The sequence below is a fragment of the Shimia thalassica genome (genome assembly GCF_001458215.1).
GTDB classification, from domain to species: domain Bacteria; phylum Pseudomonadota; class Alphaproteobacteria; order Rhodobacterales; family Rhodobacteraceae; genus Shimia; species Shimia thalassica.
This window is the reverse complement of the sequence record NZ_CYTW01000004.1, coordinates 1-115,343: the sequence shown is the minus strand read 5'-3', so window position 1 is coordinate 115,343 and position 115,343 is coordinate 1. Positions and strand designations below refer to the sequence as shown.

At 55.9% G+C, this 115,343-nt stretch carries 107 protein-coding genes, 1 tRNA gene and 1 riboswitch (1 of these 109 running past the window's edge); of the genes, 54 read left to right on the top strand and 54 right to left on the bottom strand.

From position 1 onward, the window contains the following. Nucleotides 1–579, bottom strand: partial view of a GlxA family transcriptional regulator gene (locus PH7735_RS15750; protein WP_058312379.1) — the 5' portion only. Its footprint begins 369 nt before the window's first position; the window shows 579 of its 948 coding nt (coding positions 1–579); the start codon lies at nt 577–579; its stop codon lies beyond the left edge, outside the window. A 78-nt stretch (nt 580–657) separates the two neighbouring features. Here PH7735_RS15750 and PH7735_RS15745 point away from each other — a divergent pair, with 78 nt between their 5' ends. After that, nucleotides 658–1,821, top strand: coding sequence for an acyl-CoA dehydrogenase family protein (locus tag PH7735_RS15745; RefSeq protein WP_058312378.1), 1,164 nt, complete (start codon nt 658–660; stop codon nt 1,819–1,821). A gap of 3 nt (nt 1,822–1,824) precedes the next feature. Then, on the top strand, nt 1,825–2,115 hold the full coding sequence (locus PH7735_RS15740) for an Rdx family protein (protein WP_058312377.1): 291 nt from the start codon (nt 1,825–1,827) through the stop codon (nt 2,113–2,115). Between the two features lie 56 nt (nt 2,116–2,171). Here the strand turns inward: PH7735_RS15740 and PH7735_RS15735 are convergent, their stop codons facing one another. Then, a complete protein-coding gene (locus tag PH7735_RS15735; RefSeq protein WP_058312376.1) occupies nt 2,172–2,366 on the bottom strand; it encodes a hypothetical protein in 195 nt (64 codons plus the stop codon). Between PH7735_RS15735 and PH7735_RS15730 the strand changes: the two genes are divergently transcribed. From PH7735_RS15730 to PH7735_RS15715, 4 genes are all read left to right on the top strand, one after another. Further along, nucleotides 2,365–2,553, top strand: a complete 189-nt coding sequence (locus PH7735_RS15730; RefSeq protein ID WP_058312375.1) for a hypothetical protein — start codon at nt 2,365–2,367, stop codon at nt 2,551–2,553. The genes PH7735_RS15735 and PH7735_RS15730 overlap by 2 nt on opposite strands. Then, on the top strand, nt 2,546–4,576 hold the full coding sequence (locus tag PH7735_RS15725) for an acetate--CoA ligase family protein (protein WP_058312374.1): 2,031 nt from the start codon (nt 2,546–2,548) through the stop codon (nt 4,574–4,576). Before PH7735_RS15730 ends, PH7735_RS15725 begins: the two co-directional genes overlap by 8 nt. A gap of 4 nt (nt 4,577–4,580) precedes the next feature. Further along, entirely contained in the window at nt 4,581–5,366 is a 786-nt protein-coding gene (locus PH7735_RS15720) for a carnitinyl-CoA dehydratase (protein WP_058312373.1), read from the top strand. A gap of 232 nt (nt 5,367–5,598) precedes the next feature. Further along, entirely contained in the window at nt 5,599–6,456 is an 858-nt protein-coding gene (locus PH7735_RS15715) for an SDR family oxidoreductase (RefSeq protein ID WP_058312372.1), read from the top strand. Nucleotides 6,457–6,472: 16 nt separating this feature from the next. On the opposite strand, the gene dxs is transcribed toward PH7735_RS15715, so the two are convergent. The 7 genes from dxs to PH7735_RS15680 form a co-directional block, all read right to left on the bottom strand. After that, nucleotides 6,473–8,401, bottom strand: coding sequence for a 1-deoxy-D-xylulose-5-phosphate synthase (gene dxs / locus PH7735_RS15710; protein WP_058312371.1), 1,929 nt, complete (start codon nt 8,399–8,401; stop codon nt 6,473–6,475). Nucleotides 8,402–8,416: 15 nt separating this feature from the next. Further along, entirely contained in the window at nt 8,417–9,286 is an 870-nt protein-coding gene (locus PH7735_RS15705) for a polyprenyl synthetase family protein (protein ID WP_058312370.1), read from the bottom strand. A 1-nt stretch (nt 9,287) separates the two neighbouring features. Continuing rightward, nucleotides 9,288–9,530: an exodeoxyribonuclease VII small subunit gene (locus tag PH7735_RS15700; RefSeq protein ID WP_058312369.1), complete on the bottom strand. Its 243-nt coding sequence runs from the start codon at nt 9,528–9,530 to the stop codon at nt 9,288–9,290. Then, nucleotides 9,527–10,462, bottom strand: a complete 936-nt coding sequence (locus tag PH7735_RS15695) for a histone deacetylase family protein (protein WP_058312368.1) — start codon at nt 10,460–10,462, stop codon at nt 9,527–9,529. The genes PH7735_RS15700 and PH7735_RS15695 overlap by 4 nt, the downstream gene beginning before the upstream one ends. A 100-nt stretch (nt 10,463–10,562) precedes the next feature. Continuing rightward, nucleotides 10,563–11,054, bottom strand: a complete 492-nt coding sequence (locus PH7735_RS15690) for a glycosyltransferase family protein (protein WP_058312367.1) — start codon at nt 11,052–11,054, stop codon at nt 10,563–10,565. 88 nt (nt 11,055–11,142) lie between these two features. Then, nucleotides 11,143–11,844 (bottom strand): response regulator, encoded by a 702-nt coding sequence (locus PH7735_RS15685; RefSeq protein WP_058312366.1) that lies wholly within the window; start codon nt 11,842–11,844, stop codon nt 11,143–11,145. Next, the gene (locus tag PH7735_RS15680) at nt 11,841–12,338 is read right to left on the bottom strand and encodes a MarR family winged helix-turn-helix transcriptional regulator (protein WP_058312365.1); all 498 of its coding nucleotides are present in this window, start codon (nt 12,336–12,338) and stop codon (nt 11,841–11,843) included. Before PH7735_RS15680 ends, PH7735_RS15685 begins: the two co-directional genes overlap by 4 nt. Nucleotides 12,339–12,506: 168 nt before the next feature. Between PH7735_RS15680 and PH7735_RS15675 the strand changes: the two genes are divergently transcribed. After that, complete coding sequence (locus tag PH7735_RS15675) at nt 12,507–13,376, top strand: branched-chain amino acid aminotransferase (protein ID WP_058312364.1); 870 nt, start codon at nt 12,507–12,509, stop codon at nt 13,374–13,376. A 59-nt stretch (nt 13,377–13,435) separates the two neighbouring features. Here PH7735_RS15675 and PH7735_RS15670 read toward each other — a convergent pair whose 3' ends face one another. Beyond that, nucleotides 13,436–14,356 carry a DMT family transporter gene (locus PH7735_RS15670; protein ID WP_058312363.1) on the bottom strand — a complete coding sequence of 307 codons (921 nt, stop codon included), beginning with the start codon at nt 14,354–14,356 and terminating at the stop codon, nt 13,436–13,438. Nucleotides 14,357–14,476: 120 nt separating this feature from the next. Between PH7735_RS15670 and PH7735_RS15665 the strand changes: the two genes are divergently transcribed. After that, complete coding sequence (locus PH7735_RS15665) at nt 14,477–15,979, top strand: malonate--CoA ligase (protein ID WP_058312362.1); 1,503 nt, start codon at nt 14,477–14,479, stop codon at nt 15,977–15,979. Nucleotides 15,980–15,983: 4 nt separating this feature from the next. On the opposite strand, the gene PH7735_RS15660 is transcribed toward PH7735_RS15665, so the two are convergent. Both PH7735_RS15660 and aroC read right to left on the bottom strand, forming a co-directional pair. Then, on the bottom strand, nt 15,984–16,925 hold the full coding sequence (locus PH7735_RS15660; RefSeq protein WP_058312361.1) for an AEC family transporter: 942 nt from the start codon (nt 16,923–16,925) through the stop codon (nt 15,984–15,986). A gap of 21 nt (nt 16,926–16,946) precedes the next feature. Then, nucleotides 16,947–18,050, bottom strand: a complete 1,104-nt coding sequence (gene aroC / locus PH7735_RS15655) for a chorismate synthase (RefSeq protein ID WP_058312360.1) — start codon at nt 18,048–18,050, stop codon at nt 16,947–16,949. Between the two features lie 274 nt (nt 18,051–18,324). Beyond that, nucleotides 18,325–18,434, top strand: a riboswitch (TPP riboswitch). 37 nt (nt 18,435–18,471) lie between these two features. Between aroC and thiB the strand changes: the two genes are divergently transcribed. From thiB to thiQ, 3 genes are read left to right on the top strand one after another with little or no spacing between them, the layout of a single operon-like run. Beyond that, complete coding sequence (gene thiB, locus PH7735_RS15645; protein WP_058312358.1) at nt 18,472–19,449, top strand: thiamine ABC transporter substrate binding subunit; 978 nt, start codon at nt 18,472–18,474, stop codon at nt 19,447–19,449. Continuing rightward, nucleotides 19,425–20,978 (top strand): thiamine/thiamine pyrophosphate ABC transporter permease ThiP, encoded by a 1,554-nt coding sequence (locus tag PH7735_RS15640; RefSeq protein ID WP_058312357.1) that lies wholly within the window; start codon nt 19,425–19,427, stop codon nt 20,976–20,978. The genes thiB and PH7735_RS15640 overlap by 25 nt, the downstream gene beginning before the upstream one ends. Further along, nucleotides 20,965–21,657: a thiamine ABC transporter ATP-binding protein gene (gene thiQ / locus PH7735_RS15635; protein WP_058312356.1), complete on the top strand. Its 693-nt coding sequence runs from the start codon at nt 20,965–20,967 to the stop codon at nt 21,655–21,657. Before PH7735_RS15640 ends, thiQ begins: the two co-directional genes overlap by 14 nt. Here thiQ and PH7735_RS15630 read toward each other — a convergent pair. From PH7735_RS15630 to PH7735_RS15610, 5 genes are all read right to left on the bottom strand, one after another. Beyond that, a complete protein-coding gene (locus tag PH7735_RS15630; protein WP_058312355.1) occupies nt 21,654–22,820 on the bottom strand; it encodes a DegT/DnrJ/EryC1/StrS family aminotransferase in 1,167 nt (388 codons plus the stop codon). The two genes, thiQ and PH7735_RS15630, sit on opposite strands and share 4 nt — an antisense overlap. Continuing rightward, complete coding sequence (locus tag PH7735_RS15625; RefSeq protein ID WP_058312354.1) at nt 22,817–23,752, bottom strand: GDP-L-fucose synthase family protein; 936 nt, start codon at nt 23,750–23,752, stop codon at nt 22,817–22,819. The genes PH7735_RS15630 and PH7735_RS15625 overlap by 4 nt, the downstream gene beginning before the upstream one ends. A 9-nt stretch (nt 23,753–23,761) precedes the next feature. Further along, a complete protein-coding gene (gene gmd / locus PH7735_RS15620; RefSeq protein WP_058312353.1) occupies nt 23,762–24,880 on the bottom strand; it encodes a GDP-mannose 4,6-dehydratase in 1,119 nt (372 codons plus the stop codon). Nucleotides 24,881–24,990: 110 nt separating this feature from the next. Continuing rightward, nucleotides 24,991–26,301 (bottom strand): MFS transporter, encoded by a 1,311-nt coding sequence (locus PH7735_RS15615; RefSeq protein WP_058312352.1) that lies wholly within the window; start codon nt 26,299–26,301, stop codon nt 24,991–24,993. 262 nt (nt 26,302–26,563) lie between these two features. Beyond that, nucleotides 26,564–27,514, bottom strand: a complete 951-nt coding sequence (locus tag PH7735_RS15610) for a GlxA family transcriptional regulator (protein WP_058312351.1) — start codon at nt 27,512–27,514, stop codon at nt 26,564–26,566. 124 nt (nt 27,515–27,638) lie between these two features. Between PH7735_RS15610 and PH7735_RS15605 the strand changes: the two genes are divergently transcribed. From PH7735_RS15605 to PH7735_RS15590, 4 genes are read left to right on the top strand one after another with little or no spacing between them, the layout of a single operon-like run. Continuing rightward, complete coding sequence (locus PH7735_RS15605) at nt 27,639–28,349, top strand: GntR family transcriptional regulator (RefSeq protein WP_058312350.1); 711 nt, start codon at nt 27,639–27,641, stop codon at nt 28,347–28,349. Nucleotides 28,350–28,367: 18 nt separating this feature from the next. Then, nucleotides 28,368–29,285, top strand: a complete 918-nt coding sequence (locus PH7735_RS15600) for a dihydrodipicolinate synthase family protein (RefSeq protein WP_058312349.1) — start codon at nt 28,368–28,370, stop codon at nt 29,283–29,285. A gap of 5 nt (nt 29,286–29,290) precedes the next feature. After that, on the top strand, nt 29,291–30,790 hold the full coding sequence (locus PH7735_RS15595; protein ID WP_082645279.1) for an aldehyde dehydrogenase: 1,500 nt from the start codon (nt 29,291–29,293) through the stop codon (nt 30,788–30,790). Further along, nucleotides 30,787–32,127, top strand: a complete 1,341-nt coding sequence (locus tag PH7735_RS15590) for an NAD(P)/FAD-dependent oxidoreductase (RefSeq protein ID WP_058312347.1) — start codon at nt 30,787–30,789, stop codon at nt 32,125–32,127. Before PH7735_RS15595 ends, PH7735_RS15590 begins: the two co-directional genes overlap by 4 nt. A gap of 111 nt (nt 32,128–32,238) precedes the next feature. Here the strand turns inward: PH7735_RS15590 and PH7735_RS15585 are convergent, their stop codons facing one another. Then, nucleotides 32,239–33,792, bottom strand: coding sequence for a trimethylamine methyltransferase family protein (locus PH7735_RS15585; protein ID WP_058312346.1), 1,554 nt, complete (start codon nt 33,790–33,792; stop codon nt 32,239–32,241). 215 nt (nt 33,793–34,007) lie between these two features. Here PH7735_RS15585 and PH7735_RS15580 point away from each other — a divergent pair, with 215 nt between their 5' ends. The 3 genes from PH7735_RS15580 to PH7735_RS15570 all read left to right on the top strand — a co-directional run bounded on the left by PH7735_RS15580 (nt 34,008) and on the right by PH7735_RS15570 (nt 37,467). Further along, nucleotides 34,008–34,832 carry a TauD/TfdA family dioxygenase gene (locus tag PH7735_RS15580; RefSeq protein WP_158503251.1) on the top strand — a complete coding sequence of 275 codons (825 nt, stop codon included), beginning with the start codon at nt 34,008–34,010 and terminating at the stop codon, nt 34,830–34,832. Nucleotides 34,833–35,002: 170 nt separating this feature from the next. Then, nucleotides 35,003–36,706, top strand: a complete 1,704-nt coding sequence (locus tag PH7735_RS15575; RefSeq protein WP_058312344.1) for a cyclic peptide export ABC transporter — start codon at nt 35,003–35,005, stop codon at nt 36,704–36,706. A 2-nt stretch (nt 36,707–36,708) separates the two neighbouring features. After that, the gene (locus tag PH7735_RS15570; protein WP_058312343.1) at nt 36,709–37,467 is read left to right on the top strand and encodes a hypothetical protein; all 759 of its coding nucleotides are present in this window, start codon (nt 36,709–36,711) and stop codon (nt 37,465–37,467) included. Here PH7735_RS15570 and PH7735_RS15565 read toward each other — a convergent pair. From PH7735_RS15565 to PH7735_RS15555, 3 genes are all read right to left on the bottom strand, one after another. Beyond that, a complete protein-coding gene (locus tag PH7735_RS15565; RefSeq protein WP_058312342.1) occupies nt 37,452–38,063 on the bottom strand; it encodes a CDP-alcohol phosphatidyltransferase family protein in 612 nt (203 codons plus the stop codon). The two genes, PH7735_RS15570 and PH7735_RS15565, sit on opposite strands and share 16 nt — an antisense overlap. A gap of 17 nt (nt 38,064–38,080) precedes the next feature. Next, a complete protein-coding gene (locus tag PH7735_RS15560; RefSeq protein WP_058312341.1) occupies nt 38,081–39,616 on the bottom strand; it encodes a xylulokinase in 1,536 nt (511 codons plus the stop codon). Between the two features lie 106 nt (nt 39,617–39,722). Next, on the bottom strand, nt 39,723–40,823 hold the full coding sequence (locus PH7735_RS15555; RefSeq protein WP_082645277.1) for a glycosyltransferase family 4 protein: 1,101 nt from the start codon (nt 40,821–40,823) through the stop codon (nt 39,723–39,725). A 117-nt stretch (nt 40,824–40,940) separates the two neighbouring features. Here PH7735_RS15555 and PH7735_RS15550 point away from each other — a divergent pair, with 117 nt between their 5' ends. Continuing rightward, nucleotides 40,941–41,714, top strand: coding sequence for a phosphocholine cytidylyltransferase family protein (locus PH7735_RS15550; RefSeq protein ID WP_145865350.1), 774 nt, complete (start codon nt 40,941–40,943; stop codon nt 41,712–41,714). Here the strand turns inward: PH7735_RS15550 and PH7735_RS15545 are convergent. The 8 genes from PH7735_RS15545 to PH7735_RS15510 all read right to left on the bottom strand — a co-directional run bounded on the left by PH7735_RS15545 (nt 41,684) and on the right by PH7735_RS15510 (nt 49,253). Next, nucleotides 41,684–42,823: an LptF/LptG family permease gene (locus PH7735_RS15545; RefSeq protein WP_058312338.1), complete on the bottom strand. Its 1,140-nt coding sequence runs from the start codon at nt 42,821–42,823 to the stop codon at nt 41,684–41,686. The genes PH7735_RS15550 and PH7735_RS15545 overlap by 31 nt on opposite strands. A gap of 3 nt (nt 42,824–42,826) precedes the next feature. Beyond that, nucleotides 42,827–43,951, bottom strand: a complete 1,125-nt coding sequence (locus PH7735_RS15540) for an LptF/LptG family permease (RefSeq protein WP_058312337.1) — start codon at nt 43,949–43,951, stop codon at nt 42,827–42,829. A gap of 39 nt (nt 43,952–43,990) precedes the next feature. Next, nucleotides 43,991–44,875, bottom strand: a complete 885-nt coding sequence (locus PH7735_RS15535) for a phosphatidate cytidylyltransferase (protein ID WP_058312336.1) — start codon at nt 44,873–44,875, stop codon at nt 43,991–43,993. Further along, complete coding sequence (locus PH7735_RS15530; protein ID WP_058312335.1) at nt 44,872–45,666, bottom strand: SDR family oxidoreductase; 795 nt, start codon at nt 45,664–45,666, stop codon at nt 44,872–44,874. The genes PH7735_RS15535 and PH7735_RS15530 overlap by 4 nt, the downstream gene beginning before the upstream one ends. Continuing rightward, on the bottom strand, nt 45,666–46,784 hold the full coding sequence (locus tag PH7735_RS15525; RefSeq protein WP_058312334.1) for an inositol-3-phosphate synthase: 1,119 nt from the start codon (nt 46,782–46,784) through the stop codon (nt 45,666–45,668). The genes PH7735_RS15530 and PH7735_RS15525 overlap by 1 nt, the downstream gene beginning before the upstream one ends. After that, nucleotides 46,781–47,359: a DUF4833 domain-containing protein gene (locus PH7735_RS15520; RefSeq protein ID WP_158503249.1), complete on the bottom strand. Its 579-nt coding sequence runs from the start codon at nt 47,357–47,359 to the stop codon at nt 46,781–46,783. The genes PH7735_RS15525 and PH7735_RS15520 overlap by 4 nt, the downstream gene beginning before the upstream one ends. Before the next feature lie 41 nt (nt 47,360–47,400). Continuing rightward, a complete protein-coding gene (locus PH7735_RS21270) occupies nt 47,401–48,627 on the bottom strand; it encodes an aminotransferase class I/II-fold pyridoxal phosphate-dependent enzyme (protein WP_058312332.1) in 1,227 nt (408 codons plus the stop codon). Nucleotides 48,628–48,761: 134 nt separating this feature from the next. Continuing rightward, the gene (locus tag PH7735_RS15510; RefSeq protein ID WP_058312331.1) at nt 48,762–49,253 is read right to left on the bottom strand and encodes a class I SAM-dependent methyltransferase; all 492 of its coding nucleotides are present in this window, start codon (nt 49,251–49,253) and stop codon (nt 48,762–48,764) included. Nucleotides 49,254–49,486: 233 nt separating this feature from the next. On the opposite strand from PH7735_RS15510, the gene PH7735_RS15505 reads away from it, so the two are divergent. Genes PH7735_RS15505 through PH7735_RS15490 form a run of 4 tightly spaced genes read left to right on the top strand, consistent with a single transcriptional unit; the run spans nt 49,487 to nt 55,331 of the window. Next, complete coding sequence (locus PH7735_RS15505) at nt 49,487–51,259, top strand: ABC transporter ATP-binding protein (RefSeq protein ID WP_058312330.1); 1,773 nt, start codon at nt 49,487–49,489, stop codon at nt 51,257–51,259. Beyond that, nucleotides 51,252–53,150, top strand: a complete 1,899-nt coding sequence (locus PH7735_RS15500; protein ID WP_058312329.1) for an ABC transporter substrate-binding protein — start codon at nt 51,252–51,254, stop codon at nt 53,148–53,150. Before PH7735_RS15505 ends, PH7735_RS15500 begins: the two co-directional genes overlap by 8 nt. A gap of 4 nt (nt 53,151–53,154) precedes the next feature. Beyond that, complete coding sequence (locus tag PH7735_RS15495) at nt 53,155–54,180, top strand: ABC transporter permease (RefSeq protein WP_058312328.1); 1,026 nt, start codon at nt 53,155–53,157, stop codon at nt 54,178–54,180. Then, nucleotides 54,180–55,331: an ABC transporter permease gene (locus PH7735_RS15490; protein ID WP_058312327.1), complete on the top strand. Its 1,152-nt coding sequence runs from the start codon at nt 54,180–54,182 to the stop codon at nt 55,329–55,331. The genes PH7735_RS15495 and PH7735_RS15490 overlap by 1 nt, the downstream gene beginning before the upstream one ends. A gap of 156 nt (nt 55,332–55,487) precedes the next feature. Here PH7735_RS15490 and PH7735_RS15485 read toward each other — a convergent pair whose 3' ends face one another. Beyond that, the gene (locus PH7735_RS15485; RefSeq protein ID WP_058312326.1) at nt 55,488–57,863 is read right to left on the bottom strand and encodes a mechanosensitive ion channel family protein; all 2,376 of its coding nucleotides are present in this window, start codon (nt 57,861–57,863) and stop codon (nt 55,488–55,490) included. Nucleotides 57,864–58,061: 198 nt separating this feature from the next. Here PH7735_RS15485 and PH7735_RS15480 point away from each other — a divergent pair, with 198 nt between their 5' ends. From PH7735_RS15480 to PH7735_RS15445, 8 genes are all read left to right on the top strand, one after another. Next, the gene (locus PH7735_RS15480) at nt 58,062–59,339 is read left to right on the top strand and encodes a nucleotide sugar dehydrogenase (RefSeq protein WP_058312325.1); all 1,278 of its coding nucleotides are present in this window, start codon (nt 58,062–58,064) and stop codon (nt 59,337–59,339) included. 48 nt (nt 59,340–59,387) lie between these two features. Further along, on the top strand, nt 59,388–60,590 hold the full coding sequence (locus PH7735_RS15475) for a glycosyltransferase family protein (RefSeq protein ID WP_058312324.1): 1,203 nt from the start codon (nt 59,388–59,390) through the stop codon (nt 60,588–60,590). Then, nucleotides 60,587–61,822: a glycosyltransferase gene (locus PH7735_RS15470; protein WP_058312323.1), complete on the top strand. Its 1,236-nt coding sequence runs from the start codon at nt 60,587–60,589 to the stop codon at nt 61,820–61,822. Before PH7735_RS15475 ends, PH7735_RS15470 begins: the two co-directional genes overlap by 4 nt. Nucleotides 61,823–61,894: 72 nt before the next feature. Then, nucleotides 61,895–62,905 carry a glycosyltransferase family 4 protein gene (locus PH7735_RS15465; protein ID WP_058312322.1) on the top strand — a complete coding sequence of 337 codons (1,011 nt, stop codon included), beginning with the start codon at nt 61,895–61,897 and terminating at the stop codon, nt 62,903–62,905. Further along, the gene (locus PH7735_RS15460; RefSeq protein WP_058312321.1) at nt 62,902–63,489 is read left to right on the top strand and encodes a histidine phosphatase family protein; all 588 of its coding nucleotides are present in this window, start codon (nt 62,902–62,904) and stop codon (nt 63,487–63,489) included. The genes PH7735_RS15465 and PH7735_RS15460 overlap by 4 nt, the downstream gene beginning before the upstream one ends. Then, nucleotides 63,486–64,625, top strand: a complete 1,140-nt coding sequence (locus PH7735_RS15455) for a glycosyltransferase family protein (protein ID WP_058312320.1) — start codon at nt 63,486–63,488, stop codon at nt 64,623–64,625. The genes PH7735_RS15460 and PH7735_RS15455 overlap by 4 nt, the downstream gene beginning before the upstream one ends. After that, the gene (locus tag PH7735_RS15450) at nt 64,622–65,383 is read left to right on the top strand and encodes a polysaccharide deacetylase family protein (RefSeq protein ID WP_058312319.1); all 762 of its coding nucleotides are present in this window, start codon (nt 64,622–64,624) and stop codon (nt 65,381–65,383) included. Before PH7735_RS15455 ends, PH7735_RS15450 begins: the two co-directional genes overlap by 4 nt. Next, nucleotides 65,380–65,856, top strand: a complete 477-nt coding sequence (locus PH7735_RS15445) for a class I SAM-dependent methyltransferase (RefSeq protein WP_058312318.1) — start codon at nt 65,380–65,382, stop codon at nt 65,854–65,856. Before PH7735_RS15450 ends, PH7735_RS15445 begins: the two co-directional genes overlap by 4 nt. Here the strand turns inward: PH7735_RS15445 and PH7735_RS15440 are convergent, their stop codons facing one another. From PH7735_RS15440 to PH7735_RS15415, 6 genes are all read right to left on the bottom strand, one after another. Next, nucleotides 65,857–67,512 carry a U32 family peptidase gene (locus tag PH7735_RS15440; protein WP_058312317.1) on the bottom strand — a complete coding sequence of 552 codons (1,656 nt, stop codon included), beginning with the start codon at nt 67,510–67,512 and terminating at the stop codon, nt 65,857–65,859. Nucleotides 67,513–67,585: 73 nt separating this feature from the next. Continuing rightward, on the bottom strand, nt 67,586–68,665 hold the full coding sequence (locus tag PH7735_RS15435; RefSeq protein ID WP_058312316.1) for a DUF1513 domain-containing protein: 1,080 nt from the start codon (nt 68,663–68,665) through the stop codon (nt 67,586–67,588). A 1-nt stretch (nt 68,666) separates the two neighbouring features. Next, on the bottom strand, nt 68,667–69,683 hold the full coding sequence (locus PH7735_RS15430) for an imelysin family protein (RefSeq protein WP_058312315.1): 1,017 nt from the start codon (nt 69,681–69,683) through the stop codon (nt 68,667–68,669). Continuing rightward, on the bottom strand, nt 69,683–71,215 hold the full coding sequence (locus PH7735_RS15425) for a di-heme oxidoreductase family protein (RefSeq protein WP_082645274.1): 1,533 nt from the start codon (nt 71,213–71,215) through the stop codon (nt 69,683–69,685). Before PH7735_RS15425 ends, PH7735_RS15430 begins: the two co-directional genes overlap by 1 nt. Nucleotides 71,216–71,271: 56 nt before the next feature. After that, nucleotides 71,272–72,291 (bottom strand): porin family protein, encoded by a 1,020-nt coding sequence (locus PH7735_RS15420; protein WP_058312314.1) that lies wholly within the window; start codon nt 72,289–72,291, stop codon nt 71,272–71,274. A 71-nt stretch (nt 72,292–72,362) separates the two neighbouring features. Next, nucleotides 72,363–73,631: an imelysin family protein gene (locus PH7735_RS15415; RefSeq protein ID WP_058312313.1), complete on the bottom strand. Its 1,269-nt coding sequence runs from the start codon at nt 73,629–73,631 to the stop codon at nt 72,363–72,365. 247 nt (nt 73,632–73,878) lie between these two features. On the opposite strand from PH7735_RS15415, the gene PH7735_RS15410 reads away from it, so the two are divergent. The 8 genes from PH7735_RS15410 (at nt 73,879) to PH7735_RS15375 (ending at nt 83,591) form a co-directional block, all read left to right on the top strand. Next, nucleotides 73,879–75,969, top strand: coding sequence for a 3-hydroxyacyl-CoA dehydrogenase NAD-binding domain-containing protein (locus PH7735_RS15410; RefSeq protein ID WP_058312312.1), 2,091 nt, complete (start codon nt 73,879–73,881; stop codon nt 75,967–75,969). Nucleotides 75,970–75,980: 11 nt separating this feature from the next. Next, nucleotides 75,981–77,156 carry an acetyl-CoA C-acyltransferase gene (locus PH7735_RS15405; RefSeq protein WP_058312311.1) on the top strand — a complete coding sequence of 392 codons (1,176 nt, stop codon included), beginning with the start codon at nt 75,981–75,983 and terminating at the stop codon, nt 77,154–77,156. 11 nt (nt 77,157–77,167) lie between these two features. After that, complete coding sequence (locus PH7735_RS15400) at nt 77,168–78,364, top strand: acyl-CoA dehydrogenase family protein (RefSeq protein ID WP_058312310.1); 1,197 nt, start codon at nt 77,168–77,170, stop codon at nt 78,362–78,364. A 15-nt stretch (nt 78,365–78,379) separates the two neighbouring features. Continuing rightward, complete coding sequence (locus PH7735_RS15395; RefSeq protein WP_058312309.1) at nt 78,380–79,474, top strand: acyl-CoA dehydrogenase family protein; 1,095 nt, start codon at nt 78,380–78,382, stop codon at nt 79,472–79,474. Next, complete coding sequence (locus tag PH7735_RS15390) at nt 79,471–79,890, top strand: PaaI family thioesterase (RefSeq protein WP_058312308.1); 420 nt, start codon at nt 79,471–79,473, stop codon at nt 79,888–79,890. Before PH7735_RS15395 ends, PH7735_RS15390 begins: the two co-directional genes overlap by 4 nt. Next, nucleotides 79,887–80,666 (top strand): oxepin-CoA hydrolase, alternative type, encoded by a 780-nt coding sequence (locus tag PH7735_RS15385; RefSeq protein ID WP_082645273.1) that lies wholly within the window; start codon nt 79,887–79,889, stop codon nt 80,664–80,666. Before PH7735_RS15390 ends, PH7735_RS15385 begins: the two co-directional genes overlap by 4 nt. A 26-nt stretch (nt 80,667–80,692) precedes the next feature. Next, nucleotides 80,693–82,195, top strand: coding sequence for a class I adenylate-forming enzyme family protein (locus tag PH7735_RS15380; protein WP_058312307.1), 1,503 nt, complete (start codon nt 80,693–80,695; stop codon nt 82,193–82,195). A gap of 151 nt (nt 82,196–82,346) precedes the next feature. Beyond that, entirely contained in the window at nt 82,347–83,591 is a 1,245-nt protein-coding gene (locus PH7735_RS15375; RefSeq protein ID WP_233488331.1) for a serine hydrolase domain-containing protein, read from the top strand. Between the two features lie 27 nt (nt 83,592–83,618). Here PH7735_RS15375 and PH7735_RS15370 read toward each other — a convergent pair whose 3' ends face one another. Genes PH7735_RS15370 through PH7735_RS15360 form a run of 3 tightly spaced genes read right to left on the bottom strand, consistent with a single transcriptional unit; the run spans nt 83,619 to nt 85,637 of the window. Then, nucleotides 83,619–84,416 carry an iron chelate uptake ABC transporter family permease subunit gene (locus PH7735_RS15370; RefSeq protein ID WP_058312306.1) on the bottom strand — a complete coding sequence of 266 codons (798 nt, stop codon included), beginning with the start codon at nt 84,414–84,416 and terminating at the stop codon, nt 83,619–83,621. Beyond that, nucleotides 84,409–85,164 carry a metal ABC transporter ATP-binding protein gene (locus PH7735_RS15365; RefSeq protein WP_058312305.1) on the bottom strand — a complete coding sequence of 252 codons (756 nt, stop codon included), beginning with the start codon at nt 85,162–85,164 and terminating at the stop codon, nt 84,409–84,411. The genes PH7735_RS15370 and PH7735_RS15365 overlap by 8 nt, the downstream gene beginning before the upstream one ends. Continuing rightward, nucleotides 85,161–85,637: a transcriptional repressor gene (locus PH7735_RS15360; protein WP_058312304.1), complete on the bottom strand. Its 477-nt coding sequence runs from the start codon at nt 85,635–85,637 to the stop codon at nt 85,161–85,163. Before PH7735_RS15360 ends, PH7735_RS15365 begins: the two co-directional genes overlap by 4 nt. 92 nt (nt 85,638–85,729) lie before the next feature. On the opposite strand from PH7735_RS15360, the gene PH7735_RS15355 reads away from it, so the two are divergent. After that, on the top strand, nt 85,730–86,806 hold the full coding sequence (locus PH7735_RS15355; protein ID WP_058312303.1) for a zinc ABC transporter substrate-binding protein: 1,077 nt from the start codon (nt 85,730–85,732) through the stop codon (nt 86,804–86,806). Here PH7735_RS15355 and PH7735_RS15350 read toward each other — a convergent pair. From PH7735_RS15350 to PH7735_RS15325, 6 genes are all read right to left on the bottom strand, one after another. After that, nucleotides 86,796–87,278 carry a DUF2165 domain-containing protein gene (locus tag PH7735_RS15350; RefSeq protein WP_058312302.1) on the bottom strand — a complete coding sequence of 161 codons (483 nt, stop codon included), beginning with the start codon at nt 87,276–87,278 and terminating at the stop codon, nt 86,796–86,798. The two genes, PH7735_RS15355 and PH7735_RS15350, sit on opposite strands and share 11 nt — an antisense overlap. A gap of 76 nt (nt 87,279–87,354) precedes the next feature. Beyond that, nucleotides 87,355–89,016, bottom strand: a complete 1,662-nt coding sequence (locus PH7735_RS15345; RefSeq protein ID WP_058312301.1) for an ABC transporter substrate-binding protein — start codon at nt 89,014–89,016, stop codon at nt 87,355–87,357. Nucleotides 89,017–89,102: 86 nt separating this feature from the next. Next, the gene (locus PH7735_RS15340) at nt 89,103–89,993 is read right to left on the bottom strand and encodes a TauD/TfdA dioxygenase family protein (RefSeq protein ID WP_058312300.1); all 891 of its coding nucleotides are present in this window, start codon (nt 89,991–89,993) and stop codon (nt 89,103–89,105) included. Between the two features lie 13 nt (nt 89,994–90,006). Further along, entirely contained in the window at nt 90,007–91,416 is a 1,410-nt protein-coding gene (locus tag PH7735_RS15335) for an FAD-binding oxidoreductase (protein ID WP_058312299.1), read from the bottom strand. A gap of 3 nt (nt 91,417–91,419) precedes the next feature. Beyond that, nucleotides 91,420–92,631 (bottom strand): amidohydrolase family protein, encoded by a 1,212-nt coding sequence (locus tag PH7735_RS15330; RefSeq protein ID WP_145865349.1) that lies wholly within the window; start codon nt 92,629–92,631, stop codon nt 91,420–91,422. Then, nucleotides 92,628–93,425, bottom strand: coding sequence for a creatininase family protein (locus tag PH7735_RS15325; protein WP_058312298.1), 798 nt, complete (start codon nt 93,423–93,425; stop codon nt 92,628–92,630). Before PH7735_RS15325 ends, PH7735_RS15330 begins: the two co-directional genes overlap by 4 nt. Nucleotides 93,426–93,695: 270 nt before the next feature. Here PH7735_RS15325 and PH7735_RS15320 point away from each other — a divergent pair, with 270 nt between their 5' ends. The 4 genes from PH7735_RS15320 (at nt 93,696) to PH7735_RS15305 (ending at nt 99,071) form a co-directional block, all read left to right on the top strand. Then, nucleotides 93,696–94,748: a glycosyltransferase family 2 protein gene (locus tag PH7735_RS15320; protein WP_058312584.1), complete on the top strand. Its 1,053-nt coding sequence runs from the start codon at nt 93,696–93,698 to the stop codon at nt 94,746–94,748. Between the two features lie 38 nt (nt 94,749–94,786). Further along, entirely contained in the window at nt 94,787–97,030 is a 2,244-nt protein-coding gene (locus PH7735_RS15315; protein WP_058312297.1) for a glycosyltransferase family 2 protein, read from the top strand. A gap of 108 nt (nt 97,031–97,138) precedes the next feature. Further along, on the top strand, nt 97,139–98,137 hold the full coding sequence (locus PH7735_RS15310; RefSeq protein ID WP_058312296.1) for a hypothetical protein: 999 nt from the start codon (nt 97,139–97,141) through the stop codon (nt 98,135–98,137). A 10-nt stretch (nt 98,138–98,147) separates the two neighbouring features. Next, nucleotides 98,148–99,071 (top strand): alpha/beta hydrolase, encoded by a 924-nt coding sequence (locus PH7735_RS15305; RefSeq protein WP_058312295.1) that lies wholly within the window; start codon nt 98,148–98,150, stop codon nt 99,069–99,071. A 12-nt stretch (nt 99,072–99,083) separates the two neighbouring features. Here PH7735_RS15305 and PH7735_RS15300 read toward each other — a convergent pair whose 3' ends face one another. Next, a complete protein-coding gene (locus PH7735_RS15300; RefSeq protein WP_058312294.1) occupies nt 99,084–100,103 on the bottom strand; it encodes a LacI family DNA-binding transcriptional regulator in 1,020 nt (339 codons plus the stop codon). Between the two features lie 133 nt (nt 100,104–100,236). Between PH7735_RS15300 and PH7735_RS15295 the strand changes: the two genes are divergently transcribed. Next, nucleotides 100,237–100,313: transfer RNA gene (locus PH7735_RS15295), tRNA-Arg, on the top strand. A gap of 115 nt (nt 100,314–100,428) precedes the next feature. On the opposite strand, the gene PH7735_RS15290 is transcribed toward PH7735_RS15295, so the two are convergent. The 7 genes from PH7735_RS15290 to PH7735_RS15260 all read right to left on the bottom strand — a co-directional run bounded on the left by PH7735_RS15290 (nt 100,429) and on the right by PH7735_RS15260 (nt 108,310). After that, nucleotides 100,429–101,331 carry a LysR family transcriptional regulator gene (locus PH7735_RS15290; RefSeq protein ID WP_058312293.1) on the bottom strand — a complete coding sequence of 301 codons (903 nt, stop codon included), beginning with the start codon at nt 101,329–101,331 and terminating at the stop codon, nt 100,429–100,431. 31 nt (nt 101,332–101,362) lie between these two features. Continuing rightward, the gene (locus PH7735_RS15285; protein WP_058312292.1) at nt 101,363–102,037 is read right to left on the bottom strand and encodes a DUF1028 domain-containing protein; all 675 of its coding nucleotides are present in this window, start codon (nt 102,035–102,037) and stop codon (nt 101,363–101,365) included. Continuing rightward, nucleotides 102,034–102,453 (bottom strand): RidA family protein, encoded by a 420-nt coding sequence (locus tag PH7735_RS15280; protein WP_058312291.1) that lies wholly within the window; start codon nt 102,451–102,453, stop codon nt 102,034–102,036. The genes PH7735_RS15285 and PH7735_RS15280 overlap by 4 nt, the downstream gene beginning before the upstream one ends. A 9-nt stretch (nt 102,454–102,462) precedes the next feature. Further along, on the bottom strand, nt 102,463–103,560 hold the full coding sequence (locus PH7735_RS15275; RefSeq protein WP_082645271.1) for an aromatic ring-hydroxylating oxygenase subunit alpha: 1,098 nt from the start codon (nt 103,558–103,560) through the stop codon (nt 102,463–102,465). 2 nt (nt 103,561–103,562) lie between these two features. Continuing rightward, on the bottom strand, nt 103,563–104,729 hold the full coding sequence (locus PH7735_RS15270) for an aromatic ring-hydroxylating oxygenase subunit alpha (protein WP_058312290.1): 1,167 nt from the start codon (nt 104,727–104,729) through the stop codon (nt 103,563–103,565). 15 nt (nt 104,730–104,744) lie between these two features. Continuing rightward, nucleotides 104,745–106,001 carry a flavin-containing monooxygenase gene (locus PH7735_RS15265; RefSeq protein WP_058312289.1) on the bottom strand — a complete coding sequence of 419 codons (1,257 nt, stop codon included), beginning with the start codon at nt 105,999–106,001 and terminating at the stop codon, nt 104,745–104,747. A gap of 269 nt (nt 106,002–106,270) precedes the next feature. Continuing rightward, nucleotides 106,271–108,310: a TonB-dependent receptor domain-containing protein gene (locus PH7735_RS15260; RefSeq protein WP_058312288.1), complete on the bottom strand. Its 2,040-nt coding sequence runs from the start codon at nt 108,308–108,310 to the stop codon at nt 106,271–106,273. A 227-nt stretch (nt 108,311–108,537) separates the two neighbouring features. Between PH7735_RS15260 and PH7735_RS15255 the strand changes: the two genes are divergently transcribed. From PH7735_RS15255 to PH7735_RS15215, 9 genes are read left to right on the top strand one after another with little or no spacing between them, the layout of a single operon-like run. After that, a complete protein-coding gene (locus tag PH7735_RS15255) occupies nt 108,538–109,590 on the top strand; it encodes a hemin-degrading factor (protein ID WP_082645270.1) in 1,053 nt (350 codons plus the stop codon). Beyond that, entirely contained in the window at nt 109,587–110,456 is an 870-nt protein-coding gene (locus PH7735_RS15250) for a heme/hemin ABC transporter substrate-binding protein (RefSeq protein WP_058312287.1), read from the top strand. Before PH7735_RS15255 ends, PH7735_RS15250 begins: the two co-directional genes overlap by 4 nt. Beyond that, nucleotides 110,456–111,532, top strand: coding sequence for a FecCD family ABC transporter permease (locus PH7735_RS15245; protein ID WP_058312286.1), 1,077 nt, complete (start codon nt 110,456–110,458; stop codon nt 111,530–111,532). Before PH7735_RS15250 ends, PH7735_RS15245 begins: the two co-directional genes overlap by 1 nt. A 4-nt stretch (nt 111,533–111,536) precedes the next feature. Continuing rightward, entirely contained in the window at nt 111,537–112,322 is a 786-nt protein-coding gene (locus tag PH7735_RS15240; protein ID WP_058312285.1) for a heme ABC transporter ATP-binding protein, read from the top strand. Between the two features lies 1 nt (nt 112,323). Beyond that, nucleotides 112,324–112,716 carry a VOC family protein gene (locus PH7735_RS15235; RefSeq protein ID WP_058312284.1) on the top strand — a complete coding sequence of 131 codons (393 nt, stop codon included), beginning with the start codon at nt 112,324–112,326 and terminating at the stop codon, nt 112,714–112,716. Beyond that, the gene (locus PH7735_RS15230) at nt 112,706–113,371 is read left to right on the top strand and encodes a MotA/TolQ/ExbB proton channel family protein (RefSeq protein ID WP_058312283.1); all 666 of its coding nucleotides are present in this window, start codon (nt 112,706–112,708) and stop codon (nt 113,369–113,371) included. Before PH7735_RS15235 ends, PH7735_RS15230 begins: the two co-directional genes overlap by 11 nt. A gap of 4 nt (nt 113,372–113,375) precedes the next feature. Continuing rightward, a complete protein-coding gene (locus PH7735_RS15225; protein ID WP_370737391.1) occupies nt 113,376–113,753 on the top strand; it encodes an ExbD/TolR family protein in 378 nt (125 codons plus the stop codon). A gap of 2 nt (nt 113,754–113,755) precedes the next feature. Next, nucleotides 113,756–114,139 (top strand): ExbD/TolR family protein, encoded by a 384-nt coding sequence (locus PH7735_RS15220; RefSeq protein ID WP_058312281.1) that lies wholly within the window; start codon nt 113,756–113,758, stop codon nt 114,137–114,139. 4 nt (nt 114,140–114,143) lie between these two features. Next, nucleotides 114,144–114,998, top strand: coding sequence for an energy transducer TonB (locus PH7735_RS15215; protein WP_058312280.1), 855 nt, complete (start codon nt 114,144–114,146; stop codon nt 114,996–114,998). Between the two features lie 116 nt (nt 114,999–115,114). Here PH7735_RS15215 and PH7735_RS21055 read toward each other — a convergent pair. After that, nucleotides 115,115–115,343, bottom strand: a 229-nt coding sequence (locus PH7735_RS21055) for a hypothetical protein (protein ID WP_233488330.1), incomplete at its 5' end; no start/stop codon positions are given.

Below are 115,343 nucleotides of genomic sequence, written 5' to 3'. Positions count from 1 at the left end.
CAGTTGTGCCACCTCCAGCGCCAATGCCTGTCCCTGATCGCGCCCGATCAAGTGCATCGTCAGATCAAAGGCGGCCATGGCACCGGAACAGGTGATCCGGTTGTCATCAATCACGTATCGTTCGCGCACGGTGTCCACTTCTGGAAAACGCTCTGAAAACCGGACCAATTCTTCCCAATGGATCGTCGCGCGATGGCTATCAAGCAGCCCCGCCTCGGCCAACAGCCAGCTTCCTGTGTCCATAGCGGCAAGTGTTTCGTATCGATGTGACGCCGCACGCAGCGCTGCTTGCGTGTGCCAGCCACCGTGGTTCAAGAAACCATAGGACGGCATGACCACAAGCATGTCGCCCGCGTGATCCGCCAAACGGCTGTGCGGCGTGACCTCAAGGCCGCTGGAAGACACAACAGCCTCGCCGGTAAGTGAAAGGAAACGCCAGTCATAGAGCGTCTGATCGCTTAGCATATTGGCGGCGCGCATAGGCTCGACCGTATTGGCAAGGCAATGGTTCGAGAATCCCTCGAACAGCAGCACGCCGATGTGCTGCAAAGCAGCGTTTTTTTTGGTCCAATCATGCATGATAAATGACTAATCTTGCATGATGTGAATTGGCAAGCCCTTTCACATGGACAAAACACCTTTAACGGAGCGCGCAACATGCAGTTTGGGATGACCGAAGAACAGGCAATGATCGTCGATACGACACGTGCCTTTGTTGAAAATGAACTTTATCCACACGAGTTGGAAATCGAACGGACCGGGCATCTGGACATGGACGTCATCAAGGACGTTCAGAGCAAGGCAATGGAGGCAGGTCTTTATGCCGCCAACATGCCAGAAGAAGTGGGCGGTGCGGGCCTCGATACCCTGAGCTGGCTTATGTACGAAAAGGAACTGGGTCGGGCCAACTATGCGCTGCACTGGACGGGCGTGGCGCGCCCTTCGAACATTCTTTTGGCTGGCACCGACGAGCAAAAGGAAAAATATCTCTATCCCTGTATGAAAGGGGAAAAGTGGGATTGTTTGGCGATGACAGAGCCTGATGCGGGTTCCGATCTGCGTGGCATGAAGGCCACGGCCAAGCAGGACGGCGATGATTGGATTTTGAACGGAACCAAACACTTCATCAGCCATGCCGACATTGCCGACTTTGCGATCTGTTTTATGGCGACAGGTGTCGAAGACACGCCCCGCGGCCCGAAAAAGAAAATCACCGCGTTCTTTGTCGACAAAGGCACGCCCGGTTTTGAAGTGCGCGACGGGTACGGCAACGTCAGTCATCGTGGGTATACCAATGCGGTTCTGGAATTTGACGATTGCCGCCTGCCGTCCTCGGCGATTTTGGGCGAAGTCGACAAAGGGTTTGACGTTGCCAACACGTGGCTTGGCGCGACCCGTCTGCAAGTTGCGGCCACCTGTTTGGGACGCGCAGAGCGGGCATTGCAACATTCCGTAGAATACGCCGCCGAACGCAAGCAATTCGGCCAGCAGATCGGCAAGTTTCAGGGCGTATCCTTCAAACTCGCCGATATGGCGCTGGAGCTGAAGGCGGCCAACCTGCTGACATGGGAGGCTGGTTGGAAGTTTGATCAGGGCACCGTCACCGAATCCGACATGTCGATGGCGAAACTCAAAGCGACCGAGATGTTGGCCTTTGTCGCTGACGAAGCAATCCAGATTCACGGCGGTATGGGGCTGATGGATGAACTTCCTCTCGAACGCATCTGGCGAGACGCGCGGGTTGAGCGTATCTGGGAAGGCACCAGTGAAATCCAGCGGCACATCATCAGCCGCGAGATGCTGAGAGCACATGGCGCTTGATCGATGACAAAACCACACGTGACCATCACTTATTGTACGGGGTGCAACTGGTTGTTGCGCGCCGGATGGATGGCCCAAGAGTTGTTGCAGACCTTTCAGACCGAATTGGGGGCTGTGACGCTTGTGCCGGGTGAAATGGGTGGCGTGTTCGAAATCGAGGTGGATGGCGTGTTGATCTGGGAACGAAAACGCGACGGAGGCTTTCCCGATGTGAAAGTGCTCAAAAGCCGCGTCCGTGACCAGATCACGCCCGAGAAAGACCTCGGTCACCTTGATCGTGACGTGACGGATTAGGCTCTAATCAGGCCTGAACCGCCTTTTTCTGGATATGTCTTTATGCGGACAAATGATCACTCGGTTGCGCTGGGCGCAAAACGGGCAAGCCGATCTAGTTGGGGCGCCATGGTACACCAGCGGTCACCGTCGTTCACCCAATGGGCCTCGCGGTCAGAGGCGTGGATGATGACGCGGCCGGGTTCGGTCGTGATGTTTTCAAGGTTCAGAAGGTTCAGAAAAAGTGAAAGCGCAGCAGTCGAGAGGCACATGGAACAATCTCCATCATGGTTGCAGGTCATCCAGAGCTGGCCTCCCGCTCTCTGGCTGACTCTCAAGGTAAGAGAGATCATGCGCCGGACCTACAAGAAAAATGCTGCGATGCAGCAATTGCGGATGGCAATCCCGAAATTTGCCCAAAAAGAAGGCAATCCTACCTGGAGGTTTTTGAATGGTTGAAAAGTTGAATCGCCTGTTGTCGCCAAAATCCATAGCTGTGATCGGCGGCGGAGACTGGTGTCGGCTCGTGATCGAACAATGTCGCAAGATGGGCTTTGCTGGCGCCATCTGGCCGGTACACCCCAAGGCCGAGGAAATGGCAGGCCTTCCGGTATATCGACACATCGAGGATTTGCCATCTGCCCCGGACGCAAGCTTCATTGGTGTGAACCGCTTTATCACGATCGAGGCCGTGCGCCTTTTGTCCGAACGCGGCGCGGGGGGTGCGGTTTGCTTTGCCAGCGGGTTCCTTGAGGCCGAAGCAGAAGATGCCGAAGGTGCGGATCTTCAACAGCAACTGTTGGACGCGGCAGGGGACATGCCCATTCTTGGGCCAAACTGTTATGGGTTCGTGAATTACCTCGACGGCGCGCTTTTGTGGCCAGATCAACATGGCGGGGTCGCAGCAGATTCAGGCGTGGCCATCGTCACTCAAAGTTCCAATATCGCGATCAACATGACCATGCAAAAGCGGGGTGTTCCCGTCGCGTATGTCGTGACAGCGGGCAATCAGGCACAATCCGGTGTGGCGCACATTGGTCAGGCGTTGCTAGAGGACCCACGGGTGACGGCTTTGGGGCTTCATATCGAAGGCTTTGGAGATTTGCGCGCATTCGAAGACCTCGCGGCCAAAGCCCGAGAACTGGGCAAGCCCATTGTCGCGTTAAAGGTCGGAAAGTCCGAACAGGCGCAGGCGGCAACCGTGTCTCATACCGCCTCTTTGGCCGGAGGAGATGCAGGCGCCAGTGCATTGTTATCCCGTTTGGGGATTGCGCGGGTCGACTCGATTCCTGAATTTCTGGAAACGCTCAAACTGTTGCATGTCGTGGGACGGCTTCCCTCGAACCGGATCGCCTCAATCAGCTGTTCCGGCGGCGAAGCCAGCCTTGCGGCCGACACGGCACATGGGCGGGGTATGGTCTTTCCGCCCCTGAACGACCGGCAGAAAACCGACTTGAGGGATGCGCTGGGCCCGATGGTCGCCTTGGCAAACCCATTGGACTATCACACCTATATCTGGCGCGATGCCGAGGCGATGACCAAGGCGTGGGGCGCCATCATGGACCCGGATATCGCGATGACCCTTCTGATCGTTGATACCCCGCGCGAAGATCGGTGTGATGCATCCGATTGGGAATGCACCATACAGGCGGCGATTGGCGCAAAAGAACAAACGGGCACCAATGTCGCGATGGTTGCAACACTGCCCGAACTGTTGCCCGAAGGGGTGGCGGACCGATTGATGGCAGCGGGGGTCGTGCCCTTGATGGGATTAAGCGAAGCGATCGTGGCATGTGAAGCCGCGGCTCTTCCGGTTTCAGGCGATACGCCCCCGATTTGCCTGCCAACAGAGAATGTTTCACCGGAACTCTTACCTGAAGCAGAAGCAAAAAGCCGTTTGTCGTGGCACGGATTGCGCACGCCCCACTTTAAAAGAGCGGCTTCCACGGGGGCCGCGCGCGCCGCAGCGGTGGACATTGGGTTTCCTGTCGTTCTCAAAGGCGAAGGTGTTGCACACAAGACCGAAGCAGGTGCTGTTGTGCTTAACCTAATGAACGGACAAGCCGTCAGCGATACAGCCGCAGCCATGCCAACCGATCATTTCTTGATTGAAGAGATGATAACGGATGCGGTTGCCGAGTTGTTGATTGGAGTGGTCAAAGATCCCGCACACGGGTTTGTCATGACATTGGCCGCAGGCGGAATCCTGACCGAAATCATGCAGGACAGCGCGAGCCTTTTGTTGCCCGCCACGGATGACATGATTGATACCGCGCTAAACAGTTTGCGTGTTTCAAAGCTGCTTGACGGGTATCGAGGTGCGCCCCCGGCGGATCGAAGCGCGATTTTCAAGGCAATCCGCGCTATTGAGGCCTACGTGCTTGCCAATGCCGAGGGCCTTGAAGAAATTGAAATTAACCCACTGCTCTGCACTCCGGATGATGCCGTAGCTGCAGACGCGTTGATGCGACGGAAGGACTAATCCAATGAGCCAAGATATTGTAAAAACGCGGCGCGATGGTGCCATACTCGAAGTGACGCTGGATCGTCCCAAGGCGAACGCGATCGACCTCGCGACCAGCCGCATCATGGGCGAAGTGTTTCGGGACTTTCGTGATGATCCTGAACTGCGGGTCGCGATCCTGACCGGAGGCGGAGAAAAGTTCTTTTGCCCTGGTTGGGATTTGAAGGCCGCAGCAGACGGTGACGAAGTTGACGCCGACTATGGTCCCGGCGGGTTCGGTGGCTTGCAGGAAATGCGGGACATGAACAAACCTGTGATTGCGGCGGTCAATGGTATTGCGTGTGGTGGCGGCCTTGAACTGGCGATTTCCGCTGACATCATTCTCGCGGCAGAGCATGCCACATTTGCGCTTCCTGAAATCCGTTCTGGCACGGTTGCCGATGCGGCCAGTGTGAAGCTGCCAAAACGTATTCCCTATCACATCGCGATGGAGCTTTTGCTGACGGGGCGCTGGTTTGATGTGGAAGAGGCGAACCGCTGGGGGCTGGTAAATGAAATTGTCCCAGCAGATCAGCTGATGGATCGCGCATGGGAACTGGCGCGGTTGTTGGCAAGCGGTCCGCCTTTGGTCTATGCGGCGATCAAGGAAATCGTACGGGACGCGGAAGATTCCAAATTTCAGGATGCCATGAACCGCATCACCAAAAGCCAACTTGCGACTGTAGACGCCTTGTATCGGTCTGAAGATCAGCTTGAAGGCGCACGTGCGTTTGCGGAAAAACGCGATCCTGTTTGGAAGGGTCGCTGACCGCTTGAGAAATTGGGACCTCTTCTGACGATGATGAGAAGTGGTCCCAATAAGTGGCTATCTTTAGAAAAGCAGAGTCCATTCCGCCTGAAATCTAAATATTGGGCAGTTTGTTTGTGGGCGCGGGGCGTTCTCCCTGCGTCTTGGTTTGACGTGGCTCGCCTGATTTTCCGTGGCCAAAGTTGACAGGGTTTGACTTGCAACTTTGCATCGGCGGCGGCAGTGTGCGGCTATGGAAAAGACACTTCTTTCATTGGGGCACGGGTTCTCTGCACAGGGCCTTGCCAAGCGGTTGTTGCCACAGGGCTGGCGTGTAATTGGAACCTCTCGCAAGCCGGAAAAGCTCTCGCTTTTTCAGGAACAAGGGGTTGTCCCACTGGAATGGCCCTGCGACCTTGAACAGGCGCTTCAGGGTGTAACGCATGTGCTCACATCAATCAGCCCCGACGCCGAAGGCGATCCGGTTATGCGACTGGGTCGGCAGGCCCTTTTGGATGCTGCGCCTCATCTTGAATGGGTCGGATACCTGTCGACCACAGGCGTTTATGGTGATCATGACGGTGGCTGGGTTGACGAGACATCGCCGACCGAACCTGCAACCGTGCGGGGCCGGCGCCGTGTCTTGGCCGAACAGGAATGGCTGGATGTGACAGGATTGCCTGTGCATGTGTTTCGATTGGCTGGAATTTATGGTCCGGGCCGTGGACCGTTCGCCAAGCTGCGCAAAGGGATTGCGCAGCGCGTGATTAAGAAAAATCAGGTGTTTAGCCGCACACATGTGGATGACATCGCACAGGTTCTTGAGGCGTCGATCAACAAGCCCAATCCGGGTCGGATTTATAACGTCTGTGACGATGATCCGCAGCCACCTGAAATCGTCATTGAATATGCGGCCGAGTTGCTGGGGATGGAACCGCCTCCGGCCGTTCCCTTTGAAGAGGCCGAGATGAGTCCGATGGCCCGTAGTTTTTATTCGGACAGCAAACGTGTGCGCAATGACCGGATCAAAGACGAGCTTGGGGTCGTCCTGAAGTATCCCGACTTTAAGAATGCCCTGCAAGCGATGCTTGAAGAAGAACGCCAAAGCTGATCCCGCATTAAAGGGATCAGGCGCTTTTGCTACCGATCCGGGATACACCCAGCGTATCAAGAACTTTGGCTTCGATCTGTTCGGCATTCATCGCGGCCACGTCATACATGTCGCTGGGGCTGGCCTGATCGATGAAGATGTCAGGCAACACCATCGACCGGAACTTTAGCCCGTTATCGAATACCGCGTTTTCCGCCAGCATCTGTGCCACATGGCTGCCAAAGCCGCCGATGGCACCTTCTTCGATGGTGATCAGGGCTTCGTGGTTCGCGGCAAGATCAAGGATCATCGCCTCGTCCAGTGGTTTGGCAAACCGGGCATCCGCAATTGTCGGGGTGATCCCTTTGGCGGCCAAGGTTTCGGCCGCTTTGCGGACTTCTTCCAGACGTGTGCCAAAAGACAGCAACGCAACGCGTTTGCCCTCTTGAATCATACGGCCCTTGCCGATTTCCAACGGCGTGCCGCGTTCGGGCAAGTCTACCCCAACGCCTTCACCGCGTGGATACCGGAAAGCAATCGGGCCTTCGTCATGTGTGGCGGCAGTGGCCACCATATGCACCAATTCGGCCTCATCCGCCGCGGCCATCACCACCATGCCAGGAAGGTTGGCGAGATAGGCGATGTCAAAAGACCCTGCATGGGTCGCACCATCGGCCCCGACCAGCCCTGCGCGGTCAATCGCGAAACGCACCGGCAGGCGTTGGATCGCCACATCGTGCACAACCTGATCATAGCCACGTTGCAGGAAGGTCGAATACATGGTGCAGAACGGTTTCATCCCACCGGCAGCCAGCGCCGCACAGAAGGTAACGCCGTGCTGTTCCGCAATCGCGACATCGAAACACCGGCTTGGATAGCGTTCAGCGAACAGGTTCAATCCGGTCCCGTCGGGCATCGCCGCCGTGACGGCACAAATCTTGTCATCCCGTGCGGCCTCTTCGACCAACGTTTTACCAAAAACAGAGGTATAGGAGGGCGCGTTTGACGGGGCTTTGACCTGCTTGCCGGTCAGCACATCAAACTTGGCGGTTGCATGGCCCTTGTCGCGTGCATTTTCCGCAGGGGCATAGCCTTTGCCCTTTTTGGTCAGAATGTGCAGCAACACCGGACCTGTGGCACGCTGGTGCAATGTCCGCAGCACAGGCAGCAGTTGCTCCATGTCGTGGCCATCAATAGGCCCGATATAGGAAAAGCCCAGCTCTTCGAACAAAGTGCCCCCGACGGCCATGCCCTTGAGCATTTCCTTGGCGCGTTTGGCGCCCTCGCGGAAGGGTTCAGGCAACAGAGATACGGCGCCTTTGGCGGCCGATTTCAGTTCCTGAAACGGGTCTCCGGCATACAGGCGGGACAAATACGCAGACATGGCGCCGACTGGCGGGGCAATCGACATTTCGTTGTCATTCAGGACCACAAACAGACGCTTGTTCAGGTGGCCTGCGTTGTTCATCGCCTCATAGGCCATACCGGCCGAGATCGAGCCATCACCGATAACGGCAATCGCATCCCCAAGCCCGCCTTCGCATTGACCACCCAGATCGCGCGCAACGGCAAAGCCAAGGGCTGCGGAAATAGATGTGGAACTGTGCGCCGCGCCAAAGGGGTCATAAACGCTCTCGCTGCGTTTGGTGAAACCGGAAAGCCCACCCTTGGTGCGCAGGGTGCGAATGCGGTCGCGTCGACCCGTCAGAATTTTGTGAGGATAACATTGGTGCCCCACGTCCCAGATGATCTTGTCCCGAGGTGTGTCAAAGATCGCGTGCAACGCAACAGTAAGTTCGACAACGCCCAGTCCGGCACCCAGATGCCCGCCGGTTTCGGAAACGGCAGATACAGTTTCCGAGCGAAGTTCGTGCGCAAGCTGGGTCAGCTCTGCATCAGAAAGCTGTTTCAGGTCCGCAGGTACGGTCACGCGGTCCAGCATTGGCGTTTCGGGTCTGGCTGACATGGGCGTCTTTCTGTCTTAGCTATCGCGCGAGATAACGAAACGCGCGGCTTCCCGCAAGGTTTCGGCGTCGTCTCCGTAGACATATAGCGCGTCACAAGCCTTTTGTACGAGATCCTCGGCGCGGCTCTTTGCCCCTTTGAGGCCTAGAAGCGAAACGAAGGTGGCCTTGCCAGCACTGGCATCTTTGCCGACAGCTTTGCCAACTTTGTCTGCGTCGCCTTCAACATCAAGAATGTCGTCTGCAATCTGAAAGGCCAATCCCAAGGCGGCGGCATATTGCATGAGCGGTGCGGTATCCTGTTGTGCCATCAAAGGGCCGGCCGTGGCCGACCACGCAATCAATGCGCCAGTTTTGCCGGCCTGTAAGCGGGTGATTTCATCCAGCGACAGCGGAGTTTCCGCCGTTTCGGCCGCGATATCCAAGGCCTGCCCCAAGACCATACCCTGCGCACCCGCAGCGCGGGCCAGCGTCACGGTCAGTTCCGCGCGGACAAGTGGATCGGTGTGGCATTCGGCACGGCTCACGCATTCAAAGCCAAACGTTTGCAGGGCGTCACCCGCAAGAACCGCTGTGCAATCGTCCCATTTTTTGTGGACGGTCGGCAATCCACGGCGCAGATCGTCATCATCCATGCAGGGCAGGTCGTCATGCACAAGAGAATAGGCGTGGATCGCTTCGATTGCTGCGGCGGCCCAAATCGCATGCTGGGGGTCAACACCGTGCAACCTTGCGCTTTCCATCACCAGAAAGGCACGCAGCCGTTTGCCACCAGCACTGGCATAGCGCATGGCCTCGATCACAGGTAAATGGCCCAAAGGCATCATCGTTGCGTCAAGGTGCGCTTGCACCTGTGCAGCGGTTTCTTTCAGTCGGGTCTGGAACAATTTACAGCCCTTCGACCGGCTTCAATCCTGATGGATTGCCGTCACCGTCAAGGGTGATAGCCGCAACTTTTTCTTCGGCTTCTTTCAGTTTGGTTTCACACCGCTTTTTCAATTCGGCGCCACGTTCATAAAGCTTGATGGATTCCTCAAGGGCTACATCGCCACGCTCGAGTTTTCCGACCACCTGTTCCAATTCGGCCATCGCCTGTTCAAAGCTAAGCTCGCTTACTGGTGTGTCACTCATGCGCCTCTCTCCATCAATACGCTGACATGTGCGGCAACCGAGGCCGCCAATGCCGTCAGATCATATCCGCCCTCAAGAGTCGAGACAACGCGCCCATCGCAATGTTCGTCAGCCAAATCGCAAATCTTTTGGGTGAGCCAGATGAAATCTTCGGTGCTCCAGTTCAACTGGGCCAGAGGGTCCGCCATATGGGCGTCAAAACCGGCCGAAACGATGATCAACTGCGGTTTAAACCGCTCGATCGCGGGCCAGACTTCTGCGTCGTAGGTCGCGCGCATCAGGCGTCCATCGCTGTGCGGGGGAAGGGGCAGGTTGTAGATGTTGTTGTGCCCGCCTGTTTCTTCGGCCATGCCCGTGCCGGGCCAAAGTGGATTTTGATGGGACGAAAAGAAAAGCGCCCGTGGTTCGTTCCACAAAAGAGCTTGGGTGCCGTTCCCGTGGTGGACATCAAAATCGACAATAGCGACGCGGTCTAATCCATGCCGCTCCATTGCATGGCGGGCGGCGATGGCGGCTGTACCGAACAGACAAAACCCCATCGGCGTAGACTGTTCGGCGTGGTGTCCGGGGGGACGGCAGGCAACAAATGCATTCATTGCTTTGCCCGCGAGAACGGTATCCACAGCGGCAAGGCATCCCCCGACCGCCCGTTGCGCAGCGCGAGTTGAGCCGGGCGACATATGGGTGTCCCCATCCAGCGCACGTGTGCCTGTTGTCGGCTCTGCCGCAATGATCGCGTCCAGATGACTTTGTGGATGGCACAACAGGATGTCGTCATCCGTGCAAAGAGGCGCATCTTGGCGGTCCAGTGTGTCGAACGCCGCAACAGACAGGGCTTCGGTGATATACTCAAGCCGTGCAACTTGTTCAGGGTGGCCCGACGGTGTCTGATGTTGCAAACAATCAGGATGCGAAAACAAGGCTGTGGTCATAGGTATCCCGTTTCTGTGCTGTGCTTCGAAGCAGCCAATAGTGTGCTGTCGCAAAAGCCTAGTCAGCGAAGGGAGCAGTGGCCAGAGGATTCAGTGCGGATCAGCCCAATTCGTCCTGACATTCCATCGCTGCTTCGAGACCAACCATTGTGCCCCCAAGGTCGATTGCCGTGACCAGCCCGTTTTCATTGTAGATGCGCATTGTGTATTTGGCAGCGATGTCAAAAAGGAAGTCCGGGTTGTCAAAATAGATATCGGCACCGGGCACCCCATTGAGGTAAATGCCTGTGGCTACGGCCTCGTATTCTTCACCGTCAAGATCAAACAGGATACCGTAATCGGCGCCTTCTTCGATCTCGCCCCACTCTTCGTTAAAGGCGGTCAGATAGCCCATGCCTTCGTTGCGATCAAAGCCGATGCGGATCACAGAGCCGTCCTGATATTCCGCTTGGATCAGACAACCGTTCCCAAGCGAAGGATCGATCATAATGTCCCATCCGCCCGCCGTGCCCCAAGGTTCGAGCTGTTGTGCGAAGGCGGTCGTGGACAAGGCGGCGGCGACTGCCAAAGAAGCTATGGATGTTTTAAACATATCGGTTCCCCTTGCTTTGAATCATCAAAGGTCCCACCCGGGTATGGCCAAGGTGTCATCGCAAAAAAGGGGTACTGGCAAACAGGACCTAATCAGGGGCCAGCATATATCCTGCACCGCGCACTGTCTGTAAGTATCTCGGTTGCTTGGGGTCTTCTTCAATTTTGCGGCGCAAACGGGTGATTTGAACGTCGACGGCGCGTTCCTGTGCCTGCCCTCTGTCACGCCCCAGATCTTCGACCAGTTTGGTCCGGCTGACGGCTTCTCCGGGTGTGCCTGCAAAGATCTTCATCAACTGGCTTTCGGTGGCGGTCAAACGCACGATCTCGTCACCCTGCCACATCTCACCTCGGTCAATGTCATAACGGATCGGGCCAAGATGCAGCACTTTGGGAGCCGTGTCAGCTTCGCTGACTTCGGGCATCCGCCGCAAAATGGCGTTGATACGCAACAGCAATTCCTTGGGCTCGAAAGGTTTTGGCAAATAGTCATCCGCACCCGCCTCAAGCCCTTTGATGCGATCTTCGGTTTCGCCTTTGGCTGTCAGAAGCAGAATAGGTGTCATCGATGTTTCGCGAATGGCGCGCGTGAGGGACATGCCGTCTTCGCCGGGCATCATCACGTCCATTACGATCAGATCAAAATCCAGCCCCGACAAAATGCGGCGAGCGTGCGCCGCGTCTCGGGCCGCACTGACCAGAAACCCGTTGCGCATAAGGAACTTTTTCAACAGATCACGAATGCGCTCGTCGTCATCAACGATCAGAAGGTGCGGATCGACTTCGATCATGATCCGTTCTCCCGCAGGCTTGCATAGCGGCGTTTCATTTCGCCATCCATCATCGCCTCAAGAACTTTGCGGAAGCCGGAAACCGCTTCTGGTCCTGCGTCGCGATAGGCCGATCGCATGCGGACCCTCTGTGCATCAGACAGGCGATTTTCCAGCGCTTCACCCGCTTCGGTGAGGAAAAGGTTACGTTCCCGGCGGTCTGATGGACCAACACGGCTTTCAACAAGCCCATCCTCGATCAGGGTGCGCAGAACACGATTGAGCGATTGTTTGGTCACGCCAAGGATTTCAAGAAGATTTGTCACCGTTGTGCCCGGCGCGCGTTTGATAAAGTGAATCGCGCGGTGATGCGCGCGCCCATAAGCCATTGTCGCAAGGATTCGGTCAGGGTCGGCTGTGAAACCGCGATAGGCGAAATACATCGCCTCGATTCCCTGTCTAAGTTGCTCGTCGGTGAGATAAAGAAGGCTTTCGCCACTATGAGACTCTGGCATGGGTTGAACCAATCACTTTTTAGCCTGTTTTGACGTCACAATAAGTCAGCTTTGTTGACACTCCAAGGACGAACTGATAGCGAATCTCAGATTTTGCGCAACAATGTGACCGGAACGGCCATTTCGAGCGCAATAAATGGAAATTTATCTGATTCTGGAGGGAAGACCATGGCAGGGTCTTATGATGATCGCGACGGCAAAATCTGGATGGACGGCACCCTCGTCGATTGGCGTGATGCCAATGTGCACATCCTGACACACGCGATGCACTATGCAAGTTCGGTCTTTGAAGGCGAGCGGGCCTATAACGGTAAGATCTTCAAAAGCCGGGAACATTCCGAACGCCTTTTGGTGTCTGGCAAACTGATCGATATGGATATTCCATGGACTGTGGATCAGATCGAAGCCGCCAAAGAAGAAACGCTCAAGGCCAATGGTTTGACTGACGCGTATGTGCGCGCCGTCGCCTGGCGTGGTGCGGGCGAAGATATGGGTGTGGCCTCGGCCAAGAACCCTGTGCGCCTTGCGGTCGCGGTTTGGGAATGGGGCGCCTATTACGGTGACGCCAAGATGAAGGGCGCCAAGCTTGATATCGCCCAGTGGAAACGCCCCAGCCCCGAGACGATTCCAACAGCTGCCAAGGCTGCGGGTCTTTACATGATCTGTACGATTTCCAAACACGCCGCCGAGGCCAAAGGCTGTTCTGATGCGTTGTTTATGGACTATCGTGGGTATGTGGCCGAAGCGACCGGCGCCAACGTATTCTTTGTCAAAGATGGCGAAGTACATACGCCGATCCCGGATGCGATCCTGAACGGCATCACCCGCCAGACCATCATCGCGATGCTGAAAGAAAAGGGTGTTGTGGTTCACGAGCGCCACATCATGCCTGAAGAAATGGCCGATTTCGAGCAATGCTTCCTGACGGGTACCGCTGCCGAGGTGACACCGGTTGGCCAGATTGGCGACTATACCTTTGAGGTTGGCGCGCTGACCCGTGACGTCTCGGAAAGCTACGAACGTCTGGTCCGAGCCTAAAAAAATCGGTATCAGGGGCGCCTTGATCTTATTGCGCCCCTGTTGCCCCTTTCAGGGTGTTACCCTTGGGGTGTCAGGTTCTTTCGCGCCCCGCGCTTTAGTCCCAGTTGGCGTTCACGCCAGATAATCATAACACCCGCAAAGATGACGATTGCTGCCCCGACCAGCATATATCCGGTTGGCACCTCGTCGAACCAGACATACCCGATCAGCAAAGCAAACAGCATCGCCGCATAGTCAAACGGCGCGACGACGGATGCTGGCGCATAGCGATAGCACGACGTCAGCAATATCTGCGCAAGACCTCCGATCAATCCCGCACCTATCAATAGCATCCATTCCTGCGCTGTCGGCATGACCCACCCAAACGGGATCGTGAATAAAGACAAACCGGTGGCGGTCAGAGAAAAATAGAAAACGATGGCCGAGGTTTGATCCGTTTGAACCAGTTTTCGAATATGCACCTGCGCCAGCGCCCGAAACACCGCAGACCCCAGAACAAACATCACACCCAATGTTGCGGCGGTATAGGGATCTGTTTCCCCAAAGATGGTCAGGCGCGGCCAGAGAACAATCAAGACACCGATCAAACCGATGCCAACGGCCGACAACCGGAACAACCGCACCGTTTCCCCAAGAAACATCGCGGCAAAGATCACGGTCAACAGCGGGGCGGTAAATCCGATCGCGGTGACCTCTGGCAAAGGCAGAAGCCCAAGCGCGGCAAAGTTGAGCGCCATGGCCGTTGTGCCGATGAAGCCGCGCCAGAAATGTCCAAGACCGTTGTTGACTTTGAGGCCCGTCGCCAAATCACCGCGCTGGGCCAGCCAGACCAGAATGACGATCAATGCAAAGAATGATCTGAAAAACACCGCTTGTCCCGGAGGGACATGGTCGGCAGTGGCTTTGATGAAAGACGCCATAACCGAGAACAAGGCAATGGCGCAGACTTTGAGTAGGATGCCGCGAACCGGGTTCATCGGGGCCGTCTTTCATGTTGGGATAGAAGATTGTTAACACAACAATGGGCCGTGGCAAGCCGCCCTCTTGATCTTTGCGCAACATGCGGGGATGCATAGAGCAAAGTTGGAGAGCCAGTCATGTATGAACAGAATTACCTGATTTCCCGCCTTCATGCGGCTTCGGTAGGACAAGAAACACGCAACTTTGCGCGAATTCCACAAAGGGCCAGCATGACGTTTGGCGAACTCTTTGCTGGCGCGGAACGTATGGCAGGGGCTCTTGTCGGCTGTGGTGTCCAGCCGGGTGATCGCGTTGCCGTTCAAGTCGACAAAACGATCGAGGCGATCCAGCTCTATCTTGGAACCGTTATGGCCGGTGGTGTGTTTCTGCCCTTGAACACGGCCTATACCACACCGGAAGTGGCCTATTTCCTTGGGGATGCAACACCGCGTGTTGTGGTATGTGATCCAGCAAAAGCCGATGCCATTGCCGAAGTCGCGGGCGATGCGCGCATTTTGACATTGGATGCTAAGGGCAGAGGCAGTCTGGAAGAGGCTATTGTCGGGCGTGGCGGTTTCACACCGGTCAGCCGTGAGGCGGACGATCTCGCGGCTATTCTTTATACTTCGGGCACCACGGGACGCTCCAAAGGGGCTATGCTGAGCCATAAAAACCTTGCCAGCAATTCGGAAACCTTGCGTGACTACTGGCAGTTCACAAAATCCGATGTTCTCATACATGCCTTGCCGATCTTTCACACGCACGGTTTGTTCGTGGCAACAAACGTCGCATTGCTGGCCGGGGCCTCGACCGAGTTTTTGTCCAAGTTTGACGCGGACCAGATTCTCGAAGCGATGCCGCGCGCCACTGCGTTGATGGGCGTTCCAACATTCTATACGCGCCTTCTTGATGATCCGCGCCTTGACCGCGCGCGGGCCGCGAACATGCGGTTGTTCATTTCCGGTTCTGCGCCGCTGTTGGTCGACACCCATGAAAAATGGGAAGAGCGGACAGGGCATCGGATTCTTGAACGCTATGGCATGACCGAAACCAATATGAGCACCTCAAATCCGTACGAAGGCGAGCGCCGCGCAGGGACGGTCGGGTTTCCGTTGCCGGGTGTCGAAGCACGGATCAGGAACGATGGGCAAGAGGTTCCGACCGGTGACATTGGTGTGCTCGAGGTGCGGGGCGACAATGTTTTTCAGGGGTATTGGCAAATGCCGGAAAAGACCGCAGAAGAACTTTTGCCGGACGGCTGGTTTATCACGGGTGATTTGTCCAAATTCGATGAAGACGGGTACGTCACCATCGTGGGGCGCGCAAAAGACCTCGTTATTACGGGCGGGTTCAATGTGTACCCCAAAGAGATTGAATCGCTGATTGATGACATGGAAGGCGTGTTGGAAAGTGCTGTGATCGGCGTGCCACATCCGGATTTTGGCGAAGCCGTTGTTGCGGTTGTCGTGGCTGATGGCGCAGAGCTGAGCGAAAAAGGCATACTGGCAGGACTGGCCGGACAGTTGGCTAAATTCAAACAGCCCAAGACCGTGATTGTGTTGCCAGAATTGCCGCGCAACACGATGGGCAAAGTCCAGAAAAAGGCCCTGCGTGAAGACTATGCGGCGTTGTTTGCCTAGACCGTTAGGTTAGCCACAAAAGCAATAGCGACAGGGTGACAAACGCGGCACTCGTCGCGATGAGCATGGCAAGTGACGCGAGACCTTCCAAACCACGCTCTTGTGCAAGAACGGCATAAATGCCGAACATTGGCATGGCCGCCGACAGAATGGCCGCCACTGCCAGATCAGGCGATAAGGTCATCCCCAGCACAGGCAGAGCAACAACAACCAGCGCGACAAGCGCCGGATGCACAACCAGTTTGCCAACCGCAATTTGTGTCGCGAGGGCGCGGTTGCCTTTGGCAGGCAGTCCAAAAAGCGATCCCCCGATCACAATCAAAGACAGCGCAGCAGCAGAAGCCGCGAGCATTTCAAACAGCCGCATCGCAGGAGACGGCAGTGAAACCCCCGAAACCGAGACGACGATCCCAAGCGCAAGCCCGATAACCATAGGGCGTTTGGCGACCCCCCAGAGGATGTTTGCAATCCGTTTGAGGATTGAACCGTGATCACCGTCTTTGCTCATATCCATCAAGATCAGGCAGATCGGAATGAGAACGACGTTTTCAACAAGAAAGTTCAGGGCAAGGACGATTCCGGCCAGATCCGGAAAGACCAGCAACATCACGGGATAGCCAATAAAGCCCGAGTTTGGACAAGAACTGCCCAAAGTGGCAACGGCCCGCCGTGCGGGATCGCTGGCCGCAAATGTGAACCAGCAAAAGGCCACAGCGATAGCCGCCAGCCCGCCCAGCAGGAAAACTGTCAGATATCCGAGATGAAAGATTTCTGCCAAATCACGCGAAGCCACGGCTTTGAACAACAAGGCGGGCAAAGCAATGTTGAGCACATATTTGCCAAGCGTGCGCATGTCGGCGGCGCTGAACCAGCCGCGCGCGACGATTGCGTATCCAATCAGGATCGCCGCATAGATCGGAAACGTGATCGCAAGGATATCAAGCATGGGTCATCCTTGCCCTGTGTTTTAGCCGATTTTACCGCGATTTTCGCCGACTTGCCCGCGATGAAGCAGCATGTGGTCAAGAACGACACAGGCCATCATGGCCTCAGCGACGGGTACGGCGCGAATGCCAACACACGGATCATGGCGTCCCTTTGTGATGACCTCGATCGGCGTGCCGTCTTTGCGGATGGATTTGCGCGGAGACAGGATGGACGAGGTTGGTTTGACCGCAAACCTGATCACCACGTCCTGGCCGGTTGATATGCCGCCCAGAATACCGCCGGAATGGTTCGATCCGTACTCGGGGCCGTCGTCGCCCATAAAGATTTCGTCGGCATTGTCCGTGCCGGTCAGGCGGGCAGAGTTCATACCTTCACCGATCTCGACGCCCTTGACGGCGTTGATCGACATCATGGCCGCAGCAAGATCAGTGTCGAGTTTGCCATAAACCGGCGCGCCCAGACCTGCGGGCAGGTTACGTGCAACCACTTCGACGATCGCACCGACCGAGTTGTGCTCTTTTCGCAGCTTTTGCAGATAGTCTTCCCATTCCTGAGCGACATCCGCTGATTGCGGAATCCAGAACGGGTTCTGGTCAATCTCGTCCCAATCAAACCGCGTGCGATCGATATCCAATGCGCCCATCGCGGTCATGTAGCCCCGGATTTCAACATTCGGGGCCAGTGCCTTGATCGCTTCGCGCGCGACACCTCCGGCGGCGACGCGGGCGGCTGTTTCGCGGGCAGAGGAACGGCCGCCACCACGATAATCACGGATGCCGTATTTCTGCCAATAGGTGATGTCGGCGTGGCCGGGACGGAATGTTTCCGAAATGTCCCCATAATCGCGGCTGCGCTGATCGGTGTTTTCGATCATCAGCTGGATTGGTGTGCCGGTTGATTGGCCTTCGAACACACCAGACAGGATTTTGACTGCGTCGGGTTCATTCCGCTGGGTGGTGTTTTTGTTTTGACCGGGACGACGTTTGTCCAGCCAATGTTGCAGCATGTCTTCGGTCACAGGTACCCCCGGAGGGCACCCGTCAACGGTTGCCCCTAAAGCGGGGCCGTGGCTTTCACCCCAAGTGGTGACGCGAAAGAGATGGCCAAAGCTGTTCATCGACATGGGGAGGGGCTCCTTTGTGCTTAGGGCCGAATAACGGTCTCGGGAAGTTTGCTCAAGTGCATTTGCTTTTCCAGGCTTGCGACCAAAGGGACTGACGCTTTGAAGTCACGTGTTTCTGGGCGACCAAGACTTTGGCCGCACCCAAGGGGCATCGGCGTTCCTCAGCAGACGGATGTCAGGTACGCGACGCAATCAATCCATATTTTTCAGTGAAATTTTGTCAAACTGGACTTATCGAAACCGCTTGTCATCATGCCAAGCCGACACTAGTTTCGCGCCTACCTCGGGGTGCCGGTACACAGTGTGCGGGCTGAGATGCGCGAATGCGAACCCGTTGAACCTGAACCGGTTAAGACCGGCGGAGGGAAGGTCCGTGGAATGCTCCTCGGCTTGCTCCGCCCGTCGCATTTTGGAGGATGCCATGAAGTATCTTGCGTTTGCCACGGGAATGTTGGCGGCTACAACGGCAATTGCCGAGACGCCCGTTCTCACTGTTTATACCTATGACAGCTTTGTTTCCAACTGGGGCCCCGGTCCTTCGGTTGAAAAAGCGTTCGAAGCACAATGCGGGTGTGACCTGAAACTTGTTGGTGCTGGCGATGGCGCTGCATTGCTGGCCCGCCTCAAGCTTGAGGGCGCGCGTTCTGATGCTGATGTTGTTCTGGGGCTGGACACCAACCTTGTTGCCGCCGCTCGCGAAACCGGCCTGTTTTCAGATCATTCCGTGACTGCAGAGTATACATTGCCAATTGAATGGTCGGATTCTCAGTTTGTGCCTTTTGACTGGGGATATTTTGCCTTTGTCAAAGCGGCCGAGCTTGAAGCGCCTACCAACTTCAAAGATCTGGCTGATAGCGATCTGAAGATTGTCATTCAAGACCCGCGTTCGTCGACTCCGGGTCTTGGCCTTTTGCTTTGGGTCAAAGAGGCCTATGGCGACGAAGCCAAATCCGTTTGGGAAGGCCTTGCCGACAATGTGGTCACCGTGACCAAAGGGTGGTCCGAGGCGTATGGCCTGTTCCTTGACGGCGAAGCCGACATGGTGCTGTCTTATACAACTTCGCCAGCCTATCACCTGATTGCCGAGGAAGATGCGTCAAAAGCAGCAGCAGCCTTTGACGAAGGCCACTACATGCAGATCGAAGTTGCGGGCAAACTGGCCGCAAGCGATCAACAAGATCTCGCCGATCAGTTTCTTGCCTTCATGGTAACTGATGACTTTCAGGCCATCATTCCGACAACAAACTGGATGTATCCTGCGGTCACTCCGAAAGAAGGGTTGCCCAAAGGGTTTGAAACTCTGATTACGCCAGAAAAATCGCTGCTGGTGTCACCCGAGAAGGCTGACATGGTGCGGGATGCGGCGCTGGCGGAATGGCTGGACGCGTTATCGCAATAAGAGCATGGCCCGGAATCGGTGCGGCGGCCTTTGTCGCGGCTCTGATCCTGGGAACCTTGCTGGCCGTCGCCCTGCGTGCAGAAGCGGGGCGCGGTCTTGGCCCGTCTGAATGGGCCGCACTCCGGTTTACGGTATCTCAAGCGCTTTGGTCTGCGGGCCTGAGTGTTTTGCTGGCGGTCCCTGTGGCAAGAGCCTTGGCGCGCCGCCGTTTCATCGGTCGTCGGCTGTTCATATCTCTTCTGGGCGTGCCCTTTATTTTGCCTGTGATCGTGGCTGTTCTGGGTCTGTTGGCTGTGTTCGGGCGCAGCGGCATTGTGAATTCGGCGCTGCGCTGGGCCGAGTTGCCGGAAATTTCGATCTACGGATTCCACGGGGTCGTTCTGGCCCACGTGTTTTTTAACCTGCCACTTGCCACACGGCTCATCCTGCAAGGGTGGCAACAGGTTCCCGCCGAACGGTTCCGGCTGGCCGCCCAGCTGGGTTTTGGATCCAAGGACATGTGGCGGATCATCGAGGCGCCCATGCTGCGGCGTGTCGTGCCCCAGTCTTTTGCCGTGATATTTGCCTTATGTATTTCAAGTTTTGCCGTTGCATTGACGCTTGGCGGGGGGCCAAAGGCCACGACGGTTGAATTGGCCATTTATCAGGCTTTCCGGTTTGATTTCGATTTGGGGCGGGCCGCGCTGTTGTCATGCCTGCAACTGGTTATGGTCGGTGCTGCTGCGTTGTTGGCCCTGAAGCTGTCGGACAGGGACGGGTTTGGTGCGGGGCTGGACCGGCCCGTATTGCGTTGGGATGCAGATACCGCACCAAAAGTCGCCCTCGATACATGTGTGATTTTATGTGCCGCCGTGTTTTTGCTGGTGCCACTGTCTTTGGTGGTTCTGGATGGGATTGCAGGATTGGCACAGCTGCCGCGACAGGTCTGGCAGGCGGCATGGGTGTCGGTGCTTGTGTCTCTTGCTTCGACGGGCATCATGGTTGCGCTGGCGCTGCCAATTGCGATTGCGTCCTCGTCCCGTCACCGTTGGCTAGAAGCAGTCGCGCTCTTGGGCATTGCAGCTTCGCCTTTGGTGATTGGCACAGGACTGTTTCTGATCATCTATCCCATTGCCAACCCGTTTTCGGTCGCTTTCCCTGTAACGGCATTGGTCAATGCGGTGATGGCGTTGCCTTTTGCCCTGCGCATGTTGATTGGTCCGGTTCGAGACGTTGTTCAGGACTACGGTCGCCTGAGTGGGTCGCTGGACATCAAAGGGTGGGCCTGGATGCGTCTTGTGTTGTTGCCACGTGTGCGCGGGGCTCTGGGGTTTTCCTGTGGCTTGACGGCGGCACTGTCGATGGGTGACCTCGGTGTTATCGCCTTGTTCGCCGATCCCGAGCGCGCAACATTGCCATTGCAAATGTACCGGTTGATGGGAAGCTACCGGATGGAGGCCGCATCAGGCGCGGCCCTGTTGTTGCTGTGTCTGAGTTTTGGTTTGTTTTGGGCGTTTGATCGCGGGGGGCGTGGGCATGCTGAGGCTTGAGAACGTTTTGATGAGACAGGGCGACTTTACGCTGGGGGGCGATTTGACGGTCCCCGCGGGAGCACGCGTTGCGGTTATCGGCCCCTCGGGTGCCGGAAAATCGACCCTGTTGTCGCTGATTGCGGGCTTTCTTCCGGCATCACAGGGACGCGTCTTCTGGGAAGACAAAGACATTACGATGGCTTCGCCCGGCAAGCGCCCGATTGCGATGCTGTTTCAAGACAACAACCTTTTCCCGCACCTGACGGTTTTTCAAAATGTCGGCTTGGGCATTCGACCCAATTTAAAGCTGGACCCGTCACAACATGCGCTGGTGGTAGACGCCCTCAAACGTGTTGGTCTTGCAGGGTTCGAAGACCGCAAGCCTGCTGCCTTGTCCGGCGGGCAACAAAGCCGGGTGGCTTTGGCGCGGGTGTTGGTGCAGCGTCGGCCTCTAGTATTGCTGGATGAGCCCTTTGCGGCTCTTGGTCCGGCGCTCAAGGCAGAGATGCTTGATCTGGTTGCTGAATTGCTTGCGGAAACAGGCGCAGGGATGTTGATGGTCAGCCACGATCCCGAAGATGCACGCCGCATTGCCGATCAGACGATACTTGTCGCAGAAGGCGTTGCGCATCCGTTGGTTGCCACGGCGGATTTGTTGGAAAACCCGCCGCAAGCATTGAAAGACTATCTTGGTTAGATGCGCGTCAAGGCATCGACGGCTTCTGCGATGGGGTAATGGTGGTTGCCCACAAACAGTCCGTTGGCATCGATATAGTCGGCGTTTTTGAGATCGCCGTGAATCGAGTAATCGAAGTATTTCATCACTTCGTTTTTCGCAAAGTTGCCTGCCACGATGGGGCGGCATTCAAATCCGGCCTCAACGAGGTCTTTGACCAGATCCGCACGGTTCAGGCCGGTATCGGGTCGAATGACCAGCGAAAACCCGAACCAGCTGGCCTCGCCAATCTCGCGTTGGATCATGAATTTGGGGTGGTTTGCCAGACGTTGTTGCACCAAGGCACCGTTCGCACGGCGCCCTTTGATCAGGTCTGGCAACTTGGCAAGCTGCTCGATGCCCAGCGCGCCTGACATCTCGAGCGGACGCAGGTTGTAACCCGGAAGAACAAACCGGAAGCTTTCTTCAAAGGGGTCGTCCGACTTCTCGCCGGTGACGTGATTGAACTTGGGAAGGTTTCGGGTCCACCCATGCGCGCGCAGGGCCAGCATCACATGATAAAGCTCTTCATCATCGGTGACGACCATGCCGCCTTCCATCGTCGAGATATGGTGCGAGAAGAAACAGGAGTAGCTTCCCATTGCCCCGAATGTGCCGGTCTGTTTGCCATTGAATGTTGCGCCCATGGATTCACAGTTGTCTTCGATGACAACGATGTCACGTCCGTCGATGATCCGGTTCAGAGCATCGAAATCGTTAGGGTTGCCCAACAGATTGACCACCATGATGGCACGTGTTTTGTCCGTGACGGCCTCTTCTAACGCGGCGAGGTCATAGTTCAGCGTTTCAAGGTCGATATCCACAAATTTGAGATGCAGACCGTATTGGTTCAGCGGAAAATACGTAGTGGACCAGCTGACGGCGGGAACGATGATTTCGTCGCCGCGCTCGAGGTGCAAGGCGGGGTTTTTGGTAAAGAACAGGGCAGCGGTCATCAGCAGGTTTGCGGAGGACCCCGAGTTTACCATGATGGCGAATTTCGACCCGAAATGCTCGGCGAATTGCTGTTCAAAATTGGCGACTTCTGCGCCCATCGAATAGCGGTCGGAATCGATCACCTTTTGCAGGGCATCCAATTCTTTCTGGTCCCAGGACGAGGTGGCAAGCGGAAAGCGAATGCTCATTTTGTGGCCTCATTCAAATAGAAGTCATAGGTGCGCTGGATTGCGTCATGCAATGTGGTTGGTGCGGACCAACCCCACGCGCTCTGCCGGTCGGTGGCGCAAAGTTTCTGCTTCATGCCAACCGGTTTTGAAAGATCATGGACAAAGTCGCCCTTCCAGCCGATTACGTCCGCAACGGTTTGATAATATTCGTTGATCGAGAAATCATGACCAAGGCCGGTGTTCATCAAATCGGGAAGGTTGTCGATATCGCCCGATGCCTTCAACACGGCATCCGCCAGATCACCGGCATACATGAATTCTCGTCGTGCGGTGCCATCGCCCCAGATTTCCACGGTGTCTTCGCCATTGGTTTTGGCGAGATGCACCTTGTGGATGATCGCGGGAAGGAGGTGTGAGTGTTTGGGATCAAACTTGTCGTGGCGGCCAAACAGGTTGCACGGGATCAGCGTCTTGTATTGTGCGGCTTCGTCCTCGCGCCCGATATACTGGCACAAACGCGTCGCCATGATTTTGGCAAGGGCATAGCCTTCGTTGGTGGGCTCAAGCTCACCCGTCAGGATCATGTCTTCGCTTAACGGGTTCGGTGCCGCACGCGGGTACATACAGGTCGACGCAAGGTTCAGGAACTTTTGAACACCCGATTGATAAGACGCCATAATGATATTGCGGCCCATCGACGTGTTGCGTTCCAGAAACGCGACAGGGTGCGCCATGTTCGCCTGAATGCCGCCCACCTGACCGGCTGCGTGCACCACCAGATCGGGCTGCACTTCTGCGACGTATTCGTTCACTGCGTTCGCATCGGTCAGATCCAGCTCGCGCGATGTCGGTGCAACGATATCCCACTCCGCCGACAGCGGGTGTTCAAGTATATTGCGCCCCACCATGCCTGATCCACCGGTGAGAAGAAGCCTGCCGTTCTTGGCCATAAGTGTTCCTCAGCTTTCGGTCGAAACCGGAAGTTCCAATCCATGTTCCCGCAAAAGTCGGTTACGGCGCGAGTCTTTGAGGTCGTTGGCGACCATTTCCGCACACATTTCCTGAACCGTGATCTCTGGTGTCCAACCCAGTTTCGTTTTGGCCTTGGCAGGATCGCCCAACAGGGTTTCCACTTCGGCAGGCCGGAAGTAACGCGGATCAATACGCACAATCACATCGCCCACTGACAGGGCAGGGGCGTCGTCGCCTTCGATCGCGTCAACGATTCCGATTTCCTCAAGGCCTTCACCTTCGAACCGGATTTTGACGCCCAGTTCTTCTGCGGACCATTCGATAAACTGACGGACAGAATACTGAACGCCGGTTGCGATTACAAAATCATCCGGCTCGTCCTGCTGCAGCATCATCCACTGCATGCGGACATAGTCTTTGGCATGGCCCCAATCACGCAACGCATCAATGTTGCCCATATACAGGCAGGGTTCGAGGCCTTGGGCGATATTGGCAAGGCCGCGCGTGATTTTGCGAGTCACAAAGGTTTCGCCCCGCCGCGGGCTTTCGTGGTTAAACAGGATGCCGTTACAGGCATACATGCCATAGGCCTCGCGGTAATTTACCGTGATCCAGTAGGCATACATTTTGGCAACGGCATACGGGCTTCTGGGGTGGAAGGGGGTTGTCTCGGTCTGTGGTGTTTCCTGAACCAGCCCATAGAGTTCGGACGTCGACGCCTGATAAAAGCGGGTCGTTTTTTCAAGTCCGAGAAACCGGATGGCTTCCAGCAGGCGAAGCGCACCTGTTGCATCCACATCGGCCGTGTATTCCGGGCTTTCAAAGCTCACCGCGACATGGGACTGCGCACCGAGGTTATAAACCTCGTCTGGTTGCACCTCTTGCAGGATTCGCGTCAGGTTCGAACTGTCGGTCAGGTCGCCATAGTGAAGTTTGAGCCGTGCGTTCGACGTATGTGGGTCTTGGAAAATATGGTCGATGCGTTGTGTGTTGAATGAAGACGCGCGGCGTTTGATACCGTGCACTTCGTACCCTTTTTCCAGAAGAAATTCTGCCAGATACGAGCCATCTTGACCCGTTACACCTGTGATCAGGGCTTTTTTCATCGCGTTTTTCCTTTTCTTTGACGCCGGTGCGCCCAATCTTGCTTCACATGTAATGGCTATTTGGCCAAGTTGCAGCCCCCAAAAGAATGCCGCGCGGAAACTGGCGCCCTCTAGCGGCGCGGCGTGAACCGGGGATGTAAATCATCAATAATGATAGAGTGAACGTGGTTCTTGTGCCCTGCAAGATGTGCATGATCCGAGGGCAGATCGCGATGCGTATGGGGAATGGGTGCGCTACTGTTCCTTGGCCAGATTTTCAAAGCGGCGATGACCCCTAAAAACCCGAGTGCGGATTGCACGCACATTGCCGTGGACGTGCCAAAAACAAGTAGCAACCATCCTGTCAAAGGATAGAAAATCAGCCAGCACGCATGAGACAGCGTGAACTGTGCGGCAAAAACGGCTGGCCGGTCCTCTGGATGGGCCGAGCGCGTCAGGACCCGTCCTGCGGGTGTTAAAACCAGAGAATAGGCAAAGCCGATACAGAACCATCCCGCAACCAACAGCCTCAGGTCCAATGTGCCGACAAAAGGGATCGCCCCAAGGACAGCCGTCGCAAAGGCCCCACCACAGATCATCGTGGTGCGGTCGCTCAACACGTGCAGCAGCCGAGGGATCAGGAGTGAGGCCAGCATTGACCCCGCGCCAAAACCGGCAAGCGCGATGGCCAAGGCAGCGTCAGCACGTCCCAGATCGGTTTTGACAATGACCACCGAATTCACAAAGACCAGAGACACAACTGCCGAAATCGTCCAGTTCAAAGCCAAAAGTCCGCGCAAACGGGGTGTTTTGAGATAGATCTTCAATCCGCGCGTGGTGCGCTCGTAAAACCCTCGTGTTTTTGAGGGATGCGCAGAGGGCAAAGCCACGGAAATCACGAGCAGAGCAGATGCCGTAAACCCAAGTGCCGTGCCCCAAAACAGATTGTCAAAGCTCATCCACGTCAAAAGTGCCGCCGCAAAAACAGGGCTCAGAAGGCTTTCTGCATCCATCGCCAACCGCGATAGGGAAAGCGCCTTTGTATAGTCCTCTTCATCGGTGAGAATATCGGGAATGGTTGCCTGAAACGTCGGGGTGAATCCGGCCGAGGCCGATTGAAGCACAAAAATCAGAACGTAGATTTGCCAGATTTCTGTGACAAACGGCAACATCAACACAACGCTGGCGCGGATCACGTCGAGCGCAACCAAAACCGCCCGCCGATTGAGGTTCACAATCAGCGCAGAAGCTATTGGTGCGATCAGGACATAGGCAACCATCTTGATCGTGAGCGCAATACCGAGAACCAAACCTGCCTGCTCGCCGGCAAGGTCATAGGCGAGCAACCCCAAAGCTACGGTTGCCAGCCCAGTCCCCGACAGCGCAACCACCTGAGCGAGAAAGAGGTGGCGATAGGTGCGATTTTTGAGAACCGACAGCATCAGGAAAGTATCGCATCACAAAGCAAAGCGCCCTTGCCCAAACCGGTGTTCGGCTTTGGCCAAAGTGTATGTATCAGGTTTTGAGCGCGCGCATTCGATAACATGGCCGCAAGAGCCATCTTACCTGACGCCGTCTCGAAGCCGGCAACTGCTTTGGATTGGGATAAGCCTGTGTGCCACATCGGGCCATTATCCCCTAGCGTATAAAACTGTCAATTGAATGTCCCCTTTGGTGCGCCGGCATCGAGGGGAAAAGGCGTCTCTAACTCAGCGTGTTTTGCTGAGCGGTTGGCGTGATTCCAAACTTTGCCCGATACACACGGCTGAAGTGGCCAGGACTTTCAAAGCCACTCGCAAGGGCGATTTCAGTTACGGACTGGTCGGTCTGAACCAGTAAGTTGCGGGCCTTTTGTAAACGCAGGTCGACGTAGTACTTCTTTGGGGAACAATTCAGATATCGCCCGAAAATCCGTTCAAGCTGGCGCGTGGAAATACCGATGTCGACAGCGATGGTCGCTGGCGAGATAGGCGTTTCAAGGTTCTCGTTCATGACTTGGATGGCCTTGACCAAATGCGGATTTCGCATGCCGTGCCGCGATTGCAATGAAACGCGTTGCTCGGCGGTTCCTTCACGGACAGCATTATAAACCATTTGGTCTGCAACAGCGATGGCAAGGTCATTACCATGGGTGGTTGCAATCAGGTTCAGCATCAAATCTGCCGTGGCCGTGCCGCCCGATGCGGTGACGATTGTTTCGTCCGCTACGAAAACGCTGCTTTCCAGAGAGACTTCGGGAAACTCTTCCATAAAGCCATCATGGAAATCCCAATGGATTGCAGCCCGCTTTCCATCCAGCATGCCCGCCTTTGCCAGAATATAGGCCGCCGAGCACAGGGCGCCGATCTTGGCCTTTCCGGTGCGCGCTTTGCGCAAGACGTTCAGCAGGGCCGGATCGACGTGGTTTTGGACGTGAATACCCGAAAGCACAAAAAGACGGTCGCACGCGGGGATCGTGGCATAGCTGTGGTCCACAAGGGTGACGGTGCCGTTGGAACAGGTTGCGGTCTCGCCGTTTTCACTGGCCAGGGACCATTGGTAGAGGTCGGTGCCGCTTACGAGGTTGGCAATGCGCAAGGGTTCAATCGCGCATGAAAACGCGATGTGCGTGAACTCTGGCACCAGCAAAAAAGTAAAGTGTTCCGTCGTCGTCATGACAAAAATCCTACTGCGAGTCGTTAATTCGCACCATGGTGCCGGTTTGGTCTAAGTGAAATTTTCTCTGTATACAAATTGTATTTTAATGCTAAATGCCACCGTAATGACGTGGGAGGTGCACATGAAACCAGATTCGAAATCACGCAAAGCGGCCCTTTATGAGGCTCTGAAAATGGGTGTTCTCACGATGCAGCTGCGTCCCGGAGAAGATCTTGATGAGACTGCGCTGTCCGAAGAGTTTTCCTTGTCACGCACCCCTCTGCGCGAGGTGTTTCGTCAATTGGCAGGTGAAGGGTTTATCGACCTTCGTGAAAACCGTGGTGCCCGCATTTCGGAAATGTCGCACACCACACTCAGAGATTTCTTTCTGACGGCTCCGATGATCTATGGCGCGATTCTTCGCCTTGCCGCCAAAAACGCAACCCGTGATCAGATCAAACGCCTCAAGGACGCCCAAGAGGATTTCCGGAGGGTTTTGAGGACCGGTTCCGGGGATGATCGTGCGCTGGCCAACAACCGGTTTCACGAAATTACCGGCGAAATGGCAGACAACGTCTATCTCACCCCAAGCTTTCATCGTCTGCTGATTGACCACGCCCGTATCTCGATGACGTTCTATCGTCCGACGGACAATCACATGGCGGAAAATGTGACGGAAGCCGCCGATCAACATGATCAGATCATCGCCGCAATCGAAGCGCGCGACGAAGCGCGCGCTGCACAGTTGGCTGACGACCATTGGGCTTTGTCACGTGATCAGATTGAACTTTTTGTAATGCCTGCGGGCTTGGAAGTGCCTCTTGGCGACCTTCCCCGCAAGACCCCTGCTTAACCCCGAACGAGGACGCAAATGACCCCTATTTTCAAATTCGAAGGGATTTATACGCCTGTCGTGACCCCCTTTTATCATGACCAAAGCGTCAATTGGGACGGTCTGGCCGATGTGATCGAGAACCTGATCGACAAAGGCGTGCATGGTCTCATTTCCGGCGGCTCGACCGGTGAAAATTATGCGCAATCCGTTGAGGAACGGCTCGAAATTGCGCGGTTCACACGCGAGCGCAGCGCGGGTCGGGTGCCTTTGATTGTTGGCACAGGCGCCATGATGACTCCTGATTCCATCGCATTGGCCACAGGAGCGCGTGATATGGGCGCGGATGCGATTCTCTTGGCCACGCCCCCCTATTCGGTGCCAACCGAAAGAGAGAATGCGCTCAATGCTCTGGCCATCGACAAGGCGGCCAATTTGCCCGTGATGCTGTACAACTATCCGGGTCGAATGGGCGTTCACATGGGGGAAGAGTTTCTGGACCGTGTTGGTCGCAGCCGTAACATCTGTGCCATCAAGGAAAGCTCTGGCGACATCAACCGCGTGCATCTTCTGGCGCGGGACTATCCGCATATCCAGATGTCATGTGGCATGGATGACCAAGCGCTTGAATTCTTTGCTTGGGGTGCGCGCAGCTGGGTGTGCGGCGGCTCGAATTTCCTGCCGGAAGAACATCTGGCGCTTTACAATGCCTGTGCTGTCGAGGGGAATTTCGACAAAGGCCGACGCATCATGTCGGCAATGATGCCCTTGATGCGTGTGCTGGAACAAGGCGGCAAGTTTATCCAATGCATCAAGCATGGCGTGACCATGACGGGGATCGATACTGGTCCGATGCGGCCTCCGCTCAAGGGGCTGAACAAAGATGACAAACGCGCACTCGAGCAGGTCATCCGCGTGCTCAAATCAACAATCTCAGACATTCAGGCAGAGGGGTAAGGATCATGGATCTGCTTACACAAGAAGAATACAAATCCATCGCTGCAAACCTGTCATTGCCCACAAGCGCGTTCATTGACGGAGGATACCGTCCGGCGGCTTCGGGAAAAACCTTTGAGACCCTCAATCCGGCCACTGGCGAAAAGCTGGTTGATGTGGCGGCATGTGCGCAAGACGACGTTGATTTCGCAGTGTCGAAAGCGCGCGAAGCCTTTGATGATGGGCGCTGGTCCAAAATGCATCCCTCGGACCGCAAGGATGTCCTGATCCGCTTTGCAAAGCTGATGAACCGCAACGCGCGCGAGTTGGCTGTGATGGAGTCAATCGACAGCGGCAAAACAATCTTTGACTGTGAAACCGTCGATATTCCGGAAACCATCCACTGCATCAAATGGCACGCCGAAGCGATTGACAAAATCTATGATCAGGTCAGCCCGGCATCGGATGATCATATCGCCATGGTGGTTCGCGAACCTATCGGAGTTGTCGGGCTTGTACTCCCGTGGAACTTCCCGTTGTTGATGTTGGCATGGAAGATCGGCCCTGCCTTGGCGGCTGGATGTTCGGTTATTGTGAAACCGGCCGAAGAAACATCTTTGACAGCGTTGCGCGTCGCAGAACTGGCGTCTGAAGCTGGGCTTCCCAAAGGTGTTTTGAACATCGTCACCGGATCCGGCCCAGATGTGGGCGAACCGATTGGGCGTCACATGGACATCGATATGGTGTCGTTCACCGGCTCTACCGTGACCGGCAAGCGGTTCCTTGGATATGCTGCGGATTCAAACGCCAAAGAGGTCGTTCTGGAAATGGGCGGCAAGAACCCCTGCGTCGTATTGGATGACGCGGAGAACCTCGACCGTGTGGCACAGCACATCGTTAACGGTGCGTTTTGGAACATGGGCGAAAACTGTTCGGCAACATCGCGGTTGATCGTGCACAAAAATGTCAAATCCGAGTTGCTGGACCGGATCGAGGCGCACGCCCGTCATTGGAATGTTGGCGATCCGCTTGATCCCGAAACCCGCATGGGAGCGCTGGTGTCGAAGGCGCATTTTGACAAGGTTTGCGGATATCTCGACAAAGCCGAGAATGTTGTTCTGGGCGGTAAAACCTCTGGTGGCACCCATGTAGAAGCAACAGTTGTCGACGTGTCCGGCAATGATCATCCTTTGGCACAGGAAGAGATTTTTGGACCGGTCTTGTCGGTTATCACGGTTGGCGGATTTGACGAGGCTATAGCCGTAGCAAATGAAACCGAATATGGTCTCGCGGCCTCGATCTTTACGGCAAACGTCAAACGTGCCCTTCGGGGTGCCCGCGTGCTTCGGGCCGGAACAGTGACTATAAACAGCTTCGGAGAAGGGGATATCACGACCCCCTTCGGCGGTTACAAACAGTCCGGATTTGGCGGGCGGGACAACTCGATTTTTGCCCACGACCAGTACACACAGATCAAAACCATCTGGATTGATCTGGCCGACGACGATGACGAGGCCGTGTCGTGACAACCTATACCGCAAAAAGGCTGCCGGTTCAGACCGGACCGGCGGCTTGGAATGCTATCTTGGGGCCGCAACCTGCTTCTGAGGCGCTTTCAGGCTCTAACACAGCCGATTTTGTTGTTATCGGTGGAGGGTTTGCGGGCCTTTCTGCGGCACGTCGTTTGCGACAGCTGCATTCCGATGCGGTGATTATGGTTCTCGAAGCGGGACGCGTGGCAGACGGGGCCGCGGGGCGAAACTCTGGCTTCATGATCGACCTTCCGCATGATCTGGCCTCTGAAGACTATTCCGGAGCCGGTGATGATCGCACCCTGATCACGCTGAACAGGCAGGCCATCGATTTCGCACGCACGGCTGTTGACGAGTACGGGATTGATGCGAACTTTTTTGACGAGTCGGGCAAAGTAAACGGCGCTGCAAGTACCACAGCGCATACGCATAACCTGAGCTATGCAGAGCATTTGACCACCCTTGGCGAACACTCCGAAAAGCTCGACGCGCAGGCGATGCAAGAGTTGACAGGGTCGGCGCACTATCTCTCGGGGCTCTATACTCCTGGAACCGTGACGCTTCAGCCTGCCGGCTATATCAGAGGGCTATGCGCAGGCCTTCGCAAGGATGGGGTGCACGTCTTTGAAAACAGCCCCGTGAGCGCGTTCAAGAAGGAGGGCGCAACGTGGAAAGTGTCCATTTCCGCTGGAACAGTCTCTACTCCACGCGTTTTGCTGGCCAATAACGGGCATCTGGAGAGCTTTGGCATCAAGAGCGGCCGATTGATGCAGCTTTTCCTTTTTGCCTCGATGACACCTGATCTGGATGACGCTGCTTTGGCCTTGCTGGGTGGGCAACCCAGATGGGGCATAACGCCGTCGGATCCAATGGGAACAACTGTGCGCCGGATCGATACGGCACAGGGGGGCAACCGGATTGTCACGCGGACATGTGCCGTTTTGAAGCCCGGAATGAAAGCATCCCAAGCCGACGTTGATCGGGCCGCGCGTGTGCAGCAAAGAAAATTCGACGAACGGTTCCCCCAGCTGGCGGGCCTGCAGATGGAATACAAATGGGCGGGGCATCTGTGTTTGTCGCTAAATGGTGTTTCGGTGATGGGCCAGATCGACGACGGCGTCTATTCGGCCTGCGTCCAGAATGGTCTTGGCACTGCCCGTGGGACGTTGACCGGTATCGCCGCAGCCGAGGTGGCCAGCGGCACGCAAAGCGAGATTTCGCAGTTTTTCGGTGCCGAGGATGCCCCCAAAAAGCTGCCACCACAGCCATTCGCAAGCATCGGAGCAAATGCCTATATGCGTTGGCGAGAATGGCGTGCCGCGGCGGAATAGAGACGAATTCTCCCTTAAAGGGGAGCAATCTTTTCCTGAAATAAGAAAGCCTGACAGGAACTTTTTCATGTCAGGCTTTTTTCTGATTTTTGTTTCGCGAGTTACATCAGCTTAGTATTCCTGGTTCAACTCGTCGCTCGCTGGAATTTCACGTTCGCGTCGCGCGATGTAGTCCCGCAATTCTTCATCTTTAGCGATGTCCAATTTGGGTTCTTCATAATCCTGAAGCAGTTTGCGAGCGCGGTTCAAAGCGCGTTCTGTAATTTCAACACTCCCTTCGGCCACCCATTGCTCGATCGAGTTGTTGTCGAAAAGTTCGGGCATGAAGAAGGCGGTTTGGAAGTTGTCCTGTGTGTGTTGGTGGCCAAGGTAATGACCGCCTGGACCCACATCCGGAACAGCAGCAAGCGCCGCATCAAAGTCGTCCCAATTCGGACCTTGGGCCATACGATAGGCCATGGCGCATTGTTCCGTGTCTACAATGAACTTGGCGACGGAACAGTGCATACCTGCTTCGTTCCAGCCTGCAGAATGCCAGATGTAGTTGGCACCGGCATGAATGACGGCGGACAGTGTGGTTGCGGATTCATAACCCGCTTGCGCGTCAAAGGTTTTCGCCCCGCCCAAAGTATTCGAGGTGCGCCAAGGGACATCATAAAAACGTGCCATCTGCCCGATCATAAAGTTCATCAGGCTGATCTCGGGTGTTCCTGCCATTGGCGCGCCCGATTTCATCGACACCGTCGACAGGTAATGGCCATAGATGGCAGGCGCACCGCGACGGATGACCTGTGTATAGGCCAGGGCGCTGAGGGCTTCTGCGTTCAACTGCGCCACCGAGGCCGCAACCGAGGCAGGCGTGTTGGCCCCGCCAAGAACAAATGGCGAGCACAAGACAGGTTGATTGCGTTTGCAGAAGGCGCGCATCGCCCCCAACATGGTTTCATCCCACACCAACGGAGAGTTGCCGTTGCAGTTGCCCGTGGTGACAGGATTGTTCTCGATGAAGTCCTGACCAAACAAAATGGCGCACATATCCATCACGTCTTCGGCATTCTTGGGGGACGTCGTCATGCCCATGAATGTCTTGTCGGAATACTTCATCGAAGAATAGGTGATTTGCAGATGGCGCTGTGAAATCGGATGATCATATGGTTCCACAATGTGATGCGCCGACGAATGCAATGCGGGCGACATGTGGGCCAGCTTGTGGAACATGGCGAGATCGTCGAGCGTCGGGTTGCGGCGCACGTCATCCAAATCCCGCAGGAACGGTGCACCTGTCATGGGTACAAAGATCGAATGCTTGCCGCCAAGACGCACGTTCTTTTTCGGATCGCGCGCATTGTAGGTAAAGTCGGCAGGGATCGTCGAAATCAGGTCCATGACCAATGCGCGGTCCAGATAGACAAGCTCTCCGACCACTTTGGCCCCGATACGTTTCCAGTCTTCCAAGGCAATGGGGTCACGGAATTGCACGCCCACATTTTCCAGAATATCCATCGATGCATTGTGGATGCGTTCGACCTGACTTCCGTCCATCACTTCGCAGACGGGAATGTTGCGCTCTAAACCGGGCAGCATGTCAAACACGGGTGCGGACCGGGCGGCGCGGCGTGCGCTGCGGCCACCAGAACGTGTGCGGGGACGTGGGGTATCAAGCATGTGCGTGTCTCCTTGGCTTGCTTTCTAGAAAGCCGGAAACAAAGGCAGATCACCTGCACGAATGCGAAGAGTCATGACAGTTTACGACAGTCGCCCGAATTTGACGTCAAATAGAGGAAAGGGGCCGTTTTGGCTGTTCAAAGCGTTTTGTTGATTCCTTTCATGGCACCTGTCACGTTTGAAGGACGGTTTTGAAACTCGATTGGATGACGACGATGTCCCCAGATCCTTATGCCATTCCACTGGAACCGGACGTGCTTGATACCATCCTGCGCGGCGACAAGGCAGACACGGCCCCGTTTTCGCAACAGGTGTTGTCTTATCTGGAAGACGCAGATTTCGGGCTTTTGGATTTGAATGCCTATTGCGATGGCTATGAAAGTTTCAAAACTGCGGCAACGCGGATTGCCGAGGCTTTTGGCACCTTGATGGTTCAGAACGATGCAGGCGACACTGTTGTCGAAGTGTGGGACCGTAATATCGGGCGCATTGAGGATGGCGTGCGATATCATCAAACGCGCCAGGGCGGGGATATTCACACAGATTCGGTCAATCGTCCCGATCCGATGAAGCTGTTGATTTTGGGCAGTGCGACCACCGCCCTGATTGGGGGCGAGTCGATCATCATTCGTGCGCGCGAAGTCTGTGAAAGACTTGCGGCCTATCCCGAGGTCGAAGACATACTGCGCAAACCGTTCTTTTTCGAAGGGCGTGGCATGTCGGAAGAGATCGAGTTGTTTCAGCTTCCGGTTTTGGCGGGCTCCGTCGACAAACCTGACTTTCGATACCTGCGGTCCTATATCGCGAGCGCTCACGAGCGGGCGGGCTGGCCCTTAACGACGGACCAGATTTTTGCATTTGATGTGCTGGACGCTTTCAATGAAATATCGGACCTTCAGCACCGCTTTACTTTGCAACAAGGGCAGCTTTTGCTGGCGTTCGACACGCGGGTGTTTCATGGCAGAACCAGCTTTGTAGATGGTGTGACGCCGGATGCGTGGTCCAAGGGGCGGCGCATGTTGCGGTATTGGATCGAATGATGGCTGCAAGACGCTGCTTGTTATGTGACCGGCTTGCGGCATTAAAACGGTGGCATTTTCACTCTTTTTCGGTCTTATTGCGCAAAGCGAACAAATGCCTGCATCCGACCTGAACCGGTATGCACCCCTATTGATAATGACGCCTTGTCAAACTTGACGGAATTGACCGTGTGACCCAGACGCCCCCCACCCAGACAGATGCAGAAAAAGGGTCGAGCCGCCGGCTCGAGGTTTTGCATTACCTTCTGGTAACAAGTGGCGTGCTGCGCGATCCGGTGATTTGGCTGACGTTAATGGCCAGCCTGAGCCGCGCGGGCATGATCTTTGCCATCAACCGGGCTGCAAGTCAGGTGGAAGATGGAATTGGCGCGCAGACAATTCTGATCTTGCTGGTGTCGGCAGGTGCTTTGCTGATTGCGGGGTTCTTTGTTCGGATACGCGCGCATACGTTGATCGTGCGTATAAACGAACAGATGCGCACAACGGCAAGTCAGCGCCTTTTGCATGCCAACATCGATTTCCTGCTGTCGCGGTCACATGGCAAGGTCTATGCCGCCATGACGAGCGAAGTTGAAAAACTATCCGGGTCTATCATCAATCTGATTCAGGCCATCGAAGCGGTGATCGTTGTTGGAATCGCAATTCCCTATCTGTTCTGGATATCGCCCATCGCCGGATTTGCGACAGTGCTGGCTGTTGTCTTTGGCAGCATCGGCTGGGTTTTGTTTGACCCGCCCGCACGACGTTTCCTGCGCAAGGCATCCGAGGCCTACACGGTTTATTGTGATCGTGTCAGCGATATGCTGTCAGGTTGGAAAGAGGTGCGCCTGCGTTCGTCACGGCGCGAAGCGATCGAACAAGAAACAGTCAACACAATCCACAGGATTAGCGCAGACACAATGCGCGCCGAGCGGCGCTTTTCGGCGAGCACCGGCATTGGCGAAGCATCGGTCATACTGTTGTTGTGTTTCATGGTCATTGGTTTGCCGTCCCTTCAGTCGGGCGGCACAGCAACAATGTTTCAGGTTCTGACAGTGATCTTTTTAACGAGCGGACCGATCGAACTTTTGTTTGCGGCGCTGCCCAAAATTTCACAGGCCGAGAATGCTTATTACAGGCTGCGACAGGTCGAGGCAGACCTTGCCACATCGCAATCTCCGGCGCTGTCGCAAGATGTTGAGCACCAACAAGGCTTCAAGGAAATCGAGCTGCGAAATGTTGTGGCACGGGTCGGGGACAAAACGGCTGCGGGTGGTGAGGTCTTTGAACTCGGGCCAATCAATCTTGGCTTTAAACCCGGGGAAACGGTTTTCATTTGCGGGGGCAATGGATCGGGCAAAACAACATTGCTGAGCCTGATCACGGGGATGCGCAATCCCGACCAAGGTGAAATTCTCTTGGATGGGCAGCCATTGGACGACCACTCCAAAGCGATCTATCGCGAATTGTTTTGCGGCGTCTTTAGCGAATTCCACCTGTTTGATCGCACCTTCGGGATGACGTCTGCTGAAGAAGACGTTCTGGAACAGCGGATAGTGGATTTAAAGCTGTCCAACCGTGTCACATTGGCAGAAGGGAGATTTTCCACTCTGTCCTTATCCGCTGGTCAAAAGCGCCGTCTTGCCCTGTCTGTCGCGCTTGCCGAAAACCGGCCGGTGATTATTCTGGATGAGTTTGCCGCTGACCAAGACCCTGAAAACCGAACATATTTTTACGATGTGTTGATCCCGGAATTGGCTGCAACGGGACAATTGGTTATTGCCGTGACACATGATGATCACCAGTTCGGAAAATGTGATCGCCTGATCAAAATGGAAAATGGCCATATTGTTTCGGATCAACGCATGTCTTCTGACAGCGAAAGAGTTGTTTAACTATGTCTTCTGTTTCCATTCCTACCCGTAGATCCGTGATGGTGCTGTTTGCAGCGATTGTTTTGACGGGCTTTGTTATTATCGTTGTGAACTTTCAGATCTATCAGGCGCGCATTCTTTATATTGCAGCGTATCCTGAGCTGACGGCCGCGAAACCACCTACGATTAGTGGCGCGATCCGTGACCCCGCGATTGGCAATCCTTTTGCGGTGTGGATTTCAATTTCTGCCGTATTTCTGTTTTTTGGAGTGGGCAGCATGATTGCGGCGCTTTGGGCCGAGGGCATGCGCTCTGACCAGATCCCCCCAAAAGAACGTCGCTGGCTGACGGTGTTGTCCCTGTGGTCGGCCACCTTGCAACTCATGGCATGTGTCGGGATGGTTATCCTGAGCAATTACCGCTTTCCCGACTACAACGACGAACACATGTTCGGCAGCTATCTGTTTTTCTTTTCCCAAGCCTTTGTGGTGGTGTTTGTCGAGATCACTGCCCGCAGGTTTGCAAAACAGCCCGAGCGCAATTCCGTTATTCTGCCTTCGATGATGCGGGTGCGCCGCAAATACGTGTGGGTGCCTATTTTTCTGGGCGTTGCGTATCTGGTGCTGTTTTTGATCAAGAACTATGATCTTGGCGCGTTTCAAGCAGCCGTGTTTCAGACGTATGTCATCACCGAGCCTTTGTTGATCTCGTCATTCTTGCTCTACAATCTGATTTTTCATGCAGATATGTGGGGGGCGATCCTGCGTTACCGACGCGCCTGATCGTCCGATTTGAGCATCTGGGTCGCCCGCCACGCGCGCTGAAGTGCCGTGAAGTGCGAAAGCAGTGCAAATATGGCGAGGCCCGCAGTGACGATCCATCCGGCGTCAAAAATGCCTGCAAGAACCAGAAACACGCAAATGAATATGATCCGTTCAAGCCGTTCGAAGAAGTCGGGCCAGTCATCATTGCTGATCTCGATCTCAATAGCGGTGCGGGCCTTGGCATAGCTGGTCAGAACGCTTCCTGAAAAGGCGGCCAGCGCCAAAGCCCACAAATCGTGCACAAAGGCCAGCGTCGCCAGAACGGCAAGCTCTTGATAGCGATCTACCATTGCGTCGAAATAACCACCTGCCTTGCTGCACATATCGCGACGGCGGGCCACTGCGCCATCCAATGCATCAAAGGCAAAAGCAACCGCCAAAGTCAGCCCGTAAATCAACTCGCTTCCGTGCCACAGATAGGCCAGCGAGGTTGCGATAATCAGGACCAGACCGGTAAACGTGACCTGGTTCGGGGTCCAGCCTGCACGAACAAGCGGCGTCGACAGGCTCTCCCAAATGGGATCAATCTTGGATTTGATAAGTCCGTCGATCATCAGAGGTCTTCCTTGGTCTAATAACTGCGCAGGATGTGTTTTCGGATTTTGGCCAGATGTGTTGCACGGCGGTCAAGATCTGCGACCCGGGCAGGGTTCGGAACATAATGTGCATTTGTATTGGCGCGCAAAACCTCGGCGGCTTTCCAGGGGGTTTCGGCCCACCCCATCACCGGTGCGGCCAGAGTTGCAGCGCCCAGTACGCCCGCATGCCGTGATCCGCCAACACGCACCTCGCGGTTCAATGCATCCGCGATGGTCTGGGCAAAGGCAGGGTTAGCAGACACGCCCCCCACCATTCCAATCGGTCCATCGGTTTTGACGGGCTTTTCTTTGCAGACCTTAGAATAAGACCAGCGCAGGTTCAGGGCCACGCCTTCAAGCGTTGCGCGTCGAATGGCGCGATCATCGTGGTGCAGGGCCAGCCCATGAAACACACCGCGCAACGCATCATTGTCGACTGGGACACGTTCCCCGGCAAGCCAAGGCAAAAAATAGGGATCGTCTATTTCGGGTGGCCCCATATCGGCAAAAGCATGGGCCAGAGCTTCGCCGTCGACCCGACCGCCACTGATACGCACGCCCCATTCCAATGCAGATCCCGCATTTTCCTGCGAGGCGATCAAAAGCGGGCGATAGTTCAAGGCACTGGTGATGGTGGCATAGGAATGCGCAACGCTGAGCAATCGAGAGGGCATGAACCCCGCGATCCAGGCGCTGGTTGCGGCGCTGATGTGCAAGGCGCCATCGGACACTTCCCCCGATCCCAAAGCGGCTGCAGTGACATCCGATGCGCCGCCCAGAACCGGAACATCTGCGCGCAACCCAAGTTCTGCGGCGGCTTGGGGTGTAAGAGTGCCGACAATCTCGGCGGCGTCGACAATCTCGGGCATTTTTTCGAGCGGTATGCCCACTACGTTGGCCAATGTCTGGGACCATCCCTCGCGCCCGGGACGGGTATCCATCAGCCAGCTCAGATTGGCGCTTTCGGCGCTTGTGGTGAAACGGCCGGTTGCGCGATGCACCAGCCAGTCTTTCACATCAAGGAACCAGCGCGTGCGGGCATAAATCTCGGGTTCGTTTTGTGCGATCCAAAGAAATTTGGCGGTCGGGTCCATACCGTTTTTGGCAGGTGCGCCGTTTGCGATACGCAACCATCGTGCGAGTTTGAAAATCTGATATCCATGCACCTCTGGAAATCCGCCAGTCAGGGCACGACCTATGGGGGCGGCCCGCTTGTCCAGCCATGTCAGGCAGGGGCGCAGGGCATGACCGGTCTCGTCCGCGCAAATCACGCCGCACAGCTGCGTGCTCATGACCAATGCGCCGGTGCGCTCCATCAGGTTCGGAATTTCGTGACGCAGGTCGGACAAGCCCCGCGCAAGCGCCGCCCACCAGTCATCAGGTGCTTGCTCTGCGATGCCACCCTTGGCCAGAGACAGGGGGTATGTCGCAGTGGCCCGCGAGATAAGCTTTAAAGAATGGTCCACGATACCGATCTTGACACCGGAAGTTCCAAAATCCGCTGAAATAACAAGATCGCGTTCAGTCACAATCACTTTCCCTATTGGGGCTTCATGTCGCCGTTCGGCTGAGATGTCGTTAGCTGGCATGAATGGCGGGGATTATGCAACCGCAGAACGGATATGACAAATCACCTCATGCCAGAGCTGATTGATAAAGCGCAACATAGTCTGGCCCAACCGAGGCAACGTCGAATTCGAACGCGCGTTTGCTGGCCCAAGCCTGTAGTGCGGCGCGTTCGGCAGGGTTCGACGCCACTTCGATCACTCTTTCGGCCAGCGCAAGAGCATCACCCGGCGCAACCAGCAAGCTTTGGCCCGCCCCGGTCATGACTGTTCTGAACCCTGCATTCGAGGCCGCAATGGGCAAGGTGCCCGCGGCCATGGCTTCGATCAGAACCAGCCCGAAACTTTCCCCCTCAAGCGCGGGTGCAAGAAACAGATCCGACTCTCCGACCAGTGATTTTGCCGTGGCATCGTCAGGCGCAGGTATCAGACGTATACGTTGCAGCCCAAGGCTTGAGATCTGCGTTTCAATGGCGTTTTGCAGTTCGCCACTGCCAGCGATGGTCAGTTCTGCACGGGGCAGCATTGCAGCGATATCCTGCCATGCATCCAGCAGGACATTCAGGCCTTTGCGCTCTTCCAGTCGACCCAGATAGACGATTTTCAGACGATCGGTCGGGGTGCCACATGCGGCGCGCCACTTGGAAAGGTCTATGGTTGGAGAAATGATTGTGGGGGCAGGAAGCCCCAAGCGTTCCCATTGCGCCTGAGGTGCCCGAGACGGGACAACGATGTGATCCAGACGTTTTGAAAAATATCGGGCGGCGCGGTTCAAAAAGGCCGTCATCGGGTCAAAGCCGGTACTTTCTGGCAGTGTGGCGTGAAACGTCGCGACTGTCGGCAGTTTCAGCGCTTTCCAGATTTGCCATGCCATCATCGGCGTCCACGGGGTGTGCAGGTGGACGACATCTGCACCCCATTCCCTGAGATCACGCGCACAGGTTTGAACGGCTTTTCTGTTGGCGCGGGCAATTTCAAAGCTGGTGCCGTGAAGGGTGATTTTCCGAAACCCACCCAACGGATAAAGCCCCTCTTCTTCACTTCCATCATCCGGTGCCACAATACGCACGCCGTGCCCTTGCGAGCGAAGCCAGCCCGCCATATCCCGGACATGCGTTTGCACGCCTCCGGGGCGTCCCATGGCATAGGGGCACACCATTACGATTTTCATCTGGACGCTATCCGCTGGCTGTGGGGCATATGGGGTATTCCGGCCGTTTTCTTGTGGTCAAAAACCTCCTAGCATAGGCGTGTCAGATTTTTGGAAATATTTGGGGCGGCGGACAAAATGCCTGAAGCGACTGCACTTATACTTGCCGCCGGGCGCGGCATGCGCATGGGCAAACGGGGGGAAATGACGCCCAAAGGTCTGCTTGAGGTTGGGGGCGAACCCCTTGTTCAGCGATCGGTCCGGTTGTTGCAGGAACAGGGGGTCCGCAACGTTCGGATTGTGACCGGACACCTTGCGGACCAATACCAAGACCTTTTTCAGAACCATGCCGGCGTGACCCTTGTTCACAATGCGCAATATGGTGAGACCGGCAGCCTGTTGTCTTTGATGATGGGGCTTGAAGGTTTGGACGGGGATGTGGTTCTTCTCGAGTCCGATATCATCTTTGAACGGCGGGCCCTTGCGCCCATCACGTCGGGTGTGACACGCATTTTGATGTCTGGTGAAACGCGGGCCACGGATGAAGTCTTCATTTGGTCGCGGGAAGGTCTGCAGGGGCAGGCAGTCTTAAAAACAATGAACAAAGACATCTCGGCACAACCCGAACAACACCTTGGGGAACTGGTGGGAATCACCTGTTTTTCAGCGGCCAACAGAAGTGTGTTACAAGACGTCGGTGCCGCACATTTGGCAGCGCATCCGACGTCTGACTATGAAATTGTCGTCGTGAAAACTGGGGCCCGCGTTGATATCGACTGTCACTTGATCGAAGATTTGGCATGGTCCGAAGTGGATGACGAGCAGATGTATCACAACGCCATATCCCACGTGTGGCCGCGCATCTGTGAAAACGACACGCTTTATGCCTCGGAGCGTCGCAACACGACATAGCCGCTGGCGATGAGTTGAAGCAGGATAGACACCCCAAGCGCAATGGTGAGAGGGATCACGCTTGTTGCGATTGGCCCGACCTCGCCAAATTCGCCAAGCGCCCAGAACACCTTTACCGACACCAATGACAAATACCCCATGGTGCCCAGCATCAACAGGCGAAACGGCGCAAGCACCCTTCCGCGTTGGCTTACCCGTGCCAGGCTTGCCCCCAACAGAGCAAAAATCCCGGGCAGGAAAAACGCGGCATAGCGACGGACAATGGCGGTTTCTGCATCAGGACTGCGATGCGAGGCTGCGATAGAAGACAATTCCTGCAACCGTTCATAGGGGAGATAAAACCCAAGGACGCCGTGATATTGAACATGTGCCGAGGTTAGCGGAAAAGCGATATCCATCTGCGCAAGGCGCTCTGGTGATTGTGGATAACCGTCTTTGATTTGCCACCGGACGATCCCCTCCAGCCGCCACATCTGATTGCCTTCAACCGGAATGGCACGCGTGGCGTGTGTGATGCTTGTCAGGCTGCTTTCTGTGAGTCCCTCATACAGGCGGACATCACGCAGCTCCGGAGCATCCGCACGGTACACTTTGGCCTGCATGGCGCGGTTGCCATCCAGAAACCACACAGGTGCCGTTTCGCCCGATTTGAAACGCTCGGCATAGCTTCCCAGCCCGAGTTTCACCTGATTGGCCACGGCGTGCGGCCGAATAGAGCCTTCCAACGCTGTTTGTGCGATCCCTGTGACCAGCCCGACGGCAAGCAACGCCCCCAATGTGATAGAGGGAGAGGCGCCAGCAGCATCAAGGATCACGTCCTCAAGCCGTTGCCGGCGCAGCAGTTCGGCAATAAGGCCCCCGATCAGACAGGCCATCGGCAGCAAACGAGCGATGATATCGGCCGCTCTGTATCCCATATAGGGCAGCAATAACGACGAAGTTGAAACGCCTGTATCGTCGGCTTTCGCGCGGACATCATCAAGGTTGCCGGCAAGGTCGATGGCCAGTGCAATGACCAAAAGAACGAACATCGAGAAACTGATCGCAAGAAGATAGGTCGCAAAAACGCGCCTTGCGGCAATGCCGGTGTGTTTCCGCAGAATGCCCATCCGTTATCCGCCCCGCGACGGTATCATGATTGCCTCGCCACGCCATGCAATGAACAACAGCGCTGGGCCAAGGTATGCGCACAAAGCGATGACAACCAATACATGCGGCGCAAAAGCGTCGACACCATCCAGAACAAGAGTGCGGCCCAGAACATCATAGGTCATCACCAGTGCAATCGCGACGGGCAGGACAAAGAAACGGGATCGCCCGCTTCCTCCGGCAAGAACGGCAACGATTGCCAAAAGGGCCGCTGCGGGCACCAAAAGGGCACGCGCCCCGATACTGGCGATCCGTCTGCCGTCTTCGCGCGTAAACCGCAGTACATTTTCACCAAGTGCTGCAACCAGTGCCGGCTCTGGCGCGATGTCCTGCAACCGGAAAGACAGATCCGCAGAGGTGGTATTAAAGACGTTCAGGTTTGATGTTGCCGCCACTTCCGGAGGCGGGCCATCAAATGCGCGCAGGGAAAGAAGTTCGATCCTGCGGCCATCAGGAACGTCGGGCGAGGGGGTTTTGACAATGGTCCAATCATAAGACTGGATCACCCGCCACGACTGATCAGGGTTGGTTTGAACGATGAACAAAGGCCCCCGTTCCAGACCACTTTCAGTGTTTGACGGTGGTGTCGCGATAAAGCTGGCCTGCTCCATATTCAGGATTTCGTTGCGTGGGCCAGTTTCGGAAATCTGTTGCAGGACATGACCGGTTCGCAACTCTGCCATTTTGATACGTTCGGCAAAGTGCGCTCGCGGCACAATGTATCCCGCAACCGTATAAGAAACGGCGCCCCCAACCAAACCAACGACAAGCGCAAAGCCGACCACCCGCACCCAGTGCACACCAGCGGTGGCCAGAATCATCAATTCGCCTTTGTTGCGGGCCTCGGCCAAAGCAAAATAGAAGGCAATCAACAGACCCAGAGCCAGCGCAATATCGACAATCTCTGGTGCCTTATACGCCAGTAGCGTGGCAACATCCCACGGGGTGCCGCCAAATTGCAGAGCGCGCTCCATCAGGGTCGTGAAGCTTTCAATCAGAAAGATGCCAACAACCATGGCCAACAACAGCGCCAGCCGTCGGACAAGCGGTTTGCCAAGGATCTTAAAAACTGGACCGGGTAAGATCATGGATGAATTGTTGACGTCTGCAACTTTTCTGGCAAGGGCTCATCCTCCGCCCAAGAGAAAAAGAGCCATCCCAAGGGCGGCGCCTGCCGCAATCCATGAATCAAGGATATCCAGTATGCCCCCCTGTTTCGGAAGAACAACAGGATAGTCTTTGACCCCGGCAGCGCGTTTAAGTCGTGATGCAGCAAGATCGCCACCAATTGCAAAAGCCCCGATAACGCATGCAGCCGCAACAGATGCCGCCACAGGTAAGCCGAGAACAAGGGCGGCGACAAGGGCTGTCAAAACCAGACAAACAGCCCCGCCAAACAGGCCTTCGATTGTTTTGCGCGGGCTAAGAACAGGGAAAGCCTTGGTCTTTCCAAACATCTTGCCCGCCACAAGCGCATAGCTGTCGAAGGTTTCGATCAGGATATAGGTGATCAGGATTGCGGGTCTCAGGTCGGGATTCAAAGCAGCCCACGACAGAATGGCCGCCGGAATCAGTGGAAACAACAGCAGTTCGACCCATTTCCACAGTTTGGAATCGCGCGGCGCTGGCACCATGACAAAGCGTGCAAGAAGCAAACACCACCCGCCAGCGAAAACCAGCGCCAGAACCGGCCACAACATTGTTGCCAATGAGAGGGCCAAACCAACAGCGCCACCTGCAGCGGCCATGTTCGGGCCAAGGCGCACATGGGCCGCTTCGAAACCGGCACGACCGGCAAGAAGCAAAAGCGCGGGAACAAGCGCCCAAGTCCCAAGCAAAAAAATCGCCAGCAAGCTACCGGCGACAATTGTCATCGACAAAAGGGCCTGAAACAAATCCTGCGCGAGCGCGGCTTTGCCGGGGATAAGGCGAATTGACCCGACCAGCGCATACCCAGCGGCAAGAAAGAGCAAACCGGCCAGTGATATTTGCGGAACCGTTAAGCCGATCATTTCCCAACCTTGCGGATGATACGGCGCTGATGCCATCGCAGCGCCGGAGCGATGAGGCTTGTCAGACGGTTCAAGGCGCCCATTTGGACCCCTGGGGTGACAATGAAGCGCCCTTTTTCCATCCCCTTCAAGAGTGTTGCCGACACGTCATCCGCTTTCCACAATCCGCCACCTGCGGTGATTTGTTGTGTGGCTTCCGGCTTGGTCCGTTTTTCTGTTTCGAGCTGTGGAGTGTCTGTATCGGGTGGATAACACAGCGTCGTCACGATGCCGTGCGGCTCGAGCTCAAGATGCAACACTTCTGCAAGGGCGCGCAGCGCGAACTTTGAGGGGGCATAGGCCCCATACCCGTAAATGCCAAAAAAGGCGGCCCCCGAAGAGATCAAACCGATCCGCCCGCCGCCTGCTTCTATCATGGGCTGGGTCAAGGTGCGGGTGAAATAGAGACTACCAAAATAGTTAATCGCCATGTGGCGTTCATGCAGGTCGATGTCTTGTTCCGTGAACAAACCCGGCTCTGCGATACCCGCGCTGGCGATCGCGTATTCGGGCGTTCCCAGCACCGCAAGGGCCCGCTCGAGTACTGCGACAAATGCGGATTGGTCGCTGACATCCACGGCAAAGGTTTCAACCCGAATATGCGGGAACCGCGCAACGATAGAGGCTTTGGCCGCGTTCAATCGCATCTGGTCACGCGCAAAAAGCGCTATGTCGTGACCTTTTTCTGCCAACTGTCGCGCAACGGCAAAGCCAATGCCGCTTGATCCGCCAGTGACAAAGGCAGGGCGCATCAGGCCTGTTCCCCGTCTCCGTTCGCAAAAGCCATTAGCATGTCATGCGCATTGGTGTCTTCGAGTTGCACCGGTGGATGTTTGAACAGGAAGGCGCTGGCAGCATCAACCGAACCGGACAGACCGCGATCCAGCGCGATACGCGCAAGACGGATACCGGCAAGGGCTTCTGCGGCGGCATTTGGGCTGTCTTCTACATCCAAACGCAGTTCAATGTTGGTGCGTGCGCCACCGAAAAGGCGTCCTTCGAGACGAATATAGGCAACCTTGCGGTCGTTCAGCCACGGTACGTAATCGGACGGCCCGATGCGGATATCTTCGTTTTCAAGACGTTGGTCCATGGCCGATTGCACGGCTTCTGTCTTGCTTTCACGCTTGAGCGTCAGGCGGCTGTGGTCGGACATGTTCAGAAAGTCGGTATTGCCACCAACGTTCAACTGATAGGTGCGATCAATCTGAACGCCACGCATATCAGCAAGGTTTGCCAATGCGCGGTGAACGATGGTTGCGCCCAGCTGAGCCTTGAAATCATCGCCCAGAATAGGAAGTCCGGCAGCCTTGAATTTCTCGGCCCAAACAGGGTGCGACGCCACAAAAACGGGGATGCCGTTTACCAATGCACATCCAGCTTCGATGGCGCATTCCGCGTAGAAGGCAACAGCCTGATGTGACCCGACCGGCAGAAGAATCATCATGACTTCGGCGCCGGTTTCTTTCAAAACGGCGACAACTTCTTCTTTGCTGAGGGCAGGGGCCTCAGACAATCGAAAACTGCGGTCTTCGGGGCTTGCCAGCATGTGGGCGGCTACACCGTCAAGATCGGGGCCGCGATAGACCATTGCGGTTTGATCCGCGAGATCAGTGTGAAAGCGTTCGGTACAGTTCGGGGCTGCGAATGCGGCTTCGCCCAAAGTTTTACCAACCTTACGGGCATCAACCTCAAAGCCGGCGACCAGTTCAACGTCACCGGGTTTGTACCCACCCAGTTCCGGAAAGCTCACGCCGATGGCATCTTCACCGAAGGCGCGGCAATAGGAAACGCCCTGAATAATTGAACTTGCGCAATTGCCGACGCCCACGATTGCGGTGCGAATTCCTGATTTATTGGTGTCGTTCATTCGGGAATGGCCCCACCCGTAACTGATAGAATATGTGTCACGTAACTGCCCGTTTTGACGTCTATTGTATAGAGCCGAAGGCGTTCTACGCGTGGAATGAGCGCTTTTTGATCGATTTCGACGTAGCCGTAAACCAGCCTGTAGTCTTCTTCATCTAATCTTGCCCAGAGTGATGCCTGATTGTGGCGCTCTTGCCGCAGTGTCAGTGGCAGGTCCGGAAGGGCGGCAAAGCGCAGGTCAAATTCTCCGGCGCGCCCTGTGGGATAAGTGTAAACGCCATAAGCCAGCCGGGATTCAAAAAACCGCAAATCCTTGATCTGTCCTCTGCCGGTGCCGTCGTCGCTATAGCGTCTCCAGAATGCATCTATGGGGCGCCGCTTGAGTGATCCGTCGTCTTCGAATTGGGCGGCATAAACCACAACGTTCTTGCTAATCGAGCGTTGCAGGAAAAACACCATGCCGGGATCGCTTGGTGTTGGCCAGCCCGGTTGCGCCGAGGGCAGGGTTTGGGTGGTTTCTGACGAAATGAGCGTCAGCTGAGGCTCGGCCTGCACCGTTGGGGCGTACAGGCACATCAAAAAACACAATATCGCGACAAAGCGAGGTAAAAACATTGTTACTCGGCAACTGGCCGCATGTCTTTTTTTTTCAAGCAGAAGACGGCATACGAGATTTCACGGATGACACGCTCGATGTCTCGCTGCGAGTGCGTGTGTGACAGGAAAAACCGGATACGTGGCAGGTCTTTGGGGACACCTACATGCACAACCGGCGGGGCGTAGATCCCGAGGCTCATCAGGGTCTCGGACACATAGATACACTCGTCAGCTGTAGGAAACAGGATGGGGACAACGGCTTCGCCGAGTGCATCTCCTGTATTCAGACCGGCTTCTTTCGCCAGCCTTAGAAATTGCCGCGAGGTCGTCCGCAAACGCGTGACGCGTTCGGGCTCTTCCTTCAAAATTTCCAGCGCCGCATGGGCACTTGCCGTTGTGGCGGGCGACAGTCCGACGGAAAAAATGAAACCGGGCAGCGTAAATCGAAGCCATTCGATGACTTCTGCGTCTGCCGCGATAAAACCACCCGAACTCGCAAAGCTTTTGGAAAGCGTGCCCACGGCCAGCTCGATCCGTTTGGGATCAACGCCAAAATGTTCACAAAGACCGCGCCCGGTGGCACCAAGAACGCCATAAGAATGCGCCTCGTCCAGCATCAGCCAGGCTTCGTGGGCTTCCTTGATCTCAAGAAGGCGGGGCAAATCCGTAATGTCCCCGTCCATCGAAAACAGACCTTCGGTCACAATCAGAACGCGGGCATAGTCCGACCGGTGATCGGTCAGAAACCTGTCCAGCGCCTCAAGGTCGTTGTGGGGAAAGGTTTCAAAGCCGAATTTTCCGCCACGACATCCCATCATGATTGAATTATGGGCCAACTCATCCACGATCACGAGGTCGCGCTGTCCGGCAATGTGGCCGATGAGGGTCACATTGGTCAGGTATCCGGAAATGATCGACAGGGTGCTGCCCACACCTAGGAAATCGGCCAAATCCGCTTCGAGTAGTTGATGCGCGCGGCGTTCGCCGCCAACCAGACGCGATGCCCCGACACCTGTTCCGTGCATATCAAGCGCGGCTTTTGCAGCCGCGACCGTGCGCGGATGATGCATGAGGCCCAGATAGTCGTAATGCGACATCGACAAATAGCCATCGGGCCATTGGTCGGACTGGGTTTCAAGCACATCTGTCGGAACAAAATAAGGGTGACCATTTTCGATCAAAGCTTTGCCGCTTAGGCGAAAATGGCGTTCAGCAAATTTGGAAAAACTGGACGGTGCCTTTGTCATCAATGTCCTCGTTTGGCGATAAGTGCCAAATTCCTTTATTTCATCTAAGCACGGGTCGCAGTACGCCCCATCTCTTCTTCAATCACATCATTTGTACCAACTTTACGCCCAAAATCGCGAAAAATGTGGAATTCTTAAGCGTCTCGCCTGTAAATAAAGCAACGTCCTTCAATTGCATCTGCTGGCAAAGGCAGCTCTGTCAGGGATGTGAAAAACATACGATCGCTTGAAACGAAAATACCACCGACTGCAAGCATCGGTTCGATGAGTGGCGAAATTTCGCGCGCGAACTGCACATTTTTCTCGAGGTTGTGCCCCCCGAGATCTGCGTGGATCAGGTGGGCCGTTGGACCAAATCGTTCGAGGGATTGTGGAAGCGTTTCGCGCACATCACCCAGAATCGTCATTTCAGGTTCGGGCGTAGAGGCCGGATTGGATTCGACTTTGCGCTCAAAAACATAAACGTCACGCTCGGGCATCCGTTCACGCATGTGATCAAACGTGCGGCCGTTTCCCAAACCCAGTTCAAATACGGGTCCGGCCATGCCACGGGTCTGCTCAATCGCAAAGTCCAAGCAGGCGCGTTGTGATACCATTCTGTTAATGAAGACATCCAAGCGGCTCATTGCTGGCTCCTGTCAAAAAAACGTTGCGAGATGGTCCTAGACCAGATCGCACAGCATTGACAGCCTTCTGATAAACTTCTGCGAAAACGTCGCAAAGCTGGTAGGTTGGCAAAGGACAAGCGGCTTGCTTGGAGATAGGCATTTGTGCTTCACTCTCTTGAGCAGGGAAGTCTCGCGCTTAGACGGGGCCTCTGGATGTATTTTCGCGTAAGGGCGCGAATGAGGGAGTTGGCGTGACTGCACTTTTGAAGGTTGAAGGGCTTACGATTGGCTTTGGCAAAGCCCCGCCCGTGGTAAACGACGTCAGCTTTTCCGTTGAAAAGGGTGAAACCCTTGCCCTAGTTGGGGAAAGTGGTTCTGGCAAAACACTCAGCTGCCGCGCTGCATTGCGTATTTTGCCTGCAGCCGCACAGATTCGTGCCGGATCGGTGACACTGGCGGGTGAAAACGGACCTCTTAACCTTATGGACCTGAGCGAACGCCGCATGTGCGACATTCGGGGCAATCGGGTTTCCATGATTTTTCAGGAACCGATGCGGTCGCTGTCTCCGTTGCACCGAATTGGGAACCAGGTGATCGAGGTTCTGCGCCTTCATGGTGAAGACAACGGGCGCGACGCCAAAAAAAGAGTGCTGGATACGTTTGATCGTGTGGGATTCAAGGACCCTGAACGTATTTACCGGTCCTATCCGTTCGAACTTTCGGGAGGGATGCGCCAACGCGCCATGATTGCGATGGCCATCGTTGGCAAACCGGATCTGCTTATTGCGGACGAGCCGACAACAGCTCTTGATGTGACCACCCAGGCGCAGGTTTTGGGGCTTATCAAAGATATTCAGAAAGACACTGGGATGGCCGTTGTTCTGGTCACACACGATTTGGGTGTGGTGGCGAACATGGCAGACAGGGTCACGGTTATGAATCGCGGGCGCGTCATGGAAGCGGGCACAGCCCAACAGATTTTGGGTGATCCGCAACACGGATATACGCGCGATCTGTTCGCAGCGGCCCCCAAGATTCCCGAAGCGACAGAAGACAAGGCATTGGATGCGGATCGGGATTTCATCCTTCAAATGAAGAATGTTTCCAAGACGTATACACTCAAAGGCTCTGCACCTTGGCATCCAAAGACACACGTCTATGCGGTGCGGGGTATCGAGTTCGGGGTCGAACGCGGCAAGACGCTTGCGGTTGTCGGGGAATCCGGGTCGGGCAAAACCACTTGCGCCAGAATGGCACTGGGCGCGGAACGAGCGGATCCCGGTGCATCAATTCTGTTCAAACCGGACACCCATGCCGAGGCTGTAGACCTTCAACACCTCAACAATGCGGAGCGTCTCGATTTTCAACGCAACGCACAGATGGTGTTCCAAGACCCCTATTCGACGCTGAACCCCCGTATGCGGGTGAAAGAAGCCTTGTGCGAACCCATGGACATTCACGGCATCGGCACCGCTGCAGAGCGCACGGATCGTGCGGTCGAAATGCTGCGTTGGGTCGGGTTGAGTGAAAACATGCTGACGCGGTATCCCCATGCCTTTTCGGGCGGCCAGCGCCAACGTTTGTCCATTGCGCGCGCGTTGATGCTGGGGCCGACGTTTCTGGTGTGTGACGAACCGACCTCGGCGCTGGACGTGTCCGTGCAAGAACAGGTTCTTCAGCTGCTCGAGGAAATTCGCGATCAAATGAACCTATCTTATCTGTTTATCAGCCATGACCTTGCCGTTGTGGCGCGGATTGCGGACGAGGTTGCGGTGATGCGCGGCGGTCTGGTGGTTGAGCAAGGCCCGCCCGAAGCCTTGTTCTATGATCCAAAACATCCTTACACGCGCGCATTGCTGGCCGCGCAGCCAGAGCCGGATATCAATCGCCCGATTGATTTGAACGTCGTGTCGCAAGGGGCGGGTGATCCGTCAACGTGGCCAGAACAGTTCCGCTTTGATGGGCAACACGCGCCGCCGCTGACCGAAACGGGGCCGGGACATATGGTACGCTTCTATGATTAAGACATTCCTGACATCTCTTTGGTTCTGCATTCTCGCAAGTGCAGCTTTCGCGCAATATAGCGAAAGCGAATTTTGGAAGGCCGAAGTCGAGGCCAACCATTTGCCGCCCGTTGCAGAACGTGTCCCCGCAGAGCCGCAAGTCGTCGACATGGAGGCTAAGGGCCGCGTAACCGGACGACAAGGGGGCACTCTTCGCACCTTGGTCACGCGCACGAAAGATGTGCGTCAGATGGTGGTCTATGGCTATGCACGGCTTGTTGGCTATGACGAAAACTATATCATTGTGCCGGACCTTTTGCTCGGCATGGATATCGAAGAAAATCGCAAGTTCACGCTGCGTTTGCGCCCCGGCCATATGTGGTCTGATGGAGCGCCGTTCACTTCCGAAGATTTCCGCTATTGGTGGGAAGATGTCGCCAATAATCCCGACCTGTCTCCATCGGGGCCGCTCGAATTTCTGCGTGTAGACGAAGAACTGCCCACTGTTACTTTTCCTGACGAACATACGGTGATTTATGAATGGACGCGGCCCAACCCGCAGTTCATTCAGGAATTGGCAGAAGCGCGCCCGCCGTTCCTGTTTCGCCCATCTCATTATCTCAAGCCGTTTCATGCGGCCTATGCCGAAGAGGAAGAGCTGCGGCTCCGGTTGCGTGAAAAACGTGTGCGCAGCTGGGCTGCGCTGCACAACAAGCTGGATAACATGTACAAGTTCGACAACGCGGACTTGCCCACGCTGCAGCCCTGGATGCTGGCAACCAACGAAGGCAAAAGCCGTTTCCTGTTTGTTCGGAACCCCTATTTCCACCGTGTAGACACCGCAGGCACGCAGCTTCCTTATATTGATATTATCGAGATGAATGTCGTTAGCCCCGGTCTTGTGGCCGCCAAGGCCAACGCTGGCGAGGTTGATCTTCAGGCGCGTGGCCTTGCCTTCAAGGACATCGCGATTCTCAAAAAGGGTGAGGCAACGGGTGACTACAAGGCGCACCTCTGGAAGAACGGCACGGCGTCCCAGATCGCAATCTACCTCAACATGAATTATAGCGATCCTGAATGGCGGGGTCTGATCCGTGATGTGCGGTTCCGGCGCGCCCTGTCTCTTGGGATCAATCGCAAAATCATCAACAAGGTTCTGTATTTCGGATTGGCCACAGAAGGCGGCATGACGATGCTGCCCGCCAGCCCGTTCTTCAAAGAAGAAAACCTGAAGGCGTGGGCCGATTATGATCTAGCACAGGCCAATGCCCTGCTGGATGAAATTGGTCTGAAAGAACGCAACAAAGAAGGCACACGTTTGTTGCCCGATGGTCGGCCGCTCTGGTTGGTGGTTGAAACGGCGGGCGAACGCCAAGAGGTGGAAAACGCCCTTCAGATCGTGATCGACAACTGGCGGTCCTTGGGCGTCAAGCTGATAATGCGCCCCCTCGAGCGCGATATACTGCGCAACCGAGTCTATTCCGGCAGCACAATGGCGGCGACATGGTTTGGTTGGGATAACGGATTGGCCCAGCCCTATACACCGCCCGTGTACGTGGCACCGCAGCAGCAGGAATTCTTTTCATGGCCGATGTGGGGCCAACATTATCAGACGCACGGGGACGCTGGCGAAGCACCTGACACGCCAGAGGCCATGCGCCTCATGGAGTTGGCAGAGCAATGGCGCAACGCCACCACCGACGCCGAGCGCAGCGTTGCATGGCAGGAAATGGTTGATATCCACGCAGATCAGGTTTTTGCCATTGGTTTGCTTCAGGGCGCACGCCAACCTGTTGTTGTGAACAACCGTTTGCAGAACGTCCCCGAAGAGGCGCTTTGGGCATGGTCGCCCGGCGCGCACTTTGGTGTGCACCGTCCGGACGAGTTCTGGTTCAAGCAGGCAGGAGAGTGACGACATGGCCATGATTCGCTTCGCCATTTTCCGCCTGATAACGATGCTGGCAACGCTGTTGGTGGTTTCGGTTCTGGTCTTTACCATTATCAATTTGCCACCCGGAGATTACCTGTCCAACCAGATCAACGAATTGCGCGCCACGGGTCAGCAAAGCGGTATCGCCAAGGCCGAGTTCCTTCGACAGGAATACGCGTTGGATCGCCCGCTCTGGGAACAGTACCTTATCTGGATGGGGTTCGCGCCCGGGCCCAACGGTTTTGCAGGGATGCTGCAAGGCGAGTTTGGCTGGTCCTTCGAGTTTGACCGCCCTGTCTCTGAAATCGTGGGCGGCGCTCTTTGGCTGACTGTGTTGGTCAATTTGGCGGCGATCCTGTTTGTCTATGCCGTTGCCTTGCCTTTGGGTGTTCTGGCCGCGGCGCGTGCCAAAACATGGGTGGACTACACCTCTGCGTTTGTTGGCTACCTTGGATTGGCGACGCCAAACTTCCTCTTGGCATTGATCCTTTTCTACTACGGCAACCGCTATCTGAACCTGCCGATTGGTGGCCTGATGGATCCGAAATTCGAAGGGCAGCCCATGTCCTTTGAAAAAATGATGTCCGTGCTTGTGCACCTGATCATTCCGACGTTTGTGATCGGGACATCCGGCGCGGCGGCTATGATGCAGCGGTTGCGGGCCAATCTTCTGGATGAGCTGGGCAAACCTTATGTGGAAACGGCACGGGCCAAGGGCATGTCGGAAAGCCGGATGTTGGTCAAATACCCACTTCGCGTTGCCTTTAACCCGTTTGTGGCAGACATCGGCACGTTGCTGCCTGCAATGGTATCGGGATCGGTTCTTGTTTCGGTCGTTTTGGGCCTGCAAACCATTGGTCCTGTGTTGCTGACTTCTTTGAAGTCCCAAGACCAATTCCTGTCCGCCTTTGTTTTGATGTTTGTGGCTTTGCTGACCTTGATCGGCACCCTGGTCTCGGATCTGCTTCTGGCCTTGCTTGATCCGCGTATCCGTTTTGGAGGACGATCCTGATGACGACCCTACCAGACGGACGCTATATCGACGACGCCCCTTACGAACCGGATACTGGTCAAGAGGCCCGCAATGCAGAGTTGGATATGTCCAACGGCTGGCTGGTCTGGCTGCGCTTCAAGGAACACAAGCTCGGGCTGATCTCGGCACTCTTTTTGCTGTTGTCGTATTTCATGCTGCCATTTGCAGGCTTCCTGTCTCCCTATACGCCAAACGAGCGTCTGGAAGATCACCTGTATGCCCCGCCCCAGATGGTACGCCTGTTTCATGAAGGTGAATTCATCGGGCCGTATGTCTATCCGATTTCCGCCGAGGTGAATCTGGAGAATTTCAGTTGGGAGTATATTCAGGACAGAACCGCGCCCGCACCGCTCGAGTTCTTCTGTGACGGCGGAGAATACAAACTGGCCGGATTGTTCCCGACGACAAAGCACCTGTTCTGCGCGCCAGAAGGGGCCACCGTGTTCTTTTGGGGGTCCGACAGACTTGGGCGCGATGTGTTCTCGCGCATTATGTATGGCGCACAGCTTTCTCTGACGGTTGGTTTGGTCGGGATTACGGTATCCTTTGTGATTGGCATCGTTCTGGGCAGTATCGCAGGGTATTTTGGCGGATTTCTGGACTGGATTATCAACCGCGTCATTGAGATTTTGCGGTCATTGCCGGAACTGCCTTTGTGGCTTGCTCTGTCTGCGGCGGTGCCGTCGCACTGGGGGCCGGTTGCGGTGTTCTTCATCATATCGATAATTCTCGGGATATTGGATTGGCCGGGATTGGCGCGTGCGGTGCGATCCAAATTCCTGTCGTTACGGGAAGAAGAGTTTGTGCGCGCCGCTGAGATGATGGGGGCAAAACCAAGCCGCGTTATCCGCAAGCACCTTTTGCCAAACTTCCTCAGCCACCTGATTGCTAGTGCGACTTTGTCGATACCGGCGATGATCCTTGGCGAGACCGCGCTGTCCTTCCTTGGACTTGGATTGCGGGCTCCAGCCGTCAGCTGGGGGGTTATGTTGAACGATGCACAGAACCTTGCCTCAATCGAGATTTACCCATGGACGGCTATTCCGATGCTGCCCATCATTGTGGTGGTTCTTGCGTTCAACTTCTTCGGGGATGGTTTGCGAGACGCCTTGGATCCGAATCGCAGCTAACGGCGCGGAACCGACAGCAACTTGCACGGTCGCCTTGGGACGGATCAATAACACACAAAAAAGAGGCCCCAGCGGGCCTCTTTTTCTTTGTCTCACCTCAGGAACGTGGTCCTGACAAAGGGTCTTTGGAAACCGCGTGCTGTCCGGTCCGCGAGATCAGCGATCATCCCCGCCATCATCATCCAGAAACGCATCTTCGTCGATCGCGCCCTGAACAGCGCCTGCGATTGCTTCTTTTTGCTTTGGTGTAAGATCGGCTGCTGCGGCGTCTTCGTCTGCAAGGCGAACGGTAACTTCGCGGTGTGCAAACCGGATGCCTTCGCGTTCAAAGAGGCTGCGGATTTCCTGAAAGACTTTCTTACGGACAAGCCATTGGTCACCGGGTTTGGTCATGAATTTGACTCGAATGATCATGGCCGAGTCCTGCATCTCGATCACACCCTGCGATTTCAGGGGCTGAATGAAGTTATCCCCAATCACCGGATCATCCAAAAGTTCGATCCCAAGGTTTTTGATCATCTTGCGCACGCGTTCGACATCAGTGTCATAGGTCACACGCAGCGGCAGTTTCATAATAACCCAGTCGCGGGAATAGTTCGTAAGATGCTGGATTTCGCCAAACGGGACCGTGTGAAGGGGCCCAAGGTGGTGACGCAGCTGGAACGACCGCACAGAGATTTTTTCGACGGTGCCTTTGACGCCGCCGATGTCGATGTATTCGCCTTTGCGGAAGGCGTCATCAAACAGGAAGAACGCGCCCGAGAAGACATCCCGCACAAGTGTCTGGGCGCCAAAGCCGATTGCCAGACCGACAACACCGGCACCAGCAAACAGCGGGCTTACGTTCACGCCAATTTCCATCAGAATAATCAGGGTGATCGTGACAAGGATCACGATCAGAATGAAATTCCGGAACAGGGGCAAGAGGGTCGCAAGGCGGCTCGCTCCTGTCTCCCCCCCCTCATCGCCCAGTTCGGCTTCTTCGTTGATGTCACCCTGTTCTTCGCGAATCTTGCTGTCGATCCAGATGCGGAAGCAGTTGAAAACAATGTAGCCGATGAAAATGATGATCACGACGTCGAGAAAACGCCCGATCAAACCTTCATCCGCCACAAGCTGTTCCCCGCCAAAGATGGTGAGGGTGGCATAGAGGCCCGCAACAAGGGCCAGAATGCCGGATATCCGCTGGGCGAGGTCCTCAAAGGTGTTGATCCGTCGCGAGTCAATTTCGTCGCGCAACTCTTCCATCAGGGATTTGGAAACTTCGTCCTCGACACCGCTTTCTTCTGCGGCAAGGAGGGCTTCTTCTGCGGCGGTATTCAACTCGCGGATGGTGCGTGAGCGATTGAAGTATTTCTCGATCCCATAGTTGATCGTCGCATAGACCACGATAATCGACGTAAAGATGATATACGCTCCCGCGATCAACGGCAGGGCCTGCTCGCGGTCCAGCACCAGATCAACACTGAGACGCATCCAGCCATAGATCACATAGAGGCTAAGCAACGGTGCCCAGAGCTGGCTGGCAAGCCGTGTGGCCAATGTCACGCTCTTCAACGGGCGACCGTCGCGAATGGCGTTCGAGATGGCGCGCCGGTTGACGAGGATCAGCAGCAAGTTGAACAGCGCAAACAAAGTTGTCAGAGCCAGCACGCCAATCGCATAGACATCATAGTTCAGGCCCAGTTCCGACAGCCAAAGCCCAAAGAACATCGTGCAGATATCCATCGTGGCCATCATGAACAGCCAGCGATGCAACCGTTTTGCGTCTGGAGTCGAAAAATTCGGGATGCGGTACTGTTCCAGATACGGAGACAGGATCATGCGCCAGACAAGCGATGTAATGCGAACAAGAGAATAGGCCGCAACAATGGTCAGGATCGTGAATTCAATCGCTGTGTCTTCGGTGCTGCCGAACAACAAGGTGCCAAGGACCGACGCCACAAGTACCGACACCATGACGCCGATACATCCCGCAAAGAAGCGGAACACAAGGAAGGGCAGCTTTTCAGAATACCCATGGGGGTTCTCCTGAATGCGCGACACAACGAATCCTCGGGCAAGGCGCTTGCCGAAAATCTCCCGCTCGAAAAGAATTCCCACAGCCAAAAGCGCGAGCGTCCACATCAGGGTTTTCGCGAAGGTGAAGATCTGGCCGTCGGGGCTTGAGGCTCGCAGGACAAATAGCACTTCATTAACCGCTGCCGGCAGGGCTTCCATTCTGTCCTTGAAGACCTTGCGGAAATCATCGGCGCGCTTTTGCCCCTTCATGATCATTGTCATCTTATCGGCGGAATCCGCTGCACTCTCGGGCGAGGTTGCTTCGGGCGCGGTGGCTGTCGTTGTCCCCGCAATCTTTCCGTCAGAGTCGATGATCACCACGCTCACCCCTGATTCAGCAGCGGCCTTGAGCGCCGTTGACAGTTCGGAAGTGTCGCCGTTTTCCGACGTGCTTTCCTGAGCCAGCGCATCGGGCGCTGCCTGAGACATGAAAACCAAAGTCAGAAAGAGAATTAGGAAACGATAAAGCATGTGCGCCGCCGTAAAGGAGTGTATCTGGAAAGAATTAACTCAATGAACGCAAAGGGGCAAACCACGATGGCGTTTTACCTTCAAGATGTTGGCTGCGTGAGGTGATTAGGGGCGATTTAGGCTTTGGGGGTGACATTATCCCAACTTTTCGCTAGCGCAGAACGTAATACTAAATCAGGTAAAGTCTGGCGAGGTAACGTGGGTTTCGAAGCATTAGAAAAGATTGCAGTTCTTGGACTGGGTTATGTCGGACTGCCCCTTGCGTTGGCGTTGTCCCGGGAGGGTTTCGATGTTGTCGGTTTCGATACACACGAAGATCACGTTCAGGGGCTTCGTAGCCACATAGATTCGAACGGTGAAATGGCGCCCGAGGCGTTTAAATCGGCATCAGTCCATTTTTCTTGCGATCCGGAAGACCTCGAAGATGTCAGCGCCTATATCATCGCGGTGCCCACCCCGATCAACGATGCCAAGCAACCCGATCTTGGGCCGATCCGGTCAGCCTGCAAAAGCATTGCGCCTTGGTTGCGCAAGGGCGATCTGGTGATTTTGGAATCAACCGTCTATCCCGGTGTCACCGAGGACGTCTGCGGCGCCGAGTTGTCGCAAAGAACCGGTCTCGTCTCCGGCGTGGACTTCAAGTTGGGGTATTCTCCGGAACGCGTCAATCCGGGCGACAAGGAACATACCGTTGAAACCATCGTGAAAGTGATCTCTGCACAGGATGCCGAGACCTTGGGACGTGTCGAGGCGATCTATGCGCCCGTGGTCAAGGCTGGCCTTCACAAGGCAAGTTCGATCATGACAGCCGAGGCTGCCAAGGTGATCGAAAATACCCAGCGCGACCTCAACATCGCGTTGGTGAACGAGTTTTCTCTGATTTTTTCAAGGCTGGGTCTGGATACGCTCGAGGTTCTTGAGGCCGCTGGAACAAAATGGAACTTTTTGCCGTTCCGGCCGGGTTTGGTCGGGGGGCACTGTATCGGTGTTGACCCCTATTACCTTACCTATCGCGCCGAACAGCTGGGGTATCATCCCGAGGTGATTTTGGCGGGGCGCCGGATCAACGATCATATGGGGCGGCATGTCGCGCAACAGCTGATCAAGGCGATGCTGGCGCGCAAGGAAAACCCTGCGCGTGCCCGCGTCCTGATTATGGGATTTGCTTTCAAGGAAAACTGCGCGGATACGCGAAACACGCGTGTTGCCGACATCGTTGACGAACTTCAAAGCTATTCGGTGGACGTGGATGTCTGGGACCCTTGGGTCAATGCCGATGCGGTTCAGCACGAGTATGGCCTTTCCCCGGTTTCAGAACCGGATGCAGGAGTATATGATGGCATCATTGTTGCAGTTGCACATACCGAATTTGCAGATATGGGTGCGGAAGCGATAAGAGCACTCGGAAAGCCGGATGTGATGCTTTACGATATCAAAGGGGCATTGGCGCGGTCCGAGTCGGACCTGCGCCTTTAAAGAGATTCGAAGCGGGAGCACGGTCTGTTGGCAGATGGGGCGAAAGCAATGGGGCAAACGGCAGGGCGGCAATCGCCCCGTGTTCTGTTCTATAGCCATGATACCTTTGGCTTGGGGCATTTGCGCCGCTCGCGCGCACTTGCCAGTGCCATTACCGGAGCGGATTCGCGGATTTCCGCGATCATCCTGACAGGTTCGCCGGTTGCTGGCCGCTTTACCTTTCCCGACCGCGTTGACCACATTCGCCTTCCAGGCGTGACCAAGAATCCGGACGGGTCTTATGCGTCCGAAACTCTTGGGCTGGATATTGATGAAACCACCGAACTGCGCGCCGGATTGATCAAATCGGCGGCGGTTCATTTCAATCCCGATATCCTGATCGTCGACAAAGAGCCGACCGGTTTTCGTGGAGAGCTTATTCCGGCGCTGGATTGGCTCAAAAACAAGCGCAAGGCGCATATTGTTCTTGGGCTGCGGGACGTTCTGGATGAACCCGAAGTGCTGCGCGCCGAATGGGACCGCAAAGGCGCCGTAGAAGCGGCCGAACGCTATTACGACGAAGCTTGGGTTTATGGGTTGCAGTCGATTTATGACCCGACTGCAGGTTTGGATTTCTCCTCAGCGTTCCGTTCGAGGATCAAATACACAGGATATCTTCGCCGCGAAGGTTTGGAAGAGGGCGAAATCCCCGATGAACCTTACATCCTGATCACCCCCGGTGGCGGCGGTGATGGGGCAGGCATGGTGAACCTTGTGTTGTCGGCCTATGAAACCGACCCCTCTCTCAAGCCAAATGCCAAACTGGTCTATGGCCCCTTCCTGTCAGGAGAGCAGCGCGCCGAATTCGAGGCGCGTGTTGCGGCCCTTGAAGGGCGTGTTCAGACCACCGGATTTGACAGCCGCATCGAAAACCTTATTGCCGGCGCACAGGGCATTGTCTCGATGGGGGGGTACAATACCTTTTGCGAAATGCTGTCGTTTAACAAACCCGCCGTGATCGTTCCACGTACCAAGCCAAGGCTCGAACAGTATATTCGTGCGCACAGGGCCGAAGAAATGGGTCTGGTTCGTGTTCTGGATGAATACCGCGATGGATTGACTGTCGCCTCGATGATCGCTGCAATTCGCGCTCTTCCCGATCAACCCGCACCCTCTGCGGCTTTTGTGCCGGGATTGTTGGATGGGCTGGATTTTGTCTCAAACCGGTCGATGCGAATGCTTCAGCTGGAAGGCGCGCAAGGGGCCGCATGAAACGCACATCTCCACGGCTCGCGGTTGTCGTAAAAGGCTGGCCGCGCCTGTCCGAAACTTTCATTGCGCAGGAACTTGTTGCGCTGGAAGAAAAGGGTCACAACCTCGAAATCTGGTCGCTTCGGTTTCCGACGGACAAGAAACGCCATCCGCTTCATAACCGGTTAAAGGCGCCTGTTCGGTATTTGCCAGAGTATCTGCATGAAGAACCTTTGCGGGTGGCCAAAGGGGTTCTGCGCAACCTTCCAAAACGCGGGTTCTGGACGGCATTAGGCGTTTGGTGGAAAGACCTCATGCGGGACAAAACCCGTAACCGCCTGCGTCGGTTTGGACAGGCTTGTGTTCTGGCTGCCGAAATGCCTGACGATACCGGGTCGCTTTATGCGCACTTTATGCATACGCCCGCGTCGGTCACGCGCTATGCCGCGATCATGCGGGGGATGCGTTGGGGTGTTTCGGCGCATGCAAAAGATATCTGGACATCGCCCGAGTGGGAAAAACGAGAAAAGCTTTCGTATCGTGATCACGGCGCGACGTTTCTTGCCACCTGTACACGGTTCGGAGCAGAGCACCTGCGTGAATTGGCAGACATGCCTGATCGTGTTGAACTCATTTACCACGGTCTGGATCTCGGGCGGTTTCCTTTGCCACCGGAACGGCAGGTAAAGGAGGGGACGCTCGAACTGTTGTCGGTTGGCCGGCTGGTCGAGAAAAAGGGATTTGATAACCTGATCGAAGCTTTGGCTAAACTGCCAACGGACCTTGATTGGCGCTGGACACATATCGGCGGGGGCGGGCTTGGCGATACGCTCAAAGCACGCGCCGCAGAGCTTGGGCTGCAGGACAGGATCGTTTGGCGTGGGGCATGTGATCAACCTGATGTCATAGCTGCTTTGCGGGACGCGGATATTTTTGTACTGCCAAGCCGGATTGCAAGTGACGGTGATCGGGATGGGTTGCCGAATGTATTGATGGAAGCAGCCTCTCAAAAGCTGTGTATCCTGTCGACGCCGGTATCTGCGATCCCCGAATTCATCACCAGCGGTGAACACGGCATCCTGTCGGATGATGCACCCGCGGCCCTTGCCGCATCTATTCTTACCCTAGCGCAGAACCCTGCGCAGCGTCTTGAATATGCCGAGGCCGCCTATGCGCGGCTGACGGATCACTTCCTGATGGCGCCTGGTATTGATGCGCTGGACCGTCGGCTAAAGACGCTGACAGACGAGTAGCCGATGTCAAAGATCGCCTTTTACGCGCCAATGAAATCCCCTAACCATACGGTTCCGTCTGGAGATCGGGAAATGGCTCGTGGGGTGATGCGCGCCTTGACGGATGCAGACCGTGGCGTAACCGCCGAGTTGGTTTCCGAGTTTCGCTGTTATGACGGCAAAGGGGATGAGGCGCGCCAAGATGTCTTGATCGCGCAAGCCGCCAAAGAAGCGCAGGGTTTGATTGAAACCGGCGGATGGTCGGCTTGGGTCACTTATCACAGCTATTACAAGGCGCCGGATTTGTTGGGGCCCTCTGTGGCCAATACGCTTGGCATTCCCTACCTCCAGATTGAAGCAACACGTGCAGCAAAACGTCTGGGCGGCCCTTGGGACAGGTTCGCACGATTGGCTGATGCGTCCTGCGAGGCGGCCAATGCGATCTTTTACCTGACCGCACAGGACTATGAAGGGTTGCAACCTTACGAGCGGGAAGGGCAGCCTCTTGTCCAGTTGCACCCGTTCCTTCAGATGGATGATCTGCCACAACCGACGCAACCCGAGGGGCCAACCCTTCTGAGTGCGGGTATGATGCGCCACGGAGACAAGTTGGCCTCGTATGACATTCTTGCACAAAGCTTGCGACATTTGAAAACCACGAACTGGACCCTGTATCTGGCGGGGGATGGGCCAGCGCGCGCTGAGGTCGAGGCCTTGTTCAAACCCTACGCAGACCGCGTTCACTTTTTGGGGCAACTCAATCAGCCGGAGCTGCAACAGGCCTATGGAAGGGCGGGTGCCTTCGTCTGGCCGGGCGTCAACGAGGCCTTCGGGATGGTGTATCTCGAGGCTCAGGCGGTAGGTGTGCCGGTGGTCGCGCAGGATCGCGCAGGTGTCCGAGATGTCGTGCCGTCGTCCGGATTGGTCGAGCAAGGTAACCCTGCATTTGTTGCTGCCGAGATTGATGCCTTGTTTGAACAGGAAACCTATTGGACCATGCGGTCCAAGCAGGCACGTGATTTGGTTAAACAACAACATTTACTCGGGGCCGCCCGAACACGACTGTGGTCGGTTCTTGGCCCCTTGGTGGAGGACACATTATGATCCGTTTTGCCATGATGCGACATGGTCATACCGAATGGAACCGGGCGCACCGCATTCAGGGACGCACGGACATCCCGTTGGATGATCAGGCTCGTCTTGACCTGTCCGCGTTTCGGTTGCCACAAGGCTGGCAGGACGCTGATCTCTATGCCAGCCCCCTGTTGCGCGCCCGTGATACCGCCAAGATCGTGGCAAGGCGCGATCCCGACACGGTTGATGCGTTGATAGAAATGGACTGGGGGAAATGGGAAGGGCTCAAAGGGGTCGATCTCAAGGCCGATCCGGATTCCGGCTTTCGCGACATCGAGTATTGGGGATGGGATTATCGCCCCCCGGAAGGGGAATCTCCGGCAGAGGTGTGGGCACGCGTTGCGCCTTGGTTGTTCTCGCTTACACGCGACAGCATCGCGGTTTGTCATATCGGAACCATGCGTATGGTTTTGGCACAGGCAACGGGATGGGATTTTCTGGGGCCTGCGCCCTTTGCGGTCAAACGGAACAGGTTGTTTGTCGTCGAAGTTGATGACGGCACCGTACGCATTGCGGATCCGGACATTGTTCGCCTAGAGCGCACCGACACATGAAGGTTCTCATTGTCGTCACGCATTTGCTGGGCACTGGCCATCTGTCGCGCGCCTTGACGCTTGGGCGGGCCTGTGCGCGTGCGGGGCATGATGTCTGGGTCATGTCCGGGGGGCGCCCTGCACCTCATATGGACTATACCGGTCTTCATCTGGTGCAGTTGCCTTCGATTGCCTCGGATGGAACCAATTTCTCCCGCTTGTTGCAGGAAGATTCCACAGAGGTTGACGATGCGTTAATGCAGCGCCGCATCGAAGCGGCGGTTTCATCACTTCGCGATATTCAGCCCGATGTGATTGTGACCGAACTGTTTCCTTTCGGACGCCGTTCATTGTCGAACGAGTTTCAGGCGATACTGCAAGCCGCACAGGAAATGAACATACGCCCGCGTATCGTTTGTTCGATCCGCGATATTCTGGCGCCTCCGTCGAAGCCTTCGAAAGCGGAAAAAGCACAAGCGCTTTTGACAGAATACTATGATGCGGTGTTGGTGCATTCCGATCCGGGCATTGTGGCGCTCGAGGAAAGCTGGCCGGTCACGCCAGAGGTTGCAAAGTTGCTGCGCTACACGGGGTTTGTCTCGCCGCCTGCGTCATCGCCCCATCCCGACAATGTCGCGGAAGGCGAGGTGCTGGTGAGTGCTGGTGGTGGCTCGGTTGGACAGGCTCTTTTTGAATGTGCAGTAGACGCCGCGCGCCTGAGCGACCGGCATTGGCGTCTTCTGGTCGGCGGGGCGGATGCGGCACAGCGGATCGAGGCCCTGCAACAAAGAGCAGGCGATCTTGATATCACCATCGAAGGGGTGCGCCCCGACTTTCGCCAAATGCTACACGGTGCGGCCGCCTCGGTGAGCATGTGCGGCTATAACACCGCTCTGGATCTGCTTCAGACTGGCATTCCTGCGGTTCTTGTGCCGTTTGATGACGGCGGCGAAGTCGAGCAAACCTTGCGGGCGAAATCGCTTGCCCATCAAAGCGCAATGTATGTTCTGACTGCACAAGATGCGACGGCGGAAATGATGGCGGCATTGGTTGAAAAGGTGATCCAAGAGGGGCGCCGACATGGGGATGACCTTCAAATGCAGGGCGCAGATCAGACCGTAAAAATCCTCGAAAGTCTGGCAGGAGGACCGGCGTGAATGTAAACTGGACGCCCCTGCGGACGGAATTCGCCCAATGGCGGGCCGAAGGTGTGACGTTGCCATTCTGGTGGCGCGATGACGACGCTATTGAAGCAACCGATGCGCTGTCTCATCTGACTGAACTGGCAGAAGACGCGGGTGTTCCTGTGCATCTTGCGATTATTCCGCGTGACGCCACAAATGGGCTCGTCGCCAAGGTTGACCAGACACGCATGTTGATCCCTGTTGTGCATGGCTGGGCCCACGAAAATCATGCGCCCGCTGACCAGAAAAAGGCCGAGTTTGGTGTGACACGGACACGGGACGATGTGGTTGCTGAACTGAGCAAAGGCAAAGCGCGTTTGCAGGATATGTTTGGTGCGCGGCTGGCCCCGATGTTTGTGCCGCCATGGAACCGGATAGATCCGGCGATCATGCCAGCCCTTGCCGATCTGGGTTATGATGCGGTCTCGACATTCTTGCCCCGAAAGCAGTCAGAAGCAGCGCCGGGTCTGGCCCGGATCAACACACATCTCGATCCCATCTTCTGGCGTGGTACGCGCGGATTGGTTGATCCTGAGGTTCTGGTTGAAAACACGGTCGCGATGCTGCGGGATCGTCGCACCGGAAAAACCGACATCGCAGAACCTTTTGGTTATTTGACCCATCACCTTGTCCACGATGACGATATCTGGGCATTCTCGAAACAATTCTTAAACGAAATGTGCGAAGGGCCAATTGTGCTGTATCGCCATGATGAAAAGGAACAGACATGAGCCGTCTGGACAGTATGATGCGTCGACTGGCAGCCCAGCGCGACGGGTTGGAATGGGGCCACGCCATGGTTGGCGATACCGCTGGCGATTACGTAGATATGGGGCTTGGCAATGGCCGCACCTATGATCACCTGCGTGAAATCGCGCCGGATCGCCGGATCTGGGTCATCGACCGTATCTTGCAATGCCACCCGTCCTGTGTGCCGCCGGAGAAAGATTTCCTACAGGGCGAAGCCGAAGAGATGTTGATCAAGCTGGCAGGCAGCGGATCAAAGATCGTTTTGGCACATTACGATTTTGGCTTTGGTGAGAAAGAAAAGGATGTCGCCGAAGCAGCACGTCTTTCGCCACTTATCGGCGCATGCATGGCACCGGGCGGTGTTCTGATTTCCGGTCAGCCTTTGGTCGGCTTTGAACAGGTGCGTGGACCCGAGACCGTAGCCCCGGATCGTTACTGTTTTTACAAAGTCTGATTACTCGGCGGCGGGCAGTTTAAGTTCCGCCGCTTCCGCTTTGGTCAGCATGGCACCCTGTTTACGTTGCAACAGGATGTCGCGCGCCTTGGCATACATGTCGTCCTGCCAGAAAATCAAACAGCCGTTGCAGCCTTTGCCACAGCACCCTTCGGTGCCCGCACGGTTCGTCTTGAAGCGACGCGTGTTGGTGTCGGCTTCGATGGCTTCGACCAAGGCATCACGGCGCCGGACATAGGCGGTTTCGTTGGTCGTGTCTTTCACTTCCATTGCCAAGGCCGTTTTGTCGAGTTGCAGGCGCTTCCACTGTTCGTCAGTCAGCGCGCGTTCTTTCCGCAAGACCGTATAGGGCGGGAAGTTGGTGCGCAGGTCGTTGATATCTTCATGCTCAAACAGCGAGAACGGCAGACGGATCACCGATTTTGTGGACCCGTGGATGACTTCGCGTTTCTCACCCGTTGCAGCGATTTCATATTCGTACCCGCGCAGCAGGATCGTGTTGCGGGCCACCGGAGAAACGATCTCGATCACATCACCGGGCTCGAGCTTGTTCTTCACTTCAACAAAGAAGGCGTCGTCCTTCACTTCGGTGACAAAACCGGCGTATTCCCATTGGGCAATTGCTGCGGTCTGCTCGTATCCATGCGCGAGGTTGGTCAGGCGGCCCTTGTGGAAGGCGAGCGTGTAACCACGGTTGCCGACGGTATCCAGCTCTTCCATATAGTCCGCAGCGTTCCAGTTTTCCGGATCGGCATAATAGTCATCAATCGCCATACGATAGGCGCGTGCAACGATGGCGGCATAGTATTCGGATTTACCGCGCCCTTCGACCTTGAGACTGTCCACGCCGATGCGCAGGTAATCGTCAAGTTTTGGCATCAGGCAGAGGTCTTTGGAGTTCAGGATATAGCTGCCGCGTTCGTCTTCCTGAATCGGCAGGAACTCACCGGGGCGCACACCTTCTTCCAGCAGGAACTCGAACATGTGCTGATTGTCTTCGTCGACGATCAGTTCCTGAATGGTTCCGTCTTTCAGGCGCATATGGAACTTATAGTTCCAGCGACAGGAATTGGCACAGTTGCCCTGGTTGGCACCGCGTTCCGCCATAAAGTTCGACAGCAGGCAACGGCCGGAATAGGTCATGCACATGGCGCCATGCACAAACGCCTCGAGTTTGATGTCAGGGCATTCTGCGCGGATTTCTTCCAATTCGGGGAAAGACACTTCTCGGGCCAGAACCACCAGATCGGCGCCTTGGCCTTCCCAGAACTTCACGGTCAACCAAGAGGCGATGTTGGCCTGCGTCGACACATGCAGTGGAATTTCAGGGGCACGTTCGCGCACGTATTGAAAGACGCCGGGGTCCGAGATGATCAACCCGTCCGGTTTAACCTTGCGCACGGTTTCCAGATATTCCTCGAATTTGGGAATGTCTTTGTTGTGCGAAAACAGGTTGAGCGTCAGATAGGCGCGTCGGCCATGGGCATGGCAAAAGTTCACACCCTCAATCACATCTTCCAGTGAGAATTCGGATTTTGTACGCAGGCTCAGGTCTGGTGTGCCCAGATACACGGCATCTGCCCCATACAGGACGGCCATCTTGAGCTTACGCAGATTGCCTGCTGGCATCAGCAGTTCGGAACGGTGTTGTGTCATGACTCGCGCTTTCCGTTTTGGAAGGCTGTTCCATACAGGAAATTCGCGCTTTGGCAAAGCCACCCCGTCGAGGTCAGCCAGTCACCGCCACCAAGTGGTTGTCGAACTGCAAATCATGCTTGCGGATTTGTGACAACTCCGCGCCTTCAAAGGCGCCGAAACGTCCGGTTCCTGTGCTGATCGCAAATCCATTGTCCAGCGTCCCAAGTCCACAAACATCCGGCTCTTCCAGAGTTTTCAGCAGGGCACCGCTTTGCGTGTCAAACACCAGAACCAAACCCCCCCTTGGTGAGCTGATCGCAGTCTCTGTGCCGTCCGGCGTCATGGCCACGCTACCGACATAGCCTTTCATGCGGTGGTGGATGTCTTGGGGAAGCTCGGGAAGGCGAAGGTCTTTGCCCATCTGGTGCAACCCCAGCAAGGCAGGGGCTTCGGAAGTGGTTTGCCATTGCATCCCGAATGCAACCGTACCGTCGTTTGAAACCGCCAGATGCCGGATCGAGTTCATGTGCATGTTTTGAGGAAGCGAGACCGTTTCCAGAATTTGCCCCGTTGGGGACAGATAGGTCAAATTGGGCTGCATCGTCGGGATGTTGAGCTTTGTGCGGCCTGACTCCGGATGGGTGTCGATCCCACCGTTTGCAATCACCAGAGTTTCACGACCGGGAATGCGTTTGATCTCGTGTGGGCCAATCCCGCCGCTGGCGAATTCACTGATCCGTTTGTAGCCGGCCGCAACATCCCAGACGCCAATGCGGCCTTCTCCGAGTTCATAATCGTTTTCGGTGGTGAACAGGGTTGTGCCGTCTTGTGAAAAGGCGCCGTGCCCATAGAAATGCCGCCCTTCGGGCGAGTTCAGACGATGCAAAATGGCGCCACTGCTGCAATCAACAACATAGGCAAAGGTTCCGGGACGACGGGCAAAGCCAACAGCCTCGGGGCGATTAGGATGGGCCGTTGCGGCATGTCCACGATCAGGAATAGGCAGACGGAACAGCTCTGCGCCGTCTTTTGTCAGCCCGACAAGAACATATTGCCCGTCCGGTTGACGTGCCGCATTCAGAAAGCCGGGGCAGCCTGCGTCTGCCCAGCCAATCGCCGGTACAAAACCCGACGCCAAAACACCGCCCAGAAACCCGCGTCGCGTTGTCATCCTAGTCTCCATCCAGAGCGTTGAAGCCTTCGGTGACCTCGAGCGCAAGCGCCAGTTCATCGGCCAAAATCTCGCGAACTGCCTCGAGCGATTGACGCAATGTGTCGACCTCGAACCAGCCTTGAACGTCCGCGATATTCGCAAATGTGGGATCGTCCTGTGTCGCTGCGATATCCAGAGCATAGATAAAAGCGTTGTCCAGTCGTGCCGCCACACCGGGATGATCGGCGGAAATCACAGAGGCCAAGTCGCGCAGCGATGTCAAAGAGACTTCGACGTTGCGCAAAGAGCGCCCCGAGCGCCACGCTTCGGCACGCTTGGGGCGAGGCTTGTTAAAGCTGCCCAAGGGACGACCAAGACGGGTGTCTTTGGTGAATTCCACGCCGGTATACAGGGCTTTGAACGCCTCTTGCAGAGCTTCTGTGTCTGTGCGGTACGGGCCACTTTCCGATGGGTGCATCATCAGGTTTGCATAGGTGTTGTCCCAGTCCGTCGAAATCGCGCGAGCATTGTTGGCAATGTCCTGCGTTACGGTCTGGACCAATGTGCAATGATACTGGGGGTCGCCAATGGTCGAGACAACATCGTCAAACAGAAGAAATTCGAGCGCATAGAGACCACGCGCTGCGATTGAAACCTCTTGGTAGGCCTCGGCAGACAACCCTGCCGGATCTCCATCAACCAGAAAACGGGTCAACGATTTGGGTGTTTTGTTGCGGCTGTCAGGCCAAAAGGCGAGAGCGAAGGCGCGGTTGTCCTGTTCGGAGGGACCGAACCTGAGGTGGCTGACACCGATCCATGCATCAAAAGTGTCATTGAAGGAGGCCTTCAAGGGCGCAGAGTTCACGCGGCAATCGCTTTGTGCGGCATCGGCCAGCTTTGTCGCTTCGTTGGCAAAGGTCTCGTACCGCGGCAGGATGTGATCCTGAACCACCGCCTGAATAATTGGCGATGATCCTTCCGCGTGCGCCAAAGCCGGCATCACAAAAGCAAGGACAATAGCGCGCAGTTTGGTCATCACAAACTCTCCAAAAATCTAATAAGCGCATCACGGTCGGCGCGTGGCATGGCAATTACAGCGTCGCGCATTTGTTCGGCTTCGCCGCCATGCCAAAGCACGGCTTCAAGCAGCGAGCGCGCGCGACCATCGTGCAAAAAATACGTATGCCCGCTGACTTGTCGCGTCAAACCGATACCCCACAGCGGAGGCGTTTTCCATTCCTGTCCGTTTGCGCGGACTTCGGGCCGATTGTCTGCAAGTCCCGGGCCCATGTCATGCAGCAACAGGTCCGTATAGGGCCAGATCATCTGGAAGCTTTGCTCAGGCTGATCCGCCAATCGGTGGGTCACATAAGCTGGCGTATGACAGCTGGCACAGCCTGTTTCGTGAAACAGACGCTTGCCGCGCAAAACCTCTGTGTCGTTGACATCGCGTCGGGATGGAACGGCCAGGTTGCGCGAATAAAAGGTGACCAGATCCAGCGCTTCGGAATCGATCTCAAAAACCCTGACATCCTTGTCGCCATGCGGGGCGGTGCGACAGGCCTGCTGGTTCTCTGAGCAGTCGCCCCATGGCGCGGGCAACAGGGGGTTGGAAATGCCGATATCATTGGAAAAGGCTTCGGCAGATTGTTGGCGCACGGTTGGTGATCCGGCCTTGTGCCCGAATCTGCCCAGCATGGGTTGGTCATACTCCAGGGACCAAACAACATTGGGGCGCCCGGAGATTCCGTCATCATTGGCGTCCATGGGATCGGCCTTGGCCAGAATATCCGTGACGGGAATTGCCTCGAGCAACCCAAGACCAATCATCTGAGGGGCCACGCGCGGGCTGAATTCTGCGTCGGGGTGCATCGGGCCAAAGCCTAGATTGTCCGTGTGATAGGTCGGGTTCCTCAGAGTGACGATTTTGCCATCCGCAAGCGTCACGGGCAGGTCTTCGTATGTGACACGAAGGCTGTATTCCGCTGGCACACCGGCGAGGCTGTGGTCCTGCAATTGAAAGCCATAGGTCGGCTCGGGTCGGGACGCGATATAGCCTTGGATGTTTTCATGACCAACAGCAGAGTCGGCAGGGATCGAGACACGCAGGAACATGGAAATGGCGTCGTCGTCCGGAGATTCCGGTGGATGGCCGCGCCCGTCATTTACATGGCAGCGGCGACATGATCGCGCATTATAAAGCGGCCCAAGCCCGTCAGAGGCTTTGGTCGATGACGGTGACGAAACCCAAAGCTTGTCAAACAGCGACTCGCCGACGCGAAACAGCAATTCGTCTTCAAAGGACATGTTTGCCGAAGGCTGCACAAAGGCCGTTTCGTCCGTTCGCGCAGCGACGGTTGCCTTGCCTGCTGTATTAATCTCGAAAGGAGAGAGTGCAGAGGGATCGATATCTGATCCGATTGCCTGTTCAATGCGTACGGCCTCTTTTGCTGTTCTTGGCAGAACGTTGAGGTGAGGGTCCCCAAGATGCGTCCAGCTTTCGGCCTGCACAAAAGTTGGGGCGGCCAGAAGGCCGGCACATATACACAGAATGGGTCTGTGTCGCATTTCGCGACTCCGTTGAAATGGAGTGCCCGCCTTAAAAACGGGCACTCGAAGACGTGTTAGCCGCCAAGCGGGATCAGAATGTTCAATCCCAAAAGCGTATCGTTTGTTCCGTTGTCATCGGAGTACCCGATGGCTCCCCCCAAAGTCACGCCGTTTTGCAGTTCATACTCGACAGCGAGGGAAACCATGTCGGTTACACCCGCAGTGTCCAGATCACGACGCGCATAGGTGCCAGATAGGGTTGTGTTCGACGCAATGCCATAGGCCGCGTTCAGGGTCAGATAGGTCGCATCGTCCGTGCCGCCACCATAGTTCTGGAAGGCTGCAACTTCACCAAACAGATCCACACCACCAAGCGAATGCGCTACAGCAGCCACAAAACCGGTTTCGTCATCTACGTCGCCTGTTCCTGCCGTCAGATAACGCGCACCGACCAGAACCGCCGTATCACCAAACTCTTTGGTCCATTGAATCGATGCGTTGTTCAATTGACCGGTGTTGCCTGCGCCACCTGCTGCGGTTGTGTTGCGGCCCCGATCCGTGAATGCAGAGCTGCTAAGCGCGGTGTCATCCGCATAGAAAAGACCGAACGACAGGGTGCTGCCGTCGCCGAGGCTGACATCGGCGAGGATACCGATCTGTTCCGCAAGTTCATAATCTTCGGCCAGTGTTGCGCCATAGAAACCCGCGGCCGAGTCCCATGTTGTACCAAATGATGGGTGCACTTTACCCAGCATGATGCTTGTCGAGGCGATATCGAATTGCACACCAAATTCATGCGAATAAAGACCAACACCTTCAAAGGTGCCGTCACCGTTGTAGGCAGGGTCCAGACCGGATTCGAGGGTCAGCCCCAGAAACGCCGAGAATGTTGGCGTGAATTGCGCCGCCATGTTGATCTCGGTGATCAGGTAGTTGTCTGTGACCTCGTTACCGGCGGTATTTGAGTCGATGACCGAATCTGATCCGATCTCGATTTCACCTTCCCAGGTGAAGATAGAGCTTTCTTGTGCCAAGACGCCGGACGCACAAAGCGAAAGGGATGCGGCAACCGCACCCAGCATGGTGGTGTTCATTTTTTTTCCTGAAGTTTGAGCGGGCAGACCGTCTGGCGTCTGGCTGGTGGTCTGCCCGAAGTTTGGGTTAATTATTGAAAGACACTTGAGGGGTTGTCGAGACTGTCTGATCCCTCAACCGAGATCGCGTCTAGACCAAGAACGGTCACAACGCGTTCGATGCTGCGTGTTTGGTCAACAAGGCCATTCACGCCACCCATGATCAGCGCTTCGCCTTCGGTGTTTCCACGTTCCAGCATCTGGTCATAGGCAAATCCATTGTCAGCGGCGGCTTTCATCGCGCCCAATGCCGTCATGGTCGCGTCCAGTTTCGCACGCATTTCGGCGTCGAGGTCGGTGTCGACCTTTGACACGAGATCCGACAGTGACGCGCCCGAGACTTCGGTGCCGTCAATGCGTGTGTAGCTGCCCAGATATACGTTCTGAATGCCTTTGCCGTCGTAGTAGTGGCTGTTGTGCGTGTTGTCCGAGAAGCAATCATGCTCTTCTTCCGGATCGTTCAGCATCAATCCAAGGCGCATGCGCTCACCTGCCTGCTCGCCATAGGACAACGATCCCATCCCGGTCAGGATGGCCGTAATTCCTGCGGTTTCATCTGCGGTCACGGTTGCACGTGCTTTGCCGCCATCGGCCCATTGTGCCGCCATGAATTCAAGATCGCTCACGAGAAGATCCGTTGCGGCGCGCAGATACTCGGCACGTCGGTCACAGTGACCGCCTATGCATGCATCTCCCATGGCATAATCTGTGAATGGGCGTGCGCCAGCCCCGGCGTTGGTGCCATTCAGATCCTGACCCCACAGCAGAAACTCGATGGCATGGTATCCTGTTGCGACATTTGCCTCGACTTCATCTGCTTCGTGCAGGGTTTCGGCCAGAAACTCTGGTGTGATGGAAGAGGCGTCGATGGTCTTGCCCGAGATTTCAAACGAGGGGTTTGCAATCACGTTGGCCACATTCAGGGGATTCTCGTCCGACGGGCCGCCGTAAGACGAATCAACATAGTCGATCAGACCTTCATCCAAAGGCCAAGCGTTCACTTTGCCTTCCCAATCATCAACGATAGCGTTTCCGAAACGGTACACTTCGGTTTGCTGATAGGGCACGCGCGATTCGATCCAGGCTGCTTTCGCCGCATCGAGCGTTTCTTGGGACGGCGCTGCAATCAGCGCATTTACGGCATCCTGAAGCGTTTTTGCAGTGATCAGGCTGTCGCTGTATTTTGCTTCGGCGATATCAGCATAGTTTGAAAGAACATCTGCTTTTGAGGCAGCAAGGGCGGCGCCTGAGATGCTCATGCAAAGAGCCGTGGTTGCCCAAAATGTGGTGCTGGTTTTCATGGTCTCGTTCCTAATTGGTTGTTTTATTCCGAGGTGCATAACTCGGTTTGCGCATAACTTGAGTATATCTGTCGGAAAAGTAAAGCTGCTTATTTTACTCAGGTATTGTTTTTTTGAATTCAGCTCCATCGCCCGAAATTCCGTTACGTATCGAACTGAAAAGTAGAAATTCCACATATTGAAATATCTCGGCGCACAGGTACGATCTTGTTCATTAGTAAACGGCCACGAATTTTGGGAGGAAAGCGTGTCGAACCCTGTTTCCACGACTTTAGAAGGCCGCGTTGCGGTTATCGAAATCAACAATCCGCCAGTAAATGCAGCAAGTCATGCCGTGCGCGAGGGGCTGATCAATGCAGTGCTTGATGCAGACGCTAACGAAGATGCCGACATCATCGTTGTTTACGGAGGTGGCAGCACATTCATTGCAGGCGCTGACATCAAGGAATTTGGCAAGCCGCCACAGGCGCCGCATTTGCCGAACCTGATCGATGAAATGGAGGCGATCTCGACCCCGACGGTTGTCGCCTTGCATGGCACGGCTCTGGGTGGCGGTCTCGAAGTGGCGCTGGGCTCTCATTATCGAATCGCTCTGCCGACCGCAAAATTCGGCCTGCCCGAGGTGAACCTTGGTCTGTTGCCGGGCGCGGGAGGAACGCAGCGTTTGCCGCGCGTCGTGCCCATCGCGAAGGCTGCGCAAATGATGACGACCGGCGCGATGATTGGCGCGCAGGAAGCGCTCGAACTGGGGTTGGTTGACGAAATCGCCGAGGGGTCTGATGTGCGGGCCGCCGGTATTGCATACGCGAACAAGCTTTTGTCAGAAGGCGCAGGTGTGCGTCCGACAAGTGCACGTGCCCCAAGCCCCGTTGCAGAGGGTGAACTGGACGCCATCCGCGCCAAGGTGTCCAAAGCGGCGCGCGGGTTGATCGCGCCTCTCAAGATCATGGATGCGATCGAAGCGGCAATCACCCTTCCATTTGCAGAAGGGGTAATGAGAGAACGCGCCTTGTTCATGGAATTGATGGCGGACGATCAACGAAGCGCGATGATCCACGCGTTCTTTAGCGAACGTCAGGTTGGCAAAGTGCCCGAATTAAAGTCGGGAACGCCGCGCGATATCTCGGTGATGGGTGTTGTTGGCGGTGGCACAATGGGGGCAGGGATTGCCACCAGTGCATTGCTTGCCGGACTTGAGGTCACACTGGCCGAACGCGACACAGATGCCGCAGACAAGGCATTTGCAACGGTCGTTGGACATCTGGACGGCGCTCTGAAACGCGGAAAACTCAACCAGAAAAAGTATGAAGCAATCGTTGGCGGCAAATTCCGCACCACAACGGATTATGCCGATTTCGCGGATGTGGATCTGGTAATCGAGGCTGTGTTCGAAAGCATGGATGTCAAGAAAGACGTGTTTGGGCAGCTCGACAAAATCTGCAAGCCAGGCGCGATCCTGGCCTCGAACACCTCTTACCTCGATATTGATGAAATTGCGGCAATGACCAATCGTCCCGAGGACGTCATCGGCCTGCACTTCTTCTCGCCGGCGCACATGATGCGACTGCTGGAAATCGTTGTGGGTGACAAAACGTCTGACGATGTCGTGGCAAGCGGGTTCGCTTTGGCCAAGAAAATGCGCAAGATCGCGGTGCGGTCGGGTGTCTGTGACGGCTTTATCGGCAACCGTATCCTTAACACCTATGCCAAGGCATTGAATGGCGCGGTTCTGGCAGGAGCCAGCCCATATGACGTTGACCGTGCGATGGAAAATTTTGGTCTGGCGATGGGCTTGTTCCGGGTCGCAGACCTTGCAGGTCTTGATATCGGTTGGGCAAACCGCAAACGCATGGCGGCGACACGCGACCCCCGCGAGCAGTATTCCGAGTTCCACGACAAATTGTGCGAGCTTGGCAGGTTTGGGCGCAAAACGGGGCGGGGCTTTTACATCTACGGCGCTGACCGCAGTGAAACCAAGGATCAAGAGGTTCTCGACATGATCGCCGCAGAGCGTGACGCCAAAGGCATCGCCCCGCGCGAGATCAGCGATCAAGAGATCATCGACCGGTATATGGCCGCAATGGTCAATGAATCTGCCAAAGTGGTGGGAGAGGGCATCGCCCTGCGTCCGCTGGACGTCGATATCACCCTGATGAATGGCTACGGCTTCCCACGCTGGCGCGGCGGGCCGCTGCATTATGCCGACACGGTGGGCATCCAAAAGATCCTGAACGACATCAAAACCTTCCAGAAAGAAGATGACTTTTTCTGGCAACCAGCCCCGCTGCTGGAAAAACTGGCGGCTGAAGGCAAAACATTTTCAGACCTGAACGGGTAAGGAGAAATCCCATGAAACAAGCCGTAATCGTATCCACCGCCCGGACGGGTCTCGCGAAATCGTTCCGGGGGTCTTTCAACGCAACACACGGGGCCACAATGGGCGGCCACGCCGTTCAGGCAGCCGTGTCTCGTGCTGGTCTGGATGGTAGCGAGATCGAAGATTGCATCATCGGCTGCGGTCTTCCCGAAGGCGAGACAGGCGGCAACATCGGTCGCCAGATCGCACTGCGCGGCGGATTGCCAATTTCTGCGTCGGGCATGACCGTAAACCGGTTCTGTTCTTCCGGACTGCAATCAATCGCACTGGCCGCTAATGCGATCACATCGGATGGCGCAGGTCCCATGGTTGCTGGCGGTGTGGAAAGCATTTCTATGGTGCAGGCAAAAATGCGCCCTGCCGCCGATCCCTGGTTGCTAGAGCACAAGCCGGCCATTTACATGACCATGCTGGAAACCGCCGATATCGTTGCCCAGCGGTATGGCGTGACACGTGAGGCACAGGATGAATACGGCCTGCGCAGCCAACAGCTGATTGCCAAAGCACAGGCAGAAGGCAAATTCGATGATGAAATCGTCGCGATGCAGGCAACCATGGCCGTCAAGGACAAGGAAACCGGCGAGATTTCGATGCACGAAGTGACCGTGGATCGCGACGAGTGTAATCGCCCGACCACCACGATCGAGGGGTTGGCAAGTCTTGAACCCGTGCGCGGACCCGAGAACTTTATCACGGCGGGCAATGCCAGCCAGTTCTCAGACGGGGCAGCAGCCCTTGTTCTTATGGAGGCTGACGAGGCCGAGCGGCGCGGTCTCGAGCCGCTGGGCGCGTTCAAAGGCTTTGCGGTTGCTGGGTGTGAACCGGATGAAATGGGGATCGGTCCCGTGTTTGCGGTGCCTCGCCTGCTCGAACGGCATGGTCTGAGGGTTGACGATATCGATCTGTGGGAGCTGAACGAAGCCTTCGCCAGCCAGTGTCTCTATAGCCGTGACCGTTTGGGCATCGACCCCGACAAATACAACGTGAATGGCGGGTCAATCGCGATTGGACACCCTTATGGCATGACGGGGGCGCGCATGACGGGTCACCTGATGCTGGAAGGGAAACGCCGCGGTGCCAAGCTCGGTGTGGTATCCATGTGTATCGGCGGCGGCATGGGTGCGGCTGGCCTGTTCGAAATCTTCTAAGAGGACGCGACATGGACCTGAGTTATACCGATGAGGAGCAAGCCTTTCGCGCAGAAGTGCGCGATTGGCTGGCTGAAACGCTGCCAAGAGACCTTAGCGAGAAAGTGCGGCTGGGCAAACGCATGTCCAAGCAGGATGTCGAACATTGGCACAGGCTGTTGAACGCAAAGGGTTGGCTGGCCCCAAACTGGCCAAAGAAATATGGCGGGGCGGAGTGGAATGCCGTTCAACGCCAGATTTTCGAAGAAGAGGCCTGTTTGGCGCACGCGCCTAGAACATTGCCATTCGGTCTGAGTATGCTGGCGCCCGTTTTGATGGCCTTTGGCAGCGAAGAACAGCGGCAGAGATTTTTGCCGGGACTTCTGGATGGCACCAACTGGTGGTGTCAGGGGTATTCCGAACCGGGAGCGGGATCGGATCTTGCTGCGGTGAAAACGCGCGCTGTTCGTGAAGGCGACGAATATGTGGTCAATGGTCAGAAAACATGGACCACATTGGGCCAGCATGCCGATTGGATCTTTTGTCTTGTGCGCACGGATCCGGATGCCAAAAAACAGGAAGGCATTTCTTTCCTTCTGATCGATATGACGTCTCCGGGTGTCACGGTGCGGCCCATCGTGTTGATCGATGGCGAAGCAGAGGTAAACGAGGTCTTTTTCGATAACGTCAGGGTACCCGCAGAAAACCTTGTTGGTGAAGAGAACAAAGGCTGGACCTATGCCAAGTATCTTCTGACCCATGAACGCACCAACATCGCCGGAGTCGGATTCTCTACCGCGGCGCTCGATACCGTCAAACATGTTGCGCAAAATGTGAAATCGGGTGGCAAACCTCTTACGGAAAATCCGCACTTCGCGGCGCGTCTGGCGCAGGTTGAAATTGATCTGATGGCCATGGCGACCACCAATCTGCGCGTTGTTTCAGCGGCCGCAAAAGGCGAGGCGCCCGGCGCGGAAAGTTCCATGCTCAAGGTCAAAGGCACGGTTATTCGTCAAGAACTGACTTCATTGTTGCGCCGTGCCGTTGGACCCGACGCATTGCCGTTCCAGCCGGATTATCTGGAAGGGGGCGACAACGCCGAAATGATGGGCCCCGAACATGCTGCGACTGCTGGTCCGAGCTATTTCAACATGCGCAAGCTGTCGATCTTTGGCGGATCGAACGAAGTGCAGCGTACCATCATCACCAAAGCCATTATCGGGCTTTAAGGAAGGGGGCAGGACATGGATTTTAACCTGACCGAAGAACGCCGGATGTTGCAGGATACGCTGTCACGTTTTCTGGCAGACAAATATGACCACGACAGCCGTCGCAAAGGCATCGCATCGGGTCGCCCGTTTGATCCCGACATCTATGCAGGTTTGGCCGAACTGGGTGTCTTGGGGGCTCTGTTCACGGAAGATCAGGGTGGATTTGGCGGAATGGGCTTTGATCTGTCCGTTGTGTTCGAAGAACTGGGCCGCGCTGGGGTAATCGAGCCGTTGTTGCCTGCTGTTTTAACCGGGTCATTGATTGCGGACCGCACGGACCTTGTCGAAGAGGTGATTGCAGGCGAAAGCATCGTTGCGCTGGCCTGTACGGAATCACAGGCGCGCTATGATCTGGATAATGTCGAGACCTCTGTTGTTGATGGCAAATTGAATGGCACGAAGGTGCATGTGCTGAACGGCGCACAGGCCTCGTCGCTTGTTGTTGTGGCCCGTGAAAGCGGTAAAACCACGGATCAGGATGGCATTGCCCTTTTCCTTGTTCCGACGGACGCCAAGGGTGTCACAATTGTCGATTACACAAATAACGACGGGACATCTGGTGCAACGGTGACGTTTGTTGATGTTGCGCTTGATGAAACCAACCGCCTGCCCGGCGGGTATGCAGCCCTTGAGGCCGCAGTGGCGCGCGGAGTTCTTGCCCTCTCGGCCGAGGCGCTGGGCGCGATGGAGACAGCCAAGGCCCTGACCATCGAGTACCTGAAAGAGCGCAAGCAGTTCGGTGTTCCGATTGGCAAGTTTCAAGCGTTGCAGCACCGCATGGCGGACGTGTTGATCGAAGTTGAGCAGGCACGCTCTGCAGTGATCAATCTTGCTGGGCATCTGGAGGCGGATCGCACCACTCGCGAACGCAATGTCAGCGCGACCAAAAACCTGATTGGGCGCGTTGGTGCGCAGGTCGTGGAAGAGTCTGTTCAGATGCATGGTGGCATTGGCATGACGGACGAATATGCCCTGTCGCATTTCACCCGACGTATCACCATGATCGATCACTGGTTTGGCGATGTTGATCACCATCTTGCCCGCTTTATCGCGTTGTCCGCTGCATGAGCGGCACTGCACCAATCCGCAAGCCTCTTCCTTTGGCGAGGCTGATCGGTTTTCGGGTCGAGTTGGATGCCGAAAAGAAAGAAGCGCACTGCGTTTTGGACGCTGCGGATATACATATGAACCGGCATGGTGTTTTGCATGGTGGGCTGATCTCCACCCTGCTGGACACGGCAGGGGGCGTCACAGCCAGCATGACCGTCGATGACGACGGGCTGACCCCGTTCACCACCGTTTCGCTGAACATCAATTTTGTGGCGCCCGCGCTTCAGGGCGAGGTGCGTGCCGTTGGTCGCGTCACAGGTGGCGGGCGTAGCCTGAAATTTGTCACCGCCGAAATGCATGATCACCAGGGCAAACTGATCGCGAGTGCAACCGGTGTGTTTAAGCGCGTGCGCCAAACGGAGGCCCAATCATGACAGAGAAATATCGCCACGAGATGACAGGGGCCTGCCTGACGATCTGGAATTGCAATCCGGCCATGCGCAATGCGCTGTCGCCCGAATACTATCAAGGATTGCTGGCCGGACTGTCGCGTGCTGCAACTGATCCGTCCATTGCGGCTGTTGTACTGGCGGGGGAAGGCGGGTTTTTCTGCTCGGGTGGGGATCTCAATACGCTGAAGCTGCGTCGTGAGATGTCAGAGGAAGAACGCCGAACGCAGATCGAGAATCTGAGCAAGATCATCCGCGCGATCAAGGAATGCCCCAAGCCGGTGATCGCCGCCGTGGAAGGGGGCGCTGCCGGAGCCGGACTTTCGATTGCCATGGCCTGTGACATCGTATTGGCCGGTGAAAATGCGAAATTCACTCTGGCCTATGTCAAGGCGGGCCTCGTGCCGGACGGTGGGGCCACCTATTCGCTGATACAGGCGATGCCACGCGCGACGGTGGCCCGTATGGCCATGCTGGCCGAGCCGCTTGGCGCAAAGCGCATGTTTGACCTTGGGGCCGTGACAGAGGTTCTGGAAGATGGATCGGTTGTCGCCGCGGCGCATGCCTTGGGCGCGCAGATTGCCAATGGCCCTGAACAAGCCATCACTGTGATCAAGCAACTGCTGAACAGCGCGGAAACCGCGACATTGGCCGAGCAGCTGGACGCAGAACGAGACGCCATGGCGCATGCCTTGGGCGGAGATGAGGCGCAGACAGGTATCAAGGCATTTCTGAACAAGGAGAAACCTGTCTTTAGGTAACTCAAGCGACTTTGGGAGGAGCGCGTATGGACCGGATACATGACTTTGTGAGCCACGCGGCAGCGCGTAAACCCGACGGCTTGGGGGTGATCAGCCAAGACGACAGCCAGACAACGTGGAAGGACCTTCAAGCGGCTTCCGAGGATGCGCGGAACCGGCTTCAGGAAATTGGAGTGAAGTCTGGTGACCGTGTTGTCTTGTGCTTTGAGAACTCCATCGAAGTGCTCGCTTTTATGCTGGGAACAAGTCAGCTTGGCGCGGCCTCTGTTGTGGTGAATGCACGTCTGACCGGTCCTGAACTAGAACGTATTGTCGCCCACTCGGACCCGAGCGCGATCATGTTCTCAATCGGGTCTTCCCCAGCCGCATCTGATCACGCCAAGGCACATGGTGCCCTTAATGTGTCTGGCGCATTCGGAGAGGTGGCATTGTGCCCCCGCGAAAACAGCCAGCCAGAGCCGGATTTCGAAGACGTGGCGGTGTTGCTCTATACCTCGGGGACAACCGGCCATCCGAAAGCCGCGATGCTGACCCATGACAATCTGATCAACGCTGCCAAGGCTTCGGCAGATGTGCGTGGCATGCAGGAAGGGGATGTGACCTATCTGGCCTTGCCCCTGTCGCACATCTTTGGATTGGTCACGATTTTGGCGATCTGCTTTGCGCAGGGCACCGCCAGATTGGAAACCCGTTTCGATGTAAAACGTCTTTATGCGGCGTTGCAAGATGACGTGACGCTTCTGCCCGCTGTGCCCCAAATGCACGCGCACCTGTTTCATTATGCGAGAGCAAACGACATGCCGCGTTATTCACGCGGGTTGCTGCGTTATGTGTCATCGGGTGGGGCGCCGCTTGATCCGGCGTGGAAACGGGAGGCGGAAACCTTCTATGGATTGCCTCTGCAAAATGGGTACGGGCTCACGGAATGCGCTGCAGGGGTGTGCGCCACCCGAAATGATCTGGGTGATCCTGACATCAGTGTGGGGCGCGCAATGCTGGGCAGTGAATTGTCCCTTGATATGACGGCGGTTGGTGCGCATCCCGAAGAGGGGATCGGGGAAATTCTGATCGGCGGCCCGCAGGTCATGAAAGGCTATTTCCGCGATGCTGTGCAGACCGCTGACGTGCTGACCTCCGAAGGCTGGTTCCGGTCGGGCGATTTGGGGCGTTTTGACGAAGAGGGGCGGCTTCACATCGCGGGTCGTACCAAGGAACTGATTATCAGGTCGGGTTTCAACGTTTATCCGGTAGAGGTCGAAGCGATCCTGACCGAGCACCCCGACGTGATCGTCGCTGGCGTGGTCGGTCGCAAAATGGAGGGCAACGAAGAGGTTCTGGCCTTCGTGAAAACTGCGCCCGAGAGCGGCCTGACCGAGGCCGTGCTCAAGGATTTTGTGCATGGTCAGCTGGCACCTTACAAGCGGCCCGAACGGATTATTGTTGCGCATGACCTGCCCGCTGCGCCAACCGGCAAGATACTCAAAGCCAAGTTGATCGAGACGTTTGCTGCCGAATTGGACAGATCTTAAAGCTAAATTGCCGCTTCTGACCTGCCTGCTTCAAATCGCGCAAAGTGAAACTACGTATTTTCGCGGTCTTGCCCGATCTGTATGACGAACGGCAAAGTAGACAGAAGGGAAAGCCCTGCCGACGTGCAGGGTTCAGGAGGCAGGGCTTATTATGATGAATACGGTTGATCCGGCTACACAAGGGTTTGACGCGGGTCGACTGGATTGGATTCGAAGCTGGATGGACCGCTATGTCGCGGAAAGAAAGTTCGCCGGATCCAGCATGTTGGTGGCCCGTGGCGGAGACGAAGTGTTTTTCCATGCCACCGGTGAGCGGTCTCTTGAAGAAAACCTGCCTTTCCAGCGGGACACTGTCGCGCGGATCTATTCGATGACCAAACCTGTCACCAGCGTGGCATTGATGATGTTGGCAGAAAAAGGGCTGTGCCATCTGGATGCGCCCGTCAGTAATTTCATCCCGGCGTTTTCCGAAATGCGGGCACTTGTCCCCGGTGCAACCGACATTGACCAGACCGAAGCAGCAGCGGTCCCGACACTGCACCAACTTCTGACACACACCTCGGGGTTAAGTTATCCGTTCAACCCCGGTGTTCTTCCCAAAGCGATGGACGCGCAGGACTTGATCTTTCGCGCCAATCAAGGACCGCTCGCCCCCCTTGTTGAACAGCTTGCTGCGTTGCCTCTGGCATTTCAGCCCGGTTCGCGCTGGGAATACTCTGTTGGCATTGACGTTGTGGGGCACGTGGTCGAGATTTTGTCGGGCAAACCTTTGGACCAGTTTTTCGCAGAAGAAATCCTTGGCCCCTTGGGTATGAATGACACCGCGTTTTCCGTGCCAGAGGGCAGCAAAGACAGGTTTGCGTCTTTGTATACTCCTCTGGAAGGGGACGCGATGGCGTTGAACTCTGCTAGCACTGGCAGGGAAACCCTGCGCATGGTCGATTGTGCAGACGGGTCGCCTTTTCTTGCGGCGGACACCTATTCCGGCGGTGGTGGATTGGTGGGAACCATCGACGACTATATGCGCTTTGCGGAAATGCTGCGCCAAGGCGGTGCTTTGGACGGGCAGCGGTTGCTTTCGTCCAACACCGTGGAGTTTATGCTGTCCAATCATTTACCCGGCGACATTGCGTCGATGGGGCCGCAAAGCTTTGCAGAACAGCCGATGGATGGCATGGGCTTTGGCCTTGGCGGGGCCGTGGTTCTTGATGCAGCGCGCGCCAGAACACCCGGTTCGGTGGGTGACTTTAGCTGGGGCGGGATGGCATCGACCTTCTTTTGGGTTGATCGGGCCAAGGATCTAAGTGTCGTGTTCTTTACGCAACTGTCCCCTTCAAGCTCTTATCCCGCGCGGGCAGAGTTGAAAGCGTTGATCCACGCCGCAATGACCGCGTGAACGCCAGAGTTTCACCTCGGATATACGCTAGGCGGTTGCGCGCAGCACGCGTGCGACCAGATTTGTCGAGGTGAAAATCACTGCCGACACACAGACAATGGTCGGCCCGCTGGGTGTGTCAAAGAGAAAGGACAGGCGCAGGCCTGCCAAAGACGACACCGCACCGATCACCGCTGCAGCCACCGCCATTGATTCGGGCGTGCGCGCCAATGGCCGGGCACTGGCTGCGGGAATGATCAACAAGGCCACAATCAGCAAAGCCCCGACAACTTTGATTGCAACGGCCACAACAATGGCCAGCCCAAGTGTCAAAACAAGCTGTTCGCGTTTTGGGTCAATACCGCTGGCATAGGCCAGATCGGGGTTCAAAGTCGCAGTCAAAAGTGGGGACCACCGCCAGATCGTCAGTGCGAGGATCAACGCCACACCCACCCAGATCACAGCCAGATCAGTGCGCGATACAGCCAGAATATCACCAAAGAGATAGGCATCGAGATCTAGCCTGATCCCTTGCAGGAAGGAAACGGCAACAAGGCCAAACGCCAATGCGGAATGCGCCAAAACGCCCAAGAGCGTATCCATGGCGTATCCCCGGCCGGACAGTGTGCTCACGGTGAGGGCCATAGCCAGAGCCACGGCAAGAGCGCCTGCAAAAACCGAAGTAGACAACGCCAAGGACAAGGCAACACCCAGAATCGCGGCATGCGCGGTGGCATCTCCGAAATAGGCCATGCGACGCCACACGACAAAACACCCCAATGGTGCGGCGGCAACCGCAACACCCAGTCCGGCAAGCATGGCTCTGATTAGAAAGTCATCAAGCATGGTTGCAGGCTCCGTGCTCGTGAGATTCTTCTGCGTGGCTGTGATGGTGGTGATCGTGGTCGTGTCTATAGAGCGCGAGGGCCCCTTGGGTGCCGGTACCAAACAACGCACGATACTCTGGCGCCGAGGCCACGGTCTCGGGCGCGCCATGACAGCAAACATGTCCATTGAGGCAAATCACACGGTCAGAGGCGCTCATCACGACGTGGAGTTCATGGCTGACCATCAGGATCGCGCTGCCCAGATCCTGACGGACCTGTTCGATCTGACGATAGAGCGCTGCAGATCCGGGTTGATCCAAACCTGTTGTCGGCTCATCCAGAACCAACAAATCCGGTTTCTTGAGCAATGCGCGGGCCAGAAGCACGCGTTGAAACTGACCACCCGAAAGGTCGGTCATCTGGCGGTCCTGCAACCCGTTTGCGCCTGCATGATGCAAGGCGTCGTCCATGGCCTGTGTGCTGTGACGATGGGGCAGGCACAGAAAACGGCGCACGGTCAAAGGCAGCGTGGCGTCGATCGAAAGGCTTTGCGGTACATATCCGATCCGGACCCCTTTGGACCGTTTGACCGTCCCCCGGCTGGGTTTGAGGGCACCGATCAAGGTGCGCAGCAACGTGGTCTTGCCTGACCCGTTTGGGCCGACAATCGTGACAATTTCACCTTTGTTGATTGCAAGGTCTACGTGGCTCAACGCTTGATGCCCGCCAAGGCGCACATCGACGTTCTGCATTTCGATCAGGCTCATGCCTTTGCCTCGTTCAGACACCCGGGGCAGAGGCCCACGGCTTCGATCACCGTTGATTCAATCTGGAACCCAAGAGCGCTGGCTGCTGTGAGCAAATCATCAGAGGGCATCTTTGTTTCGGCCACGGTTTCACAGGCGCGACAAATCAGGAAAAACGGAGAGTGTGACCGACCCGGATGCATACAGGCAAGATAGGCATTCAGCTTTTCGATCTTGTGGACAAACCCGTGTTTGGTGAGAAAATCGAGGGCGCGATAGACCACGGGCGGCTGTGACCCAAGCCCTTCGGCGGACAAGAGCGCAAGAATGTCGTAAGCCCCCATCGCCTTGTGGTGCTCCAGAAGGATTTCGAGCACGCGGCGTCTTGCTGGCGTGAGCTGGACTTTGTTTTCGCTGCAATAAGACTCCACCGTGTCCATCGCGCTTGAAACACAGGCAGTGTGGTCGTGTTTGGCAAAGCCTATATCATGCATTCTTGCACCTTCCGGAATTTCATGGGTTGATATATTATAACATATCGGGATATGCCAGCGCCTTGTTAAAGGTCATAACAAGGAATCTTTCGATGAGACAGGCTATTTGGGGTTTGGTTTTCGGGGCGGCGACGGCTGGTGTTGCTGCTGAAGCGCCCAAAGTTGTTGTAGATATTGCGCCGCTGCATTCGCTGGTCGCTCAGGTCATGCAAGGTGTTGGTACGCCTGATTTGTTGATTCGCCCTGAGGTGTCACCGCACCACTACAAGATGCGCCCGAGCGAGGCGAAGGCCCTTCAGGACGCGGATGTTGTGTTTTGGATCGGTCACGAGCTGACACCAAAGCTGGAGGATACGATTCCCACGGTCGCCCCCAATGCGGTAGCGGTCGAGATGATGGATGCTCCCGGTCTGATCGCATTGGGGTTCCGGGACACAGCGGTGTTCAAGCTTGATGAGGACGATCACGAAGACCACCACGATGATAAAGAGCATGATGCTGATGACCATGCAGATCATGACGACCATGACGAACACGCTGCGCATGACGATCATGCGGACGAGCACGATGACCACAAAGACGAACATGGCGACCACGAAGAGGGTCACGATGATCACGGTGATGAGCACGATGATCATGCGCATGATCATGACGGCACAGACCCGCATGTTTGGCTGGACCCGCAAAACAGCGTGGCCATGATCGCGGCAATTGCCGACACTTTGGCGACAGCCGACCCTGAAAATGCAAGCGCTTATGCGGCGAATGCGAAACAGGCTCAGGCGGATCTCGAGGCCATGATCGATGAAATCGGTGCGGTGCTGGCCCCGGTTGCAGATGCGCCATTTGTAGTGTTCCACGACGCGTATCATTATTTCGAAGACCGCTACGGCCTGTCTGCTGCAGGTGCCATTTTGGTGCGAGACGGATCATCCCCGAGCGCGTCCCGTCTGTCAGAGGTGCGTGATGCCATGAAAGAGCGCGGAGTCGTCTGTGTATTCTCGGAACCTCAGTTCAATCCGAAACTCGTGAAAACCGTTGCTGACGGCATTGACACCAAGTCGATTGAACTGGACCCGATTGGCGTTCAGCAAACCCTTGGCGCGACCCTCTATCCAGAGATGTTGCGTGCTTTGGCCAGCGATATTGCAAGCTGTCTCAAAGACTAAGAAAGATCATATTGCCCAGACCCCACAACGTCATCTGAAAGTGGGTGTTCTGGGCACCTTCGTGGCAAAACCAGTAAGAAAAATGGTTGCCTACGATTGTGAACATTGCCCAGATCGTCGTGAACATAAGCGCCCCGAAAAGAGCAACAGATCGCGCAGTGCTGACGGTGGCACTTCCGAAAATCGACATGAACAGCAGGATAACGCCGGCCCACAAAACGAGTGTGGCGAGGACTTCGAAAACGACAACGGTGCCAAAAGCCAGCTTCTGAAGCTTCCTGCTGTGTACCGCGCGGTGTGAGACACGTGCAAATTCGTCAGGGTATTCGGCAGCCATGCGTTCCATCGTGAAAACCTGTGCCGTGTAGGTCTCATTGACCGATGGATGCAGGATATTGTCGCGCACGCCTGTGGTAAGCCACGCGGCCAGCAACGCCAATGAGATTGCCTGTGCGAGCAATGTCATGTCCATGTTGTCACCTTGGTAACTGTGGAGATCATAAAAAACGGGCCGCTCAAGAGCGGCCCGTTTCTATTAGGTTCGTATATTAGGTCCAGTGCAGGCTGGCTGGGCGAATCTCGAACGAGATATGGTGATCGCCACCTTCCAGACCTTCTCTGGTGTGGTTGTACAGCGAACGCCAGTAAGGCTGGATCGTGACAGCATCGTCCTGCAGGATCTTTTCGCCTTTCGCCATCAGCGCACGGCGCTGTTCAACGTCGGCAGTGGCAAGAGCCTGCTCGAGAATTGCGTCAAATTCCGGGTTGGCATAGCCGAATTCGTTCCAGGCTTCGCCAGAACGATAGGCCAGCGCCCAAATCTGAACGCCCAGAGGACGGTGGTTCCAGTTTGTCGACGAGAACGGATACTTGACCCAGTCGTTCCAGAAGGTCGAGCCTGGCAGGATGGTCCGCTTGACGTTGAAACCTGCGTCGCGCAGCTGGGCTGCAACGGCATCGGTGGTGTTCTTGCGCCATGCATCGTCGATCGAGTGGATTTCCATCTCGAAGTCGGCCATGCCTGCTTCTTTCAGAAGCGCCATAGCGCCTGCAGGATCGTAGGTTGGTGCGCCGATGTCGGCAAATTCCGGGTGTGCCGGACCAACGTGGTGGTTTTGAGCTGTAACACCGCGGTTGTCATAACCCAGTTCAAGCAAAACGTTGTTGTCGACAGCCATCGAGATCGCCTTGCGGACGCGAACGTCTGCATAAGGCATCTTGCCATCAACTTCGGCCAGCTGGTTTGGACGGATAACGATGGTCGCCATGGTGACAACTTCGTTTTCATTCCAGCCATCAAGGCTTGAAATCAGGTCAATGAATTCACCCTCTACCGAGTAGGTCATGTCGACTTCGTCAGCTTCGGTTGCGGCGACCCATGCAGCAGGGTCGGTGCCATAGTCGATGAATTCAATACGATCGAGCCATGCGCCGTTGCCTTCGTTCCACCATGTGTGGTCCGCATTGCGCACCAGAGCAGCCTTGACGCCAACTTCCAGACCATCTGGAAGATACGGGCCTGTGCCGATGGGGTTGGCAAGCATATCGGTGGCATTGTGCGAACCGTGCACAATCGCGGCAGGATAGTCAGCCATGCCGGGAATCAGCGAGATGTCCGATTTTGGCAGGTTCAGGCGCACAGTGTGACCATCAACGACTTCAATCGCACCGGCGATTGCTTTGTTGGTGTCAGGGTCGATCAGGGTCGCAAAGCGCCCGGCCATCGAGTTGCCTTCGAGTTCTTTGTCACACCAGCCTTCGATGTTGCGCGCCACGTCTTCAGCAGTGAAGTCGTCACCGTTGTTCCACTTAACGCCCTTGCGAACGTTCAGGGTGTAGGTTTTCGCATCTTCCGAGATGTCCCAGCTTTCGATCAGCGACGGCTTGAACGTACCATCGTTTTCGTAAGTCACCAGATATTCCAGCCAGCCACGCGAGAAGTTGGCAATTTGTGACCAGTCATAGGTGCGCGGGTCCTTGAGGGCGCGCACTTCTTGCTGGATACGCACGGTGCCACCCATCTTGGCGTTGCCGGCGGCTTGAGCGGGTGTTGCCATGCCAAGCATTGAATAGGCTGTCGCAGCGGTTGCACCAAAAGCGCTGGCCAGTGCCAGGAACTCACGGCGGTTTACCGCGTCGTCGCCAACTTTGCTCGCTTGATCAACAATCGCTTGCGGCATCGGTTGTCCGTTACGCTTGTAAAATTTCATTGTCTTCCTCTCTGTTGGGTTGGGGTCTGGCCCCGATTTTTGCAGTGTATCTGCATATTTTTGGCGGGTGTGTTTCGCCGGTGTTCTTAGTGGTCTTCAACAAGCCTCATCTCATGTAGCCCGTCTTCGGGGCCGATCGAGACACAGATGCTCGAAAGCTTTCGGGGTTCGTCATAGGGCCAAGGTGTGCCTCGGTGAAGGACGGCGCGTTGATCCCAAATCAAAACATCGCCTGCTTGCCAGTCGTGGCTGTAGACATAGTCCTTCTGAGTGCAAAACCCGATTAACTCTTCTAAAAGTTTCTCACTTTCCAACTCGTTATATCCATCCACAGCATAGGCATGTGATGCAAGATATAGCGACTCTTTTTTGTTGATTGGATTGCGTAAAACAGCGCGCCAGTGTTGGGCAGGCCATTTGTGGAACATAGGCAGTTTTGCCAGCGTTTCGGATATTTTGGCGCGGGACACCGCGTAGTGATGCCAGATTCCCCGATCGCGTATTTTGGCCTTTAGCATTTCCGGCATGTCTGCCCACGCTGCGCGGGTCGAGGCCAACTGGGTTGCACCACCGGTCGAGGGGATAACCCGTCCGATGAGAATGTTGGTCAGAGCCGGAACCGGCATGAAGGTGCTGTCCGAATGCCATAGCATATTGGATTTTAGGTGCAGAGTGTGCTGGTCCATCTGGTCTGTAACCGACCCGTCTTGTCGAATATTCGACACTTCGGGCACTGAGAAGGGTTCATCCGCGGGCCTTTCGTCTGCATTTCGATCTTCGATTGCACCAAAAAGTTGAGCGATGGCCATATGGCGGGCGTCGTCAATCTGCTGATTCCTGAACAATAAGGCCGAATGTTCCTCGAAAAGAGATCGCAATTCGGGGAACAAATGGTCCTGCGAAATGTTTGCCAACTGGAGGTCGTGCACCTCGACGCCAAACGTTTGGGTCAAGGGAGAGGTTTTCAATCCGGTCATGGTTGGGTCTCCTTTACGACGGGATCAAGGCTTCGATGTCTTCCGGGCTCAAATGCTTCACATTCGGCCATTCCCGCGATTTGGGAGCATTCAACAAACCTTTGGGGTCCATCCGCTTTTTCCATGCCAGATGGCGGTAATCGGCGTTTTTGAGTCCGCCGCCTTCGACCATACAGATGTGGGCATCATACACCGGGAAGCCGTTTTCCGTGTAGGTTGCTTCAATTTTTCGAAGGCGCTCGGTTGTCGTGTACCAGACAATCGGAAGGTCAAAGGTAACGATTTCGCCGTCCAGCAAGGCAAATTCGTGGTGTTGCCACACATCATCGCCGAGCTTGGGGCGCAGGGCCTTGATGGCTTTGGCGTCTGGCGGGGTGGGGCATCCGACCTGCAAATATGTGGCAGACCTGTCAGCCTTCAAAACCTGAAGTGTTGTGTGGTTATACGCGAATTCGAACACATGGGGCAGGCCCATCTCTTTGCGTTCGTCTTCTGACATCGTCAAATCAATGCTGCCTCCCTGTTCTTTTATAAGGGCACGGTAGGCGTCGATATCTTCAGCAGGTACCAAGGATGTCATCAGGTGCTTTTCGGGACGGATGTGGTCGGCCAGTCGCGGAAAATAGGCGCAGATGCGCGCGTCTACTGTTGAAACCAGCTTGCGCCCGATGTTGTCTGACAGCGCCAGCGCATACCCCGCCTGATAGGCTTGAGCATAGGTGTCAAACGTGGCCATACACCCGATCCAGTTGCGATGTGGCACAGTGCGCAATGTGACCTCGGTAATGACGCCATTCAGCCCCCACGCATGGTGGATGTGATTGACGGCCTCGCCCTCGAACAGATTCTCTGTTGGCGTGTCGGACACGGACATCGCCTTCAGGGAGAGGATGTTGCCCGCGTCCCGCAACATGCCGTTCGCAACGGACCCGATTCCCGAAGACCCGCCTGCGATGAAGCCGCCGATTGTTGCGATGTCTTGCGTGGACGGGAAAATGGCCAGCTCCCAGCCCTGAAGGTGAAGCGCTTTGTTGATCTCTTCGATATTGGCACCAGCCTGTGCCGTTACATACCCTTCGCCGATCTCGAGGATGCGGTTCATCCGGGTTGTTTCGATGATCAGCCCGCCTTCCATGGGGACGGCCTGACCATAGTTCCCAGTCCCGCCGCCACGTATCGTGATTGGCGCATCATGTTCAAAAGCCACACGCAAACACTGTGCCAGGTCCTCTGTTGTTTTTGGGACGGCAACAAGGTCTCCAAAGCTGCGGCGCAGCTGTGCGTTCAGTATGGGAGAGTACCAAAAGAAATCCCGCGACCGTTTTTTAACGAGAACCGGCTCGGATATGGTTTCGACGGGGGCGAGATCCTTGGCGAAGGCTTCCCAGTCAAGGCTGGTCTTGCCAGAAATGGAATCGGACATGGTTTACACCTCGAAATATGTATTGGCAGGGCGCCGTGATGCGCCGCTGATCAGTGTGGAAAAGTCAGTTGCGTCGCACAGAAGGACGTCATCCAGAGGGGCGCCATTTAGGCTAGGCGCATCGGCCCCCAATGCTAGACAGGCATTGGTTGTGATCGTTTTGAGCCATGTGTCGAAAGGGGAATCCAAATGCGCGCCGAGGATCGCCATCTCCAATGCATACATCGGATCATGTCGCCCGACGGGGCAGAACGCATCCCGTACATTGTCTGTGCCAACGACCACGGGAACACCCGCTTGGTCCAGTTCTTTGGCCAAAGTAATGCCGCGCATGGTGGGCGTGCCGCCGTTGCGCCCCTGAAGATACAGGTTGGTGGTGGGCAACATGGCAACACAGATGCCGGCCTTGGACAGCTTCTCGATGATCCGGTTTCTTGTGGCGGTCGGGTGAACAGCAAGGCTAACGGCGTGACCGCACAGGATTGGCCCCGAGAAACCGGTTTCCAACGCTATATTGGCAATCAGTTCCAATCCGTTCAGATCGGGTGAGAGACCTTCGTCAACGTGGAAATCAAGAGGCAGCCCTCGGTCTGTGGCGCAGTCAAAGATATTGCGAAGACCTGCCTCAAGGCCGTCTTGCCCAAACACAAAGGCACCCAATGCGTGCCCGTCCGGTATTGATGCAACGACCTGTTTTGCAAAAGACCTGTCCGACATTTGTGCCACGCCAACGAGGGCCGAAAGCTGAAGCGTTGTCTGCGATGTTTCCTCGGCCAATGCGCACATCAACGACCAGCTGCGCGGGGGCGGCGCGGTATCTCCCCAATCAACATGGCTGCGCACCATACCTGTTCCGGCAGTGACAAATTCGGAAAGCCCGCGTTTCGCGCGGCTCAGGATATCCTGATCGGTCCAGTTCGCCTTGTCTTGGCGTTGCGCCAGAATGGCCTGTTCAAGGTTTCCTCCGACAACGGCCATACGTTCAACAGTGTGGCATTTATCAAGGTGACAATGGGCTTCGACAAGCCGTGGCATCAGGATACGCCCGTCCAGATGTTTGTCCGAAGGGCGCATGCCCACAATGCGATTGTCGACAACGACGACATCACCGCGCAGAAAGCCTCCACCCTCCTCGCCAGAAAAAGACGTTTGGGGTTTTACAAAAATAGTTGGCACGCGGAGGTCGGGCAGGGTGCGTTGACTGGCGTGTTTCATGCTGTGGGCTCAAAAGTTGAAAACTCGGCAAGGAACGCAGCAAAATTTCTTGCCGCAGATGACAGCATGGCCTCGCCTTTGTCTCGGGTCGCCGCCGACGCGTTGCCGCAGACGCCCGAGCCTTGCAGGTCCGCGATCACCCAACCAGGACGCGCTGCCTGACCGTTCAAACCCGTCCAGCGCAGGTTTTCCTGCCACAGCCGGCTTTTCGGCTGACTGTTCGGGGCCTTGCTCATATCCACATGGTCAGGACGTACCGCCAGCATGGCCGAGGTTTCGATATCTCCACCATGCAAATCGTGCGCGGCGTCCGCCGGATCAACCAGCCCTTCGGTTTCGCTAAATCCGAACCAGGACGCATGTGCAGTGATAAGCCCATGCGCAACCCGCATCTCGCGCACAGCAATTTCAAGAAGGGCAGTATTGCCGCCGTGACCGTTCAGCATGATCAGACGCTTCACACCCGCACGCGCGACACTTGCACCGATGTCGTCCAACATCGCCAAAAGGGTCCGCACCGAAAGGCTCAGCGTGCCGGCATGTGCCATATGCTCGTTGCTTTTGGTCACTGTCAGCGTGGGCAAGATCAGCGCATGCGTGTCCTCGGACCAATGGGATCGGCTTTGCGCAAGAACAGCGTTGGTCAGGGTGGTGTCCACCGAAAGAGGCAGGTGCGGCCCGTGCTGTTCCGTTGCCCCCAACGGCAGAATGGCAATGGTGTCTTCTGGCAGATTGGCAAAGTCATCGGTCGAGAGATCGGCCCAATACCCTTGCCATTTAGATGTTTGGCGCATGTAAATCTCCGGTTCGCGGAGAACAGGATGCGCAGCGGGCAAGCAACACAAAACCCACGCGATCCCATACCCCGATAAGGTTGGATGCATGGCCCTCGATTTGATCTGTGCCAGAGATATTCAAATGATAAGGGGGAAGGCGGCTCTTTTCAAGGTGGCGGTGTAGCGTGGGGGACTCACCTGAATTGCGGAATGAATCCGCCAACTGCAAATCAGCGCAAAGCATGTTAAACGAAGCAAAACGGCAAAACAAAATTGTCAGGGCAGCGTTTGAGAGTTCTCTCGGTTACATCGGTTCGCAATGAAGGTCCGTATCTTTTGGAATGGATTGCACATCACCGCGCAGCGGGTGTGACCGATTTCCTTGTGTATTCGAACGACTGTGATGACGGGACCGATCTGATTCTGGATAGGTTGCAGAGCGCTGGCGTTTTGACCCACGTCCCACATCAAAAGCAGCCCAAGAAGTCAATCCAGTGGCAAGCGCTCAAGTCCGCATGGAAACATCCATTGCGCAAAAAGGCAGATTGGGTGCTTGTGTCTGACGTTGATGAGTATCTCAATATTCATACCAAAGGGCACACCATTTCCGACCTGTTGGGCGCGGTGCCGGATCAGGCGGACGGGGTGATCCTGCCTTGGCGTCTGTTCGGGCACAACGATGTGTTAGACATTGAGGATCGACCTGTCACCGAGCAGTTCACACGCGCGATCCCGCCAGATACGGCTTATCCGGTGTCTGCCGGGTTCTTCAAAACGCTGTTTCGGACCAAAGGCCCGTTCAATCAGCTTGGGGTGCATCGCCCGCAACAAAAAACAGGCCCCCATGCAACATCGCCGACATTTGTCGACGGGTCTGGCAAGCCTCTTCCGGCGTCTTTTGCGGACAACACCAAACGCCTGTCTCTCTTCATGATCTCGAACGGGCGCTCAATGGTTGAGTTGAACCACTATGCCATTCGTTCGGCGGCTGCTTTTTTGGTCAAAAGCGCACGAGGTTTGCCCAATCGGGCCCACAAGAAGGTGGATCTGGCGTATTGGGTCGAACGAAACTTCAATACGGTGGAAGATCATTCGATCAAAAAGATGTCCGGAGCAACAGAGGTGGCCCTAGAAGACCTGAGGCAAATTGACGGGATTGCCGAACTGCATTCAAAAGCCGTGGCGTGGCACCAGAACCGCTTTCGGGAATTGGTCCGTGAAGAAGACTATCATCAACTGCTGACCCAAATACTTACGGCGTCTGGCTCTGCGGTTCTGCCGCAAGGTTTGCAGCGCCAGCTGGTTCGGTGGTATCAAGTTGTTAATACGAGCAAATCATAACAAGTGGCCAACGTGCCACCCAGACAGGTTAGAGTAATATGGCTTCGACGGTGTTCCATCGACGCGACATGGCCCATCAAAAGGTGGGCGACGGTGTGGTTCTTTCAGCAGTTCGGCGTCCTGACGGATCTGCGCAAACCTATTTTGCTGTCGGTGTGACCGCCGACCAAATCACAGCGGCAGATGACACAACATCCATCACCATGATCCGCAGCGTCGGCGATGGCATGATCGTATCGACCGAGGGACCAAATTCTCCGGTTTTAGCGGTCGCAGGGGCGCAGGCGGCAATTTCACTTGAGGATCACGAGCAAGACCTTTTCGAAGGTTTGAACACCTTCTTTGCCATCCGGAACGGGGAAAGTATCGACGCAACCTTGGAATGGCTTGCCTATCACGTCGAAACACAGGGTCTCGAAGCGGCCCTTATTCTGGATCGTGCAAGACCGGACACCAACGACGACTATGCCAAAGCGCTCAAGCAAGGGGCGCGCAAGATCAAGGGCCTGAAATGCGTTGTTCTGGTTCAGGCGGACCATCCGTTGGGACAGCCCGATTTGCCCGCCGAAGCCCATCCGTTTAACGCACCCGATGCTCCGGGCAAGGATCGCATGGACATTCCGGAAGGTGCCCCGTGGGAGTCGCCCCAGCGAGAGTTGCAGCTGTTTGAATGGGCGCGCCATCGGTTTTTGGACAAGGCCCGCGCAGTCGCCCTTTTGGATATCTGTGATCTGGTCATGCCACGCGACGGCGTTGATAACCTCTTTGACTTCACCGTGAATTCCGAAACCGGATCTGTCATTCTTGCCGGGCGCAACTGTTACCCTTGGCGCAGCCGCAAGGGCGTAGATGCCTGCTTTGCGGATCACATTTGCGTTCAGTTCGACGCCACGAAGCTGCGGCGCAGATGGTGCGTTGCACCCGAAAAAGCCGGACCGCAGGCCGTTTGGCGGCTGGTGCGGATTGTCGGAACAAAGCCCAACCCGCGCGAGTGGGTGCCATTTTTCCGGTTCATGGGATTGCGCCATCCGACTGATACGGTGTCGCGTATTGTTCCCAAAACATCACTTGTCGAAGATGATGATCTTTTGGCCATGTCGAAGGATCGCTTTGGCTACAAACCGGTGCGCATGCCAATTTTGGAAGCGCCCAAAGTGGATCAGTCCAGCAACCGCACCTGCATCATCACCTGTATGAAAAACGAAGGCCCGTTTATCCTCGAGTGGGTTGCCTATCATCGCGCCATTGGGGTGCAGGATTTTATTGTATACACCAATGACTGTACCGACGGGACGGACGACTTTCTGGACCTCTTGCAGGAAAAAGGCATCCTTCAGCACCGCGATAACCCATTCAAGGGCACGGGGTTGAAGCCACAGCACGCCGCCCTTCATGCTGGCGAAAAGGAAGAGATCGTCAAGAACGCCGACTGGGTAATCTCGATGGATGTGGATGAATTCATCAACATCAAAACGGGCGAGGGCCACCTTTCGGATCTGTTCAAGGCGGTTGGTGACGCCAACATGATTTCCTGCACCTGGCGGCTGTTTGGAAATTCGGACATTCACGAATATGTCGACGAACCGTTGATCGCCCAATACACCAAATGCGCCCGAGAAATGACCCGCAAACCGCATCAGGCATGGGGATTTAAGACACTTTTCCGCAATATCGGCCTGTTCAAAAAACTGGGTGTCCACCGGCCCAAAGGATTGAACCCGCAATTGTGGAATGAAATCCGTTGGGTGAACGGGTCAGGGCAACCTTTGCCCAAAGACATGTACCGGAATGCGTGGCGCTCCACGTCTGACACCGTGGGATACGATCTGGTTCAATTGAACCACTATGCAGTGCGATCCGCCGAGAGCTTTCTGGTCAAACGGGATCGCGGCCGTGTGAACCACGTGGATCGGGATCAGGGTCTCGCCTATTGGTTCCGGATGAACAACAACTCGATTGAAGATACGTCCATCCAACGCATGATCCCCGCGCTTGAAAAAGAGATGGCGCGCCTGATGGAAGATCCCGAGATTGCCGAGGCCCACCACTTCAGCGTTGATAAGCACCGTGGCAAGATCGATGCGCTGAAAGAGACAACAAACTACTCGAATTTCTATGCGGATTTGACCGGCTACCGGATGGAGCAGCTTTCGAAAATGCACCATGTGTTCGGGGCCAATGTCTTTCTGGCCGGGCCGGACGTGGTGCCGGATGACATTGTGCATGACAATCATCCTGATGGATATTTCTTTACCGTCGAAAAGCAGGAAACCACCCACTAGCGGGGACCTTACACCCTTTTGAAACCTATCAAATTTACTGAATTTCAGAGACAAAGGGATTTGATGTGGTAAACTGTTTCAAAATTGAAAACAAAGTGCAGAGCAGACATGGCGAACCTACCTGAAATTGCGAGCTTGTGGATCGGCGGCAAGTTGTCGTGGCTTGAACAACTGTGCCTCAAGTCCTTTGCGGACGCAGGCCATCACACCACATTGTATAGTTATGAGCCCATCCCGAATGTGCCCGAAGGGGTGCATGCCGGAGATGCCGAAGAGATATTCCCGTCGAACCCGATGTTTCGCCATGCGCGCACAGGCAGCCCCGCGATCCATGCGGATTTGTGGCGCCTGAACATGCTCAAGAAAACCGACAAGATCTGGGTCGATGCAGACATGTATTGCTATCGCCCTTTCAATTTCACGCGTCAAAGCGTGTTTGGATGGGAAAAGGACAATCTTGTTTGCAATGCGGTTCTGGGCTTGCCCCGAAACTCGAAAGCGCTTGATGCGATGCTGGAGTTCTTTGAGGATGAATATGCGATTGGCCCGTGGTTGAAGCCGTGGCAGCAAAAAGAGCTTCAGGCCGAAAAAGATGCGGGTCGGGCTGTCCACATGACGGAACAGAACTGGGGGTTCACCGGACCGGCGGCCGTGACCTATTTCCTGCAACAAAGCGGTGAAATCAAATACGCTGAACCGGTTTCCGCCTTTTATCCAATTTCGTTCAAGGACCGGAACCATATGATCATGAGCCGCTTCAATATCGAAGAACGGCTGAGTGATGACACCAAGGGCGTGCATTTCTGGGCGCGGCGTATGAAGCCGCGGCTGGAAGAAAAAGAAAACAACCGCCCGCGTCGCGGATCGTTCATGGACAAGCTAATCAAAAAGCATGAAATCGATGTGGATGCGGCGCTGATCCCGACCAAGATCGTCAAACAGAAGGCACCGGTCGAAGACCCCGAATTCCGCGCAAAAGTGGCTCTTGAAGCTCTCAAGGGGGATGCTTCGATTGAAAAGCTGTCGCGTGATTTTCTGGTCGAACCTAGCTTTATCAAAGAATGCCGGGCCAAGCTTGTCAGCGCCGCGCCGGATATCTTTCGCTAAGGACATACGCATGAACGAGCAATCCGACATTGCAGCAGATCAACCCGTGACCCGAGAGGCGTGGCGCGAGAACCTTGCCGAAATCGGGGCCGCCGAAGGATTCTATGAGGAAATCGGCCACGAGCACACGGCGCTTTTTGTTGAACGCGGCAAGACGTTGATTGTGACCTTTGAAAACCTTGATCACATCTATGATCGCGGTGACGATAAAATGCCGTGGGGCTATGGGTTTGTTCAATCGCGGGGATGGTCCATGCTTGGCCTGATGGCGCATGGGTGGTCTTGGTATCGTGACGAGGACGTCTTCGACTTTTTTGACCGCTTGCGCGAAGACGGGTTCTTTGAAAAGTTCGACAAGGTTGTCTTTTACGGCGCTTCAATGGGCGGGTATGCGGCAACCGTATTTTCTGCTGCGGCACCGGGATCGACGGTTGTCGCGATCTCTCCACAAGCGACACTGGATCGCGAAGTCGCCCCGTGGGAAACGCGGTATCACAAGGCGTGGAAACGCGATTACAACAGCCGCTATGGCTATGGCCCCGATATGGTGCAAAAGGCTGCGGATGTGCATCTGTTCTATGATCCGCGGGCATCCTTGGATGCGATGCACGCGGCGCTGTTCCGTGGTGCAAACATTCACAAATACCGGTGTCGTTTTATGGGGCACCGCATCGCGTCACTGTGGCTCCAATTGGGAATTCTCAAACCCGTGATCGAAGGCAGCGTTGCAGGGACATTGTCCACAACGCAATTCTACACTCTTTTGCGGGGACGTCGGGAAAATCAACGCTTTCAGAAAGAGATGCTGCAACGCCTGCAACGTGAAAACCGGCCAAAGTTGCTGATCCGGTATTGCGAAGCTGTTCTGGCGCGTCGTCGTGCCCCGCATTTCAGAAATGCGATGCGCGAAGCACGCCAGTCTCTTAAGAAATAGGTTTCAAATCCGTCAGCGACGCTTGAGGGTGTCCCCGAACGAGATTTTGGGAACCAGCTCGTGGATCATGTCCGGATCTTCGCCCTGAACACGTGCCCAAAGAACCTCGGCGGCTTTGGTGCCAATCTCGCGTCTACAAGCGTCCATCGTTGCCAGATGGCGCGGCAACCCCTGAAGCAGTTCGACCCCGTTGAAACCGGCAAGGCCGATCTCTCCGGGAATGTCATAGCCTTTTTCAAGCAACCAAAGCAGACCACCCGCCCCAATCATGTCATTGGAATAATACAGGAAATCCAGCTCTGGGTTGCGCTTGAGCATGGCCTCTGTCATCTCGCGCCCTTTCGCAAGAGCCGACCCGCCGGAATAGAATTCACGCTCGGCAATCTCGACGCCGTTTTTGGCCAGGGCTTCTGTGAACCCCTCGAACCGCTTTCGCGCCCGATGGTCCAGCGGCATTTTTGTTCCGAGAAACCCGATATTGCGATAACCGGCCTTTAGAATGGCTTTTGCCATTTCCCGTCCGGCCCGACGGTGCGAAATGCCAACCATCGTGTCTACGGCTTTGCCGTCAACATCCATAATCTCAATCACCGGAATGCCGCTGGCGTTCAACATCGCCCGCGCGGCTTCGGTGTGTTCTAGGCCCGCAATAATGACGCCCGAAGGACGCCAAGACAGCATTTCATAAAGGACCTTTTCTTCCTTTTCCGGCAAGTAATCCGTTACGCCCACGACGGGTTGAAGCTCGGTATTTTCAAGAACCTGACTGATACCGCCAAGCACCTCTGGAAAGACCATGTTCGAGAGCGAGGGAATTATCACCGCAACAAGGTTGACCCGTTGGCTTGCCAGAGCGCCGGCGATTTTGTTCGGGACATACCCAAGGTCCTTGGCAGCGCGCAGAACACGTTCCCGCGTTGCATTCGAGACATCACCGCGGTTGCGCAAAACTCGGCTGACTGTCATTTCAGAAACACCAGATGCTTCCGATACGTCGCGTAGAGTCAAAGAGCGCTTTTCGTCATTGGCCAATTCGCAGATCCCCCTCTAATATTAAAATGTTAGCGTGAAAGGTGAGGGTTGTTCAAGCGGGGGATGAAACTCTTGCCAAAAACGTTTTGCAGAGATGACATCAGTTTTTGGTCAGGCTACAACATCGACCAACGGCCCCGTGGCTCAACTGGATAGAGCAGCCCCCTCCTAAGGGGCAGGTTGCAGGTTCGAATCCTGCCGGGGTCGCCAGCAGGCATCTGATAAGTGGCAATGCGCATTCGCGGTAAGGAAACGCGTGTAAATCGCCGAATTCCTGCACGAGACTGTTTCACAAGGTTTCAGCCTGCCAAAGGGGAGCGCGCGGTCACGATGCCATTTCGGTGATGCAATGCTGCAAGAACGTCGCGCAGGTCCGGCGTTTCATGGCGCCCTTTGCAGAGAGCACACCCACCGCGATTGGTGGAACGTTGCTATCAAGTGGCACAAACACCAGCGGCTTGCCATCTGGCGCAAGAGTACCGACAGGGCGGAAATTGACGATGGAATAGCCAAATCCATTTGCCACAAGGCTGCGCGCCACCGCCATGTCTTTGGTACGTTCCGAAATATAGGGCTTTACGGAGGTCGCATCAAAGAACGACAGAAAATAGTCAGCACTCAGAGGAAGATCGAGAAGGACCATCGCGTGCTCGGCAAGGTCTTCGATTGTCACAATGGTGCGTTGTGACAGGGGGTGTTCGGGCGCAAACATCACATAGGCTGGTAAGGTTTTGATCGGGTGAAACTCGAGGTCATCGGGCACGTCGATCGCGTAGCTGAGGCTCAGGTCGATTTCTGCACGGCGCAGCGCCGCAAAAATATCCGGTTGCGTCAGTTCAAACTGGCTGAGTGAGACGGCGGCGTGTTGCGCCTCAAAACTGCGTCGCAGTTTTGGCACAACAATCTGCGCAAACGAAACCAAACACCCCAAGCGCAACGGCCCTTGGACCGAGTCAGAAGCGTTCCCTGCAAGGCGTGTCAGCTCGGATGCCTCAAACAAGATCTTCGATGCTTGTTCGGCCAGTGTGCGCCCGGCCTCTGTAAGAGATAAGCCCTGCGCGCGTTTGCGCACAAACAGTGGGGTATCCAGTTCATCCTCAAGCTGGGTCAGCGCGGTCGAGATGGATGGCGAAGACACGTTCAACACGCGACTGGCCGCGGCAATACTGCCCGTTTCGGCGGCGCAGGTAAAATACTCCAGCTGCCTAAGAGTGAATCGCGTTTGCATGGGTTAATGCTGACTAAGGCACAGAATGATGTCAATCATCCCCCGGCACGCCATATGACGGTGCCTCACGTGGATCGAGGGCGCGTTGGATGTATGCGTCCAGTTGGGGTTTGTAGATTTCCCATGCGGTCGCGATGGCCCCGATCGGGCACTCTTCGGTCCAGTCGCAGCGCAGATCGGCAACGGGCCACGACACGTGATCAACGATCTGCATACCGGCCGAATGGACCGGCCCTGCTTCGCCCCCTGCGGCCAATCCTGCGCGCATTGCAGCGATCAGCCTGTCGCCAATGTGACCCGTACTGTTCATGAACCCGGCAACGATTGCGTCGGGCACGCCATCGTTGGCCAACAGATTCCCACCAGAGGCAACGTCCCGGCCTTCGGATTGTGTCCAGATTCCCAAAGAGTTCGGTCCGGAATGGATTGCAGTCCGGCCTTGGGTATCAATCGCCAATACCTGTCGGTATTCGATGAATTTCCCTTCGGATTGAATCTGCGAAATCGCCTCTGGTGCGGACATCCCGCCTTGCATCAGATCAAGAGCACGCGGGCCAAGTGTGGGATCTGTCACGTTCTGAGAGGCCACGGCGCCGACACCGGCACGTGCATAAGAACACCGTGCGGCGACGGCAGGCGATGACGACGAAATTGCAAGCCCGAACATACCGGTTTCAGCGCAGCGGGCGACAAGGGAAAATGTCATGCGGGGATCACCGCCGTGCCATCAATTTCAACCAGCCATTCGGGGCGGGCGAGGGCCTGCACAACCAGCCCGGTTGAGACCGGATGCACGCCCTTGATGTACTCGCCCATGGTGCGATACACGGCTTCGCGGTGGCGGACATCGGTGATGTAGACGACCACTTTGACAAGATGGCTGATATCGCCGCCTGCTTCTTCGATCAACTGCGTGATGTTTTGCATGACTTTGTGCGTTTGCTCGACGGGATCGTGGCTGTCTATATTGGCCGCGTCATCAAGGTTTTGCGGGCATTGCCCGCGCAACCAGACGATCTTGCCAGACGCTTCGGTTACAACAGCCTGACACAGATCATTGTCGAGCTTTTGTTCGGGATAAGTGTCCGACGTGTTGAACTTGCGGATACGTGTGTGGACCATAGGGGTTCCTTACATTCGGTCTTGCGCGGCAAGCCATATCTGAAAATCGCGGATGGTGCCTTCGTAATCATCCTCTGCAAGAGGACCGGATAGGGCGTGTTCGGACGCCAGCGCGATCTGCATACGCTCAAGCTTTTCCCGATCTTCCTGATTGACCTTCTCCCAAAGCGCGATGCGTGCGGCGATGGTGTCTTCGTCAAGGTCATCGCCATAGGCGGACAGGGTCCATTTCACCCTGATCTGCCCTGCATTCATCGGAAAAATACTGAGCGAGACCAGAAGGCTTGCTGCCTGGCTGACGACTTGCGTCGGAAACAAAGCGAAAAGCGTGGATCTGAGGCGCTCGTCCTGTGTCAGATTGGGCGCGCCCATGCCGCGCGACGGAATGGTTTTGGGATAGTTTGCGGCATAAGAGGTAAAACCGTCACCACTTTCCAGTTTACGCGCAAGGCCGGTGGGCGTGTAGCCGTGCAGTGTTTCAGGATGAACAACTGACAGGTGATAGCCTTCCATGAAATTCTCAACGAGACACTTCCAGTTTGTGTTCCAGACCTCTTCTGCGACATGGGCGACACGAAAGGTTTCACTTTCGTAGTTTGCAAGCAGCGCATCAAGTTTCGGGTGCACAAAAGGGGCGGCAGCGCTGTCCAGATTCACATAAATGAACCCTTGCCACACGTGCATGTTATGACGGTGCAAGCCACAGTTCTTGGCGTCAAAGCCTGCGTTTTTCATACGAGCGGCCCGCATCAGGCCGCCGTCCAGATCATAGGCCCAGGCGTGATAGGAACACACAAACCGTTTTGTGTTGCCGCTGCCTTCGGCCAAGGGCATTCCGCGGTGGCGACAAACATTGGCCAGTACAGCAACGTTTTTGTCTTCTTGGCGGACAACAATCAAAGGTTCGTTGAGCAGCTGAACCGTAAAAAAATCACCTGCGTTCGGGATTTCGTCGACACGGCCAAGGCAATGCCACCCCCGACGCAGGACCGATGCGGATTCCCGATCAAACTGTTCCTGAGAGGTGTAGAACGCACCTGGCATTGTCATTGGACGGTCTGCCGGCAAGGCCGCGATGTCTTGCAATTGTGCTGATAGAAACGACATGGTCAGGCCCCTTCCGCGATGACCGGTTGAAACGAAGTATCCATCTGACTCATCAGATATTGTGCGAAATCAAAGTTCGGGCGTTCCAGATGGGACAAATGCCCCGGCGTGGCCCCGTCTGCGGACAATCCGCGATAGACCTTTTCGGTACAGCCGCGATCTTCGACGTTGACCTCGTCCAGCAGTGTCTTGAGGTCGATCAGGTTCTGCTGCGCCTCGGCGTCGTCTTTATAGTCATCGGACATACCGCCCCCAAAGCGGATCTGCACCTGACCCGCGCCCTTTGGGTGAAGGCTGAGATACCAAAAATAGCCCGGCGTCAGGGTGATCAGAAGGCTGGGATAGATCGCGAGCAAAAATGTGGTGCGCCGCTCATCCCCGTGCAAACGGTCATTGGTCGGGTGCGCCATCGCAATGCGCAGGGATTCGTCCTTTAGGATGGTGTGGTAATTGAACGCCTTGCGCCCCGGAGGGCAGATCATTTCGCTTAGTTTTGACAGGCCGCCGATTGTCCCCGCATGACACACCGGAAGGTGATAGCTTTCCATGAAGTTCTCGGCCAACACCTTCCAGTTGGTGTCCCAGACATGCTCTTCAAAGAACGTCTCTGTGTAGTTGGTCATGTCATAACCTGCGATCAGGTCGGCGACTTCACCAAGTTCTTCGCTCACCGGCGATGCGTCGGGGTTCAGGGTGATGAACACCCACCCGAGCCAGTCTTCACAGGCAATGTCGGGCAGGCTGTAGTCGTCCTTGCAGAAGGCTTTGTTGGCGTTCATCGCAGGGGCGCCACGCAAGCTGCCATCAAGGTTATAGGTCCATGCGTGATAGGGGCAGACGATGGATTTGGCATTGCCGCGCCCGTGCAGCAACGTGGACATACGGTGGCGACAGACGTTGGAATAGGCGCGCACGACGTTGTCCCTGTCGCGCAAAACAATGATCGGCTGCCCTGCCAGTTCACATGTCACATAGTCGCCAGGCTTGGCCAATGCGCTGGCACGTCCGACGCAAAACCAGGATTTCTTGAACACGTTTTCCAGTTCGGCATCATGAAATGCTTCAGACGTATAAACAGAAGGCGGCATGGCGCGCGCCTCTTCGAATGGCGTAGTCACGTTGTTGCGCAAGGCGTCGATCGGGTTCTCTACTGACGTGGCGATGTTCATTGCTTGGTCCTATATTCAGGCCGATTCTGGATGATATTCTCGGTAGCTGCGTTGAATTTCTATCTGATCTGCGACATGCGATGCGTCGTGCCAAACACCCCAGATAAACGTGGACCCGCGCCGCGATTGCCACGGCAGGCCCAAAAAATAGAGCCCGGGTTCCGGTGAAACACCGCGCTGATGATAAGGTGCGCCGTTCGCGTCACAGGCATTGGGCAGATCGATCCACGAGAAATCCTGAGTATAGCCGGTCGCCCAGATGACGTTGGTCACGTTCGCTGCGGCAAGATCAAGTTCGCCTAGTGGGTGCGTCAGACAATCGGGATCATCTACAAGCACATGAGCTTCCGGCTCTTCCGGAAGGTCCAGCCCGAAACGGTCGATATAGGCGTCGGCCTGTTTCAGCATGTCAAAGTAGTTGGCATCGCCCGCCGCAATGTTTTCGACCAGATCACCATCGACCAGAACCTTGCCATCCTGATAGCCCGACGCGCGGCCCAACAGCGTCATGCCGCCATGGGCAAGCTTGCGAAAGTCGACGGTTTCGCCGCCGCGTGCGCCGCTGACGGATATCGTCACATGTTCGGTTCCTGGTGCCTTGGCCGCGACATCCCACAGGCCAAGCACACCCAGCCACCAGCAATAATCACGTCCACGATAGGCGCGCGGTGGCCGGTCGTGAGGCCCGACACAAAGATAGACCTTGCGGCCGGCCCTTTGCAGTTCGTCTGCGATCTGACCACCGGACGATCCGGCCCCCACCACAAGCACCGCGCCCTCGGACAATTGATCCGGATTGCGATAGCTGGCCGAATGTATTTGCGTCACGTTTGCTGTATCAGGGATGATCTTGGGAAAGACAGGATGATGAAAGGCGCCGGTCGCGGCGATGACATTTTGAGCTTCGATTGGGCCGTCTGATGTATCGACAACAAAGCCCGAGCGACCTTTGGCACGGGTCACCGAGTTAACGGCAACGCCTGTGCGGATCGGGGCCTGATGCGCCTCTGCAAATCCGGCCAGCGCCTCGGCAACTTCTTCCTTTGGCGGAAAAGCCTCGGGGCCGGATCGCGGGAATTGCATTCCGGGAAAACAGTCATGCCACGCCGGGCCATTCGCCACGAGCGAATCCCAACGCCGCGTCCTCCAGCTTTCGGCGATACGGTCTTTTTCCAGTACAAGGTGGAGGATACCATGGCGTGTCAGATGTGCGCTTGCGGCAATTCCTGCCTGACCTGCGCCTACAACAAGCGTATCCACTGAATCGACCATCTATGCATTCTCCAACTGCGACTTGGTGATGTTACAAGTTGGACAACACCCATAAAGCTGTAAATCTCTGGGTTATTCTTAGAGAAAACCTAAGATCGGAGAGCCCTTAAAATAGGCAACGAAAGGCGTCCCGTGTGGTCTGGGATCGTCCTTTGGTTTGTCTTTCAGCGAAGGTTCCAGATTTTCGCCAGTTCGAAAATGATTTGGGAGACGGCGATGTGGTGATAAGAGCGGCGATTGCCGCTCTCTCCGGTTTTTGTTTGCAGTCCTTAGAACGTTTTCGCCCAAGTGACTTTGAATGTGCGCCCGGGCGCCGCGCGTGTTGCCAGGTGCGGGGTGTAAAGCTTGTCAAAAGCGTTCTCGAGGCCGAGGCGTATCTCGGAGTCTGCAAAGACGCCTTGTTCGGGGCGGAATGTTGCGCGCAGGTTGTGAATTGTAAATCCACCCGTCGGAGTGGTCGAGCGGGTCATCGCATCGTTCACGACGGCCTCCCACGACAGGTCGATCTTGTCGCCAAACCGCTTGCCCACAGCCACGCGAAGCTGGTCGGCGGGGATGCCTTCAAAGTCGCCATATTGCGATCCGGACGGGGCCGCAGAGGCATAATAATCGCCGCGCTGGATGTTGGCATTCAGGTCCATATAGAACCCGCTGGCCATAGAATACCGCGCTTCGATCTCGAGACCTTTGGTGTCGATTTCGTCAATGGAATAGCTCGAGCCGCCGATGGATTGCGTATACGAAGTGACGTCCCAAAGATCGGTTTGATAGGCCGTTACCTTGAACGCAAGCGAGTCCGCAGCGGTGAAGACCTCGTTCTGGGCATAAGAAAAGCCAAGTTCAAAGCTTTTCGCCTTTTCCGGCTGGGTCATATAGGCTGGCGTACCAAGATCATCGATGATTGGCATGTTTTCGGTATAGCCCGCGCTTCCGAAGATGCCCCATCCATTGGCAAACTTGTAGATTGCCGAGACTCCCCCCATCGCAGCGGAGTTGTCGTAGTACCTTGTCGAGTCGCTGCCGATTTCCTGATCTTCAAAACGCAGACCCGGAGTTACAACCCAACCGTTCCCGAAATCGATTTCATCCACAACGAACAAGGCAAGCCGTTCGTCCGTTCCGCCGGGTGCAGAAGCCGCAGTGTTTTCCGCACGTTCACGTTCGCTCCACTCGACGCCATAGCGCATGTTGTGGCTGGCACTGCCGGTAACGAATTGCGACGCGTTTTTGATGGTCAGCTTGGTTGTTTCATATTGATGATCTGCATCCACAAGCGGCTGTAGGAACGGCCATGATCCGGTGGTTTCAAGCGGTGAACTGCCCGAAACATAGCTTTGGTCGATTTCCTGATTGGCATAGCTGAGTTGAACCGTCAGATCGATCAGGTCGCTATCAAGAGGGTTGAAGTTGTATTTGAGCGTGGCCGTCTGGGTGTGGATGTCGCGATCGACATTGCCGAACGATCCGCCCGTCGTGCCAAAGCTGTCGTATGGCACGTCACTTTCCTGAGAGTTCGTATCAGCATAGGATAACGTAAGGCTGTGGTCGCCGTCATTCCCGAAGGTGCCTTTGCCTTTTACCATCCATGATGGCGCATCGAAGGCCGAGTTTCCGATTGTGTTGCCGTCGCCGTCCACCATCACGCCTTGGTCGCGGTAAACATAGTTCCCAAGAACCTCGAAATTCTGGGTCGGTTGCCATGCCAAAATCGACGACGAGGTCAGCCCATCCCCGTTCGAACTGTATTGCAGGGTTTGACGGAAACGGAACCCGACCTCACCATCGGTGAAGTCCGAAGCGTCTTTTGTTTCCAGCAAAACGGTTCCGCCGACCGCCCCCGAGCCATATTCGTATGATCCCCCCATGCCGCGCAGCACGGTGACATTTTTATAGAGTTCAGGATCGGTGAAAAGTTGCGTGCCAATCCGGTACAATTCTTCAGAGCCAACCGAGGCACCGTCCACTTGGATCAGAACCTTTTGGTCGCTTCCGTATGTGCTGTTGGCGCCAAAACCACGGATGTTGATGCCTGATCCCTGAGGAGAGGCACCATTGATGAGCGTCACACCGGGCACCGAGTCGACGAGTTCGGCAATCGTGTTTGCCTGACGGTCGTTCATCTCTTCCTGATTAATGACGGTTTCGGATTCGGCCTTTTCGGTTTGAACCTCGCGTTTGCTTTTCCCGAGTTCGATTTCATCGAGCAGGATAACGTCATTTTCGTCTATGGTTTGTGCTGTGGCTGGCAATGCTAGCGCAGTTGCTGCGCCACAGAGCAAGGCCGCCTTGATGGATCGTGTCGTGTACATTTTGTCCCTTTCCAGTCGCGTGGAGGTGCTGCTGGCGGAAAGGGCTGGCGCATGGTTTTTTTCGTTATGATTCCGAATTTGTCATCGGAGGCTTGCGTCAGATAAATTTTCCTAGTATTTCTGTCAACAATGTGATTCAGGCATAATCACGGGCTCCAGCCATTTGCGTCAAAAATGTCGCACAGCAAGACCCTCCGACATTCAAAACTGACCGAAGGAGAACCTCCATGACCATGGCAGGGGCTGTATCGTCGCATGATATTCGTGCGGCACGACTGGAAAACGCGAAAATGCGCGAACGTGATCTCTCGGCCAAGCTGGGCATAACCGAGGCACAGCTCGTCGCGGCCCATGTCGGCGACGGGGTGACACGCCTTCGTGCGGATCTGGACGCGCTGATGGCCGCGACAACGCAATTGGGCGAAGTGATGTCGCTGACCCGCAATGAAAGCTGCGTCATCGAAAAGGTCGGAGTCTATGACAATTACAAATCGGGCGCCCACGCGGCGCTGATTGTGAATGAAGAGATTGATCTGCGGATGTTCCCAAATCATTGGGTGCATGCCTTTGCAGTCGAGAAGAAGACGGAACATGGCCCGCGCCGGTCCTTGCAAGTCTTTGACGCCGCAGGAGACGCAATCCACAAGATCCATCTGCGTGACGCTTCAAACCACGAGGTATGGCCAGGCATTGTCGAAAGCCTGAAGCATGAAGATCAGTCAGACAGCGTATCGGTCACGCCGCGGGTTCCAACAGAAGGTCCCAAAGGGGATCCGGCAAAGGCAGATACCCTGCGTGCGGAATGGGACAAGCTGACCGATACGCATCAGTTCCTTCAAATGACTCGCAAGCTCAAGATGAACCGCCTTGGCGCCTATCGCATGGCCGGCGCGCCGTATGTGCGCAAACTCAAGACAAATGCGGTTGAAACATTGCTGCACGAGGCTGCTGAGACAGGCGTGCCAATCATGATCTTCGTGGGAAATTCCGGATGTATCGAGATTCACACAGGGCCGGTCAAAAAGATCGTTGAAATGGGGCCGTGGATCAATGTTCTGGATCCCGGTCATGATCTGCACCTGCGCAAGGATCACATCGCCGAGGTCTGGGCCGTGACCAAAAGCACACGTAGAGGCCCGGCCATTTCGGTTGAGGCCTTTGATGCAGATGGTTGGGTCATCGCACAGTTCTTTGGTGTTCTGAGACAGGAAGGCGCAGCGGAACAGTGGAACACGCTGGTTGCGTCACTGGAAGAAGAAAAAGAGGCGGAACTCGTATGACACGTTTGTCGCCATTATCCCTTTTGCAAGCTGTGATGGGGATCATCGTTGTGTTGCTTTGGGTTGTCGCCGCGCGTGCGGATGAGGCACCCAGCCGGATTGTCTCGGTTGGCGGTGCCATCACGGAAATCGTATATGCCTTGGGTGAAGAAGACCGTCTTGTGGCACGCGACACAACGTCGAATTATCCTGCGGCGGCGCTTGCGTTGCCAAACGTCGGCTATATTCGCCGTCTGTCCCCGGAAGGGGTTTTGTCGGTCAATCCGGATTTGATCCTGGCCGAAGAAGGGGCAGGCCCGCCCGAGGCTGTCGAACTGTTGCAGGAAGCTGCGGTGCCGATGATCGAGGTGGCTGGAGGGTACTCGCAACAGGCCATCCTTGACCGGATTAGAACTGTCGCTGATGTGCTGGATGTGCCGGATAAGGGAGAAGACCTTGCCGCGCGCGTCAAAGCGGACCTTGCGATCGCCGTTGCGGCGACAGAAGGGCTGGATGAAAAACGTGTTCTGTTCATCTTGTCCATGCAAGGCGGGCGGATCATGGCAGCAGGGGACGAGACCTCTGCCCAAGCGATCATCGATCTGGCTGGCGGCGAAAATGCTGTATCGGGGTTTGTCGGTTTCAAACCTTTGACAGACGAGGCGATCACCTTGAGTGGCGCGGATGTCATCCTTTTGATGGATCGTACAGGTGATCACGGCATTACCAACGAGCAGTTGTTTGCGCATCCTGCGCTGGGCGTAACACCAGCGGCGCAAACACAATCAGTGGTGCGCATGGATGGTATGCTCATGCTTGGGTTTTCCGTGCGCACCGCCCAAGCCATAACGGATCTGTCTCAAGCGCTTCAGGCGGCCGGAAGCTGATGACGGTCCTGACACAAAATCCGGCGAGGCCGCATCTGGCAGGAGATCGCAGCCGCATTGCGACCAACATGACGTTTGTGTTGGTGGTCTTGCTGGTCTTGGCCTCGTTGTTCAGTCTTGCCATTGGCGCCGCAGGCACGTCGCTGTGGCAGGGTCTTTCAGACTTGGCCATGGGGCGTGATCTTTCCCTGCGTGATCGGGTGGTTCTTTTTGATATCCGGTTGCCACGCACGGTTATGGGAATTTTGGTTGGCGCGGCGCTCGCGGTTTCGGGGGCTGTCATGCAGGGGCTGTTTCGCAATCCGCTGGCCGATCCGGGCATCGTCGGGGTCAGTGCTGGCGCCGCCTTTGGCGCAATTGTCGCAATTGTTCTCGGCGGGTACTTGCCCGCCGCAATCGCCGCCAGTCTGGGATACTATGTTGTGCCCGCCGCGGCCTTTGTCGGCAGTTGGGTCAGCACGATCATCCTTTATCGGGTTTCGACGCGAAAGGGGCGGACGTCGGTTGCAACCATGCTGCTTGCAGGGATTGCGCTTGGGTCGCTGACGGGCGCGTTTTCCGGAGTGCTGATTTATATCGCTGATGATGCCCAGCTTCGCACATTGACGTTTTGGGGCATGGGATCGGTTGCAGGGGCAACTTGGTCAAAAGTGCTGGCGGCTTTGCCCTTGATCGCGATTGCATTGGGAGTCGCTCCGTTTCTGGCGCGTGGTTTGAACGGTCTTGCGCTGGGCGAGGCGGCGGCAAGCCATATGGGTATTTCGGTCCAGCGTACAAAAAATACCGCCATCTTGACCGTGGCGGGCGCAACAGGGGCGGCTGTCGCCGTGAGCGGCGGGATCGGGTTTGTCGGAATTGTTGTGCCGCATCTGTTACGCTTGATGACAGGACCCGATCACCGGTTTCTATTGATCAACTCTGCTTTGTTGGGGGCGGCTTTGTTGTTGGTTGCTGATGTGATCAGCCGCACGGTGATCGCCCCTGCAGAACTTCCGATTGGGATTGTCACGGCGACGATTGGCGGCCCCTTCTTCTTTTGGGTACTGCTGCGCCAGCGCGGCATATTGGATATGTAGACTGATGCTCACTGCAACTGGAATTACGGCCTCTTATGGCCGGCGCGAAGTGCTGCACGGCGTGAACTTTGACGCAACTGCTGGGCAGGTGACGGCCATCGTAGGCCCTAACGGGTCGGGGAAAACCACGTTGATGCGTGCCCTGACGGGGGAAAACGTTTTTGACGGTGTCGTGTTCCTGAATGATCAGGACGTTGCATCCGCCAAGCCATGGCAATTGGCGGCGGTGCGCGGGGTCTTGCCACAATCCACTCCCCTCGCTTTTCCGTTTACGGTGGTTGAGGTTGTGCGACTGGGCTTGGCCAGCGGCTTGACGGCCGGACGGGGACATCTGATCCCTGCGGCGCTGGATCGTGTCGGGCTGACCGGTTTTGAAGGGCGCTTCTATCAAGAGCTGTCAGGTGGAGAACAACAAAGGGTGCAATTGGCCCGTGTGCTGGTTCAGGTTTGGGAACCTGTCGCAGACGGCAGCCCCCGTTGGCTGTTTCTCGACGAGCCTGTTTCCGCATTGGATATCGGGCATCAGTTGCAGGTGATGCAAATTGCCCGCGACTTTGCCAATGCCGGTGGTGGCGTCGTGACCGTGATGCATGATCTGAACCTGACAGCCATGTTTGCAGACAATGTGGGCCTGATAAGCGAAGGTCACATGGTGGCGCAGGGTGCACCCGAAGACGTGTTTACCGATCAACAGCTGAGTCATGCCTATGGTTGCAAGGTGCGCGTGAATACGGCGCCTGCATCTGGGACGTTTCTTCTTCCCCATGCGGCCACAATGGCAGCCGAATGACATGACCGATCTGCAAGCCATTCCCATTCTTCTGTCGCCGAACCTGTCGGAGACCGTTGAATATGCCGCCAAGCTGGGTTTCGAGACCGAAACCTTTTTTGGCAACTATGCCATCCTGCGCGGACATGGCGTTGAAATCCATTATAGTTACACCGAGCGCCCTGATGTCTGTAACGAGACCAGCTGCTACATTCGGGGTGGCGGCATGCTGGCGCTCTATGAAACCCTCAAGGCGCAAAATGCACCGGGTTTGACGGACATGTTTATGCGCCCATGGGGCATGACCGAATTCTACCTGCACGACCCTCATGGAAACCTGCTGAAATTCGGGATGAGTTCGGATGAGCTTCCCGATCGTTTGCGCAGCGAACTGGAGACACACAATGGAAATTGAAGCACGCTGGAGCGAGGCATGGTCCTTTCTTCTGATGGGGGGACCTACAATCTGGGCGATTGCCGCGCTTTCGGTTCTGACCCTCGCTTTGATCCTATGGAAGGTTTGGCGCCTGCTGCTTATGGGGGCCTGGGCCGGACGAAACACCGAAAATGCGGTTGGCATGTGGGTCAGAGGGGACCGATCCGGCGCGCGCACCACACTGGAAGGGCGCAAATCCCTGCGTGCGGTAGTTGCGCGTGCGGCAATCGAAGGCCGCATCACCGGCGAGATGACCGAAGACCAACAGCGTGAAGAAGTCGAACGTGTTGCAAACCGGCAATTGGGGCAGGCCCGGACAGGCCTTCGTGCGCTGGAGCTGATCGCGACCATTGCGCCGCTGTTGGGGCTCTTGGGCACGGTTCTGGGCATGATTGCGGCGTTCCAAACGTTGCAAGAGGCCGGATCGCGCGCCGATCCCGCAGCTTTGGCTGGCGGTATTTGGGAAGCATTGCTGACCACCGCCGCAGGAATGGCCGTGGCGATCCCTGCCTCGATGGCCTTGGCGTGGTTCGAAAGCGTGGCCGACCGCGCCCAAGACGATATGGAAGATGCCGCGACACGTATCCTGACCCGTGGTGGACATCCGGCATCTGCCGCCACTGCTGCGGAGTGATCTGTTGAAACTTGCGCGCCGCCAGTTCCGAAGAAAGCCAAGCCTCACCCCGATGATTGATGTGGTGTTTTTGTTGCTGGTCTTCTTCATGCTGGCCTCGCGTTTCGGCGTGGACGTTCAGATCAACCTGCCCCTCGCCGGGGCATCGAACAAACCCTATCAGGGGCCCCCACGTTTGGTTGAGGTGCTTCCCGATACCGTCAAGTTGAATGGTCTTGTGACGCCCATGGATGCACTGCTTGCAGATCTCGGAACCATGATGCTCTCACATAGTGATGCAATCATTTTGCGCGCCCGAGAGGGTGCGGACCTCCAGCGCGTGGTCCAAGTGATGGAGCGCCTGTCAGACGCAGGATATGAAACCCTGGTTCTGGTGGAGTAACGATGCAGTTTGCCCGAACACGAACCCGCAAAGCGAATGAAAGCACGATCCCGATGATCAACGTGGTGTTTCTGTTGCTGATCTTCTTCCTGATGACCGCCCAGATCACGCCACCGGAACCGTTCGAAGTGACGCCGCCCGAAGCCTCGGTGGAGGCACCCGCGACAGGTCAGCTTGTGCTGCATGTCTCTGCAGAAGGTGAGATGGCCTTTGGGGATGCGCATGGAGAAGAGGATGTGCTGGCAGCACTGGGCGACTTTGTAGAAGAAGACGAGTTGATGTTGCGAGCAGATCGCGGCGTTCCCGCTGACCTTATTGCATCGTTGTTGCCAAAGCTTGCACAGGCGGGCGTGCGACATCTCAATCTTGTCTCGACGGCGCGATAGAGCGATGCGAACCCTGACGGAAATTTCCGCCTTTTGCGCGCTGGCGGTGCTGGCGCATCTTGCACTTGTTGCGCCCCCTTCTGATGCGGGCGCAGAAAGTGCCGGAGACGGCGGCGAAGACCTGCTTCAGATGATGGCCTCGAATGCGAGCACCAAGGCGCTTGTCGAAACATGGGACAAGCCTCCCGAAATAGATGTCGCCCTTGCCGAGACCCCGATGACACCCCCAAGTCCGACATCCTTTGAGACGCCACAGCAGACGATGCCTCAAAAAATGCCGGCCCTTTCACAACCTATGCCCAGCCCTGTGCCGTCGATGGCGATGCCTGTCACCTCGCTGGATGCACCGCCATTGCCGATTGCCTCGCCATCTGCCCCGCCTAAATCCACGCCGGTTTCAAAGCCGGCAGAGGTCAAGCCAGTGGATCAGCCCGAGGCCAAACCAAGCCCGCCTGCCAAGCCGAAGCCCAAAGCCCAGTCAGAAGCATCCATTCGGGTCGAAGCGCGCAAAGCCGCAGGCGACGGGGGAAAAACGGCAAAGGGTAACAAAGGCAAAGCTGAAACCGCGTCGCTGTCCAAGTCGCAGAAAACGTCCCTGCTGGAAAAGTGGAGCCGTCAGGTGCGCGCCCGTGTTGCGCGCCGCGCTCCCAAAGGTGTGGGAAAGGGCAGGGCGGTGGTTCGCATCAAGGTCTCGTCCACTGGACAGTTGTTGCATGCTGACCTCGTGCAATCGTCGGGAAACCAGAAGGTCGATCGTCATGTCCTTGTCGCGGTCAAAAAGGCGAGTCCCTACCCACGACCTCCCAAAGGGTTGAAAGTGTCGTCGGCCTTTTTCGACGTGCCCATCAAATCCCGGTAAGATCTATTGTGGGGGTTCTGGCTGGCTCATCCCCTTCGACTGAAGAAGAGGGCACGAACCCTCCGAAATCAGACGACAAGGGTTTCGACTCCGGTGTTTGTGAAACGGTTGGCTGTTCAATTGACCTGAGTCTTTGTTTGGTTTGATGACGCCGGTTGGTTTTGCGGTTTGGGGATTGGAATAAAGTTTCGTTTTAGGCGTGCTTTTCGCTCTGAAAGTTGTGTAACGCTTTGGAATTTAGTGAAAAAACGGATTTTTTGAAAAAGGGAGTGGTTTTTGATAAAAAGGGGTTGCGACTCTTTGATAGTAGCCGTAGAACCCCCTTCACCGGCGGCGCAGAGATGC

Coding starts and splice junctions, on each gene's coding strand:
- PH7735_RS15745 (WP_058312378.1), top strand. CDS start 658: ATGCAGTTTGGGATGACCGAAGAACAGGCAATGATCGTCGATACGACA.
- PH7735_RS15740 (WP_058312377.1), top strand. CDS start 1,825: ATGACAAAACCACACGTGACCATCACTTATTGTACGGGGTGCAACTGG.
- PH7735_RS15730 (WP_058312375.1), top strand. CDS start 2,365: ATGGAACAATCTCCATCATGGTTGCAGGTCATCCAGAGCTGGCCTCCC.
- PH7735_RS15735 (WP_058312376.1), bottom strand. CDS start 2,366: ATGTGCCTCTCGACTGCTGCGCTTTCACTTTTTCTGAACCTTCTGAAC.
- PH7735_RS15725 (WP_058312374.1), top strand. CDS start 2,546: ATGGTTGAAAAGTTGAATCGCCTGTTGTCGCCAAAATCCATAGCTGTG.
- PH7735_RS15720 (WP_058312373.1), top strand. CDS start 4,581: ATGAGCCAAGATATTGTAAAAACGCGGCGCGATGGTGCCATACTCGAA.
- PH7735_RS15715 (WP_058312372.1), top strand. CDS start 5,599: ATGGAAAAGACACTTCTTTCATTGGGGCACGGGTTCTCTGCACAGGGC.
- dxs (WP_058312371.1), bottom strand. CDS start 8,401: ATGTCAGCCAGACCCGAAACGCCAATGCTGGACCGCGTGACCGTACCT.
- PH7735_RS15700 (WP_058312369.1), bottom strand. CDS start 9,530: ATGAGTGACACACCAGTAAGCGAGCTTAGCTTTGAACAGGCGATGGCC.
- PH7735_RS15695 (WP_058312368.1), bottom strand. CDS start 10,462: ATGACCACAGCCTTGTTTTCGCATCCTGATTGTTTGCAACATCAGACA.
- PH7735_RS15690 (WP_058312367.1), bottom strand. CDS start 11,054: ATGTTTAAAACATCCATAGCTTCTTTGGCAGTCGCCGCCGCCTTGTCC.
- PH7735_RS15685 (WP_058312366.1), bottom strand. CDS start 11,844: ATGATCGAAGTCGATCCGCACCTTCTGATCGTTGATGACGACGAGCGC.
- PH7735_RS15680 (WP_058312365.1), bottom strand. CDS start 12,338: ATGCCAGAGTCTCATAGTGGCGAAAGCCTTCTTTATCTCACCGACGAG.
- PH7735_RS15675 (WP_058312364.1), top strand. CDS start 12,507: ATGGCAGGGTCTTATGATGATCGCGACGGCAAAATCTGGATGGACGGC.
- PH7735_RS15670 (WP_058312363.1), bottom strand. CDS start 14,356: ATGAACCCGGTTCGCGGCATCCTACTCAAAGTCTGCGCCATTGCCTTG.
- PH7735_RS15665 (WP_058312362.1), top strand. CDS start 14,477: ATGTATGAACAGAATTACCTGATTTCCCGCCTTCATGCGGCTTCGGTA.
- PH7735_RS15660 (WP_058312361.1), bottom strand. CDS start 16,925: ATGCTTGATATCCTTGCGATCACGTTTCCGATCTATGCGGCGATCCTG.
- aroC (WP_058312360.1), bottom strand. CDS start 18,050: ATGTCGATGAACAGCTTTGGCCATCTCTTTCGCGTCACCACTTGGGGT.
- thiB (WP_058312358.1), top strand. CDS start 18,472: ATGAAGTATCTTGCGTTTGCCACGGGAATGTTGGCGGCTACAACGGCA.
- PH7735_RS15640 (WP_058312357.1), top strand. CDS start 19,425: ATGGCTGGACGCGTTATCGCAATAAGAGCATGGCCCGGAATCGGTGCG.
- thiQ (WP_058312356.1), top strand. CDS start 20,965: ATGCTGAGGCTTGAGAACGTTTTGATGAGACAGGGCGACTTTACGCTG.
- PH7735_RS15630 (WP_058312355.1), bottom strand. CDS start 22,820: ATGAGCATTCGCTTTCCGCTTGCCACCTCGTCCTGGGACCAGAAAGAA.
- PH7735_RS15625 (WP_058312354.1), bottom strand. CDS start 23,752: ATGGCCAAGAACGGCAGGCTTCTTCTCACCGGTGGATCAGGCATGGTG.
- gmd (WP_058312353.1), bottom strand. CDS start 24,880: ATGAAAAAAGCCCTGATCACAGGTGTAACGGGTCAAGATGGCTCGTAT.
- PH7735_RS15615 (WP_058312352.1), bottom strand. CDS start 26,301: ATGCTGTCGGTTCTCAAAAATCGCACCTATCGCCACCTCTTTCTCGCT.
- PH7735_RS15610 (WP_058312351.1), bottom strand. CDS start 27,514: ATGACGACGACGGAACACTTTACTTTTTTGCTGGTGCCAGAGTTCACG.
- PH7735_RS15605 (WP_058312350.1), top strand. CDS start 27,639: ATGAAACCAGATTCGAAATCACGCAAAGCGGCCCTTTATGAGGCTCTG.
- PH7735_RS15600 (WP_058312349.1), top strand. CDS start 28,368: ATGACCCCTATTTTCAAATTCGAAGGGATTTATACGCCTGTCGTGACC.
- PH7735_RS15595 (WP_082645279.1), top strand. CDS start 29,291: ATGGATCTGCTTACACAAGAAGAATACAAATCCATCGCTGCAAACCTG.
- PH7735_RS15585 (WP_058312346.1), bottom strand. CDS start 33,792: ATGCTTGATACCCCACGTCCCCGCACACGTTCTGGTGGCCGCAGCGCA.
- PH7735_RS15580 (WP_158503251.1), top strand. CDS start 34,008: ATGTCCCCAGATCCTTATGCCATTCCACTGGAACCGGACGTGCTTGAT.
- PH7735_RS15570 (WP_058312343.1), top strand. CDS start 36,709: ATGTCTTCTGTTTCCATTCCTACCCGTAGATCCGTGATGGTGCTGTTT.
- PH7735_RS15565 (WP_058312342.1), bottom strand. CDS start 38,063: ATGATCGACGGACTTATCAAATCCAAGATTGATCCCATTTGGGAGAGC.
- PH7735_RS15555 (WP_082645277.1), bottom strand. CDS start 40,823: ATGAAAATCGTAATGGTGTGCCCCTATGCCATGGGACGCCCCGGAGGC.
- PH7735_RS15550 (WP_145865350.1), top strand. CDS start 40,941: ATGCCTGAAGCGACTGCACTTATACTTGCCGCCGGGCGCGGCATGCGC.
- PH7735_RS15545 (WP_058312338.1), bottom strand. CDS start 42,823: ATGGGCATTCTGCGGAAACACACCGGCATTGCCGCAAGGCGCGTTTTT.
- PH7735_RS15540 (WP_058312337.1), bottom strand. CDS start 43,951: ATGATCTTACCCGGTCCAGTTTTTAAGATCCTTGGCAAACCGCTTGTC.
- PH7735_RS15535 (WP_058312336.1), bottom strand. CDS start 44,875: ATGATCGGCTTAACGGTTCCGCAAATATCACTGGCCGGTTTGCTCTTT.
- PH7735_RS15530 (WP_058312335.1), bottom strand. CDS start 45,666: ATGCGCCCTGCCTTTGTCACTGGCGGATCAAGCGGCATTGGCTTTGCC.
- PH7735_RS15525 (WP_058312334.1), bottom strand. CDS start 46,784: ATGAACGACACCAATAAATCAGGAATTCGCACCGCAATCGTGGGCGTC.
- PH7735_RS15520 (WP_158503249.1), bottom strand. CDS start 47,359: ATGTGCCTGTACGCCCCAACGGTGCAGGCCGAGCCTCAGCTGACGCTC.
- PH7735_RS21270 (WP_058312332.1), bottom strand. CDS start 48,627: ATGACAAAGGCACCGTCCAGTTTTTCCAAATTTGCTGAACGCCATTTT.
- PH7735_RS15510 (WP_058312331.1), bottom strand. CDS start 49,253: ATGAGCCGCTTGGATGTCTTCATTAACAGAATGGTATCACAACGCGCC.
- PH7735_RS15500 (WP_058312329.1), top strand. CDS start 51,252: ATGATTAAGACATTCCTGACATCTCTTTGGTTCTGCATTCTCGCAAGT.
- PH7735_RS15495 (WP_058312328.1), top strand. CDS start 53,155: ATGGCCATGATTCGCTTCGCCATTTTCCGCCTGATAACGATGCTGGCA.
- PH7735_RS15490 (WP_058312327.1), top strand. CDS start 54,180: ATGACGACCCTACCAGACGGACGCTATATCGACGACGCCCCTTACGAA.
- PH7735_RS15485 (WP_058312326.1), bottom strand. CDS start 57,863: ATGCTTTATCGTTTCCTAATTCTCTTTCTGACTTTGGTTTTCATGTCT.
- PH7735_RS15475 (WP_058312324.1), top strand. CDS start 59,388: ATGGGGCAAACGGCAGGGCGGCAATCGCCCCGTGTTCTGTTCTATAGC.
- PH7735_RS15470 (WP_058312323.1), top strand. CDS start 60,587: ATGAAACGCACATCTCCACGGCTCGCGGTTGTCGTAAAAGGCTGGCCG.
- PH7735_RS15465 (WP_058312322.1), top strand. CDS start 61,895: ATGGCTCGTGGGGTGATGCGCGCCTTGACGGATGCAGACCGTGGCGTA.
- PH7735_RS15460 (WP_058312321.1), top strand. CDS start 62,902: ATGATCCGTTTTGCCATGATGCGACATGGTCATACCGAATGGAACCGG.
- PH7735_RS15455 (WP_058312320.1), top strand. CDS start 63,486: ATGAAGGTTCTCATTGTCGTCACGCATTTGCTGGGCACTGGCCATCTG.
- PH7735_RS15445 (WP_058312318.1), top strand. CDS start 65,380: ATGAGCCGTCTGGACAGTATGATGCGTCGACTGGCAGCCCAGCGCGAC.
- PH7735_RS15440 (WP_058312317.1), bottom strand. CDS start 67,512: ATGACACAACACCGTTCCGAACTGCTGATGCCAGCAGGCAATCTGCGT.
- PH7735_RS15435 (WP_058312316.1), bottom strand. CDS start 68,665: ATGACAACGCGACGCGGGTTTCTGGGCGGTGTTTTGGCGTCGGGTTTT.
- PH7735_RS15430 (WP_058312315.1), bottom strand. CDS start 69,683: ATGACCAAACTGCGCGCTATTGTCCTTGCTTTTGTGATGCCGGCTTTG.
- PH7735_RS15425 (WP_082645274.1), bottom strand. CDS start 71,215: ATGCGACACAGACCCATTCTGTGTATATGTGCCGGCCTTCTGGCCGCC.
- PH7735_RS15420 (WP_058312314.1), bottom strand. CDS start 72,291: ATGAACACCACCATGCTGGGTGCGGTTGCCGCATCCCTTTCGCTTTGT.
- PH7735_RS15415 (WP_058312313.1), bottom strand. CDS start 73,631: ATGAAAACCAGCACCACATTTTGGGCAACCACGGCTCTTTGCATGAGC.
- PH7735_RS15405 (WP_058312311.1), top strand. CDS start 75,981: ATGAAACAAGCCGTAATCGTATCCACCGCCCGGACGGGTCTCGCGAAA.
- PH7735_RS15400 (WP_058312310.1), top strand. CDS start 77,168: ATGGACCTGAGTTATACCGATGAGGAGCAAGCCTTTCGCGCAGAAGTG.
- PH7735_RS15395 (WP_058312309.1), top strand. CDS start 78,380: ATGGATTTTAACCTGACCGAAGAACGCCGGATGTTGCAGGATACGCTG.
- PH7735_RS15390 (WP_058312308.1), top strand. CDS start 79,471: ATGAGCGGCACTGCACCAATCCGCAAGCCTCTTCCTTTGGCGAGGCTG.
- PH7735_RS15385 (WP_082645273.1), top strand. CDS start 79,887: ATGACAGAGAAATATCGCCACGAGATGACAGGGGCCTGCCTGACGATC.
- PH7735_RS15380 (WP_058312307.1), top strand. CDS start 80,693: ATGGACCGGATACATGACTTTGTGAGCCACGCGGCAGCGCGTAAACCC.
- PH7735_RS15375 (WP_233488331.1), top strand. CDS start 82,347: ATGATGAATACGGTTGATCCGGCTACACAAGGGTTTGACGCGGGTCGA.
- PH7735_RS15370 (WP_058312306.1), bottom strand. CDS start 84,416: ATGCTTGATGACTTTCTAATCAGAGCCATGCTTGCCGGACTGGGTGTT.
- PH7735_RS15365 (WP_058312305.1), bottom strand. CDS start 85,164: ATGAGCCTGATCGAAATGCAGAACGTCGATGTGCGCCTTGGCGGGCAT.
- PH7735_RS15360 (WP_058312304.1), bottom strand. CDS start 85,637: ATGCATGATATAGGCTTTGCCAAACACGACCACACTGCCTGTGTTTCA.
- PH7735_RS15355 (WP_058312303.1), top strand. CDS start 85,730: ATGAGACAGGCTATTTGGGGTTTGGTTTTCGGGGCGGCGACGGCTGGT.
- PH7735_RS15350 (WP_058312302.1), bottom strand. CDS start 87,278: ATGGACATGACATTGCTCGCACAGGCAATCTCATTGGCGTTGCTGGCC.
- PH7735_RS15345 (WP_058312301.1), bottom strand. CDS start 89,016: ATGAAATTTTACAAGCGTAACGGACAACCGATGCCGCAAGCGATTGTT.
- PH7735_RS15340 (WP_058312300.1), bottom strand. CDS start 89,993: ATGACCGGATTGAAAACCTCTCCCTTGACCCAAACGTTTGGCGTCGAG.
- PH7735_RS15335 (WP_058312299.1), bottom strand. CDS start 91,416: ATGTCCGATTCCATTTCTGGCAAGACCAGCCTTGACTGGGAAGCCTTC.
- PH7735_RS15330 (WP_145865349.1), bottom strand. CDS start 92,631: ATGAAACACGCCAGTCAACGCACCCTGCCCGACCTCCGCGTGCCAACT.
- PH7735_RS15325 (WP_058312298.1), bottom strand. CDS start 93,425: ATGCGCCAAACATCTAAATGGCAAGGGTATTGGGCCGATCTCTCGACC.
- PH7735_RS15315 (WP_058312297.1), top strand. CDS start 94,787: ATGGCTTCGACGGTGTTCCATCGACGCGACATGGCCCATCAAAAGGTG.
- PH7735_RS15310 (WP_058312296.1), top strand. CDS start 97,139: ATGGCGAACCTACCTGAAATTGCGAGCTTGTGGATCGGCGGCAAGTTG.
- PH7735_RS15305 (WP_058312295.1), top strand. CDS start 98,148: ATGAACGAGCAATCCGACATTGCAGCAGATCAACCCGTGACCCGAGAG.
- PH7735_RS15290 (WP_058312293.1), bottom strand. CDS start 101,331: ATGCAAACGCGATTCACTCTTAGGCAGCTGGAGTATTTTACCTGCGCC.
- PH7735_RS15285 (WP_058312292.1), bottom strand. CDS start 102,037: ATGACATTTTCCCTTGTCGCCCGCTGCGCTGAAACCGGTATGTTCGGG.
- PH7735_RS15280 (WP_058312291.1), bottom strand. CDS start 102,453: ATGGTCCACACACGTATCCGCAAGTTCAACACGTCGGACACTTATCCC.
- PH7735_RS15275 (WP_082645271.1), bottom strand. CDS start 103,560: ATGTCGTTTCTATCAGCACAATTGCAAGACATCGCGGCCTTGCCGGCA.
- PH7735_RS15270 (WP_058312290.1), bottom strand. CDS start 104,729: ATGAACATCGCCACGTCAGTAGAGAACCCGATCGACGCCTTGCGCAAC.
- PH7735_RS15265 (WP_058312289.1), bottom strand. CDS start 106,001: ATGGTCGATTCAGTGGATACGCTTGTTGTAGGCGCAGGTCAGGCAGGA.
- PH7735_RS15260 (WP_058312288.1), bottom strand. CDS start 108,310: ATGTACACGACACGATCCATCAAGGCGGCCTTGCTCTGTGGCGCAGCA.
- PH7735_RS15255 (WP_082645270.1), top strand. CDS start 108,538: ATGACCATGGCAGGGGCTGTATCGTCGCATGATATTCGTGCGGCACGA.
- PH7735_RS15250 (WP_058312287.1), top strand. CDS start 109,587: ATGACACGTTTGTCGCCATTATCCCTTTTGCAAGCTGTGATGGGGATC.
- PH7735_RS15245 (WP_058312286.1), top strand. CDS start 110,456: ATGACGGTCCTGACACAAAATCCGGCGAGGCCGCATCTGGCAGGAGAT.
- PH7735_RS15240 (WP_058312285.1), top strand. CDS start 111,537: ATGCTCACTGCAACTGGAATTACGGCCTCTTATGGCCGGCGCGAAGTG.
- PH7735_RS15235 (WP_058312284.1), top strand. CDS start 112,324: ATGACCGATCTGCAAGCCATTCCCATTCTTCTGTCGCCGAACCTGTCG.
- PH7735_RS15230 (WP_058312283.1), top strand. CDS start 112,706: ATGGAAATTGAAGCACGCTGGAGCGAGGCATGGTCCTTTCTTCTGATG.
- PH7735_RS15220 (WP_058312281.1), top strand. CDS start 113,756: ATGCAGTTTGCCCGAACACGAACCCGCAAAGCGAATGAAAGCACGATC.
- PH7735_RS15215 (WP_058312280.1), top strand. CDS start 114,144: ATGCGAACCCTGACGGAAATTTCCGCCTTTTGCGCGCTGGCGGTGCTG.